We start from the raw sequence: 115,343 nt of genomic DNA, 5'->3' as shown, positions 1-115,343 counted from the left end.
CGCTCCCTTCCTCAGTATGGAGGGAGATCAGGCGGTGCTTGATGTGCTCGTCCGGGAATTGAAGCGAGCGAAACAGGAGATCGTGGTTGACGTCTGGCGTGAAGAAGCTTCGCTTCTGCGTGAACCGCTGGCTGAGGCGGAGGCTAGGGGAGTCAAGGTGCTGTGGGCTTGTGACGGCCCGGACCAGGGTCTCTCAAGAACGCTGGCGTGGTCTGGGTGGAACGGACTTGCGGAGCGCCGGGGAGGCGGCCGGAAATTCTCCTTTGTTGTGGACCGGCAGTGGTGCATACTAGGGATGCGCGGCGGGGAATATGATACAGGGGCGGTCATCACGGAGCATCCGGTAATGGCGGAGCTGCTGCTGCACCATTTTACACAGGAGATGGTATTGTTCCAGCTTGAACAGGATATGGGTGAGCAGCTGGAAGCCCGTTATGGAGAGCACTTTGGTCTGATTCAGAGCCAGTATCTTAATGCGGAAGCCGACGCCGAAGCACAGGATGACCAGACCGCGGGATCGAAATCGGGCGCGGAGTATGAAGCAGATTCTGACCCAATAGACGGCGATAGCAATCGAAATACGGCATAGGGTTCCGACTGGCGCCTGAGGAGGCCTTTCCAGAAGTGACTTTTATCACAGTTAGGCATCATGGTTCATCGTACAATGTAATAAACATAAAGATAAGGAACGCCGGGATTTATCTTGGCGTTTATTTGCTTAAGATCCGCAGGCAGGCGGGAATGAAAGTTGTAGCTGGCAAGAGGATAAAAGAAGCGGTCTTTAATCGCAATCATGACAACCAAGAGAAGGGGGATGAATGAGCATGGAATGCATCGTTCATTTTACAGTGGGACATAAGGAAGGACCCAAGAAGCTCCGAGGATTGATTTTTGTTGATAAAGGAGAGAATCCTACAGGTCAGCAGCTGCTCGATATGTTTCATGAAATGGAGTATAAGGTGGTACCTGACTCGCATGATGAACTTCTATTTAAACCGGAGAATCCCGCGGAAAGTTATACTTATATACGTGTGAACGAACTCGATATGGGTCAAGAAAAATATACGGAAGACCGCAATCTGAAATCGCTGCTGAACGAGCTGCTGCCTAAACAACGCACGGGCTTGTAACGAATAAACCCATCTGCCTTCCGCTGACATCCGCTGGGATTTGCAAAACCCGCTTGTTATAATGGATGTACGGAAGGGGATGGAGATGTTTATTTTTGCAGGAATCGCAGCATTATTGATTTACGGCTTGCTGGTTTATTATATTGGCCGAAGCGTATGGAGCTGGATGAAACCGGGTCCGTCCATTGTGCTCAAATGGATATACATAGTCGTGCTGACCGTAGTATCGACATCGTTTGTTTCAGGACGGTTCTTCGGTAACCTCACAGTGCTGAGCGTGATAGGATCGTATTGGATGGCTATTTTCTATGTCCTGATCATCCTGCTCCCGTTGATGCACATCATGCTGTGGCTGCTAAGATTGACGGCATTGCGAAGAGAGGGCCTGAAGAAGGCGGCAGGATTTATCGTGTTGGTGCTATTGGTCGTTGTGATCGGCTTCGGTTCTTTTAATGCTTATAGTCCAACGGTTCGCGCATATGATATTCACGTGGACAAGGACGCCGGCACATTTGAGGAGCTGAATATTGTCATGGCGTCCGATATGCACTTCGGCGTCCTGTCAGGTAAAGCCCACGCTGTGCGTTTGGTGAAGGAGATTAATGATTTAAAGCCGGATCTGGTATTGTTCCCTGGCGATATCATCGATGACGATCTGGATGCCTATCTTAGCCAAGGGATCGATCAGATCCTGACCGGTATCCAGGCAAGGTATGGCGTGTATGCCTCGCTTGGCAATCATGACCGATTCGAAGGCGAAATGCCGGATCTGATTGAGGCTCTTGAACATAGCGGCATGACCGTGCTGTATGATGAGAAATTGACGGTCGAGGGCCTGACGCTGGTTGGCAGACGGGATAAACAGGATCAGGAGCGGGCCGAGTTGTCCACGATCATGGATGGGGCCGATCTATCCAAGCCGATCTTTGTGCTCGATCATCAGCCGAATGCCCTGGAGGAAGCACAGCAGCAGGGCGTAGACCTTATCGTTTCTGGGCACACGCACCGCGGGCAGGTATTCCCGGCGCATCTGATTACGCAGGCCATGTTCGAGAATGATTGGGGGTATCTGCAAAAAGGCCGGATGCATTCCATCGTGTCCTCGGGTTACGGCTTCTGGGGACCTCCGATTCGTCTGGGTTCCCGCTCCGAAATTGTCCAGATCCATGTTACATTTCAATAGATGATATTGAGGGATGAGCCACCTGTGAGGTGGCTTTTTTTCATGTCAGGTATTTGGGGAAAATATTGTATCCAGAAAGGATCGGATTATTGTATGATCTTTGCTAGATATACACATTGAGTGTAGGGAGGTAAACGGGTTGCGATCGATTCCGTGCAGGAAGCTTGGAATATTGGCAATAGCCGCTGCCCTAGTTGGAAGCGGATTAGCGGGAACCGGGGCAATTGAGATGGTATCCGCGGCACCCATCGTGGTTAAGGAGGGGCTTAAGAACAGCAACGGGATGCCTTTAGGTCAATCGGTTACGGTTGCAGGAGGGCCCGATCATGTGGCTGGCCTATCTTCGTCACTGGCTGCAGAAGGACTGCGGCAACCAGGGAGCGTAGCTTGGCTGCCGGATGGCTCCGTTGTTGTATCCGATACGGAGAATCATGTCATTCGCAGGATAAAGGACGGGGAGAGCACCATTCTTGCAGGGGCATCCTTATCCTACAAGCGGGACGGCGGAGGACTCCCGATCGGCGGTCTGCTGGACGGACAGGGAGAGCGTGCTTTTTTTAACCGGCCGTCCGGGATTGCGGTGGATGGAAACAGACAATTGTACATAGCTGATTCAGGCAATCATGCGATTCGTAAAATCGATCAAGATGGCGAAGTGACTACCTTAGCGGGCAGCGGTCTTATGGGTCTTAAAGACGGTAAGTCTAAAGATGCCCTGTTCCATGAGCCGCAGGATATCGCCGTTACCAAGGATGGCATTCTGTATGTGGCGGATACCTTAAACCACGTCATCCGGCGGATTTCGCCAGACGGGGAAGTGACGACGATTGGGGCCCCATCCACGCGTGCTGTCCAAATCCGGGCTGGTGTCGTCGCGTTGGCGGGAGACTATAAGAACGGTTCGCTTGCGGAAGCGCGATTTAATGAGCCGGCAGGGCTAGCGCTTGATGGTAAAGGCAATTTGTATGTCAGCGACTCGGGCAATCACGTCATTCGCTACATCGATTTTGGGAAGGGGACCGTATCAACGGCTGCAGGCAGCGGACCATCATCCAGCTACTACGATAAGGATTCTTTATACGGCGATCCGGGTTATCAGGATGGAGCCTCGAATGGAGCACGCTTCAACTCGCCCCGGGGATTGACATGGAGTGCGGACGATGGGCTTCTCATTGCAGATTCCCGTAATCATGCTGTTCGTCAATTGAAAGGGGAGTATGTAACCACCCTGACAGGCGGGATCGGTGGCTACGTGGATGGAATTGAAAGTGAAACCCGGTTCCAATCACCAGCCGATATTTCGTTGGCTGCGGGCGACGGGGCACTATTTATTGCGGATCAACGCAACGGGGCTGTCCGGGTATGGTCCGGATACAAAGCTCCCGAAGCATGGCAAGCAGGAAAAGGGATCACGGCTGCTTACGGAGATCAGGTAACCGTACTGGGTGACTTGTCTGTTATTCAACAGGGGCAGATGGTGGTGCCCGTCATAACGATAGGCAAGCTGCTCGGGTATCGTATGAGCTATCATGCCAAGAATAAGGAATTAACATTGGCTCGAGGCGAAGATGTGATCACGCTGCAAGCCGGAGGTCAATATATGACCCGGAAACAGGCAGGAGAAGAGGTTACCAGGGTAGAGGCTGGAATTAAGCCGTATATTGCGAATGACCAGATGATGGCTCCGCTTCGAACGGTGGCAGAACTGCTGGGGAAAGATGTGCAGTGGAACGCCGGTGACAAGCTGGTTATCATCCGGGATTTGGCTGAACGAGAAATAAAGCAGGGGGACGTTAGCTTCAGCACTTCGAACTTTACGCCCCGACGCATGCAGATCGTGGAAATCACCGGTTCGGCCAAGATACGTTACGGCGGGTATGCGCAGGTAGATGCCTACAAGGGAATGATCCTGGGTGAAGGCGATGAAATGGTTACCGGCTCTGGCATAGGAGGCGCGAGGCTACGGCTTTTGGATACCGACGATGTCATCACATTAGGTAATAACACAAGATTGGCTGCCGAGCAGCTTCGCAAGGTTGGCATCTCCAACGTGACTCGACTGAATTTAGAGGCCGGGCAAGCTTATTATGATGTCACCGACTTGACCCGGTCGACGGATCGTTTCGAAGTACGGTCCGGTTATGTGACGAATAGCGTGCGAGGCACGCACTTTATAATCACGGTTAATCCATTAACGGGAGCGACAACCGTAGCAACGGCTAGCGGGAAAGTCACGAGTACAGTGACGCCGACAGGCAAAGACGGTTCCATGCAGCCATCAGGCCCAATAACCATTAGTCCAACGCAGCAAATTTCGATAGGCGGTTCGCAAGAGGGACGGTCCCCTGTACAATTTATCGATATTGAGGATTTGATAGGGAATGCCTCGCTGGAAGTCATTGCGCAGCTAATTAAGAATAAGAACGACATCGACCGGGAGAACGAGGAGCTCCTCAAGAAGATGCGGCAAGAGTTACAGTCCGGACAAAGCGGAAACGGCACCCAGGACTTGAATATTAAATCTCCGGATGATTTGTCAAAAGTCGCAGATAATTTGGATAACCTCATCGGAAACATCGTCAAAGAGACCCTGGATAAGAAAAAAGTAAGCAAAGAGGAACTGGATAAACTGATTAAAGAAGCAAACACGGATTCGGGCAAGAAACTTGATCTTGGCCAAGTGAAAGACTTGGATAAAACAGCTGGACTCGACCCTGCACTGGAGCAGGTGCGCTTGGAAGCACTGAAGCGCCAACAGGACGAGGAAAGAAAGAAGCTCGAGCAGCAGCAGGATCGGATGGAGCAGTTGCAGCAGCATCTCGGCGATATGCTGGCTAAGCTCGAGCAGCAGAAGAAACAGCAGGATGAAGCTAACAGGAAAGCACAGGAAGAAATGAAAAAGAAGGCCGAAGAGCAGCTTCTTCAATCTTTAAGCGCAGAGGAGAAGGCACGGTTTCTCCAGGGCAAGAAAGCGGCAGAGCAGGAGAAAGGCGCTCAGCAGCCGACGCCGGTTAGTCCGGGCGGTGGCACGGGATCAGGAGGCGGCGTATCGCCGCCTGTAACCAGTCCGCCTGTGACTGAGCCCCCAGTGACGGAGCCTCCGGTGACGGAACCTCCCAAGCCGGAGCCGCCGTTACCTGATCGTTCTGTAAAGGTCATATATAGCGATGATATGAGCGGTGAACTATCGGCACGTCCAGACAATTATTTTGGATCCATTCATTTTGAAACGAAAGGCTTTGCCGATGATCTGGAAGTTCAAGTCAGGGTGACGCTGACAAGGGATGGAAGTCCGGTTGTTGGACTCCCTGTCCGTCATGGCGAGCAGACGGTGGAATCCAATGCAGAGGGAAGCTTTATGCTGCAGTCAGTTGAAGGTACCGGCTTTAAGTTAAGCGAGATGGCTTCACCGGATACTCCGCTGGAGTTCTATGCCGAACTGCTGGATTCCGGAAGTTATACGGAGAAGATCGAACTGCTTGAGGTCAAAGAAGGCCAATTGACTGTGCTTGGAGAAAGTGTCCGTTCCATCCAGGTCAGCCCTTTCTCGCAATTCGAATTCATTGGCGAAGGCCCGTTTCCGGCAGCCATTGATATGTATTGGGGCTTTTATTCCAAAGCGTACGGACTGAGCGAGGACACCAAGGTAGGCTATGAATTGACGATACTCGATGATAATGGTCAGCCGGTAAGTCTGGGCGTACTCGGATTCCGGATGAAGCTGCATGAATCTGTAACCACCTTGACGGAACCCGGGTATGAGATCGTCGCTCCCGATAGTGAAGGGGTATACCGGGTGAACGCAGGTTTAACGGTCGGGGAAATGGATCTGGAAGGGAATGGGAGTGATATCCTGTTCCGCTGGCAGCAAGCTCATGTCGGAACGTATACGCTACGAATCCAGCTCGTTGATGTAAGCGGCGATGTACCCCAGTCCATTGGTGATCCTCTGGAATGGATAATTGAAGTTATACCTACAAGTTAATGCTCTAGAAAGGCTGTCCCATAAAACTTATGGGGCGGCCTCTTATTCGTTTTAATTGACCAGCAGTTTATTATTTCCGTAAATTTTCACTTTATTTTTTCATGGGGAATGCGTTATACTTCATTCATTCGGAAATATAACATTTATCGTAAGCATTCTAAGAAATTCGGATATCATACATTTTCTCGTATAGGTGCAGGAATTGGCCTGCATGTCTCTACCCGATCACCGGAAATGATTGGACTACGGGTTATAGCAGCAGCGGACAAGCCAGGTCGATTGACCGGTTGGCTAACGGTGCGTTTTTGCTGCTTACGCCCACTTGTTTCTTTCCCGGCGATTCGGTGAAGGAGGAAGTGGGCTTTTTTGCTTGGAATGTGAACAAATTTTAAGGGGGAGCATCATGCAATTACTGCAGAACAAGGTGAAAGAGGAAGGCATTGTATTAAGCGGACAGGTACTGAAGGTGGATTCATTCCTGAACCACCAGATGGATCCGGTATTGATGAAAGAGGTAGGTAAGGAATTTACGCGACTGTTTAAGGAAGCGAAAGTGAATCGTGTATTGACCATTGAATCCTCCGGCATCGCGCCCGGCATTATGACCGCCCTTGAGATGGAAGTGCCTCTCATCTTTGCACGGAAGCAGAAGTCGCTGACGCTCCGTGAGGATATATTTGTGGAGAAGGTGTACTCCTTCACCAAGCAGGAGACGAACGAGATTACGGTCGCGAAGAAATTCATCAAGCCCGGCGATAAAGTGCTGATTGTGGATGATTTCCTTGCCAACGGCGAGGCGGCATTCGGGCTTGCCCGAATTGTCGAGCAGGCGGGTGCAGAGGTGGTAGGCATCGGGATCGTTATTGAAAAGGCGTTTCAACCGGGAGGACGCTTGCTGGCCGAAGCGGGTTATCGGGTAGAATCGCTCGTACGGATTGCATCACTTGAAGATGGCGTAGTGACATTCGCATAGAACGAAAGCTAACAATTTATTGGGGGGAATCAAGAAGCCATGGAACAACAGAAACAAGCGGTGCAAGAACCGATTTTCGATAAAAATCGGAGTCCGGGCAAAACCTTTTCACTGGGTTTGCAGCATGTATTGGCAATGTACGCAGGGGCTATCATCGTACCGCTTATCGTCGGTGGTGCACTCGGTTTAACGACGGAGCAGCTGACGTATCTCATCGCCATCGACCTGCTGGCATGCGGGGTCGCTACTTTGCTGCAGGTATTCGGCAACAAGTACTTCGGCATCGGCCTGCCGGTCATGCTCGGCTGCGCGTTCCAAGCGGTAGGTCCGATGATCATTATCGGACAGCAGCACGGCATGTCAGCTATTTATGGAGCGATTATCGCTTCCGGTTTATTTGTCATTCTGTTCTCCGGTTTATTCGGTAAGCTAATTAAGGTATTCCCGCCTGTCGTTACAGGGAGCGTTGTTACGATTATCGGTCTGACGCTGATTCCCGTAGCTTTAACTGACCTTGGTGGTGGGCAAAGTGCAGGGGATGAGTTTGGCAGCGCGTTGAACATTTCCCTTGGCTTCGGCGTTCTAGCCTTCATTATTATCATGAATCGGTTTGCCAAAGGTTTCTTGCGTTCGATATCGGTTCTTCTGGGTCTTATTCTAGGCACCGTGGTAGCCGCATTCTACGGTGGAGTGGATTTAACCCCGCTCCGCGAAGCCGGCTGGTTCCGTGCTCCGCAGCCATTCTATTTTGGCACGCCGGAGTTTAAGATCGTTCCGATCATGACGATGATTCTGGTGGCGATTGTCAGCGTTGCCGAATCGACGGGCGTATTTATGGCGCTTGGCAAAATCGTGGATCGCGATATTACCTCCAAGGATCTGTCCCGTGGTTATCGTGCGGAGGGTCTTGCGATTGTGGTAGGCGGTATTTTCAATTCGTTCCCTTATACCACATACTCTCAAAACGTGGGCCTGATTCAGATGAGCCGCGTGAAGACGCGCGACGTCATCGTAGTCGCAGGCGGTTTGCTTGTATTGATCGGATTCGTTCCGAAGATTGCCGCCATGACGCAGCTTGTACCGACTTCGGTTCTCGGTGGGGCCATGGTAGCCCTGTTCGGCATGGTTGTATCTTCCGGTATTCGGATGTTAGGAGATCAAGTAGACCTTAACCGTCACGAGAACCTGTTCATTATTGCGTGTTCTGTCGGCATGGGCCTTGGTGTAACAACCGTGCCGGGTCTGTTCGCAAGTCTGCCTGACAACCTGCGCATTCTTGCCGATAACGGCATCGTGGCCGGCAGCTTGACCGCGATTGTGCTGAACCTGATCTTTAACGGCTTGAAGTATACGAAGCCCACTCATACAGAGCAAGGTGATACCGCAGAAGGGCATGCTGCATAACCAATGCCCACTGTAAGCAGCCGGACCTCCGGCTGTTTTTTAGTTAAAGTAACAATCTCAGAGGCTAACCTCCTTAGATCGTAAGAAAAACTTCCTTAACTAGCGGTTTGGCTTCTGCAGACAGGACGTCGATAGACGGTTTTCCTTTGATACTGGTCCCGTTCGTTCCAACCAAAAACGGCTGCCTCCATAGAATGGAGGCAGCCGTTTTACGTGATGTATAAGCGTTAGACGCGCTGCATTTGTTTCTCTGCAATATTGCCGATCCAGGGCAGCTTGAACCATTTTCCCTGAATGGCGTTTGCCATAAGCACCAGCCACATCAAGACGCCGACCAGCGCCAGAAGGGCGGAGGCCAGAAGGCCGATGATGGGCACCGCGCTCGACAGCAGGTGAGCGACGGCGAGGATGCCGAAGGCCAGCAAGGACTGCAGCGCGTGGAATATGACGTAGCGGCTTCTCTTTTCTAATGAAAGAAACAGAATTCCTCCGACCATGGGAAAAAAATAGCACAGCGTAGCGGCCAGATTCTCGGGAAGTCCTGTGGACGATTTGAAAGGGGACATCTCATCAACTCCTTGTCTTAGACCGGTTCTGGGGTAGGGCAAGCTTTATACCTTACCTTATGAGCCGATGGGACAAAGTATGATGGTTAAATCCCGAACTATTTCATTTTCAATTGCAGCAGATATTTCACGAGAGCATCCTGCTGCTCCTGCGTGAACCCGCTGCTTTCGTCCACCCAAAACTCATGTCCCTGACCGGTGACATGGGTGTCTCTCAGTCTTGAATCCTTGCGATTCGCCTCGATGACCTGCAGTCTCAACTTACGGTCTATCAGGGCTTTCAGGCTGTTGTAAGGGTCAGGGTGAATCCCTTTCATAAGGGTCTGCGATACGCCGGTTTGCGTCAGCTTAGGCCCGACCGCTACGCCGCCGTCATGTAAATACGGTGCGGACCAGCGAAGACCGATCAACCCTTTGACCTTATAACCGCCGCCCGATGTATGGCCGAAGCCCAACTTGATCTGCTCCAGGTCGATATCATCCAGCGGGATTTTGGTTATTTTGGCACCTGGAGGGATTGGGACAGGCGTGTCGGGCGGGTAGAACTCCGCATCGCCAAAAGCATTCTGCGTGCGCTGAAAAGCCTTTGCTCTTGCGGGCTCGGTACCGATTTCAGCCGCGCGCATAACGCGGTTATTCGTATAGAAGTCACCAGCGTGGCAAGTGATGCATTGCGCTTTTTTGAATACTTCCGCTCCGAGGTTGATCGTCTTGGCATCGGAAATATCCTTGGTATCCGTTTCCGGCGGACGGATCGTATTCTGATAGGCGGACATGGCGTTCACCTGCTCCCCGGCTTTGAAGCCCGGCGAGCTGATGTACAGCCCGTTCGGTGCGATGGCTGAAACCTTCGGGAAATTCGGAATCTTAACAACCTCATTCACGCCGGGAGTTCCGGGATTGGGATCCAGCCGGTTAAAAAATTCGGTGGGCTTCAGCCCGCTGCCCGGATCATAGCGAAACTTGCGATGGGCTGCATTTTGCAAAACGGTGCCCACATAAATCTCTTTGTCGATCCCCCACATCGGTTCACTAACCTCGGTTTGACTCAAGGTATCCGTGTTCTGGGCGTGAACATTGTTGCTGAAGGTGCTAAGTCCCTTGAAGGGACCCGCGGCAGCGAAGCCGCTCCAACTGTATGGATGATCGCCCTTCGTAAACATATCGGGAATTTGGGTCAGGTCACTGACCAGATCCACGGTTGTATCAAACGTGCCGGGCATCCATTTGATCAGATTTTCGTCAACGGCTTTTTCCAGCAGGGCGGGATCCGGCAGCGCTTCGGTTTTTCCTTTGGAGTTTACAATCGTGCGCTGCTCGTTCCTTACATAATCCACCAGGCTGGTAATGTCCGTATGGGTAAAATATGCCGCGCTATTCGGGGCCAGTGCCAGCATTAAACCGAGGTTCAGATCGGAGTTGGGCGCGCCCTCGACGATCATTCCCGTTTCACGGTTGACGGTTGCATGGCAGGCCATGCAGCTAACGCCGATGCGAGCTTTGCCTTCGGCATATTTAAATGTGACGCCAACGGGGGCATAGGCGCCTTTGGCTACGTCAAAGCCGGTATCAATCTTATCCCCCTTGCGGTAGGTCCTGCCTCCGATCGTTACATCCTGATCGAGTTCTACGCGCAAATTGGTTGTTCCGCGTCCTTTTAACTCGGCGAGGGCTTTTGTAATTTTATTCAGTTTCATCGGCCCGCCGATGATTCCCACAATATCAGTTAAGAATACTTCATTGCCAAAAGACTCCTCATACAGTGTGCGACGCCCTAGGGCAAGCAGTTCTTTTGTCACCTCAACGGCGCCATGGGCGGCTGTTAAGCGGGGGTCCTGATCCTTCAGGGCGGTACCGGGAACCGTAAGCGTCTTGCCCCAGATATCATATTGGCGAATGAAACCCGTTTGCTGGGCTTGGATTTGCGTAGTATTCTCCAATTTATGTGCAGGCGGTATATAGGCGTATTCCGGCTCCACAATATTAGCAGCAAGCCATAAGGCCCCTACGACGGTGATCGGGATCAGCCATAGCAGAAGCCGTTTCGATTTTCGCATGTCTTATCACCCTTTTTTATAAGCAGATCTGATGAATCATCTCTTCACTGCCGATATACAAAGGCTTTAGTCTACATGCACATCATGGCGCAGCGGTGATTCGGCATTAACTTGTTTATCAGGACCTTTCTCTTTTGGAACCAGGCGCTCGTCTGTCATGCCTCGATGGTGGTTTTCAAAATCATACTCCGCCAGCCGCCACTCTGTGGAGCCCTTCTGCGGATCGAACGGAAATTCCTCGCCGCGTTTTAAATATTCCTCCCGTCCCCATTCATTCGTGTATGTTCCGTCTACTTCAACCTCTTCTCGCGAAATAGGGTGGAGATCCTTGTCTTTTCCGGACATGTCGCATGCTCCTCTCAGGCTTGATTTTAGAAATGATTCATATCGCATAAAGTAACCAGAAAGAGGAGGTACTATCCGCTGAAATTGTAAGTAAGTCAGATTACGGTTTCGGGAAAGAACCGAATGCTCCTAAGTGTAGTAGGGGCGGCCAAAGGATGATCTGTCAGCTGCCTGAAGGTGATGCAGCAGGTTTTGACTTTAAGTCATCAAGAATATAGCGCTCCAGCAGAGAGCGTGGGTTCTTCCAGCGGCTGACCTTGCTGTCGGCAGTAAATACGACAACCGTATCCAATTGGGGAAAAAGGTAGATTTGCTGTCCTCCATGGCCGTGTGCAAGCGCGAAGGGAGTCCCGTTCTGAATGCCGGTCCACCACTGAAATCCGTAATCTCCAAAGGCGGGATAACCTTTGACCTGCGGAGCGAGGGCTTGCTTAAGCCATGATTCCGGGATGAGTGTGGTGCCTTGCCATCGTCCCCCATTCAGGCAGCAAAGACCGAATTTGGCCATGTCGCGGGAGGTGAGATAGAGGCCGACGTGACCCATGCTGTGGCCCTCGGGACTTGGGGACCAGGCGGCATGGCGAATGCCGAGCGGCTCGAATAAATATTGTCTGGCATAGGCGTAAGCATCCATTCCCGTAGCCTCGCTAATGGCAACGGAGAGCAGATGGGAATCCGTGCTCCGATATTGAAAGAGGCCCATTTCCTGTTCCATGACAGGGAGGGATAGCGCGAAGCTCGTCCATTTCCGGTTGCGGTGGAATCGGTGAATGAGCGGCTCCCCTAGCTTTTTACCGGTTTGCCACGCAAAGCCTGAGGTCATTGTCAGCAGATGATGAAGGGAAACCTTGTGTAATAGCGGATGGGCTCGTTCAGGAACATATCGATGGAAGATATCCATTACAGAGGAATTCAAATCAGGTAATTCGCCGTGTGAGTGGGCGATGCCGCATAACGCTGACGTAAAACTCTTGGTGGCGGACCTGAGATCGTTCAGCGAGGAAACGCCATGACCATTGTAATAGCGTTCGTAGATGAGTTTGCCGGCATGCAGCAGGAGAAAGCTGCGCATTTTCGGATATTGTTTCTGAATGATCAGGTCGACCTGATCAAGCGAATCGAGGTGCAGCCCTGCCTCATGGGGCTCAGCGGCAGGAATAGGTGATCCTAAATCGACAGGGGAATGCAGGATAGACTGTGAGTTCGGCATGAGCTGTAGGCCTCCTTGTATCTAGAATATGATATTCTGCGTATCCATTTGTGATATTCGCTGACTTCTGGAGTCGCGGGAGGTTCGTTTGAATGTATTTTAACCAATCCGGGGAAAAAGGATGACCTGGTAAAAAAACATAGTACCAAAAAACATTTTTTGGGAAAGATGAAACAAACAGAAGAATATGATATAATATATTAATGATTCAGTTGCATGCTGTTAGGGTATGTATAGTGTCAGGTGCATTGGTAAGTTGCTGAATATCAACCTAATGGTCACCGTAAGAACTGCAATATGGCTTCAACTTAATGAGGTAGATCTTTTCGGCATTCTCTTTAAACGGAGTAATTTTATTCCACACGTTTTGGGAGGGATCCATCATGGCAACGAAAGGTCACAATGAGGTTAAGGAAAGTCTGCGGGAAATGACACGAATTTTCCGGCCTAAAGATCCGAAAAAATTTGTAAAGGAGTATGTCCGGAAGTACCATATTATGGGGGGCTATGAAGAAGAGCTTACACTTGTTGTTGAGCATGAACTTGGCAAGCTGAATTCCTCCGTTTCGTAACCTGTAATAGCACCTGGTCTATAGAAATAACCAACACGCATCGCATCTTCACCTTGTTAATGACTAATGATATGAACCATTTAGAGTTTATGGTTAAACCGTTTTTGGGGCAAATGTCCCGAAAGCGGTTTTTTTGCGCGTTTGCCAGTCCCGGTTAAGTGAACAGACTCATCTCCTCGGAAAGTCTATTTCCTGGGGGAATTTTGCATCTGTCCCTACATATATTGTTAGCAATCGATCCGATAAGGATATAAGGGAGTGGACAAATGTGAGGACACAGCTCAGACGGAAGGAAGAAATCGGATATATCCGCGAGGCGGGACGTATATTGGCTGCGTGTCACCGTGAAATAGCGAAGGTCATCAAACCGGGAATCACAACGAGCGAGATCGATGCCAGGGTCGAGAGATTTTTGGAGAAGAATGGGGCTTTGCCCGAGCAAAAAGGATATAAAGGATTTCCATACGCCACTTGTGCTTCGGTCAATGAGGTGGTGTGCCATGGATTCCCTGATCAGCAGCCGCTGCAATCCGGGGATGTTGTGACCATTGATATGGTGGTAAATAAGAACGGGTGGCTGGCGGATTCTGGCTGGACCTATGCGGTAGAACAGGTTTCAAGGGAAGTAAACCAGCTGATGCAGCATACCCATGAAGCGCTGTTTAAAGGGATCGAGGCTGCTCGGCACGGCGCAACCTTGGGCGACGTAGGTTATGCCATTGAGCAGGTTGCCGAAAGGGAAGGCTACGGGATTGTCAAGTCGCTTGTCGGTCATGGCATCGGCCGCGCTATCCACGAGCCGCCTGATGTCCCGAACTATGGCATTCCAGGAAGGGGACTTAAACTCAAAGAGGGAATGGTCATTACCATCGAACCCGTTTTTACTCTGGGCCCCTCGGGTGCCGTGTTCTGGGGGGATGACGGCTGGACCATTTCCAGTGCGGACGGATCGGTTGGCGTCCAGTATGAGCATACGATTGCTATTACGCGTGGAGAAGCTGTTATCTTGACGGATTAAGATGCCGAAAAATATACCATAATAATAGGAGGTTTTCTTCGCGAGGCATCAGGGCTTTTTGAAGGAGACCTCCTTATGTCATGTGTGTTCAGATAAATGAGGGGCGGCTGCATATAGATTCAAAAAGGCGGAAATGACTGTATATATAGCTATGAAGGCTGTCCCTGACAGGGTGTGAAGAATGTCGAATGATGGGTCGCGGGATGGTGAATACGGTTTGAAAGCGATTGCAAAATCAGTAATGGCGCGACTTTGACGACTTTTCGAACAATTTGTGAACTCCCTGTGAATGATTGACAAAAGCAACCCATGAACTTATATTTAATAAGTGATTGCTTTAATTGACAGGATTACTTCATCCGTGATTGTGCAGGTAGATTACCGCTGTTTGCGCCGGATGGTAGTCTACGAAAATCGGAAAAGTGGGGTAGATCAATGATGAAACGGTGGCAGGCTGTAAAGCGTCTTCTTCCTTTGATGGCCATGTTTGCTTTGGTGTTATCCGGCTGCGGCCGAGAGGATTTGTCGGTCTTAAGACCACAAGGTCCGGTAGCACAAGGTCAACTGGATTTAATTAAGCTCTCCATTTCGATTATGATCGTCGTAATGGTTGTGGTATTTGGAATCGCCGCATACGTGCTTGTTAAATTCCGTCGAAAGAAGGGACAAGATGAAATTCCTGAGCAAGTAGAAGGTAACCATAAGCTGGAGATTATTTGGACGGCGATTCCGCTGCTCTTGGTACTCGTGCTTGCAGTTCCTACTATTCAAAAGGTATTTGCTTACGGAGAGAACGACTGGAACAATCCAGATGCAGTTAAGGTGGAAGTTACTTCTCATCAGTTCTGGTGGGAGTTTAATTATCCAGACTACGGCGTAAGAACCGCTCAAGAGCTGGTTATTCCTGTAGGCAAGAAAATTGCTTTCCAATTAAAAACGAATGATGTGCTTCACTCCTTCTGGGTACCATCGCTCGGCGGCAAGATGGATACAAACACAGAAGGCAGCGTTAACTACATGACTCTGGTTGCTGACAAAGCAGATACATACATTGGTAAATGCGCAGAGTTGTGCGGTCCTTCTCACGGTTTCATGGAATTCCGGGTGAAAGCGGTTGACGATGCGACATTTGACAAATGGGTTGCGGCATTTAAAGAACCTGCTGTGCTTCCTGCCGATGCGGCACTCGCCGAGAAATTCAAGACCAACTGTCTTTCTTGCCACGCTGTGGGCGACCAAGGCGGAGCCATGGGTCCTAACCTGACCGGCATTGGATCACGTGAGACGATTGCGAGTATCTTGCTGAACGACATAAGCGGCAAACCAGGCACGAAGCCGACAAAAGACAACCTGGTGGAATGGCTGATGGAGCCTCAGGCTGTAAAACCTGGCAACACGATGCCTAATCCGAAGGATCTCGGCTTCAGTGACGAAGAAATCGAGCAGATCGCCGATTACTTGGCCAATTATAAGTTGGATTATTAATACAGCAGCAAGAACTTTAAAAGGGGGTACAAACCTTGGCTCACGCTCATGCTCAAAGCCATAGCGTCAAACGCTACACGGGGTTAATGGATTGGCTTACAACCGTTGACCACAAGAAAATCGGGATATTATACCTGATAGCGGGCGGCTTCTTCTTCGGGATTGGCGGTATTGAAGCGATTCTGATTCGCTTGCAGCTGATCAAGCCGATGAACGATCTGGTATCGGCTCAAGTATTTAACGAATTGATTACAATGCACGGAACGACAATGATTTTCCTTGGCGTTATGCCCGTTATCTTCGCCTTGATGAACGCGGTTATTCCGCTTCAGATCGGTGCGCGTGACGTCGCATTTCCATTTTTGAACTCGCTAGGATTTTGGACGTTTTTGTTCGGTGGACTTTTGCTCAATCTTAGCTGGATTATGGGCGGCGCGCCTGATGCGGGCTGGACATCCTATACACCGCTTTCCACAAATGACTACTCGTCCACGCACGGTGTAGACTTTTATACCATAGGTCTTCAGATTGCAGGTCTGGGTACGTTGATCGGTGGTATCAACTTCCTGGCTACCATCATAACGATGCGTGCACCTGGAATGTCCTTCATGAGAATGCCAATGTTTACATGGACGGCTTTCATTACATCGGCCATGATCCTGTTCGCATTCCCTGCAATTACGGTAGGTCTCGTATTGCTTAGCTTTGACCGTTTGCTCGGTGCCAATTTCTTTGATGTTGCGGCTGGCGGTAGCCCCGTATTGTGGCAGCATATTTTCTGGATCTTTGGTCACCCTGAAGTTTACATTCTGATTTTGCCGGCATTCGGTATTATTTCAGAAGTTATTCCGACATTCTCCCGTAAACGTTTGTTCGGATACAGCTCCATGGTATTTGCAACCATCCTGATCGCCTTCTTGGGCTTCATGGTTTGGGCTCACCATATGTTTACGACAGGTCTTGGACCTGTAGCGAATGCGCTCTTCTCCATCGCAACGATGTTGATTGCCGTTCCTACCGGTATCAAAATCTTTAACTGGCTCTTTACGATGTGGGGCGGTCAAATCCGCTTTACCAGTGCAAACCTGTTCGCGATCGGTTTCGTACCGACCTTCGTTATGGGTGGGGTTACCGGCGTCATGCTGGCATCTGCTCCTGCAGACTTCCAGTTCCATGATACGTACTTTGTTGTAGCTCACTTCCACTATGTTATCGTTGGTGGTCTGGTATTCGGTTTGTTTTCCGGTTTGCATTACTGGTGGCCGAAAATGTTCGGTCGCGTACTGAACGAAACGCTTGGCAAATGGACGTTCTGGTTGTTCGCAATCGGCTTCCATCTGACATTCTTCGTACAGCATTTCCTTGGATTGCTCGGTATGCAGCGGCGGATTGTCTCCTATCTGCCGAATCAGAATTTTGACGAACTTAACTTTATCAGTACCATCGGCGCAATCTTGATGGGGATCGGCGTTTTGGCCTTCTTGGCAAACGTTGTGATCACTTCGAGAAAACCGGTTGGTGCTCCGGCCGATCCATGGGAAGATGGCCGTACGCTCGAGTGGAGTATTCCTTCTCCACCGCCAGAGTACAACTTTAAGCAAATTCCGCTTGTTCGCGGCATTGACGCTTATTGGAAAGAGAAGATGGCAGGCAATAAAGAGATGACACCATCCGAACCGGTTGGTCCGATCCACATGCCTTCGCCAAGTATCCTTCCGTTTGTGATGTCACTGGGTCTGTTTATCGCGGGTCTTGGTTTCATGTTTAGCACGGAGGACTTCTCAAATTCGTTCATGAGCTTAATCTTCAATAAATATATCGTTCTGATTGTTGGTCTTCTGATTACGTTCGCGGCAATGATCGCTCGTTCCCTGTACGATGATCATGGATATCACATCGAAGTTGAAGAACTGGAAGGGGAGGGTAAAGCATGAGTCACGCTGAACATGTAAACGGCGAACTTCCTCACGAGCCGGAGAAGGCAACACTCGAAGGCCGTAATAAGGTTCTTGGTTTCTGGCTCTTCCTCGGTGGAGAGGCCGTGCTCTTCGGTACGTTGTTTGCAACGTTCCTGGCGCTTCGCGGACAGAACAACGAAGGCCCAACAGCAGCAGAGCTGTTCTCGCTGCCGATTACGGCAGCGGCAACGTTGATATTGCTTGTCAGTTCCTTGACCAGTGTGTTCGCTATTCAAGCGCTCCACCGTCACAATATCGAGAAGCTGAAGTTGTGGCTGATCGTAACCGTTGTTCTAGGTCTTGGGTTCCTTGGCCTTGAAATTTATGAGTTCTATGAATATGTTGTGCATGAATCGTTTAACATGAAGACGAGTGCATTCTCGTCTGCATTCTATACGCTGGTTGGCTTCCACGGTGCCCACGTCGCTTTCGGGGTTGTGTGGATCAGCCTGTTGATCGCTCAGCTGTACAGAAAAGGGTTAACCGTAGTTACAGCACCTAAGGTATATGTTTCTGCCATGTACTGGCACTTTATCGACGTTGTATGGGTGTTCATCTTCTCGGTCGTATACCTTCTTGGAAAGGTGGGCTAAGGAATGACTGCGAATCAACAATCTAATGAGGGGCCTACAGTAAAACACCGCCATCGTGTGGAAGGCCCTGAGAAACACATTGTTGTCTTTATTTTCTCGATCGTTCTGACTGCGATTGCTTTTGCGGCTGTCGCAGCCGGTGGCATCAACACAGCATTTACAATCATCATTTTGCTGGTTATGGCTGTGTTGCAGGTGTTCGTGCAAATGGGTTACTGGATGCACTTGAAGGACAAAGGGCATCTAATGCCAATCCTGTTTATGATTGGCGGCTTCTTCGTAGCTAGTACCTGTATTGTCATGGCACTGTTCTGGGTTTGGTGGTAAAATGAAAAAGAGGTGGGCTCTTCAGCCCCCTCTTTTTTTAAATCGTAGGAAGGTGTCACAATTTCGACAGAATTTAACCCGTTAAGGGGAGGTTTTTGCATGCTGGGCTTAGAATATTTTAGTTTTGCAGATAAATGGAGTCCCTTGTTCCTGGCATTTATGCTGCTCGTAACAGCAGGCTACTTCCTGTTGACAGGGCCGCTGAGCAGTAGATTCGAAGGGAGTGCTCCAGTTTCCGCAGGAAGGAAAACACTGTTTGTAGGCGGTATGCTTACGTTCTATCTTGCGCAGGGTGGACCTATTGAACTGCTGGGGCATACGATGTTCTCGTTTCATATGGTCAGTATGGCCATGTCCTATTTAATGGCGATGCCGCTCTTGATTCTGGGTATTCCTGTCTGGATGTGGCGTGCCTTCGATAAGGTCAACCCGTTTAAGAAGCTCGGTTTTCTTGCGCGTCCGATCGTTGCAGCGGTTCTGTTTAATGGCTTGTTTTCTTTTTATCACATCCCGGTTATCCATGACTTTGTCATGTTGAACTTCTGGGTGCACCGTTTGTACTATTTGATCCTGTTCATCGCCTCACTGTTGATGTGGTGGGCTATCATTAACCCGATTCCGGAGAAGGACAAGTCCTCAGGTCTTTTGAAAATGGGATACATCTTTCTCAACATGGTATTGTTAACTCCGGCGTGTGCGCTCATTATATTCTCGAGCGAGCCGATGTACGCAACGTACAGCGATCCGGTGGTATGGGCGAAGGCAATGGGATACTGCGTAGCTGGCGATACCTCGGCATTGCTTAGCCAATTTGGCGGACCTGAGTTCTTCGGTTATCTGGAGCCTGCGATTGACCAGCGGGTCGGTGGGATCATCATGAAGTTTTTCCAAGAGATTATTTTTGCCTCGATGCTAGCTTATGTGTTCTTTCATTGGTACAAACGAGAAAATCAGGAAGACGATCCTTTGCCTGGCGAGATTCCTCCCGGCAAGCTCAATCAGGCGTAAGGGGATTATTGAAGGGGGATCCATATGGATTGGTTTTTTATATTTCCCACGGTCAGTACAACGTTTATTGTCATCAGCGCCGTGTTGGTAGCGATTGGCTGGGGTCTAATCATTAAGGGGAAGCGCGAAGCCCACAAGAAAGTGATGATCTGGGCGGCCGTCGCAGCCGTCATCTTCTTTATCATCTATTCCTCGCGCACCGTATTCATCGGGAATACGTCATGGGGTGGTCCTGATGCTCTGCAACCGTACTATCAGGTATTTCTGATCTTCCACATTGTGCTGGCTACCGTAGCAGCGGTGTTCGGGATTACGACATTGACCCTCGGCTTCAAGGAGAAGTATTCCAAGCACCGCAAATGGGGCAGAGTCACGTCAATCATCTGGTTCTTTACCGCCATTACCGGCGTAGCCGTGTATACCTTGCTGTACCTGTTATATCCGGGCGGGCATACCCAGCCTGTATGGAAAGTGATATTTGGAATGTAAGCGTGGAGAACACCCGTCAGAGGAATCTGGCGGGTGTTTTTTTATTGGACAGGGCGGCTCATTTGTGAGGGCAGAGGTGGGGGAGTGTATCCGCTCCGGTCGCTGTTGAAACCAGGAAACTGGGATTAGACGAGGTGGATGTTTCCCGGTTTCAAAGGCGAACGCCAGGTCTCCTCCGCGGCTACACTCCCCTGGTACAGGGAAGCTCTTGAATGAGCCGCCTTGTGGGAGTGACATCCGTCAGGAAGCCTCGGACAGGTGCTTAGAGAGTGTGAGGGCAGGGGAAGGGGAGTGTATCCGCTCCGGTCGCTGTTGAAACCAGGAAACTGGGATTAGATGAGATGGACGTTTCCCGGTTTCAAAGGCGAACGCCAGGTCTCCTCCGCGGCTACACTCCCCTTTTACATGGAAGCACTTGAATGAGCCGCAGCAGGGAAACGTGACACCCGGCAGGAAACCTCTGACGGGTGTTTTTTTAATACTACTATTGACACTGTTTATATACACACTATATACTGTGTATAAAGATATACACAGTGAGCACAGTAATCACACTAAGCACAGTGAAACTTAACTGCGATGATATTGAAATGAATACATGAAGAAATGAAAGGGTGAGACGCGTTGCAACAAGTTATCCATAATGCGCTGAAGATCGTAAAGAAAGACTTCGCAAGCGACAAGCTGCAAATTTTATGGACTATGCTGTTCATGGTGTATATGGGATTTGCCACCAGCGTTATCATAGACAATCAGTTTGAACATTTGGATGAGTACATCAATCCATTTACTGATTTTATGTTGGTGTTCTACGCTCCGTTGTTGGGGTTCCTCTTCAGCAGAAGATCTTTCCGTTATCTGAACGAGGATTCGTACACCCGAATGCTGTATTTTTACCGGAGTATACCGGTTCCGGCCTCGGCCATCTTCGTAAGCCGGCTCATGAACTCGCTGATCGCTTTTACCATAAACGGCATCGTGTTATTTGGAATCGTGTATGCAATAGGCAACCATATTAGGGACGCAATTGACATCCCGAGCTACATTGCATTTGTATTGACTTGGATCGGAATCGGATTTTTAATAACGGGACCCTATATTTACTGGGAAAATATGTGCAGCGGCAAGGCATACTTCAGAAACTCCCTTCTGGTGATGGTGCTTACCGCCGGATCGGCCGTTCTGCTCAGTTTGCTGGGTTACAGCATATTCGAATTCGTAGCGAAAGCCGCCATGAAATGGGGCCTGTTATCTCCGGTGATGTGGGGATCGCTGATTGTGGGATTGGGGGCTATGCTGCTTATGAGCAAATTCACCTACGCCCGGCAGCAGACCAGGGATTTATCATGAAGGGTATGAAGATGAATCCGTATGGCATTGCAATGACACGGGTTGATGTACAAGAGAAAAGCGAGGTGGTAAAAGGTGCGAATTCCGATTCAGATTAATGAAAATAGCGCAGAGCCTTTATATCACCAGATTGAATCACAGCTGCGCTCGCTAATCATTAGCGGTCAGATTGAGGAGGGAACGCTATTGCCGTCCATTAGGGAATTTGCCGGGAATCTGAACTGCAGTGTCATTACGGTACGCAGGGTGTATCAGGATCTTGAGAATGAAGGATTGCTGCGAACGAGACAAGGTACGGGAACCTTCGTTGCCGGTGTCGGCGACCAGGCCCGTGAACAGTATAAACGCGATGCGGTCATTGAGGCATTAAAGATTGCCGTCGATAAAGGACTTGCCGTTCAAATTAACGAAGATGAGTTGAAAGAACTGTTCATCGAAGTTGTCCGGGAAAAATATGACGCAAAAGGAGGTCGTTAACACGCCATGGAACCACATATCATTGAATTTCGTAATGTCATTAAACGACGGAGAACAAAAACCATCGGTCCGATACAATTCTCGATCCCTCAAGGATATATTGTTGCCCTGGTGGGACCTAATGGCTCGGGAAAAAGCACGCTTCTGAACATGATGATGCAGACCGTGTTTCCGGACGAAGGGGAAATCATCTGGTTCGGTGAATCTTACCCCAGAGAGCTTCCGATCTCCATTCGAAAACAAATGGGATTCGTACCCGAACAGCTGAGCGTAGAGGAACAGCATATGACGGTGGATGAAGCGGCAAGCTTTCGCGCATCATGGTATGACACTTGGGACGGTTACTTTTTCGATGAGCTGCTATCCCGGTTCGATGTCCCGCGGGGCGTAAAACTGCGCAAGATGTCCAAAGGGGAACGACGCAAGTTCGAGATCGCCGCTGCACTTGCACCAAGGCCCAAGTTCTTGCTGCTGGATGAACCTTCTTCCGGTCTCGATCCCTTTGCTTGGAAGCTGATGATCGACCAGCTGCACAAAGTGATGAAGTCCATGGACACAACGATCGTGCTCTCAACCCATGTGGTGGATGAAATCCGGCGTCTGGCGGATTACGTCATTCTCATTCATCATGGGAAGCTGCTGGGGATGGTGGAGAAGGACTCGCTGCTGGATAACTGGAAGGAGTGCTGGATACAAGGGGATGCCTTCATTGTCGAGGAGCTGCCGGGTATTCTGAGTTACAAACAAGAGACAACGACTACGATTTCTTTTATAACGACGGAATGCTTGGAAGTGGAGAAGATCCTGCAGTCTGCAGGCATACCGTTTATTCAGACCCGTTCCCTGGAGCTGGATGAAGTGCTTCGATTATGGATTGACGGCAACATTCCTGCCAACGTGCAGAACTAGGATAGAGAGGGGATTTTACGATATGCAACGCTTGCAATTAGACAATGTAGTTAAGATTTATGCGGACAAAACGGCAGTAAACCGGATTTCGCTTCAGGTTGAGGAAGGTGAAATCTACGGGCTGCTTGGCGCGAACGGCGCCGGCAAAACAACCACCATGCGGATGGTGCTTGGGTTGATCTACCCGGATGACGGGACGATTCTGTATAACGGAAAGCCGTATAACAAGGAACTGCGACATATTATGGGTTACTTGCCGGAGGAGCGCGGGTTATACCCGAAAGTGAAAGTCAGCGAGCAGATTTCCTACTTGGCACAGCTGCGGGGCATGTCCGCGAAGGACGCGGATAAGAGTCTGAAATATTGGCTGGAACGGTTTGAAGTACCTGACTATTATGATAAGAAGATTGAAGAACTGTCCAAAGGTAACCAGCAAAAAATGGGATTTATCGCAGCGGTTGTCCACGACCCGCAAATTCTGATTCTGGATGAAGCCTTCAGCGGTCTGGATCCGGTGAACGTCGAACTTCTGAAATCAACGGTAAAAGAACTTCGCGACAAGGGCACGAGCATTCTGTTCTCCACCCACCGGATGGAACATGTCGAGGAGTTGTGTAAGAACATTACCATTCTGCATCGCTCCAATACGGTAGTGAAGGGCAATCTGAAGGATATCAAATCCAAGTATCCTCGTGAAGAAGTGGTGCTTGGTACGTCCGGTGAAGTTAGGGGTCTTGAAGCTCTGGCCGGCGTAACAGCTGTGGAGCGGACAGAAGACGGCTACTCCATCCGGATCAGCCAGGTTGATGCAGCCCAAAACATTTTGAATACGGCCATGTCGCAAAGCACGATCCATCGGTTTGAAGTGAAGGAGCCGACACTCAATCAAATCTTCATAAAGGCGGTAGGTGAATCCAATGAATAATATGTGGACCGTTATCCGATTTACGTTCATGAATAAAGTAAGAACGAAGTCCTTTCTTGTTTCAACCTTGATTTTTGCACTCATTATTACGATTGGGATCAATCTTCCTTTTCTGATTCAAATGTTTACGGGAGATAAGGCGGGGTCCGAAGAAACCACCCGCATCGGTCTGGTTTATGGACAGGAGCAGACGCTCGCCGAACAACTGGAGACTACCTGGAGTAACCTGCCGTCGACCTCCTATGAATTCGTCAAATACGAAACGGCAGATGAAGCCGCTCTGAATAAAGACATTAAAGATGGCGTTATCGAAGGTTATCTGAAATTTGAAGCAAAAGAAGGCAATGCGTTCCCGACGGTGGTCTACAGCTATGAAGACGAGGCCATGAGTCCGGAACTGCAATCCAACCTGCAAGCAGCTCTGCAAGTGGCGAAGACGCGCAGCATTGTAGACGGACTTAATTTGTCCGATGCGCAGATCAATGAGCTGAATACGCCGGTTCAGATCGACGCTCGGGGTATCGACCCTACAGAAACAGGTAACGCAGGCGGAGCTTCCGGAGAGAAGGAAGGGGCCTCCGAGGTTATTAACTACATTGTCGTGTATGCACTGATTATTCTGTTCTTCTTCACTTTGATGGGTACGGGGAATATGATCGCATCTGAAGTCACGACAGAGAAGAGCTCCCGCATTATGGAGATCTTGATTACAAGCGTATCTCCGCTGAGCCAAATGTTTGGTAAGGTTATTGGCATGTTCCTGCTGGGACTGTCGCAGATCGCGGCATTCGGTGTTGTAACCGCCGTGAACCTGATGCTGCCGCACAATATGGATACATTGAAGGATATGAATCTCGACCTGACGGCGATCGATCCGATGCTTCTGGTGTTTGGTTTGATCTTCTACATCCTTGGCTATTTCTTGTATGCGATGCTCTACGCGGCCATTGGTTCGATTGTCAGTCGTACCGAGGATTTGGGTCAAGCCGTTATGCCGATTACGATGCTGTCGCTGGTGGCGTTCTATATCGCGATCTTTAGCCTGAGTGCGCCGAACTCGATGCTGATGAAGGTGTCTACCTACATCCCGTTCATCTCGCCGACCACGATTCTGGTTCGCATCGGACTTGGTGATATCCCAGTATGGGAAATTCTTCTCTCGCTGGCGATCTTGGTCGTAGCCATTCTCATTTTCGGCTGGCTGGCAGCGAAAATCTATCGTACCGGCGTCCTGATGTACGGCAAGCGCCCTACATTTAAGGAGCTTAGAAAAGCGATGAAGGCTTATAAGATGTAAGCACGAACTGTACAAGTAATTTTCAATTTTAATGGATGTCTTTAAATCTGATACTGATCCTTAATAGCGAGGTTGTTAAAATGACCAAAAGTACTAGCTCGAAATTATTAATGTTTTTAAGCGCTGCTGCAGTCGCGATTTTGTTCGGCTTCATGTTCAACACGGAAGGTTCTGCGCTAAAGGATGCCATGCAAGAAGGATTAATGGGAGCAGTTGCCGTGATCGCTGTAGCAGGCTTATGGGCTGCTGGAGCAAAGAAGTAGAAGATATGGGGGGCGCCATACCGACAGCGGTATGGCGAACATAACCCCATAAAATAAATAGTTTGGTGCACGGCTATTCTTCATCGCACCCGATTACACCAACATAAAGGAGATTACATAAATGAAAAATTGGAAAAAAGTGATTTTGTCGCTCACGATTTCGGTAGGTTTACTTGCTTCGGCAGTGCCTGCCATGGCTGCTCCACAGCAGCCAGCAGTAAAAGTGGATAACGAAGTGGTTAAATACTCGCTTGGCACACCGGTTATAGATAAGGGCACAACGCTTGTTCCGCTCAAAACAACGCTCCAGGCGATGGATGTGAAACTGACGGATGCTGCAGATGACACGATCCATGTGGTTGTGGGCGGCAAAACCATTACGCTGAAAAGCAAACTGAAACGAATCAATGGCGTAACGTATGCGCCAATTCGGGTTGTTGGGGACGCTGCGGGCTATAAGGTTAGCTGGGATGCGAAAACACGCACCGTTGTGCTGGTTTCCAAAGAAACGGAGGTCGCACAAACAGGTGGCCGCGGCTTCATGTGGGAAGTGGAGAGCAACGGGAATACCGTTTATCTGGTAGGCTCCATGCACATCGCGGATGACAGCTTCTACCCGCTGCGTCCGGAGTTTGAAGAAGCATTTGCCGAGGCTGATTATCTGGGCGTCGAGATTGATATCAGCAAAGCGGCTGATGAGGAGCAGCAGAAGCTGATCATGGATCTGGGAATGTATCAGGATGGGACAACCTTGAAGGACCATGTATCCAGTGAGACCTATGCCAAGCTTGGGGAAATTCTGAAGCAAAGTGGCATGCAGCCGAACGCACTTGATGCATTCAAGCCTTGGGTTGCCGAAACCACGATTAGTAGTCTGAAATCCGTGAAAGCCGGGTACGACGCATCAGCTGGAATCGACCTGTATTTCATCCAGAAGGCCATTGAACGAAAAGTGCCGATTCTGGAACTGGAGACTTATGGATCTCAGCTGGGCATGTTTAATAGCTTCTCCAAGGAGCTACAGGAGAAAAACCTTAAGATCGCCCTCGATAACTTCGACGTGCTGGACGAGAGCGTGAACCAGATGGCCGAAATGTGGAAAACGGGCAATGACGAGCAGCTGCTCGAGTTCACCAACAGCATATCGGGTGACGAGGAATATAACAAAGCGATGCTGATCGATCGTAACATCGGCATGGCGGACAAAATCGACGGATATTTGAAAAATGGCAAAAACGAAGAGTATTTCATTGTGGTTGGGTCAGCCCATTATCTGGGCGAGCATGGCATCGTGAAGCTGCTGCAGGATAAAGGCTATACTGTCGTTCGCAAATAGATAGCCGCAGGGTTGTGGATAGGGCTGTCAAGAAGTGTGATGCCAACGATTCAGAAAAAAGTCATGGAAATTATCAAACGTTAATGCAAACTATCGCACCGTCCCGAAAGGGGCGGTGCTTTTGTTAAATTAGCTTCGCGGCCAGGCTCCGTACATGTATACTAGTGTTAAGTTAATGTAAACGTACGGAAAATATGCCGCAAGGAGTATAAACAATGAAGGTTAGTATATTTGACGTAGCCAAAAAATCAGGACTGTCCGTCGTGACGGTTTCACGTGTCTTAAACGGTGCCGAATCCGTTCGAGAGAAGAACAGACTAAAGGTTCTGGAAGCCATTAAGGAGCTTGATTACCGTCCCAATGCAGCTGCCCGGAGTTTAGCACGCGGTAAGACAGGAATCGTTGGGTTGATCGTAACTACCCTTCAGGACTCTTTCTTCGACGCTGTGGTCAAGGAGCTGAATGAGGTGCTGGCACTGCACGGTTATTTCCTGGCCATTTCGGTCTCTACGGGTATAGGCTCCGACGAGGCCCATTATCTGATTCAGGAAGACCGCGTGGACGGACTGATTCTGCTCTCGCCGCTAGAAGAAGACAACTATATCGTGGAAATGAAACGCCGAAATATCCCTTATGTCCTGATAGACAACCAGAAGCCGGATAATGACGCTTATTCTGTCACCATAGACAACTACAAAGGCGGCCATACCGCAACGAAGCACCTGCTCGATCTCGGCCATACCTCCATTGCGCATATCAGCGGCCAGGATATGTTCCGCAGCACGAGGGAGCGTCGCAGCGGCTTTCTGCAGGCGCTTGAGGAAAAGCGCCTGGCGCCGTTCGAAATGATTACGGGCGATTTCGAAATCGACTTTGGCTATGAGGTCTGCCGCAAATGGCTGCGGGAGGGACGGCTTCCTGCCGCCGTATTCGCAGGCGATGACAATATCGCGCTCGGGGTCCTGAACGCTCTTTTGGAAGAAGGCATCCGGGTTCCGGAACAGGTAGCCATTGTCGGCTATGATGATCAGTATATCTCATCCAAGCTGCGCCCCCATTTGACAACGGTCCGGCAGCCTGCTGACCGGATTGGGCTTGCGGCAGCGGATATGCTGCTGAAGCGCATGGATGGAACGATGAAACGCGGGGGCAATGTTCGAATTGACCCTGAGCTCATCGTGAGAGAATCTACGGTTAGACCTGTGCAAGGTACGCCTGAATAAACAGAAATACATCCTTATATAGGATTGATGAGAGTGCCTGGTCCCCGAATTTACGGGGACTTTTCTTTTTTATCCATATAAACAGATGAGCATGAATGGTTGACGACAAACCATAATGCATTCGCAAGCCGTCGGCCCGCTTTCGCCCCAGCAGCTTCAAATACCATACATCGGTTAATAGAACAATGACTCGATAGAGTGATTTTCTTGATTTTCACCGAGTTGTCGGAAAGATTCGATTGTTTATTGAACGAGAGGCTTTCGTGATTCATTTGAGATATTCCTTCGTTATAATAACGTTTAAATATCGGGTATGTACTTATTAGGATTAATCCCGATAAACGAATGAACAGGGTTTGAAAGGAGGCAGGATCTCGTGGTTATAGATACGGTGCTGTGGAGCAAATGGTTGACGGGGCTAACATTGGCGTTTCACGTCATTTTTGCCACGGTCGGCGTCGGTGTTCCGTTAATGATTGCCATTGCCGAATTCGTTGGTATACGTAAGAAAGATCCTCATTACATGCTCATGGCCAAAAGGTGGACGAGAGGATTCGTTATTTCGGTGGCGGTTGGCGTAGTGACTGGAACAGCGATTTCCCTGCTGCTTGCGCTTGTATGGCCGAACTTTATGCAAGTGGCGGGGAATGTCATCGCGCTCCCGTTATTTATGGAGGTTTTTGCATTCTTTTTTGAAGCCATATTCCTGGGGATTTATATGTACACCTGGGATCGGTTCCGCAATCCGTATACTCATTGGCTGCTGACGATTCCGATTGTTGCCGGGGCAGGCATGTCCGCAATTTTTATTACGACGGTGAACGGATTCATGAATCAGCCTGGAGGCTTTGTCATGGAGGCAGGCCACTTTACGGCGGTTAACCCGCTGCAAGCGATGATGAATACGGCGACGCCTTCAAAAGTATTCCATGTACTAACCTCGGCCTATTTAACGGGCGCTGCCCTGCTGGCGGGTATCGCAGCCTACGTTATTCTGAGAAAAGGGGCCTCGGCATATTACAAAAAAGCATTGAAACTTATGATGGGGGTTGTTTTGGTGTTCAGCGTGCTGACAACCTTAGCCGGGGATATGTCGGCCAAGTTTCTGGCAGAGCATCAACCGGAGAAGCTGGCCGCCGCAGAATGGCATTTTGAAACGGAAAGCGGTGCAGATCTGATATTACTGGGCTGGCTTAATGCGGAGCAGAAGGTCATGGGAGCCATTCACATTCCGAAAGCGCTCAGCTTCCTGGCCTTTGGAGACTTTGATGCCGAGGTAAAAGGTTTGGAGGAGTTCCCGCTGGATGAAAGGCCGCCGCTGCTTGTCCACTATTTGTTTGATTTCATGGCCGGGATCGGTTTTGTTCTGTTGGCCGTTGCGGTCCTGTATTTCCTGTTTTTGTTCTGGAAGAGACGCAATGAGCTCAACAAGTGGCTGCTTCGGGGCATTGTTTTTAGTGCGCCCCTTGCATTTTTGGGCGTTGAAATGGGCTGGTTCTATGCGGAGCTCGGGCGGCAGCCGTGGATAATCCGCGGATATATGCGCGTAGAGGAGGCAGCTACGACTTCACCGAATGTAAGGATTCTCTTTTTCCTCTTCCTGCTGCTGTATATTGTGCTGGGGACCATGTGTGTCTTTGTACTGAGACGGTTGTTCCGTAATAAACCGGCGGAAGCCGAGCTGGACGAGATTGTGAAAGAGAAACGCTCCACGGGAAAGGGTGAGCCAGTATGATCGATTACGAGTTGATAGGCATCTCCGTCCTTTGGCTGTTTTTATACGGCTATTTAATTATAGCCTCCATTGATTTCGGCGCTGGTTTTTTTGCCTTCTATGCCCGTTTGACGAAGCAGGACCACCTGATCAATCGATTGATATCCCGTTATTTATCGCCGGTCTGGGAAATTACCAATGTGTTTTTTGTCTTTTTCTTTATCGGCATCGTCGGGTTTTTCCCGGACACGGCCTATTATTATGGCTCTGCGCTGCTTATACCGGGAAGCATCGCCATTATTCTGCTGGCAATCCGCGGCTCCTTTTATGCGTTTGAAAATTACGGCTCCAAAGAAAACATTGTGTATCTGTTTTTATACGGGGCCACAGGTTTGCTGATTCCGGCTTCCTTGTCGGTCGCATTAACGCTTTCCGAAGGCGGTTTTATTGTGGATAGAGGGGGGGCTGTTTCTTTGGAATATGGGACGCTCATAACCAGTCCGTTGTCGTGGAGCATCGTTGCATTGGCCATCGTATCGGTGCTGTTTATAAGCGGATCGTTCCTGGCCTTCTACGCCTCCCGGGCGGACGATCAGCCAGCGCTAAAGCTGTTGCGCACATATGCCTTGTTTTGGAGTACGCCCACCATTATTGCCGCGCTCACGGCATTTATTTTCCTCAGTCAGCATAATGAGCGGCATTTTCAAAACATGATGGATTTATGGTGGCTGTTGGCGCTTTCCGTTGGTTTTTTCACGTCAGCCATATGGCTGCTGTACAAAGGACGCCGCTACGGACTGGCTTTTATTTGTGTCATGCTGCAATTTTTCTGTGCATTTTTTGCATACGGCATCGGGCAGTATCCTTATATTCTGGATCCGTACATTACCATTCAGAGCGGGGCCACGCATGAGTCGATGGGCGCTGCGCTTGTGGCAGCCTTTATCGGCGGCCTATGCCTGCTGATACCGTCCCTTATACTGGTCTTCAGGCTATTTCTGTTTGATGCGGATTATGTAAAAGGCAAAAAATAATCGGGGCTCGGGTATCTTCATGTAAGGGTACTTGCATCGGTTTAGTATAAAGGAGGGGAGTTTATTTGAAGGGGAAAACCAGTCTGTTGTCCCAGCAAATGTCCGCACAAAGGAAACGGTTGATACTCTTGGGGTTCATGTCGCTTGCGCTCGGTGCTGCCATGACAGGCCAGGCCGCACTGCTCGCCGAAGCGGGTCAGCGGATTTTTGTGCAGCGGGCTTCCTTTTCGTCGGTAGCTGCCATACTTGGCGCATTGCTGGCCGTGATGGCTGCAAGGACGCTGCTGTCTTATGGAAACGGGATCATCGGCTTGCACATGGCTGCCAGCGCCAAGACGGAGATGCGAGCAGCGGTGCTGCGTAGGCTGGCTAACGCTTCCGTAGCTTCAACGCTTCGTGGACAAACGGGCGGAAAAGTCAGTGTAGCACTGGATGCCGTGGACGAGGCGGACAGTTATTTCAGCCAATATATGCCGCGTATGATAGAAGCCGCCATCATTCCTGTCCTGATTCTGGTCATTGTTTTTACGGAGCATATGAATTCCGGCTTGATTATGCTGGTTACCGCTCCCTTTATCCCGATATTTATGGTGCTTGTGGGTCTGAAAACGAAGAACAAATCAGAGGAAAAATTCGCACAGCTGGCCGAATTTTCCGGTACATTTCTCGACTCTCTTCAAGGGCTGGTTTCGCTGAAGCTGTATGGCCGGACAGATCATCAGCAGCAGGAAATTGAACGCAGCAGCCTTGGCTACCGGGATGCAACGATGGGCATTTTGCGGATTGCATTTACCAACACCTTCATGCTGGAATCCATCGTCATGCTTAGCATTGGCGTTGTCGCGCTTGAGCTGGCGCTGCAGCTGCTGGTTTTCAAGTCGCTTTCCTTCCACACCGCCTTTTTGATCCTGCTGCTGGTGCCCGAGTTTTACAGCCTGTTAAAAAACACCGGAACTGCCTTTCACAGCGGTCGTACCAGCATGGGGGCTGTCCGAAAAGTAGAAGAGATGCTAACGGAAACAAGGGAAGCAGGAGCAGTGACAGATGGGAAAGAGGAGGCCGGGAAAAAGGACAAAACACTCCAGGCCGATCCGATCGATATGACGGATAAGCCTGGGACAGCCGATTTGGGTTTGATTCGGATGCCGCCAACCATCGAACTGAGGGATATCAGATTTCGGTATGCGCCGGATTCGTTCGAGCTTGCAGCCGGCTCCATGTCGTTTGGGCCAGGGGAGCAAATCGCCATCGTCGGTAAAAGCGGATCCGGCAAAACCACCTTGCTGCATCTCATTGCCGGGCTGCTTGCGCCAACGTCGGGAGAAGTACTGGTGAACGGACGTCCGCTCACAAAATACGATGAGGCTTCATGGTTTGAACATGTCAGCTACATTACCCAGCATCCGTATATTTTTGCCGGCACGTTTGCCGACAATATTACGATTGGCGCGGGCAGGGACGTCATCCGGGAAGAAGTCGTGCAGGCGGCGGAGGCCGCTGGACTTGCCGTGGTTGCAGCCGAGTTGGAGCAGGGCTATGACACCTTTGTCGGCGAAGGCGGCCGGGGATTGTCAGGCGGAGAGAAGCAGAGGCTGGCGCTGGCCCGTGCTTTTTTGAAGCAGCCTTCCGTTATTTTGTTTGATGAGCCCACCGTCGGATTGGACCTGCACACCGAACGCGTTCTGCAGCGGTCCATTGCCGAGCTTGCAAGCAAGGCGACCATGATTACCGTGGCGCACCGCTTGTACACGATACGGCATGCCGATCGGATATTGTTTATGGACAACGGAGCGCTGCTGGACAGCGGGCGCCATGATGAGCTTCTAGCGCGTCTGCCCCAATATGCTGACCTGGTGGATGCCCAGCGGAAAGGAGGACTCGCATGAATGAGCTGGCTATTTTAACCAAGTCGATGATTCAGGAACGGAAGGATATTGCCATCGCCATCCTCGGAGGATTCGTTGCCGGCATCGCAGGTGTATGCCTCTTCGCCGCAAGCGGATATGTGATCTCCCAGACTGTATTTGCTCCGCCGCTCTATACCTTGATTGTGCTGACGTCCCTGGTAAAAATACTGGGTCTGCTGCGGGCGGCAAGCCGCTACGCGGAACGCTTGTATTCCCATCGGGCGACATTCTCTCTGCTCAGCCGTTTGCGTACATCCTTTTTTGCCAAGCTGGTTCCTTTGACGCCGGGGATATTGGGTAAAAAGCGGAGCGGGGAGCTGCTCGCACGGATCGTCGGGGATGTGGAGAGCTTACAGCATTACTTTCTGCGCGTTGCCTATCCACCTGTCATTGTTGTTATGGTGTTTCTGGCTACGGTTTTGTTTACTTCCGCCTTTTCATTCTGGATTGCCTGTTTGTTTGTGCTCGGGATGCTGGCAACGGCTTTTGTGGTTCCCGGACTCGTTCTCCTTGGACAGAGAAGGATATATGGCCGCGTGCGCCAAGAACGAGCGGCGCTTTCCACAGAAGTGACCGAGTTGCTATACGGATTCCGCGATTTGAAAGTATACGGGCAAATGAAAAAGCGCGAGCAGCAGCTGCAGCGTACCTCCACCGCATTGGCAGCGGAACAGCAAACGGCAGCCCGGCATTTGCTGCGCGGGCAATCGCTGCATGTTTTTGTATCGTATCTGATTTCATGGGGCGTACTGATTCTTGGCGCCTATTTGATTATGGACGGCTCGCTTGCCGGCGTATATCTCGCCATGCTGGTCATGGCTTCGCTTACGGTGTTTGAAGAAGCTGCGCCAATGGCCATACTGCCTGCATATAAGCTGGATAGCGAACATGCGGCAGCTCGGCTTGCGGAAACGGTTCATGCCGCAGAACAGCAGCCGCCGCAGCCAAGCGGCGTCCTGCTGATCGAGAAAGCCGTTTCCATTGAGCTGAGCGGTGTTTCCTTTCAATATGAAGATGAATGGCGCCCAGCGCTAAAAGACATTTCCCTCTACTTACCGCCGGGATCTAAAACGGCCATTGTCGGGCCGAGCGGATCGGGGAAAACCACCCTCCTCGAATTGCTGCTCAAGCTGCGCACGCCGACAGACGGCCAGATTCGTTTAAATGATACGTCGGTTAAGGATCTGGATGAAACGAGTATTTGGCAAGCCTCAAAGGTTGTGCTGCAGCACAGTCATTTCTTTCGGGGCACCATTCGGGACAACCTGCTGCTGAACGAGGAACCTCATTCCGATCAAGCGTTGTCGGATATACTGGATAAAGTGCAGCTGCAGAACAAGTCCCTGGACGATAGGGTGTATGAAAAAGGGGAGAACTTGTCGGAGGGAGAGAAGCAGCGCTTAGCCTTGGCCCGGGCGATGCTCCGAGAAGGACGGTTATGGCTGCTGGACGAACCGACGTCTTCGCTGGATTACGTTACGGAGCAGCGTGTTTTTCGGCAGCTGCTGGCGCAAGCGGTTAACGATACGCTTGTTCTCATTTGCCATCGGCTGACCGGCTTGGAAGAGATGGACCGGATTCTGGTCATGGACCAAGGCAGGGTGATTGAAGCGGGCACGTATTCAGAGCTGATGGAGCAGCAGGGATATTTTTATGAGATGAAACAAATTGAGCTGCAAATGATCGGCGAAGACGGATAAAACGAATGTGTTCGCTGGAAACGCTGCGTCAGGTCATGACTGGGAGATTGCGCGGCAATTCACTTAGAGATCATGTTTGCTCATTCAACTCCCCGACGGGGGGGGGGGCAAACTCTACAGCAATAGAATGGCGGCACCCATCATTGGGGTGAGGACCATGCAGGTTTTCAGCCAGACAACGGGTACCCGCTTCGTAAACTTTGCCCCCACATACGAGCCGGACATCGTACCGATCACAACAGCGGCGAGCAGTTGAACATCCAGGTACCCGATCGAGAAGTACCCGGCTCCTCCGGCAAGTGCGATTGGCATAATGACCAGCATGGTCGTGCCGGCGGCAATACGCATCGACATGCCGAGGATCAGCATAAGCCCTAACTGGATGAACGGGGTGGAGCCGATTCCGAACAGCCCCGACAAGGCGCCGGTTATGAGTCCGATTAGCAGCGCCTGCAGCCAGTATCGGAAGTCATGGATGCCGCCGGGTGGCACAGAGTCCCCGGAAGCCTCCGACCGACGTGAAACGTACAGCATCCTGAACCATAAGGCTAGTCCAGAGGCGAACAGCATACCGGATGTCATGAAGCCCAGCTTATCCTCGGGAATAAGCGAGGACCAGCCCGAGCTGACCCATGCCCCTGCCGCACCGGCCAAGCCGACGACGGCCCCCGTCTTCAGTGCCATGTTCCCTTCCCGGTAATGGCTGACAGAACCGGAAAGCGACGAGAAGAACATCGCCGCCAGTGCCGTACCCAGCGCGGTATGAATGGGATAACCGAATACGACGGTTAGGATGGATATAATGAAACCTGAGCCGCCTGCGCCTACAAAACCGAGAAGGAGTCCGAGCAGCACCATAACGAGGGCGATATCGACCAACTGCATCAGACTATCCTCCAAACCTGATGAGGAACGCCGATCCCGGCCGGAACCGGCAGGTCATCGCGAACGCAGCAAATCTTGTCCAGAACCATGGTGGCGTGCCCGCTTCCATAGACGGGCCAAGCCGGCAGCGCATGGATATTCGGATCTCCGCTTTGTATAAAGGCAACCCATGCTTCCCGCATGGCGGTTGCCAGTGCATAACTCTCAGCTGCTACAGCATATGGATCCTCGTTGCTGGGTATTTCGGACATGGGATTGCGGATTAACGCCGCATGGATGAGACTGCCTTCATAACCGTGTATCGCGCCGAGTGTGCCGCCGCATTGAAGCCGATACATCCACACCAATGTTCCGGACGATGCCACGGCTTCTGCGAACTGCATCGCTCCAATCGTATATAGATGCTCGGTTAACGCTTTGTTCCAAGCATCACTCGATGACATCGATTGGTTATAACGACCATAGGCATCTCGCACGACAGCGGCATTCGCTCCGAAGAATCGTTCAAGCGTCTCGAAGGCCGGTGATTGAAGCACGGGATCATCTTGAATGAAGATGGCTGCTTCATCCTCATTCGTGCCGATCAGCAGCGGCGGCAGACCGATGCTGCCGGTTAGGCTCGCCAGGGGATCTACGGGGATAACATGGCCATCGGATACCGGGCCGAACATATGCAGGCTGCGCGAGGTATCGGAACCGATCGTTGACTGCGCTTCGATTATTTTCTCCGCAGGAAGTTCAAGCAGCTGATGCGCCTGCGCTGGAGATAATCCCAGCTCTTCTAGCAGCCGGAGAGTCGTGACATTGGCGGTTTGGCAATCCCGTATCGACTGCGTTGCGCCGCTTTGGGCTATAGCCCGGTGAAATAAGCCCTGTGCCGCTTCCATCACGTAAAGTGCGGCCGTGCATTTGGCCCCGGCAGAATTACCGATGACGGTTACGCGCGACGGGTCGCCGCCAAAAGCGGTAATATTCAACTGAACCCATTGGAGGGCGGCCGCGATATCCAGCATGCCATTGTTACCGGAGGTTGCATATTCTTTGCCCAGCAGGTCTACCAAATACAAGAAACCTAATGCGCCGAGCCTATAATTGATCGATACGTAGACGATTTCATCCTCGGCTGCATAGCGAAATCCGTCGCACTCCGCTCCATTGCCCGATATGAATCCCCCGCCATGGATAAAGACCATGACAGGCTTTAACTTATCGCCTGCGCCTGGTGTCCACACATTCAAGTTTAGGCAATCTTCGGACTGTACAAGCTCCGGCATGAAGCCTTGCGGATTATGCTTCTGCGGTGCGATTGGGCCGGATTGGCTGCACGGCCTCACGCCCGGCCAGGGTTGCGGAGGGACCGGAGGCTTGAATCTGCGCTTGCCGACTGGCGGGGCCGCATAGGGGATGCCCCGGAATACATACGCACCGTTTAAATTTTCGCCTTCAACTGTTCCTGATAATGTCTGTACGATCAAGTCGATCGTCTCCTATCCTTACAAGATGAGATTATTATATCTTGTTTGTTTAATGAGCCCTAATATATATTAGATTATATTAATTATAACTTGGGAGTTATGTATTGTAGAAAGTGGGGATCAGTATGGAACTGTTGCAATTAAAGTATTTTCAGACTGCCGCCCGAATGCAGCATATGACAAAGGCAGCCCATAGCCTGCATATATCACAGCCGGCATTAAGCAAAATGATCGCGTCGCTTGAAACCGAGCTGGGAACCAAGCTGTTCGAACGGGAACGTAAATCTATACGGCTGAACGAGCACGGCAAGCTGTTTCTTCGCCAAGTGGATATCGCGCTGCAAGCACTGGAAGACGGAAAGCTGCAGCTGCAGGATGCTAATGGCTGCGTCTCCGCCGTTATCACGCTTGATGTTCGCGTCTCCTCGCATTTACTGCCGGATCTATTGGCCGATTTCCGCAAAGAATGGCCGCATGCAGAGTTTCAATTGCAGCAGCATGTTTCGTCATTCGAAGGCATGCCGAGCTTCGATCTGTGCCTATCCGATGGCGCAACACCACCAAAGGGAACAGCGTCGGTCTGCTTGCTTGAAGAGGAGATCGTGGTTGCCGTTCCCGCCGAGCACCCGCTCGCGGATCGGAACCATGTCAGCTTGCAGGAGCTCAAGGAAGAGAGCTTCATTACCCTGCCTCCGGGTAAATCGCTGCGGGAAACAACCGATGCGTTCTGCCGCCTTGCCGGGTTTACTCCCCGCATCCGATTCGAGAGCGACGACCCCGCCACCGTCCGCGGTCTCATTCGAGCGGGTCAGGGCGTCGCCTTCCTGCCGGTGGTGACATGGGGCGGGTCAACCGGACCTGATGTCGTCCAGCTCCGGCTCGAAGAAAGCTGGTGCAAACGCTCCATCTCCTTGTCTTGGCCCAAGGACCGATACCTCATGCATACGGCGGTGCTGTTTCGGGATTTTGCCATTCGGTACTTTGCTCGGCTGGCCGAATCGCACCGGCAGGACATCGCTCGGAGCGGATTCTAGCCTGTTCGGCTTATCAATGAGGAAGTTAATGTGAATTCGAAAGCGAAAAGGAGCGTCTCAAGTGGAAACCAAGCAGCCTCCCAGGCTAACCAATGAAGAGTACCGATTACAGCCCCACGCGCCTGTTCAAGTATTTCACGGCGTTCATCCGGGGAGAATCCAACTGCACTGGCATGAATTTTACGAGCTGAGTTATGTGGTCTCCGGAAAAGGGGAGCATAGACTCAACGGCTCTTCGTATCCGCTCTCTTCCGGGACCATCTTCTTGCTGACGCCAGCCGATTTTCATGAGCTGGTTTCCTTGGAAGAGGAACCACTTGAAATATATAATCTCATTTTCACCGAAGCTATGATGGATGATAACGTCTACCATTGGTTATTCGGCGGGAAACTTCTGCTGCAAGCACAGCTTGATGAGAAGCGGCTCCCGGGGGTGTTCGCCGACTATGAACGGATGAAGGAGGAGAACGGAGTCTGGCGGGAAGGCAGCGAGATCGCGATCCGGGCTACGCTTCAGCGGCTGTTGGTGGATCTGTATCGTGGCAGCGCCGCAAATCGCCTCCTGCCCGCGAACGGGACGAGAGATCGGCAGCTCAACTTAAACCTGCAAAGGGCCCTAATCTATATTCATCATCATTTCCGTGAGGATTTGAGATTGGAAGATGCAGCTAGCCAGGCCCAATACTCGGCTACTTATTTCAGCGAGTGCTTCTCCAAATCCGTGGGGCAGTCTTTTCAACGTTATCTGCAAAACGTCAGAATGCAATTCGCCGAATCGCTGCTTCAGGCATCCTCGCTGCCCGTTACCGAAATTTGTTATGCTTCCGGCTTTAATACATTGGGGCATTTTGAAAGGGTGTTTCGTCAGCGAAAGGGAATGTCCCCCCGCCAGTACCGCAACAAGGCAGAGAAAGCCGAAGATATGCAGCATTTATCCTAACGAATGCGCAGTATGGCCCTGACCCTCCGGGATATAATGACCACAGTTAACGAAATCCTTAATTGACTGGAGGTTATGATGATGACAACGCAAGCCCTTTCGAAGCAGGAGGTTGAGTTTTATAAGGAACATGGGTACTACCTGTACAATAAGCCGCTCTTTAGTGCCGAAAAAATGCAGGTTCTGACATCTATCTTTGAAGAGCAGCTGGAGGAGAAGGGCAGCAAATTATCCGACGAGCTGGATACGCCGCATTTCCGTGACGAAAGGCTGCTCGACTTTCTGTTATCCGATGAGGTACTGGATCTGGTTGAACCGATCATCGGCCCGAATATCGGGTTGTGGTCCAGCCACTTTATCTGTAAAGATCCGTATGTGGGACGTGCAACGCCATGGCATGAAGATTCGGCCTACTGGAACGGCAGATTAAGCAGCTTCGACAAGATTATCACCGTATGGCTGGCGATCGACCGCAGCTGGAAGGATAACGGATGCATGCGGGTCATTCCGGGTACGCACGATAGTGGTTTCTCGGATTATGAGGAAGTGGACCGGGCGAGCAATTTGTTCGACACCCAAATCAAGAGCGGTTCCATCGATGAGTCTCAAGCGGTTTACTTTGAGTTGGAAGCGGGAGAGTGCTCGCTTCACGATTCGCGGATCATTCATGGCGCGGAGCCGAATACAAGCCCGTACCGCCGCTGCGGGTACACCATGCGGTATTTCTCGACGGAAGCGCTGGTCTATCCGGATAAGAACCCCGGCTTTAAGGTATGGCTGGCCCGCGGTAAGAACATAGCCGGAACGAAATTCGTCAACGAATAACCTGGATGGGGATACGCCGGGCTGCCGATTTTGATCCGAAACTGATTGTGTCCCATAGTGCCCGGGTTAAACGAGTGGATGGCCAGGCGGATTTCGGAACGGACGACACCATAGAAAAGGAAACGAAAACAAGCCGGACCATGAAGGTTCCGGCTTCTTATTCGTGCTTTGGAAAGCCAGCCTTGTCCAATCCATCACATACGGCTGACAGCCATCCAACTTATTAGAATAAAACAATACCTGCAGCACCGGCCATGAGGAGAATCAACAGGGGGTGGAGTTTGTATTTCAGCAAGAGAAATAAACAGGCTCCGCAAATGAGCAGCGTAGGAATCAGGCCCTGTAGGAGCCCTTCCCCCTCATCGGGATACCCAAAGTGAATAGCTGCATATACAATGAGTCCTGTCGTTACGGGACGCAGACCGTATAGAGAAGATTGGACCCATGGATTGCTCCGCATGCGGTAGAAGAGGGCGGATAGCAGCACGATGACGACCAGCGACGGCAGGATGATGCCCGCGGTGGAGACGGCGGCTCCGATATAGCCGGCGGACTGATAGCCAATCAGCGTAGCGGCATTGGTGGCGATCGAACCGGGCGCCATCCCGGCCAGCGCCACGGTTTGCTGGAATTCTGCGGCAGTCAGCAGCCCTTTTTCCGTTACCTCCTTCTGAATGACCGGGATTACCGCATAACCGCCGCCAAAGGACACGAGGCCTACACTTATGAACATTATGAACAAGTCCCAATACATTTCCTATCGCCCCGATTCGTTTCTCTCAAATGTAATATTCCAATTCCGGGCGGCTGTTGGACGCAGCCTTCTTTTCCGTATTCGCTTGAAAACCCAGCCGTTTTTTGATCGGAATGACGGCCATTCCGCACAGTAAGCTTAGAGCAATGAGATAGAGAGGGTGCACGCCTGTAAACAGCATCACCGATATGGTGACAAGCGCGGTGATCGTTGTTGTCGCATCGAAGACGGCATGTTTGGCCATCCGGAAAGCAGCGAAGACGATTAACGCAATAACGGCGCCATGCATCCCCTTTAAAGCGGCTTCTACCTTGGGTTGATCCCGAAAAAAAACGGCGCCTACGCTGATCAGAATCACGATCAAAAACGTGGGGCATGTCACGCCAAGCACAGCCGAAACAGCCCCGGCAATACCGGCTTGCCGGTGGCCGATCATCGCGGCCGCATTCACGCCGACGCCGCCGGGAGCGGAACCGGCAAGCGAGATAAGCTCACCGATTTCCTCTTCGTTTACCCACTTTTTCTTGCTCACCACTTCGCGCTCAATAATAGGCAGCATTGCATACCCGCCCCCGAAGGTGGAGGGTCCGATGCAGCAGAAGGTCCAAAATAGCCGGGCCAGCAGCGTCAATCTTTTTTTCAGACTGCTAAAATATGCGGTTGTCCTTTTCATCAGGCGTGATGAATTCTCGGCATCGGCATCGGCTCCTTGCCAAGCTCGGCCCAGATGTATTTGAGCAGAAGCTCCGCCTTTAGCTGCTCGTACCCTGGTTCATCCCATAAATTGCGCAGTTCGCCGGGATCCGCTTCTAGGTCAAAGAGCTCGCCGTAGGTTTGATTGTAATAAACAGTGATCTTATAACGCTGCTCGATGTACGTTTTTTGATGAATCGTCGAAGGCTCGTGCCGGAATTCGCAGAGAGCATGCTGCCGCGCTGCGTCCACGTTACCGAGCCACACATCCTTTTGGTCGATGCCCGTCATCGCTGGCGGTATCGGTATATTGCAGAAGGATAAGAAGGTAGGGGCCAGGTCGACCAGGGACTGGATCGCATCTGTTCTTTTTCCGGCAGGCACCCGTCCTGGATATCGTGCAATGAATGGAAGCTTGATTAAATCCTCGTAATGGAACCCGCCCTTCGCTTGAAGGCCGTGCTGGCCGAAGAAATGTCCGTGATCGGTGGTGAAAACAACGATCGTATCCTCGGACAGCCCCAGTTCATCCAGTTTATCGAGAATGCTGCCGATATATTTATCCATCATGCTGATCATGCCATAATACACGGCGACCAGCTTCTTCTTGTCATACTCCGTTAACTTGGATTTCGAGCCGTATTCGTAATAATGATGGGAACGGTAGCCGTGAATGCCGAACCCGGTTTCAGCGAGATGCGAAAAATCCGGATTCTCTTCCTGCGTCAAGCGGAAGTGCGGCGGATTGCGGTCATGCTCACCAGGCGTTAAGGATGGGATCGTGAGTTTTTCCGGATCATACATCGAATCCCATGGTTCCGGAACCAGGTATTCCGGGTGCGGGTCGAAGAAGCTCGCCCACATAAAGAAGGGGTCATCCGCCTTTTTATATTGCTCCAACAGAGAGCTGGTTCGCTCGGCGATCCAGGTATTGTAGTGGTATTGTTCCGGTATGGGCCAGGTGTACGTTTGGGTAGGATCCATAGTTCCCGTAGGGGGCAGGAAGTACTCCCGCCAATTGGCACACCCTTGCTCCTCCAGCCATAGGGCATAATGTTGTCCGACATGGGCCTCATTCGTATGGTTTCGGGCCAGCTCGACGTGATCGAATCCGTAAAAAGGTCCGTTAAAATTCCGCCAATACTCCAAATCCTGAAGAATCGGGTAGGCCTCTACGGATGGGTAATCTTCCGTGGATTTTAACGGCTGGAAGTGCGCTTTTCCCACCAGTGCGGTTCGATAGCCTGCGTCTTGGAAGCTCTCTCCTACGGTATGGCGGTCTTCCAGCAGCTTTGTCCCCAGGGTCCATGCTCCATGCTGACTTGGGTACTGCCCCGTAATGATGGAAGCCCGGCTCGGCGTACAGGTGGGATTGGGGCAATACGCCCGATCGAACGTCGTTCCTTGACGCGCAAGGCGGTCCAGGTTGGGCGTAGAGATTTCAGGCTGAAATGCTCCGATGGTATTCCAATGCTGCTGATCGCTTGTGATTAGCAAAATGTTAGGTCTTCTCGACAAGTGTAATCGCCTCCTAGTATGATGATATTGAAAATATCAGGTTATAAAAATAGCGGGGTGTTATATTTTTGTTGTCATTTTGTTATTCCGGATAGAAAAATGAAAAAAAGAGGAGGGAGCCATCATGCAGGAATATGAATATGAGTATGCGGAGTTCATCTATTACACGCCTGGATATTTGGATAAAGAGGAACAGATCTGGCCTGTCCGGGCGGGACGAAGCATAGCCAAGCCCAATTACAGGGTCGGACCGAAACGAATCGAGTGTTACAGCCTGCATTTTGTACATGAAGGCATGGTGAGGCTGGAGTTCGACGGCAAACGAGTGGATCTGCAAAAGAATGATCTGTTCTGCCTGTTTCCGGGCCGGACCTATTATTATCACATGCTGCCTGCGGATACCTCCCTTCAGATGAGCTGGTTAGCAGTGGACGGGAACAGGGTCAAGCCATTGCTGGAGCTGGCTGGCTTATTTCCGGACAACCCGTTCGGCAAACAAATGATATCCTCCAAGGTCAAGGAATCCTCCGAACGCGTGATTGATGCCCTGGCCGGAGCCGAGCGCTGGAAACCGGCGGTATCGCTGGAGCTGCACGGCTTGATTTATGGACTGCTCGCCGGCATGGTCCCGGATATGGCCTCCGCGCAGCCGACGGAACTTGCGGGATGGATTCACGAGTGTTTGGATTATATGGAGCTGCATGCCACCGAGGGGATATCCGTACAGCAGGTTGCCGAATTCGCGGGGGTGCATCGGTCATACTTCTCCAACATGTTCACCCATCAGGTAGGAATGCCGCCGTTAAAATACCTTCAGCGCATTCGAATGGAAAAGGCGAAACGGTTGTTACAAGAAACAGACGCAACAATTACCGAAATTGCTTTGTCTCTCGGCTATCCGAATTTATATTCGTTCACCAGGGCTTTCAAGATCTATTATAAGGTGCCTCCCATAACGATGCGCGGAGCTCGATGCTGACCGTACGGACGGCATTTGCTTTTTTGTAAACGTTTACGATCTGGTTCTTCTGATCTGGAAAAAGGAGAGGCGCCATGAAATTCTCTACGATTCAAAGGTGGATATCACCGAGGCGAAGTATTCAGGGGAAAATCTTTATTGCGTTCAGTGTGGTAACGCTTGTGTCCATCGTCTCCATTACGGTCATCGTGTATATGAGCATGCGCGAGACGATCATGCAAAATGCGATCACCTCGGTTTCGGACAGCATCAGGCAGGCGGATGAATCGCTGAATATGATGCTGGAAGAGATCGACCGGCTGAACACCGTCGTGGTGACCAACAAAAACACGGTAATCGACACCCTGCTGAGCCCTCATGAAGAAATTAGTTATGAATGGTTTCAAGAGCAGAAACGGATCGATGAGTTTCTATCCGTTCTGATCGATTACAAGCCTTACATTTCTCGGATTGCCGTAGTCGGTTTAAACGGCAAGGTGTTTTTCTCAGGTGGTCCGTGGCTGGATAAGACGGTCTTGGGGACCGGAATGATGGATTATATGCTCCAAAATGGATCGCGTCACGCGTACTTCAAGCAAACCGGGGTGTCCGATGCCATCACGGTCGGGCGGGAGATTCGATATAACCGTGAACCGATCGGGGTTGTCATGGTGGATTTGAATTATGATTTCATCCAAAAAACATACGGCGTGAAGCCGACCACCGATAGCATGATCTACGTGCTGGACAAGCAGGGCGGGTTTGTCTATGAGGCTGAATCGGCGCCGTCCTTTGCCCCTTCGTTCGAGAAGATCCTCAACATTCATGGGGAACTCGCAGGGGATGGGGACGCCGTCAAGCAAGCCATTGACGGCAGAGACTATATCGTAGTCAGCCGCCAATCCGGTTATACGGGCTGGACCACCCTGGCTTTGATACCGATGGATTCGCTGCTTAGCGAATCAACAAAACTCCGTAAACTGTTGGCGGAGGTATCGGTTATCGTCTTCATTGTAGTCCTGATCGGTTCGCTGCAGGTATCTTCCCGAATTACCCTCAACATCCGGAGGTTGAAATCCTTAATGATGTTCGTGAAGGAAGGGAATCTGACGTTTCCGAGAAAGGAGATAACCAGCGAGGACGAGACCGGACAGCTGTACCGCGTCTTTGTCAGCATGGTGGAGGAATTGAAGCGACTGCTCGAAGGGATTCGGGTCAGCGAGAAGGAGAAGCGGGAGGCCGAATTGACGGCACTACAGGCGCAAATTCATCCGCATTTTTTATACAACTCGCTTAACACCATCAAGTATTTGGCCAAGATGAACGGCGTGCCGAATATCGAAGAGGTGTCCGGATCGCTGATTGAGCTCATGCGCGGCGTTCTGGGCAATTCGAGCGAATTTCTGACGGTGAGGGAGGAACTGGATTATGTTGAACGTTATATCTCGATCGTGAAGTACAGGTATATGGAGCCGATCCGGATGGTCACCCAGGTTGAGGACGATGCTTTGCTGGAATGCCGGGTGCTGAAGCTGATGCTGCAGCCCCTTGTGGAGAATGCCGTCATTCATGGTATCGGCGCGATGGAGCAGGAAGGGCTCGTGCTGATACGCGTATGCGATGAGGGCAGCGACCTGAAGATTGAAGTGATCGACAACGGAAAGGGCATAATGGAAGGGCAAAGGGCACGCCTGCTGGGCGAGACGGGCAAGAAGGGGGAAACCTCCCGCTTTAGCGGTATGGGCGTGCGGAGTGTGCATGAGCGGATCGTTCATATGTACGGCGATTCGTACGGCGTCAAGCTGTACAGTGAGCCGGGGCTATATACGAAGGCCGAGGTCCGGCTGCCGAAAAAAATGGAGAGTGCGGACAAATCCAGTGCGGATAAATCCCGACAAGAGGTGATATAAAGCCATGTTTCAAGTGCTGCTCGTTGATGATGAGCCATTGGTACGGCATGATCTGCGCACGTTATTGGACTGGAATGAGCATGGATTCGAATTATGCGGCCAAGCGCATAATGGCTTGATGGCCTTGGCCATGATTGAGCAGACTCCCCCGCATATTGCAATCATTGACGTAAATATGCCCGAAATGAACGGCGTAGAGCTCAATCGGGCGATCCAGGAACGGTTTCCGTTCATTCAGACGATTATGCTCAGCAGCTATGATGATTATGATTACGTCAGGGAATGCCTGAAGAACGGCTCCATCGATTATCTGTTGAAGCATCGGCTGGACGGTGCAGCGCTGGTTGCCTTGTTAAACAAAGCAGTCCAGGAATTACGGCAGCAGGATCGGCTGGAAGAACGCATAACTCATGAGGCCGTGGCCGAAAGGCTGAATCCCGCGCTGATCCGCGATTATATCGTGTACCTGGTTAGCGGACGGAAGGATGCAACCACGGAGGTTAAGGCTTTCTCACAAAAAAACAGCCTGTACTCCCACGCGTTAAGCTATGCGGCAGCGGCTGTGCAGATTGTTCCGTTCCTGCTGCTGACGGAGTCATACAGCGACGTGCAAACGAACCGCCTGGTTCAGCAGGCGGTCGATATGATGCAGCAGAGCTTGGGGGATATTCAGGAGCGGACGGCGGCTTACGTGGAGGATGGGCGGTTTGTTGTCGTGTTCGCGTTCAAGGAGCGGAGCGAACATGCCATAAAGAACGAGATCGCCGGACGGATGAGGAAGCTTCAACATGCGCTCGAGCTTTTCCTTAATTTAAAATGCGTGGTCTCCGTCGGACATGTATGCACCAGCTTGTCACAACTCGGCTCCAGTTATAGCTCCGCTGAGCGGGTGCTCGACGCTTCCACCATGGAGCCGTCCGGAAGCAATGCGGTTTCAAGGATGCCGGGCCGGGCCGGGGGACTTACTAGCGGAAACGATCAGCGTGTATCTTTGACGATCGAGGAACACAAGCAGCTTCTGCTTTCAATTGAAAGGCTGGATATCGATGACGTGCACGGGTTAATCTCCTCCATCTTTGCTTCGATCCGCCATCTGCCGGTCCATTCGTATGCAATCCAGATGATCGTCAGCGAGCTTATGTTAACCGGGGATAAGGCATGGAAGACATGGATGCCATCTGCGGAAGCCGTGAAGGAGAAGCTTCCTTCAAGAAGCGAGCTCGGAAGAATCGGCAGTGTCGAGGAGCTGGTGCAATGGCTGCAATTCTACTATGCGGGTTTGCTTGGCCTGCTGAAGCAGCACCGTGCGGCGGGACCGTATTCACGGCATGTCACGCAGGCCGTTCATTTTATTCTGGAGAGGTATCCGGGTTATGTCACGCTGGAGCTGGCCGCGGGTGCCATCGGCCTGAACTCTTCTTATTTAAGCAGGATTTTCAAGGAAGAGACGCAGCGGACGTTCTCGGAGTATCTGAATCAGGTTCGGATCGACGCAGGGCGGAAGCTGCTGGAAAGCGGCAAATACTCGATCAAGGAAATCAGCAATCAAGTGGGTTTCACGACCCATAACTATTTTTTTAAAGTATTCAAGGAAATAACGGGGGTAACCCCGCAAGAGTATTTGAACCGTTTGGGAAGAGGCTAGGCAAAAACCCCAGTATTCGGATCGGCAGGTGAAGCATGCAGCGAAGCTTCCCTTCACAGTTCGTAAAATATGTGGAGTAAAAGGTCATATTTTTGTAATGGGCCGTCTTAAAGGGTGAATTATAATAATCACACACCAGGTGGTAAACGCTTACAAGTTACGCCTGGTGAATGAAGAGATATGGGGGTCGCTTATTTATGCGTAAACGCTGGGGAAGAAATGCGGTCATCACGATGATCGCTTCCAGCTTGATGCTGGCCGGGTGCAGTTCCGATGGAGGTTCGAAGAAAGAAGCTGCACCTGAAGGTACAGAGAATGTCGTTCATACTACAGGGTTTCCAATCGTAGAGCAGACCGTAGATCTCAAGATGTTCACCCGGATTGCGCCCGTGAACGGTCCGTTCAAGGAGATGCCGGTGTTCCAGGATTACGAGAAACTGAGCAATGTGAAGGTCGAGTTCATCGAAGCGCCGACGGACGGCTTTCAGGAGAAGAAAAACCTGTTGTTCGCCTCCAATGAGCTGCCTGATGCCTTGTTCCGCTCCGGTCTGTCGCCGCTTGAGGCCGTTCGTTACGGATCGGCAGGACAGCTGATCCCGCTGGAAGGCCTTATCGATGAATATGCGCCGAACCTGAAAAAATTGATGGAGGAATATCCGGAAATTCGCGCGGGCATCACAACGCCGGAGGGGCATATCTATGCAATTCCTGGCATTGTAACGCTTGGTGCGGCGCGGACGGATAAGAAATGGATCAACCAGATGTGGCTGGAGAAGCTGAATCTGGAGGTGCCGGAGACAACGGACGAACTGTATGATGTGCTGCTTGCCTTCCGCGACGGTGACCCGAACGGCAACGGGAAGCAGGATGAAATTCCGATGACGGCCCGTGTCGGATTGGCGATCGTGGCTGCGATGAGCGGTTCATTCGGACTGGATACGCAGCTCGGATATAACATCAACATCGAGAATGACAAAGTCAGCATCTGGATGGGCAGCGACAAGAATAAAGAGATGCTCATGTACTTAAACAAGCTTTACAAAGAGAAGCTTCTGGATCCCGAGATCTTCTCGCACACCGAAGCGCAATATTTGGCCAAGCAGGGCTCGGGAAATACGGGATTCTTCTTTGACCAGACCAACAATAACTTCTTGTCGATCCAGGACCAGTACACCGGAATCGCGCCTCCGGCTGGCCCGAGCGGAGATCGGATGCAAAGCCAGGCTTTGCCGATTGCGCGGGATTTTGGAGCTTTTGCGATCACGTCCATTAATAAATACCCGGAAGTCACGATGCGCTGGATCGATTATTTCTATAGTGACGAAGGTTCGACGCTTCTGAGGTTCGGCAGGGAAGGGGAGCACTACGAGCTCAAGGACGGAATTCCGTACTACACGGAGGATTTCCTGAAGGATATTACCAATCAGGCCAAAATCACGCCTTATGCGGGAGGAGGGGCACCTCATCTCATCAGCGAACAGGTTGCCTCGTTCATCAACCCACCGCAGGTACAGGAGGCGCAGCAGCAGCTGGATCCGTTCATGCCGAAGGTTCGTTATGCGGCTCCGATGTTTGACGAGCAAACCGCGCAGCAGGTCAACATTCTTCGCAACGATATCGACAAATATTACGAAGAGCAAAGCACGAAATTCATTGTTGGCGCGCTTAGCTTCGACAAATGGGGAGAATTCCAATCCACGCTCCAGAAGATGAAAATCGGTGAGCTGGAGAAATTGTATCAGGATGCCTATGACAAGATGCAGAAATAATGCTGCTACATCATGGATAAGGAGTGGATGCCCATGAAGCGTGTCAAAGCCGATTCATCGATGGCTCTGCCTCGAAGCGATTCGAGGCGGGGTTCCCGCCTATTAAGGCAAATGGCCAAGCGATATGACCTGTATCTCATGCTGCTTCTGCCGGTCGTCTGGTATCTGGTCTTTCACTATGGTCCGCTATACGGGCTGCAAATCGCGTTTAAAAATTTCAATCCGGCAAAAGGTATCCTCGGCAGCAGCTGGGAGGGCTTCGGGCATTTCGAACGCTTCTTTGATTCGTATTATTTCTGGCGGCTGCTGTGGAATACGCTGTCCATCAATTTGTTTTCTTTGTTGATTGCCTTCCCGATTCCGATCCTGCTGGCGTTGATCATCAATGAAATACGCAGCAAGACCTTCAGCAAATGGCTGCAGAACATTACGTACATACCGCATTTTATTTCGGTGGTCGTGATCGTTGGCATTCTAAACGTGTTCCTCTCGCCCAATAGCGGTCCGATCAATCTGTTAATCGAGGCCGTCGGCGGTACGCCGATCCGTTTTCTTGAGGAAGCCGGCTGGTTCAAGACCATCTTTATCGGCTCTAACATCTGGCAGAACATGGGGTGGCAATCCATTATCTATATTGCGGCGCTGAGCGGGGTGAACCCGCAGCTCTACGAGGCGGCCAAGATGGACGGGGCATCGAGGCTGCGGCGCATCTGGCACATCTCTTTGCCAGGAATCGCGCCTGTCGTTATCATTTTGCTCATTCTGGATATCGGCCATTTCATGAACATTGGCTTTGAGAAAATATTGTTGATGCAGAACAACCTGAATCTGGAATCAAGCGACGTCATCTCCACGTTTGTCTACACGACAGGCATTTTAAAGGGAGAATACAGTTATACCGCAGCGATCGGACTGTTTAATTCGGTCATCAATCTGCTCCTGCTGCTGTTCGTAAACCGGATTGCGCGCAAGACGTCAGAGACAAGCTTATGGTAAGGGGGGACGCGCCATGTCCAAGCCGTCGACAGTAAAAGAGGCCGCGAATGAACGGGTATTCGATGTCATCATCTACGTGATCGCCGCGATCATTATCGTCATTGTGCTGTACCCGTTGATCTTTATTGTCAGCGCTTCGTTCAGTGATCCGACCAGGGTATTGAACGGCGAAGTCTGGCTGCTGCCGAAAGGCGTAACGCTGGATGCCTACACGAATATTTTGCAAAATGAAAAGATTTGGACGGGATATCGTAACACGATCTTCTATACGGTCGTCGGCACAGTGATCAATATCATCATGACGATTTTGGCGGCCTACCCGCTATCAAGGCCTGACCTTCCGGGGCGAAATGCGATCATGGTGTTTATTACGCTGACGATGTTTTTCAGCGGAGGGTTGATTCCAACATATCTGCTGGTCAAGGATTTGGGAATGGTCGATTCGATGTGGGCGCTGATTGTTCCCGGCGCGATTGCCACTTACAATCTGATCGTGATGAGGACCTATTTCCAATCGAGCATTCCCTGGGAGCTGCAGGAGGCAGCCCATATCGACGGCTGTTCCAACTGGAGGCTGCTTTTCAGTATCATTCTGCCTCTATCCAAGCCGATCCTGGCGGTGATGGTGTTGTTTTATGCGGTAGGCCACTGGAATTCATTCTTTAATGCGCTCATCTATATTCGTAACGAGAATTTGCATCCGCTTCAGCTGGTGCTGCGCGAAATTTTGCTGATTAGCCAATCCGATGCCGTGGACGGCAGCGTGGGACTGGAAGAAAGCATCCTGCTTGCCGAGAGCATCAAATACGCGGTCATTATCGTCTCCAGTTTACCTGTACTGCTGATGTATCCGTTCGTGCAGCGGCATTTCGTTAAAGGCGTCATGATTGGCTCGATTAAAGGTTGATTTCCGATACCGATCGCACGGGCCAGCCTAAAATTGCTTGGGGAGGTTTTATGTTGAATACGAACGCAACGATTACCATTGATTGCAGCCGCAAGAGCGAGCATACGATCAATCCTTACCTGTTCGGTCATTTTGTGGAGGATATTCGGGATCATATGGAGGCGATGCTTGCGTTTCCACTGAGGGACATGGATTTTGAAAGCGAGGCGGAGACCAAGACGCCGGTGTCGGGAAGCTGGCGCGCCTATACCAACGGGCGCAACACCGGGTACGCCATGGAAGCCCCGGCGCCCCGGCATTCGGGACGCGCCCAGCGCATCCGGATCCTGAGCGATGACGAAGCCTATGCCGGCATCGCGCAGAAAGCGGCATTAAAGGGTCCGATGAAGTATACGGTACGGCTTGTTGCCCGCGCTTCCATCGAGCTTCAATACGCGATGGTCGAAGCCGTGGACCGGCGTACGGAAGAAACGCTTGGACAGCTTCGCGTGGAGCTCGCCAGCCACAACTGGCATGAATACGTGGGTGAGCTGTCGATCACACGCGCTTGCAGTGATGCCGAGATCCGGGTGTATGTTCCGGCCGAGCATCCAAGGTGGATCGATCACGTCTCCACCGGCATGCTCTGGATCGATCACGTGTCCCTGCTGCCGATCGATAGCATCGCGATGGTGAAGCGTGAAGTGATTGAGATGACGAGAGGGTTGAATGCGGGCATGATGAGGCTCGCGGGCAATTACATCAGCGCTTACCACTGGGAGCATGGCATCGGTCCGGTTCTGGAGAGACCGGTCATGTACAACGAAGCCTGGGGAGGATGGACCAGCAAATATTTCGGCACGGACGAATTTATCCGCTTTTGCCGCGAGCTGCAAGTGGAGCCCCTGATTTGCGTGAACGATGGATCGGGTACCCCTGAAGAAGCTGCGCAGTGGATCGAATACTGCAATGGGAGCGTGGATACACCCATGGGCGCTTTACGTGCCCGAAACGGTTTCCCTGAGCCATACAACGTCAAGTATTGGGAGATCGGCAATGAGGTATGGGGCCAATGGCAGGTCGGCACTTGTACGGCAGAACAGTTTGCGAAGCGGACCATATCGTTTGCCAAGGCGATGAAAGAGGCGGACGCTTCCATTGTGCTGCTGGCCTGCGGGCATTACGAGCAGGAATGGAACCGGATCGTGCTGGATCTGGCCGGCGAGTATATGGATTACTTGACGCTGCATTTATATCACGGCTATGGTCCCTTCGGCATGAACCGGGATACGCCGGCAGAGGAACGCTATAAAGCGATTGCCTCTTATCCCGAGTGGACTCGGCACCATGTTCGGAAGACAACGGAGTTGATCCGATCCGAGTCGAGGCATAGTCACGTGAAGCTGGCGATTACCGAATACAATACGATGTACTATCCGAATACGGTGCGAAAAGGGCTGCCGAACGAGCATACATTAGGTGCCGCGGTGGCCAATGCCGCCAACCTGAACGAAATGATTCGCTGCAGCGACATGGTGCATATCGGCAGTTTCTCCGATCTTGTGAATGGCTGGCTCGGAGGATGCATACGGGTCGGGGACTATTACGCGGATCAGTATTGCGGCAAGGAGCCTGGATGGAGCGGGCTTCCGCTCACGATTTACGGGACGCCGACCTATGAAGTGTTAAAGCTTTACGCGAATCGCGACGTCCGTCGTCTTCTCCCCGTCCAAGCGGAATGCGGCACTTTCTCCGTGGCATCAAACAAGGAGACGCCTATGGAGCTTGATGCGCTTCCGGAACTGGACATTGTGGCCGGCACGAATGACGACGGCAGCCAAGTCACCGTATTTATCGTTAACCGCAGCCTGGAGGAGGTAACGGCCGTACTGGATTTGCAGGCTTTCGAGGCTTCCGGGGAAACGACCCTTTATGAAATCACCGGCAATTCTTACGATGATGTGAACTCCGTGTTCCAGCCGGATTATATCGTGTGCCAGGAAAGTAAGGTGCCGGCAGAGGCATGGCAGCGGGGGCACCTGTTACGACCTTCATCTGTTTACGCGCTTGAATTCAAAGCGCGCTCATAGTGTGGCGCAAGGTACAAAGGAATGAAGCAAGCTTCTAGATGAATCGATCCGCAAAAAAAGTCGGGACTGCGCTGGCAGCTTCCGGCTTTTTTTGGTGCAGGCGACGGTTAAAACTTTGTCTAATCGTAATGGATGACTCAGCAAAGGAAAACGGAGTTATAAAGGATTCATCGTTTAACTTATTTATGGGAAGTGTAATTAGAGACTAAATACAAGGAAGGGGTGATTGAGATGTCAAACGGAGCCGTAGTGAACCGGGAAGCGGTCGAGACCGTGAAGGATATTATCAAGGATATTGAAACGGCGATGTTCTCCACGATATCGGAGGGCGGGATTAACTCCAGACCGATGCAAACGCAGGATATCGAATTCGACGGCGATTTGTGGTTTTTGACGAAAAGGGACACCAGCAAATATCAAGAAATTATGGCTAATCCCAACGTCAATATCGCTTATGTCGGCAAATCCTATGTATCGATTCGGGGAACGGCCCAAGCCGTGGACGACCTAGAACGGAAAAAGGCGCTCTGGAACGCGGCATATGAGAAGTTTCTGCAGACGTCCTATGACGATCCTAACATTATTCTGATCAAGGTGGATACGGACACCGCAGAGTATTGGGAAACCGGAAACAAAACCAAAACGGTAAAAGCCTTCTTCAAGAAAATGGTGGGCCAAGAGCCGGAGGGCGACTCGGATATTAACAAAACCGTTGATCTCCATTGATTACGAGGTACGATAATTAGCAGAGGGAAAACCGCAGGGTCCAGCCATGATCCTGCGTTTTTTATAGTATGTTAAATCCGCATGCGCATATCCTTCAAGACGGCGACCTTTTGGTTTGTTTGGATAATCACCGATATTGTGAGCATTTTAATACATAACAGGACAGATTTAACATATAAAAGAATATACCTCATCAAACAAGTGAGAATTATGTGAATTCGTATTGAAATCCGCTCCCAAACCATAACGTGCAACTGGATGGTTTGGCATCCGTTATGATATACTTTTTTCATAAATATGAAAAATAGATTCCAGGAGAGGAGGGAGTTCATTGGGAAGGCGTTATTGCAAATGGATCCAAATGCGGAATTAGGCTGTAATACTCTCATCTGCGAACTACCTCTTTTTTTATGGAAATATCGTATATTGACATGACCTGTTCTGATGCCCAAACATAGGGCATTTAATTCAATCTGGAGGTGAATCCCTCTGAAGAGGGAAATTATTGGACATAATTACCATCACTAATTTAATCATTCTTGCCATACTGATTGCGTTGACAGCTTTTTTCGTGGCGTCCGAGTTCGCCGTTGTTAAAATCCGCATGTCGCGGATCGATCAATTGATTGTGGAAGGAAACAAGAAGGCGGTTGTTGCCAAAAAGGTAGCCGGCGATCTCGATTACTATCTCTCGGCTTGCCAGCTCGGCATTACGGTGACGGCGCTGGGGCTTGGGGCCATCGGCAAGCCGGCCGTTGAACGTTTCATGTACCCCGTATTCGATTGGTTTGACGTATCGGCTTCAACGGCCTCGATTGCCTCTTACGCCATTGCGTTCATTCTCGTTACATTTTTGCATGTCGTGGTGGGGGAGATGGCGCCCAAGACCTTGGCTATTCAATTCTCGGAAAAGACGACGCTGCTCCTTGCAGCCCCGCTGTATTGGTTCGGAAAGTTGATGTATCCGTTCATTTGGGCGTTGAATGGGGCCTCGCGCGTGCTGCTTCGTTCGTTCGGCGTGAAACCTGCGCCGCATGAGCAGGCTTATTCGGAAGAGGAACTGCGCATCGTCATGGCGCAGAGCTTTCAGGGCGGCGAGATCAATGGGACCAAGCTGGCTTACATGGAAAACGTGTTTTCGTTTGATGAGCGGGTGGCCAAAGACATTATGGTACCGAGAACGGATCTGATCACTCTGGATAAAGGAATGAAATACCCGGACATCGTCCGTATTCTGGATGAGCACAACTATACGAGGTACCCTGTCATCGAGGATGGGAGCAAGGACCGGGTGGTTGGCGTCGTCAACGTGAAAAAGATGCTGCCCCACATCGTGGCCGGACGAGAACGCAGGCTGGAAGAATTCGTTCGGGACCTCCCGGTCGTGCTTGAAAATACACCGATCCAGGATGCCATGTTAAAAATGCAGCAGGAGCAGATGCATATGGCTCTGGTGATTGATGAATACGGCGGTACGGCCGGGATTCTGACCCTGGAGGATGTGCTGGAAGAGATCGTAGGAGAAATTCGCGACGAATTCGACGAAGATGAAGTAGCGGATATCCGGAAGATTGGGGAACGCGAATACCTGATTAGCGGACGGGTTCTCTTGGAGGAGCTTGAGAAGCGCTTCGGCTTGGTATTCGAGGATAACGAGGAGATGGATACGATCGGCGGCTGGATACAGTACCAGAAAGGCACAACAGCTCAAGACGGCGATGAGATTCAGCATGGCGAGCATATATGGGCCGTAGCGGAAACGGATAATTTTCAGATCAAACACGTCATTCTCAGACACGGATGATCCAGGGCGGGCATGATCTCCTGTACATTCAGACCATAACTTTTTTGGAGGTGAATCCCTCGCAAGAGGGAAATTATTGGACGGAATAATCGCGTTAAACTTATTTTTGGTTGCCGTGCTCATAGGACTGACTGCATTTTTCGTTGGCGCCGAATTCGCCATCTTGAAGGTGCGGCTGTCCCGGATCGATCAATTGATCGCAGAAGGGAATAAACGGGCGGTTACGGCCAGAAAGGTAGCCCATGAGCTGGATTACTACTTGTCCGCCTGCCAGCTTGGAATTACGATTACGGCCCTCGTGCTGGGCGCGCTGGGCGAGCCGACCGTCGAAAGGATGCTCCATCCGCTGTTTGAACGATTCGACGTGCCGGCGGCCGTTGCAACGGTACTTTCTTATGCCATTGCTCTTGGGATCATCACATTCCTGCACGTCGTCATCGGGGAACTGGCACCTAAGACATTGGCGATCCAATTTGCCGAGAAAATGACGTTGCTGCTGGCATCTCCCCTGTATTGGTTCGGGAAGATCATGTATCCGTTCATCTATGCACTGAATGGAGCCTCGCGTCTTCTGCTTCGAGTATTCGGTGTAAAGCCGGCAGGCCATGAATCGGTCCATTCCGAAGAGGAATTGAAGTGGATCGTGGATCAGAGCTACGAGAGCGGCGAAATTAACCAGACCGAGATGGGGTATTTGACCAATATATTTGCTTTTGAAGAGCGCACTTTGCGGGAAATCATGGTCCCGAGAGATCGCATCGTCACGGTAGAACGAGGGTGGCCCCTTGCCAATATCCTGGAAGTTCTCGGCGATTACGACTACACCCGTTATCCGGTGACGGAAGCGGGACGTGCGGAGGATTTCATCGGGTTTATCCATACGAAAGAGATGCTGACGGGCATAGCGGCCGGGAGAAACTGCAGCGTGAATGACTTTATTCATGACATGCCGCGTTTTCCGGAGTCGTCTTCGATTAAGGACGTCCTGATCAAGATGCAGCAAATCCGCGTTCATATGGCCGTCGTCACGAACGAATCCGGCGAAGAGATTGGTCTGGTGACGATGGAGGATATTCTGGAGGAAATCGTGGGTGACATCCGGGACGAATCGGATCGCGGCGAGCTGCAGGGTGCACAGGCCTAAGCGATGGCGAATAGCATCGGGGACGTTCTAAGAGATAATGCCTTTTGCTACCCGTTCGGTGGTGAGAGGACATGTTCTTGCGGAATCATGAAAAGAGCAGCTTCAATACGAAGCTGCTCTTTTTTGTATTTTTCCTATTGATTAGGTTCAGCGTGCTACCCCCATCGTAAAGCCGAAGCTGTACGTACGGTTCGCAGGCAGCGTGAATTCTTCATGGATTGGCGCTCCCCAGCTGTCGTCGCCGCCTACGCCCATTTGTTTGTAGTTTATGCGCAGGACGGTTTTATCGCTTGGCGGGAGCTTGTACGCATGGTCGCTGCCCTCGAGTTCCTCTGGCGTCCACGGCAGGGCGCACAACTCCATGAGGGAGGAGCTTTCGAACCGCAGACCTTCCCCGCTGCTACTTTCGGTGAGGCTCGCGAAGCGGACATCCGTTTTGTTTCCGCATTCTTGAGGTCTCAAATAAGGAACGAACTGATCGGCGACTCTTCCCGTGTATCGACCGATTTTGGCTCCCGTCTTTCGGTCCCAATAACTATCATGAGGCCCCCGGCCGTACCAGCTGAGTATATCGAGGCCTTCATCCAGCAAGAACAGCATGCCGATTTCCGGAATGTCAGGCAGACCGCTGCCCGGGACAAAGGTTTCTTGCACGCGGATGGTTCCATCCGGGAAGATTCGATACTCCAAGGTCAGTCCGGATATAGGAGTCGTCTCGATCTGGTAGTGACTGGAGACCACGACGGCAGGACCTTCCGTATGCCAGCGCAGGGACAGCAGTTTCCGCCGGTCGTGGGCCGTTCTCCACACGCCGCAGCGTTCAGGGAGCCGGTTGCCCAGATCGTTATCAGTCACGGCTCGCCAGAAATTCGGTCTGGCCGGTGCCAGCAGGTACTCCTTGCCGGATCGCGCGTAAGATGTCAGATCGCCGGTGCCCAGGTGGAAGTGTAACGAAACGGCTGAACCCGCGATGAGAAGCTCTTCATCCGATTCGGTAACTTCCAGAGTCTTCGCGTTTGAAAGAGCGTCCGTTTCCGATCTATTCGCTATATAGGGCGTTAGCTCAAACTGCTCCCAAGCCTCTTCATGTCCTGCGGGTGCCCACTTGGCGCTTTCCCTACGAACCAGGGAGACGGTGAGCACCGCTTCCTTTCCACCGTCCTCTATAGGGGAATACGGAATCTCGATTTCGGTATGGTCACCGGGCTGGAGCGAAAGCTGGAGCGTGCCGGATTGGCTTTCTTCTCCGTTCAGCTGAATGTTCCATCTCACAAGATACTGATCGAGATTGGTGAATAAGAAACGGTTGCTGACCCGAATCCGACCAGCAGCAATGTCCAAACATTCGAACTTGACGTTCTGGTAGCATTTTTTCACTTCGTCCAGCTTGGGGGTTTTGCTGCGGTCCGCGAAGATCAGGCCGTTTCCGCTGAAATTGCCGTCATGCGGCTTTTCGTTGAAATCCCCGCCATACGCTAAATATTCGATACCGTCGGCCGTTTGGGTACGGATCGCTTGGTCAATCCAGTCCCATATAAAGGCTCCCTGTAAAATGTCATACTTCTCAAACAGCTCCCAATACAGGTGAAGACCGCCGCAGGAATTGCCCATGGCGTGACTGTATTCGCAAATGATGTAAGGCTTGCTCGGGTTGCTGGTTGCATACTTCTCCACTTCCTGAGGTTTTGCATACATGGTGGATTCCATATCGCTAGCCGCCTCGGACGCCCTGTAATGAAAGATCCCTTCATAGTGAACGAGCCGCGATGGATCGGCCTCCTTCAGGAAATCGTGCATCGCAATGAAGTTGTCGCCTCCAAAGGATTCATTGCCAAGCGACCAGATGATGACGGAGGGGTGGTTCTTGTCTCGTTGAAACATCGAATTGCAGCGATCCAAAACATTGTCGCGCCACTCGAGCTTGCTGCCGGGGACCGTTTCTTTCAGTTCCTGCTGCCCATACTCCCATGTTCCGTGCGTCTCCAGATTCGTCTCATCGATCACGTATAAGCCATATTCATCGCAGAGATCATACCATGCGGATTGATTCGGGTAATGGGAGGTCCGTACCGCATTAATGTTATGCGTCTTCATCAGCTCAATATCGGTGATCATGTCTTCGCGGCTAAGCGCCCGTCCGGTATCCGGGGAGAATTCATGCCGGTTCACGCCTTTGAACAGAATGCGCTGACCATTAATCCGCATCAATCCGTCCTTCAGCTCGAAGCGGCGGAAGCCGGTGCGGCAGCTTACGGCTCCAAGGCATGCTCCGTCCGTATCCTTTAATGCCAAAACGACGGTATACAGATAAGGCGATTCCGCGCTCCATTTTCTTGGTTCGGGGACGTTCATGCTCAGGGTGAAGGTACTCTCCTCCAGAATGTAATCCGCTATGGCGAGCGTTTGTTTCCGAACCAGCTGACGGTCCTGGTCGTATAGAAGCGCCTCAAGCTGAAGCTTGTCCTTATCGATGGTTTCATTAAAGTAATTCATAACGGTTGCATCGATCTCGAGCTCGGCATCCCGGTATTCGTCATCAAGAATCGGCCGCACGAAGAAATCGGAGATATGGATGGCCGGGGCGGAATAGAGGTAGACCTCGCGGAAAATCCCGCTAAGCCTCCAGAAATCCTGATCCTCCAGCCAACTGGCGTCACACCAGCGATACACTTCTACAGCCAATTTATTCTCGCCATCGATCAGATAGGGCGTAATATCGAACTCGGCCGGCGTAAACGTATCTTCGCTGTATCCGACCATCTCGCCGTTCACCCATACATAGAAAGCGGATTCAACACCTTGGAAGCTAATATACACGGGCTGTTCCTTCCAAGTGTCCGGCACCGTAAATTCACGGATGTAGGAGCCTACGGGATTGTATCGCGTTGGCGCGAAGGGGGCTTTCAATTCAGGCTCCGATTCGGACCAGGGGTATCTAACATTTGTATATTGAGGATAGTCATACCCTTGAAGCTGCCAATGGGAAGGGACGGGCATGTCGGCCCAGCTGCCGGAATCATAATCGACCTCATAGAAATTCTGGATGCGCTTGTCAGGGGTTTCGGCAAACGCAAACTTCCACATCCCGTTCAATGACTGATACCAGGGGGACATGGAGTGGGCACGGTTCAGCGCCTCAGACTCCGACGGGAACGTCATCATGTATGCATGGGCTTTGTGACGGTTCAGCTGGAAAATATTAGGATTATTATTCCATTCGGGATAACCGTTTGCAGGTGCCTGGTAAATGAATTTGGTACGCAATGTGCTCAGCTCCTCCTAGATTATGGTTTCCTTCTACTGTCAGTATAGAGGTTAATTCGCTCCAAGAGTATAAAGAAGTTGCGTTTTTCTATTAAAAAAGACAGCTTGATTTACTCACCAGAGTGGTCAGCGGAGGGGGACTGAGTTTTTTTGGCTGCAGGCCGTATGTTGATGTGCGAGTTCATCTCCAGGCATTTCACGGTTTACACTCGAGAAAGTTTATGAAACAATAGTTAGTAAATGACCATTCACTAACTATGGAGAGGAGATTACGCATGGTAAGACCTCGTGAATTTCAAGATGAGGCTATCTTCTACGGTGTCTACCGGGCACTGTCCAAAAAAGGATACGGACAAGCAGCATTAACCGACATCACACATGAAGTGAATATTTCACCGGCAGCCTTAATGAAGCGATTCGGTTCGAAGAAGAATTTGTTTCTGGCCTATAGCGATTATGTTATTGAACTAACCAGGCATGCCTTCCAGGAGGCTGGCCTATCCGATCAATCGAGACTTGATGCACTAAAGGCCGTATTTAAGCATGCGGTTTCCCATATGAAAGATCCTGTTGAATTGGCGAACCATACTTCCTTCTATTTAGAAGGGACGAATGACCCCGATTTGTTGGAGAAAACCCGGTATCGACTGCAGCTGATTGATGCGTTTACCCGGCAGATGCTGAGCCAGGCGATCACGAACAAAGAAATCGCAGAATGCGACGTGGCTATGGTTAGCCGGGTACTGCAAGCTGCCATCAGCGGGGCTATGATGATCTGGATTAAAGAGTCAAACCGAACGTTGGAGGAACTGTTTGATGAGTGCTTTCAGGTGATATTTGCTCCGTTACGGAATGTCGGTACGCAATCTTTTTAAATATAGCAAGGAGGATGGTTATATGCCGATTTTCAAAGGAAGGGAAGTCGATCTGTACTATGAAGTAAAGGGAGAAGGAAAGCCGCTTGTTTTTACGCATGGTGCCTCATGGAATCATGAACAATGGCGGCCGCAAGTCGATTATTTCTCACGTCAGTATCAGACCTTGGTATGGGATATCCGGGGACATGGTTCCTCTTCCTTGCCGGACGGAAAGGTGGATTCGGAGGATTTCAGCAGGGATTTGGCGGATCTGCTAAGCGGACTGGACATTGAAAAAGCGATTCTTTGCGGGCTGTCCCTGGGCGGGCATATTTCGCTGCAGACGGCCGTTCGCTATCCTGAGAAGGTTGCAGCCCTGGTACTGATCGGCACGCCGTTCACGAATGCGTTCAATTGGTATGAGCGAATGTTCGTGCCGCTGAATCGCTGGTCAAGTTACTTGATGCCGATGTCCTTATCGGGAAAATGGCAAGCGAAAATGCTATCCAAGTACAACAAGAGGAATCAAGATTATATAGAGAAAGCCTTTCGTTCCATCCCGCATTCCAACTGGGTTCGGATATGGGATGCGGTGACCCGGATGGACAGCACGCAGGATCTGCATAAGATCGATTGTCCAACCTTGCTTCTACAGGGAGAGAGCGACACAATGATCCGAAGGCAGCAGGCGTACATGCAGGAGAGATTGGTGAATTCGCGATTAAGAATCATCCGGAACGCTCACCATGCAACGAATATGGATAATCCCGATGAAGTGAATGAAGCCATCACTTCATTTCTGAAGGAGAACGCGATGTAGACTTATGACCAGTTTTACAGCTTGACGCGTTCATCTGATAATAGGTACAATATGTAAAACCTACTTTAAGGAGAGATTTGTTGTTCTTAACTTTGTTTGAACCTATAGGTTCTGAAGAGCGCATGACATAGCCGCCATTGGCTAGGTTTAGTTCAAGGTGCATTCTTCGGCCGGATATAGAGGAGTTAAGAACTGCGGAGATCAAGGAAGCCTTGGGTAGACTATCCTATTTGCGTCTTGAATCCGCGTTGCTTTTGCAGCGCGGATTTTTTTATTGGATTATTGAATTTGTAAGTTTTCAGCGAAGCTGAACCATTCGATAATCGCAAGAAAAACCTCATCTAAACGCGGTCTGTCATCTGTGAAGTGCGTCGATTGATGTTTTTCTTATGGATGCAATTAGCATATAGACTTCATGCAAAAGGCGGAGAAAGACTCAAGTTCATTTTCCGTCTTTTTATGTTTTCTAATAAAAATAAATCTGAAGAAGGACAGGTGAACTCATCATGGAACTGGAAACAAAACGGTTGCTGCTTAGAACATTGGATTTGGATTTGATTGACGCGGCATCGCGCCGGGATCCGAAGGCATTCGAGGATTTAGGATACCACAGTAACGGCGAATGGCCGGGCACCGACTTTTATGAGGCATTGCCTTTTTTCCGGGAGTTGTTGGTCAAGAATAAGGGTACGCGGGGTTTTGATTCATGGATTATGGTAGACAAGGCCACGCGCGATATTGTCGGCGGCATCGGATTCTTGGGAGATCCTGATCCGGAGGGCAGAATCGAAATCGGCTTTGCGACCAATCCAAGCCATCAGCGGCAAGGTTACTGTCATGAAGCGGCGCAGAAACTATTGGATTGGGTTTCGGGGCAGCCGGACGTCAAATCCATCATCGCTAGATGCGAACCCGGAAATGCGGCTTCCCAGCATATTTTGCTTAAACTGGGATTTCAGAAGAGTTATGAGGATTCGGAATTCATACACTGGATATATCCGAATTAAAGGGGGAGCGGCGATCGGTGATCTCCTTCATTGACACCCCCAAATAGGGTTGCTACAATTTTGAGTATATATCCATCGGAATACAAGGGTTAGCAAGGAGGGGACGAACTTGAATCGATCCGGTTCCACAGATCCATTCATACGTAATGAACGCGAAGCCATGATCGCAGCTCTGTCCGAGAAGCTTGGGACGAAATTCGCGGAAAGAGCTCCCCGGCACGATTTGGAGGGTTCGTTTCCGTTCGAAAATTTTGATGATCTGAAGGAGTCGGGTTATCTGAAGCTGACCGTCCCGGCATCCTATGGAGGCGAAGAAGCCTCTGTATACGAAATGGTGCTTGCCCAGGAACGACTCGCCAGAGGCGACGGCTCTACGGCGCTGGCGGTCGGTTGGCATATCGGGCAAATACTCCAGCTGCGCCTGTCCGGGGCTTGGCCGGAGCCTTTATTTGAGAGGCTGTGCAAGGACGTTGTAGCTGAAGGCGTGCTCATTAATGAACTGGCGAGCGAGCCTGCGACAGGAAGTCCAAGCCGGGGTGGAAGGCCGGAGACCACGGCACGACGAGTGTCGGGCGGCTGGCGCATTACCGGACGCAAAACCTTCAGCACGTTAAGCCCGATCTTGAAGCAGTTTGTGGTTACGGCCGGTATCGAGCATAGCGAGAAGGTCGGTGCATTCCTCGTTCGAAGTGGACCCGGGGTCAAGGTCGAGGAAACCTGGAATACGATGGGCATGCGCGCTACGGGAAGCCATGACATGATTCTGGAGGACGTCTTCGTGCCGGATGCGGAAGTGATTCGGGGACTCGATTATGAGAAACCTGAGTTTCCCGTGCCAACCGAAGGCATTCTGCTTCACATACCGGCATGTTATATGGGGATTGCTTATGCCGCGCGCAATTTTGCCATCGATTTTGCCCGTCATCATAAACCGAACTCCTTGACGATCCCCATTGCCGAATTGCCGAATATCCAAAGACATATCGCCGAAATCGAAGTGGATCTGCTTACAGCCCGTAGTTATTTATATCAAACCGCCGACCGCTGGGACAAGGAAGTGGAGAACCGCGCTGCGCTTAAGCCTGAGCTGGGTCTTGCCAAATATGTTGTGACCAATGCAGCGGTCCGGATTGTCGATCATGCGATGCGGATCGTTGGAGGATTGAGTCTCTCCCGGCAGCTCCCGTTGGAACGAATGTACAGGGATGTCCGGGCGGGTCTTCATAATCCGCCCATGGACGATGTCGTGCTGACGAATCTGGCCAACCGGGCTATTTCGGAAGCTGAGGAGAAGGGGAAGTAAGACGCTTGATCGGATTGGATGAAAGCATGGACTGACTGCATATGCAATCGCGAAGGATCTACGGATAGAAACCGCTGGAGAGGGATGTCTCCGGCGGTTTTTTTGCACTGGATAGAGGCTCTCTCTTTGTGACTCCATTAAAAATGTCCACATCGGTAGTCCCTCCTGCTTCATATACATACAGTTGGGTTAGGATGGCGGGTTAACGGGTATAAAACCTATCATTACGTGCTGCAACAGGGATCAATCAAGATCCGGTCGTCAGGAGTTAAGATGAAAGGAGATATGGACCATGGATTCTTTACTGTATTTGGGCTTGGCCGTTGTATATGCTGCGCTGCTTCTGTATGGGTGTGTGCTGTTGAAGCGTGATTCTTCGCCGGGACTTCAGTATTTGCTGCTGGTCGTGACGGCCGGACTGGTCTGGGATAACGGCGTGATCGGCATCGGGAAGTACATCGGGGAGGGAGATCTGCTGGAGGGGCTGAACGTTACGCGTTTCTGGGTGCATGCGTTGGCAACGCCGCTGCTTGTGCTCGTGTCGTTCGATCTGATCCGCAAGGCAGGAAGCCCTTGGGCCAGCAAGCTGGCCGCCGCATGGGGAGCCTGGCTTCTCACTGCAGCTCTAATCGCGCTTGAGGTGATGACGGAGACGCTGCCGCTTAAGCTCCAGCCTTCCATGGAATACGGAGCGCTTCGTTATGTTCCGACCGAATCCGGGGGGCCGCCGCTCATGGTCATTCTGATCCTGATCCCTCTGCTGATGGCAGGCGTTATCGTATGGCGAAGGAGAAAGACGCCGCTGTTGTTTATCGGTACGGTGCTGATGGCTGCCGGGAGCGCCATTCCGATTCCGATCGAAAGTTCGGCTGCGACGAACGTATTCGAGCTGCTTCTCCTCTTATCCTTGTGGCTGACGGTTCGCAAGCTGGCCTCCTACCCAACGTTGTCATTTCGATAGTAGCTTTTTATGATGTGCTGAAGCCCATTGGCATACCGCCACATTCAGCAAACCTTCAGCTGAGCCTAAGCCTGGCATAACGTTCTCCTAAGTTTACTTTCAGATTCCCTCTCTATACTTCAAATTGTAAGACAAACCATGAACCTAAAAGGAGAGATGACCATGAATCCGATAAGTAAAAAAGTATTAGTGAGCAGTATGGCAGCAGCGATTGTGCTGGGGGGAGCCGGGTATCTTCAGAGCAAGGCTTTTGCCGCGACGAGCACAGACGCTGCCGCCTCGGTATCACAGAATAGTCAGACGGAGACAGATCAATCGGCTGCCGATGCAGGCAAGAACCGAGATGGAAATTGGATGGATCGTAAGGGTGGCGGTCCTCGCGGCGGCAACATCGTCAAAGAGACGGCAGAGGTTCTTGGGCTCACGGAGGCAGAGATTCGCACAGCGCTTGAAGCGGGCAGCACATTCGTCGAAATTGCCGAAGGCCAAGGAATGACCCAATCCGTGTTTGTGCAGAAGCTGATCGTTCTGGAAACCGCCAAGCTTGATGAACGCCTGAGTGAAGGCAGCATGACGGAAACCGAAGCGACCGAGTGGAAAGAGGGGCTGAGCGACCGCCTTACTCAAATCGTGGAGAGCAGCGAAGCCGGTTTTGGAACAGGCCATGGCAAAGGCGGCCGAGGCTTCGGCAAATTCGGTAATCCGGAGGAACTCGCAGCTCTGCTTGGATTGTCTGAGGACGAATTGAAGGCAGAAATGAAGGAAGGGCAGTCGCTAGCCGAGATCGCGGCCGCGAAGGGAATTACGGAGGATCAATTGATTCAGAAGCTGAAGGATCAAATGACCGAGCCGTTGAAGCAGTGGGTGAACGAGAAGCATACGAACGCTCATGAGGCAGCAGATCCTGCTGCAGACAAGGAAGCGGACGCGGAGTAACATACTGAAGTAGATCGTTGGGGAGACTGGATGATATTCTGTTAAGAATACATTCAGTTTCTTTTTTATTTAAGAAGTTTGTAATTTTTTTTGCACAGCGTGTTGACCTTAACGTTACGTAAAGGTGTACATTGATGTTGTCAGGAGGTGAGAAACCATGGAATACACGGTGCAGAAGCTTGGAAGGCTGGCAGGAATAAGTACCCGGACGCTCCGTTATTACGATGAAATCGGTATTCTGAAGCCGGCCAGAATCAACTCGTCGGGATATCGGATCTATGGGCAGGAGGAGGTCAATCAATTGCAGCAGATTTTGTTTTACCGGGAGCTCGGGCTTCAATTGGACGATATCAAAGAGATTATGACCTCACCATCCTTCAACCGGACCAAGGCGCTCCAAGAACACCATGCGCAGCTCCTAGACAAAAGAAGGCAATTGGATTTGCTGATTACCAATGTGGAGAACACGATCGCCTCCGCCGAAGGGAGAATAACCATGAGTGACCAAGAGAAATTTGAAGGATTCAAGCAGAAGCTGATTGATGATAACGAGAAGAAATACGGTAAGGAAATTCGCGAGAAGTATGGCGATGAGATTGTAAATAAATCCAATGCCCAGCTGAAAAATATGACGCAAGAACAGCATGAGGAAGTAACGCGTCTGGCTGATGAGCTGTACGAGACGCTGGCCGAAGCGTTTAAGCAAGGCGATCCTGCCAGTGAGCTGGCCCAGAAGGCGGCTGATCTTCACAAGCGTTGGCTCACTTATTATTGGAACGATTACAGCAAAGAGGCTCACGCAGGCCTCGCCCAGATGTATGTTGACGATGAGCGCTTTACCGCTCATTACGATGAGAAGCAGCCTGGAACGGCGGTATTCCTCCGCGATGCGATTCTGGTCTATACGGGCATGAACTCTTCATCATAAACAGGCTGGTAGGGTAGGCAGCCTGACATGATGACAGGACCCTTTCCCTGTGCTTTAACACGCAGAGGAGAGGGTCTTTTTTAATTATGAATGTCCGAAAATCCCGCCCTGAGATCAACAAAGAATCGCCGCGAATAAGAAATGACGCAACCGCCCAGGTTAGGTGCAGCATTTTCCACAATTAACCTCTTGTGTTGGATGGGGAAGTAATGGTTAGATGAAACGTGGACTATTTACACAAAACCTACACACCATGGGTGATGACTTATATAGCGAGGGTAGAATATGGATCAAATTGTACAGCATGTAGTGAATATCTTTAATGATTTTTTATGGTCTAAGCTGCTCATCGTATTGCTGATTGCCGTTGGCCTGTATTTCACGGTGGGGACCAAGTTTCTGCAGTTTCGCCTGATCGGCGAGATGTTCCGGGTCATCCGCGAACCCAAGAGTAAAGCGAAGGGAAGCATTTCGCCCTTTCAGGCATTTGCCATCAGCATGGCGGCCCGCGTCGGAACCGGGAACATTACAGGCGTTGCCCTGGCTATCTCGCTTGGGGGGCCGGGGGCCGTATTTTGGATGTGGATTATTGCGCTTATCGGTTCGGCGTCCAGTTTTATCGAGAGTACGCTGGCCCAGATCTATAAAGTAAAAGATGGGGCGGGTGGTTATCGCGGCGGTCCCGCTTATTACATGCAGCAAGGATTAAAGAAACGGTGGATGGGCGTGTTGTTTGCGATCCTAATCACTTTGTCCTTCGGTCTTGTCTTTAATGCGGTCCAATCCAATACGATTACGATTGCCTTTGAGAATTCATTCGGAACCGACCGATTAACCATCGGCATTATTATGGCGGTTATCTTCGCGGTTATCATCTTTGGCGGCGTGAAGCGGATTGCCAAAATGTCGGAGCTGATCGTTGTGGTATTGGCTGTCCTATATGTCGGTGCCGCGCTGTTTATCGTATTGGCGAACATCACCAAGCTGCCGGAAGTTTTTGTTCTTATCGTCAAAAGCGCGTTCGGTTATGAGCAGGTTGTTGGCGGGTCGATCGGTGCCGCTCTCATGAACGGGATCAAAAGAGGGCTGTTCTCCAACGAAGCCGGCATGGGGAGCGCGCCTAACGCTGCGGCTACCGCAACGACAAGCCATCCAGCCAAGCAAGGGCTGGTGCAGGCGCTGGGCGTATTGATCGATACGCTGGTCATATGTACAAGCACCGCCTTCATCATTCTGTTTACCGGTGCCTATCAGCAGACCGGACTTGATGGAATCGCCCTGACGCAGGCCGCGCTGGGAATGGAGATGGGGGCATGGGCGTCCGACTTCCTGGCGGTGATGGTCTTCCTGTTTGCGTTCAGCACGCTGATCGGCAATTATTATTACGGGGAAACCAATATCGAGTTTTTGAAGTCGAATCGGGCATGGATATGGGTTTATCGGGCTTCTGTGCTGGCCATGGTTATCTTCGGTTCCGTTACCAGCGTGAAGCTGGTGTGGGATTTGGCTGACCTGTTCATGGGATTGATGGTGATTGTGAATCTTGTGGCTATCACGCTGCTATCCCGTACGGCCTTTGCCGCGCTTCAAGATTACATGAAGCAGAAGCGGGCAGGCCTGAATCCTGTCTTCACCAAGGATAGCATCAAAGGGCTTGATGATGTGGAGTGCTGGGACGGACAGAACGCCCCATTCACTGAAGGGAAATAATATACAATATTCGTCATATGGAATCGTTACGGTAGCTGCTTGTTTTTAGCTGCTGTAGCGATTTTTCTTATTTTACCGTAACATTAGCGCGATTAAACCGTTGTCTACATGAGAAGGTAGAGAGGAGATGGATACGGAAGTGATGAATCGGATAACCTGGCAGATAAGGGTGAAGCAGCTTATAAATGCTTTGTTAGCTGCGTTTCTTATTTATGGCGTGTATTATGCAGCCGTCTACATCTACCATGAAGAATCCGGCCTGAACGATAAATTCTTAAGGTCTGTCATGACAACGGTTGAATTGCATGAGAGTGGACTTATGGTAGATAAGCGCGGCTTGTATTCGGTAGAAGTGACGCCCTTCCTCACCCAGAAGAAAACGCTGAAAGTGTACAGGGATGTGGGGGAATGGCAGGTAATCGTTGGAGAGCTTCACGCGAAGAAGAGGTTATGGGGAGAATTGACCTATTCCATTGAAGAACTGGGGCCGTATCTGAACGGGGATGAAAGAAATCCCTTTTACCTGCACTCTGCCCTGCTGGAGGGTGGGAAGATTACAGACTCCCTTCATCAGAATGGTGCAATGAATCAGTTAGAAAAGCTTGAGGACGGCAACGTGGCGGAAATATTTTTCTCGCTTCGAACGTTGAAGTCGCCGGAGCAGGTCTTAAAGCTCTTGTCGGACTACGATGTTAGAGTAGCTAATATGGCTGTATATGCAGGTGAACTCAAAGCATTTAAGCCGGGTAATTACAGCTCTAGCAGTGCTGGTCACACAATCCCCCATTTTACATTGAGGCCCAAGGTTCAGTTTAGCGATAACCACTTTCTTTCTGCCTGGCATACTTACTTCTCATTGGATGCCGGGATCACGGATCATGTGCAGCAACTGATCGCCGACGTTGAATGGATGACGGACAACATCAAATATAACGGTGTGGATGAAGATAAACAGCGGCTGGCTTACCTAAAGAAAAATGGGGTTCAAGTTTACGGCGCGACCGTTACGGGACCTGTGCGTGAGCTGGAGAAGCTGAAGGAGGAGTCGGAATTCTGGGGATTCCGTTTGGGCCGCATCGAGGTATGGAATTGGAGTTAAGGCAGGCAGGCTCTGCTAAACCATTACATAATATAGCAGGAAAAAAGGCCTCAGCTGAGGCCTTTTTTAAATTTGGGGAGGTGAAGACAGACGATGTGGATCGGCAGCATGCCAAGGGGCATCCCTCCAGGCCAAATGCCGTGTAAGGATGCCCCTTCATAAACTACGTTAAATATTTATCCCGTAGAATATTCAGGTGATGAAGCTCATGACCGGCAATGACATAGGCGGCTGCCCGGGCGGAGAGCGGGTAATTGTTGAACGTGCCCTGGCGAAGCAGCGCTTCCTCCGTCAAACTTCCAACCAGCGTAATGGTAGACTGCCGGACGGCAGCATAATCCTTGAGGGCTTCCCGTAACGGAAGATGGCTGAAGGGAGAATTCTGGACAAAAATCTCCCGGTCGTACCCCGAGAATTCACGGGCATCTCCACGCGCGATGTAGAGAATGCGGTAGTTCCATAAGCGCTCTACATCGGCGATATGTCCGACCACCTGTTTTAGACTCCATTTCCCTTCGGCATAGCGAACATTTGCTTGATTTTCCGTCAGATCGCTGAGCGATCGTAACGTTTCATCATGCTGCCGCTGCAAAACTTCGGCAATAGGACCTTCGGGGACAAGAGAGACGTATTTTTCGGCGAGGGGCAAATATTCATTAGAATCAGGCCTTGTGTTCATAACAAGTTCCTCCAGATCAATTAATAAGAGCTTCGTTAAAATTTATGCCGACAGGTCAAAATGAATGAATGGATCAGGTTGCTTGCGCCCAGATCAGATGAACGATGCCGTTCCAATAGCGTTCTGTCTTTACGATGTTCAGTTCCGAGGCTTTCGCAATCTGGATCATGTCCCTGTTATAATGACAGCCGGATATCCGCCGTGCTGCCGGGTTGATCAGATGCTGAATAGAACCAAGGAGCCGGTTCGTGCTCATGCCATGCTCCAGTAAATAAACGCGGCCGCCGGGTTTGGCCCAGCGATTGATTTTATTCAGAGCTTTGACCGGATCCTCATAGCCGCATAGTGACAGGGTAGATACAACACAATCATAGGAACGTTCCGGCAGCTCCAGCGTCTCGATATCCCGTTCCAGGAAATGGGCCCGAATGCCAAGTTCGGAGGCCATCCGCCGTGCACGGCTTAACATCTCGGGACTGAAATCGACAGCTGTTACGTTCACCTTGTCACGATGATAGAAGGGGAAGTTCGCGCCGGCGCCGACAGCTACTTCAAGCACGCTACCCTCTGCATCCTGAAGCAGCCGCTGTCTCCATTCACCGAGCCTGCGCTGTCTGGTATTCCTTTCATATATCGCTGCCTGCTTATTGAACATCCGAATGAGGGATTGCTTATTCACGCGGGATTCTCCGGGCGACGCCGGTTTTGATCGCCGCTTTTACGACAAGCTCGCGAATGGCTTTCACGACGTTCTGGTTAAATACGCTTGGAATAATATACGACGGGTTGCGTTCCTCATCCGATACGGCGGATGCGATGGCTTCGGCTGCAGCCAGCTTCATCTCCTCATTAATCGTGGTTGCTCTGCAATCCAGGGCTGCACGGAAAATACCCGGGAAGCAGAGGACGTTGTTAATTTGGTTCGGATAATCCGAACGTCCAGTTGCAATGACGCCTACAATATCCTCGACTTCTTCCGGTTTAATCTCCGGCGTAGGATTTGCCATTGCGAACACGATCGGATCTTTAGCCATGGCTTGTACGTCTTCGCGGCGAAGCAGGCCGCCGGCGGATAGGCCGATAAACACGTCGGCACCTTGGATCACTTCACGCAGGGAACCTTCAACTTTATTCGGATTCGTATGCTCTGCGTACCATTGCCACATACTATTACTGTACTCTTTTCCAGCAACCAGCGCACCCTCGCGGTCTACGCCAATGATGTCCTTGACACCGGCCGACAGGAGGATTTTGCTGCATGCCACACCCGCAGCGCCGATTCCGCACACAACGATCCTGACTTTATCGATTGATTTTCCGACAATTTTCAGGGCATTGATCAGTGCCGCATACAGAACGACTGCTGTGCCGTGCTGGTCATCGTGGAACACGGGAATATCCAGCTCATCCCGCAGTCGTTGTTCGATCTCGAAGCAGCGCGGGGAGGAGATATCCTCCAGGTTAATGCCGCCAAAAGCCGGTGCCATGGCTTTGATGCAAGAAATGATCTCTTCCGTATCCTGGGTATCCAGGCAGATGGGGAAGGAGTCTACACCTGCAAATTGTTTGAAGAGCATCGATTTACCTTCCATCACCGGCATGGCTGCATAAGGGCCGATATTGCCCAAACCGAGCACGGCGCTTCCATCCGAGATGACGGCCACCGTATTTCTTTTAATCGTAAGCGTAAAGGCTTTTTTCGGGTCCTCCTGAATGGCTGCACACACCCGGGCAACATCTGGCGTATAGACGCGCGACAGATCATCGCGGTTTTGGATCGGAATTTTGGGCTGGGTTTCGATCTTGCCGCCAAGATGCAGCAGGAAGGTGCGATCCGAAACGTTGACGAGGCGGACGCCTTTCAGATTTTTCACGGCATCTGTAATTTTTCCGATATCGACGCTGTCCGTGACCGTAATGGTAATATCGCGTACGGTAATGTGGCCGCTCGCCTGAATAACGTCGATGGCGACCATGTCTCCCCCGGCTTCAAATATGGCGGATGCTACCTGGCCGAATTTGATTTCTTGTGTATTCATTTCTAGTCTGAGGATAATGCTCTTTCCTCCGAGTCCGTTGTTTTCCATTGCTACCTCCAAATGTTTGATCGATTACGTTATGCTAAGTGTATGTTACTGTGCAAAATGTTAACGTTATCATAGTTCGCTGAGCAGTGGTCAATTTCCTGTTTCAGTATAAAGAAACCGTGATATATATAAGAAGATTTTATTGGAAATACAAATGCTAAGGAGTATAATCGAAAGCATCTTATTGTGAAGGAGAGAGCGCCATGAATGCCAGAATCGAGGAACTTGAAAAGCGTTTGACGACCCAGCATCATAGGGATCTGTTCCTTCAGATGAAGCATACGTTGAAAGCCGTTGACGATTTGGCCGAACAGCACCGGATCTACCAGGCCGTTCAGGCACTCAGCGGCACACGCATTGTAGGATCGGAGGAGAACGTGTATTTTGACACGTTGAATCAGGTCAAGGAGCAGATCATTCATACGCTGGAGCTTACGATCGAGGACTTGGAGCATAAAGGGGATAAGCATTATCAGAAGCACTTTAAGGACGGCGTGGAATAGGAGTTGCTGCGCGGTCAAAACGGAAAGAACAACATGGAATGAAAGCATGGTTCCCAGGGGGAGGCATGCTTTTTTTGTGATTTTTTTCTGCAATTTCCGTGTGTTTTCATAACATTTCAGGTTACATATTTATCCAATTTCATTGAAATGTGTAACAAATCGTTGATTAGTGTTATGGGATAGGGCTTCCAGATGCTTTAAAATAATTATAGTACTGGTAAAGCTTGGACGATGGTTGTGGAAGATTTCCAAGTTTAGTCAAGTTATCAGTCAAATTAAGAGGGTGACTACTGTATCAAAGAAAGGGAGGTGGGCCGAGCAGCCGGAGGTTGTGTAAACGCTTTATTTATTATCTTTTATATTAAAGGAGGATTAATTGTATGACTTTAAGTTTGCCGAACAAAACTTGGCTCAAGAATCTGATCATTGCCGGTTCCACGATGTTGTTGATGACCTTGTTCATGGTATTATTTGCTGATAAAGCTTCTGCCCACGGATATGTCGATTCCCCAGGCAGCCGCGCCATTCTGTGTAAGCAGGGGCAAAATACCGATTGCGGCGCAGTCGTGTATGAGCCTCAAAGCTTGGAGGCTCCTAAAGGCTGGCCGAACGCAGGCCCTGCCGATGGCAAAATCGCCAGTGCAGGCGGCGTGTTCCCTAAACTTGACGAGCAATCCGCAACTCGTTGGAGCAAAGTAAGCATTTCCCCGGGAACCACAACGTTCCAATGGCATTTGACAGCCAACCATGCGACGGCAAGCTGGAAATACTACATTACAAAAGACGGCTGGAATCAAAATGCTCCGCTCAGCAGAGCTTCGTTTGATCTGACGCCTTTCTGCTCCATAAACTACGGCGGTGTAAAACCTCCGACAAACTATGCATCCACTTGTAACGTTCCTGCAAAGTCCGGTTACCATGTCATTCTGGCGGTATGGGAAGTAGCTGACACGGCTAACGCTTTCTATAACGTTATCGATGTGGACTTTGGCGGTGGTGGAACGCCGAACCCAGGCGTACCAGCACCGACAGGACTTACTTCCCCAGCCCAAACCAACAACAGTGTTTCCTTGGCATGGGCAGCTTCCACAGGTGCTTCCAGTTACGAAATCTACCGTGACGGATCCCTTGTAGGTACTTCCACTACAACCTCCTATACCAATACGGGGTTAGCCGAAGGAACGTCCTATACGTATACTGTGGTCGCCGTAAGCAGTACGGGCAGCAAATCATCCGCATCCGCGCCGCTTACCGTATCAACATCCGGAAGCGCAGCGACCTATCCGGCATGGAGCGCAACAGCTGTGTATTTAGGTGGCAGCAAAGTCAGCCACAACGGCGTGAACTATGAAGCAAGATGGTGGACTCAAGGCGAAACTCCTGGATCTGCCGAAGTTTGGAAGGTCATTCCTTAAATCGATCGTTTGACCGGATCCGGCGTCTAATGACTGCCGGATTTTTTTAGGCTTTAGCCAGTTGAGTGCGTGAACCGCGCGAAACAAAGACCCACCGCTATGCGGGTGGAGGTATATTTGCTTTTTTTACTTCCATTAAAAAGTGTAAAGGAAATAGCTTCTTATAAACGTAGAGGAAATAGCTTCCGTCGGCTACGCATTGTCCCTGGTGGCTCTTGGAATTACCTATCGAAATGTTGCGGGTTCACTGACTGTCGATGGTCTTCATTCAATGATTACATGGCTTTCGTCAACTTTAACGGACCCTAGTTCCGTTATTTAAGATCATAACCCGATTTTTCACAATGTTCCGGACTCCAGATCCGCTATTATGAGAAATACGGGAGCAAATACCGACTAAAACCGCAAATAAGGTCCGCTGGGTCCGCTAAAGTTACTTAAAGGGGTGTTTTCTATGAAATAAGGTATTCTGAGTCCGTTAGGAATTTCTTATACCAAAGAACAAGTACATCGTCCGCACTGCTCCCTTAGCGCACGGTGCGTGGTCCGGGGCATGCTTGGATTGACTGTCGACCGTTGAGTTTTGGACATATTGAATGATATGGCGATCGTATTTTGGGCGTTCAGTGAATTTTCTGTTTATTGCTTTTGGTCTAAGCGGGGGGATCGCGAAAAAAGAGCGAGTAATGGATGGTAAACATAACAGTGGAATATAAATAAACAAGCTGCTGGCAAGCAGCAGCTTGATCAGGCACCCCTAGGGGTGCCTTTTGTGTTTTCTGCAGGAAGGATATTCAGATATGCCGAGGTACGCCAAGGTATGCATTTATGAAAAGTATGCCAAGGTACGCAAGGTATGCAAGGTGTGCAAGGTACGCAAGGTATGCAAGGTGTGCAAGGTATGCAAGGTGTGCAAGGTACGCAAAGGTATGCCAAGGTATGCTAGGTGTGCAAGGTATGCAAGGTATGCAAGGTATGCAAGGTATGCAAGGTACGCAAAGGTGTATGCAAGGTACGCAAATTGTGCAAGGCTCAAACCCTGTACACGGTAATGCCCCGTTCCTGAAACGGCTTGATATCCGAGTCGGAAGCCTCAGTGCCGGTGACAAGGGTATGTATCGCGCTGTTAGGGGCGACCGTGTGCAGAGACAGCTTGCCGATCTTGCTGTGGTCGGTGACAACGACAATTTCACCGGCGGCCTGAATCATGTTCTGCTTGGCCGGGACGAGCAGCGCTTCCGGGTGCATGAGGCCATGCTGAGGATGCAGGGCAGGGGTACCGATGAATGCTTTCTCGACATGCAGGGATTTCAGCACATGGTCGGTAAACATGCCGTTTAGCATGTAACTCGAGGGGTACAGCTCCCCGCCGGTCAGGATGACTTTGATGCCCGGAGCATCGCGAAGTTCGACGGCGACGTTCATATCGTTCGTAATGACCGTAATGTCCGAGCGGTGCACAAGATGCGTTGCAATATGAAGGGTGGTTGTTCCCGAATCAATGATGATATTCTCCCCGTCTTCCACGAGTGAAGCCGCGAGCTGACCGATGCGTATTTTCTCGTCCCGGTGAAAGTTGGTTCGCTCATTAAAGGACGGCTCGTTATGCGTCCATTGCTCCATGATGACCCCGCCATGCGTTCGCTTTAAAGCGCCTTCCTGTTCGATCTCCGCCAGATCGCGGCGGATGGTTGCCGTGTGAACACCGAATTCAGATGCCAGCGCAGCAACCGTTGCTGTTCGGTATTGCCTTACGTAATCAATAATCCTTTTCTTTCGTTCATGTGCTAGCAATCGATAATTTCTCCCTTCCTAAATAGACCATGGGCTGTGCAGGTACGTTTGTACATACAATGCGCACTTTTGCTCTTTTATGCTTAAGGATTCCATGTCTATCTAGTGTACTCCCATTATGTTAATGCCATGTTAAATCCCTTGATGCGAAGCGAATTTACAAAATCCGTACGAAGGTCTAACACTCTCCTAATATTGCACATCTACAATCGAATTAAATAAAAATGAACAAAAGTGATCATTACATGTGCATTTGATGCGTACTTATTATCAGATGCATGTAAGGGATTTCATTTCTATGGATTCATTTATTATTCGCTTGTCATGACAGCATCATTACACTTTCGTGAGGGGGATCGCTCTTGGCATCCATTGAATTTGTGAAAGTAAGCAAGTCGTTTGATCGTCAAACCGTGATACAGGACCTGGACCTTACCATCGAGGACGGAAAATTCACCGTGCTGGTCGGTCCGTCAGGCTGCGGGAAAACAACGCTCCTAAGGATGATCGCGGGCATTGACCCTCAAACCTCCGGTTCCGTACTAATCGATGGCAAGGATGTTACGCGCATTGCGCCGGGTAAACGCGGCGTGGCCATGGTATTCCAGAATTACGCGATCTACCCGACCATGTCGGTCCGCGAGAATATCGAGTTTGGTCTCGTGAACAACAAGGTTCCCAAAGCCGAGCGTACACGTTTGGTGGAGACCATAGGGGCAACCGTTGGACTGAACGATTACTTGGATCGCAAGCCATCCACCTTGTCCGGCGGACAACGGCAGCGGGTGGCTTTGGCTCGGGCGATGGTTAAGAATCCGTCCGTTTTCCTGATGGATGAGCCGTTGTCCAATCTGGATGCCAAGCTCAGGGTTCAGATGCGGATCGAGCTGATTGAGCTGCACAAGAAGCTGGGAACGACCTTTGTTTATGTGACCCATGACCAAATCGAGGCCATGTCGATGGCAGACACCATCGTGCTTATGAACAAAGGCGTCATTCAGCAGGAAGCGCCGCCTGAAGTGGTGTACCGGGAGCCCAGCAATCTGTTTGCGGCCCAGTTTATCGGGGTTCCCCCCATGAATATTGCGCCGCTTGGGGACGATCGCACGACATTCGGATTCCGTCCGGAGAGCGTCGTGATCGGCACAGAACCGGAGTCGTTTCATTATACGACCAAGGGGGAGGTCATCACGCGCGAAATGCTGGGATCCGAGACGATTTATCAGGTGAGGACAACGGAGGGCCAGGCATTCATGGTGAAGTGTCAGGATGACCAGTTCCATGTCGATCAGGAGGTACATCTCGGCGTACCGGCGGATAAATTGTTTTTCTTCGGAGCGGATGAGAACCGGATCAAAGCGCAGGACGTCCGCTATAGGGAGTTCATGGAGCGGCTGAGAGGGCTGGCTCATGGATAAGAAGCGGATCTGGGAAGGGATCAGGCCCTATGTGCTGATCGCGCCGGCCATGGCCGGTATCATACTGTTTGTGATGTATCCGGTAGGTTACCTGATTTACTTAAGCCTGTTCAAATACAACCTGATGAACAAGGACAAGAGCAAGTTTGTCGGACTGGACAATTTCACCCAGATTCTGAGTCGCGGGGATTTCTACAAAGCGCTCTGGAACACGTCCATCTATACAGTCGGCGTCGTTATTCTAACCATGCTGCTATCCTTGCTGATTGCGGTATGGCTTAACAAGAAGGGGCGTTTCAATTCGGTCGTTCAGGCCGGAATTTTTACGCCGCACGTCGTTTCGATTGTGTCGATCTCGCTGGTCTGGCTGTGGCTGATGGAGCCGAATCAAGGACTTCTCAACTATCTCTTCAAGCTGGTGGGACTCCCGCCGTCCGCATGGCTGCAAAGCTCCAAGACCGCATTGATATCCGTCATTATCGTATCGGTCTGGCAGGCTATCGGCTATTACACCCTGATTATCGTGGCAGCCCTGCAGAGCATATCGCCAAGCATTTATGAAGCGGCGGCGCTGGATAACGCCAGCAGGTTCAAGGTGTTTTATAAAATCACATTGCCGATGATTTCGCCGCAACTGTTTTTTATCCTGATCATCATGACGATCGGTTCCTTCAAAGTATTCGATACCGTTCAGGTGATGACAGGCGGAGGACCGAATAATGCAACGACGACGCTTGTGTATTACATATACGGCTTCCGAACGACCAATATCGGTTATTCGGCCGCGACAGGCGTTGTGCTTATGGCCATTATCGGTTTGCTCACGTTCATCTATTTCCGGCTGCTGTCCAAGAAGGTCCATTATCAATAAGGCTTTGGCCATGCAGAAAGGAGGCACAGTTTGAAGACCTTTGACTTAAAAATCGTATGGACAATGCTAGGTTATTTGCTGAAAGCCGCGGTGCTCATGATATTTATCTTCCCGTTTCTGTGGATGATCTCCACCTCGCTCCAGACATTCCGGGAAACGATGACGTTTCCGCCAACGTGGATTCCAGCCTCACCGCAGTGGGGCAACTTCGCGGAGGCGATGCAGGCAGGTCCTTTTCTGACCTATTTCAGGAACTCGGTTGTTGTCACGGGATCCATTATCGTTCTGCAGTTCCTGATCATGATCCCGGCCGCGTATGCATTTGCCAAGTATAAGTTTCCGGGAAAAACGCTGCTGTTCGGCATGATCCTGCTGGCCTTCATGATCCCGGGCCAGGTGACGTTCATTCCGGTCTATCTGATGATGGCCGATTGGGGATTGGTCAAAACCCTGCTGCCGCAGATTATCCCGTTCATCTCGAATGCCTTCGGCATTTTCCTGCTGCGGCAATATTTCATGCAGATTCCGGAGGAAATCATTGAAGCGGCCCGCCTTGATAATGCGAGTGAATTCAAAATCATTCGAAAAATCATGATTCCCATGTCGAAGCCGGCACTGGCTACCATTGCGCTGTTCAGCTTTGTCAGCCACTGGAATGACTATTTCTGGCCGCTCGTCATGACCGATTCTGCTGCTGTCCGGCCGCTGACCCTGGGGATCGCCATGCTAAGGGAGACTGAGGGCATCAGCAACTGGCATATCATTATGGCCGGGAATGTGATTCTGGTGGTGCCGATCCTGCTTGTGTATATATTCTGCTCGAAACACATCGTGAAGGCTTTTGTTTATTCAGGCATTAAATAATTACAGGAAATGACAGGGTTCAGCAATTCATAATCGAATAATTAATGGAGGAATGAGTCATATGAAATCCAAATGGTATACACTGCTATCCGTCATCATGCTGTTCAGTTTGCTTGCCGCATGCGGTGGCGGGGGAACTTCCAGCGATCCAGGCGTAGCCCCAGGCAGCGGGGGAACCGAAGCCTCGTCCGGAGACAAAGGGAAAACCACGGTACAGTTCTGGCACTCGCTGGGCGGTAAGAACGGGGAATACATGGACGCGCTCATCCAGCGTTTTAACGCATCCCATGAGGACATCGAAGTGATAGGCACCTTCCAGGGAAGTTATGACGAGACGGTAACCAAGCTGCAGCAAGCGATAGCATCCGATACCGGTCCGGACGTCAGTATGCTGGAGCGAGCCTACGTTCAGATGTTCGCCGATTCGGAAGTGCTTGAAGATCTGACGCCTTATCTAGAAGGCTCAGGCATCAGCGTCGATGATTTTACGCCGGGACTGATGGGACACTCCACCTTCAATGATCAATTGGTATCGCTGCCGCTGAACCGTTCCACCCCGATTCTGCATGTGAACAAAACCTTGCTGGATGAGCAGGGCCTTCAAATTCCGACCACATGGGAGGAGCTGAAGGAGGTCGCCAATGCGCTGGTGGTTAAGGAAGGCAGCGAGTATAAGCGCTACGGCGTTACGATGCCTTATGACACTTGGTATCCGATTGCCATGATTTCGCAGGCGGGCGGCACTTTCTTCAATGAAGATAATACGTCGATCGGCTTTTCGGATAACGGTGCAGGCGTCAAGATGTTCACTTACCTTAAAGACCTGCAAAGCACAGGCGCCTTGTATTATCCGCCGGCTCAGGATTCCGGCAACATTGTGAACAGCATGTTTGTGGAAGGCAAGGTCGGAATGATGTATCAATCGACGGGATCGATTGGCGGGCTGTCCAGCGCGGTGGATTTCGATTACGTGACGACATTCCTGCCTAAGGACGAAGTATATGCGAATCCGACCGGAGGCGCGAATGTGACGATGCTGTCCTCTTCCAAGAATAAGGAAGCGGCATGGGAGTTCATCCGGTGGATGGAGATGGAAGAGGAAGGCGGTCTTGAATTTATTTTGCAATCCGGTTATCTGCCTTTCACGAAGAAGATGGTGGAGTCAGAGAAGATCCAAGAGCTGTGGGCCAAAGAACCGAACCGCAAAGTCGCCTATGATCAGCTGGAATTCGCTACAGATACCAATAAGGATGTGGCATGGCCTGAGATTATGCATGAGTTCTTCTCGGCCATGGAAGCGATCATGTACGACAGCAAGGATATTCCGGCTACGCTGGATACCTTCAAGAAAGAGACGGAACGGATTTTGGCCCAATAACAACTGGTAAAGGAGTGGCAGGACATATGATCGAACGACTACGGGAACCATCCTGTACGATGGTGGCTGCACATCGCGGGTATAAATCAGCTTATCCGGAAAATACGCTACTGGCCTTTCGCAAGGCGCTGGAGTTAGGGGTCGACATGCTGGAGTTTGATCTCCGGCTGACGCGGGATAAGGAAGTAGTGGTTATCCATGATGCAACGGTTCAGCGCACGACGAGCGGCGCCGGCGAGGTGAGGGATTATACGCTTGCAGAGCTGAAATCCCTCGATGCGGGCGGCTGGTTCGCTAGGGAGTTTGAGGGATTGAAGATCCCGACGCTTGCGGAGCTATGCGAACTGCTCCGGGAATATCCTGATGTTCTGTGCAACGTGGAGATTAAGCCAAGCCCTGATGCTATAGAGGCCGCAGACCTGGCGATTGATGTGCTGAACCGATACGGGTACCTGCCGCGCTGTGTATTCACCTGCTTCGATGCAGAAGTTCTGACCCATATTCATGATACGCATGGTCTGAAGACCCAGGGTTTTCCTGGCGAGAAAATGTCCCGATTTGTCCTCGGCGAGGATGGAACCTACTCCAAGATGTGGGCAATCGGTGTGGAGATGTCGCTGCTTACGCCGGAGCTCGTTGCCCGGTTTCAGGAGCAGGGGCTGCTGGTCTGGAGCTATTGTCCGGACGATGAGGAGGGTGTCCGCTATTCGCTGGAATGCGGGGTTACCGGCATGACCTGCAATGACCCGCTGCCGGCGATGGCTGTGATCGGAAAGAAGGGCACGCCGATATGACCTCCATTTTATCGAAAGTCCGAAGTTTGGCTGCGGACTTACCTCCTAGGCAGCTTTCGAATCTGGATGAAGTGGAGCTGGTTCAGATCCAGTCCGGAGCTCTGCGCGAGGTCGCGGGTTACCTTGAGACGAAACGGTGGACCTCGGTGGTGATGGTCGTCGACGGGAATACCTATGACGTAGCGGGCCAGCCGCTTGCGAGCCTGCTCACGAAATCCTCGATTCAGGTCCAAGTCACCAGCCTTCACCCGGACCGGAAGGGAGATGTTATTGCGGATGAGATTTCCCTGATTCAGGTCATACTGGATATCCAGCAAAGCGGGGCGAAGGCGGTGCTGGCGGTAGGCGGGGGAACGATTCACGATATTAGCCGGTATGCTGCCTATACCGCGGGTATTCCGTTCATCTCCATACCCACGGCTGCTTCGGTGGATGGATTTAATTCCAAGGGAGCACCCATCATTATACGAGGGGAGAAAAAGACGATTCCGGCCATTGGACCGAGCGCGATTTTTGCGGACGTCGATATTCTCATGTCGGCTCCTCCACAGCTTACCGCAGCCGGGTTCGGGGATATGCTGGGCAAGTATACATCCCTGTTCGACTGGAAATTCGGAAGCCTGGTGGCCGATGAACCCTATTTGCAAATTTCGGCGGATATTACGCGATCTGCGCTTAACCAGTGCGTGAAAGGGATGGAACAGATTGCGGAGCGAACCGAGGAGGGGGTGCGCATCTTAATGGGTGCGCTCGTCGAATCCGGCTTAGCCATGCTGCTGTTCGGTCAATCCCATCCGGCTTCAGGCTCGGAGCATCATCTGTCCCACTATTGGGAGATGGAGTTTATCCGGCTGGGGGAGAAGCAGCTGCTGCACGGTGCCAAGGTAGGTGCCTCTTGCGTGGAAATCTCGAAGCTGTATCACCGTCTCGGGGAACAGGGGCTTGAGTTGAACAGAGGCGCCTCCCAGGGTGCGGATGACGCTGCACTTCGGATCACGTTGCACTGGAATGAAATCCGGTCCCATATAGCGCAAATCCCGGAACCGGCAGAGCTGGCTAATATGATGCGAACGGTCGGCGGACCGGCTGGGGTGTCGGAGCTTCCGATCAAGAGCGAATTGTTGAAGCGCAGCCTGGGTGAGGCTCACAAGGTTCGAAACAGCCGGTACACGCTGCTCCATGCTTACAATGAACAAGGATATCTGTTCGTACATTAAGAATCCACATGCAATGAAACAAGGCTGTTCCTTAAAAGCGGATTATTCTGCTTGATAGGGGACAGCCTTATTTGCTTTTATCAGCCGTGCTTCTATTCATCCGATTCATATAAACTCAGGGAATTCCTGCAATCTGTTGGCAGGGACTAAAGATGTATGAAAGTATTTATATATATTTAAATCTTTTGAACTAGATAGACTCATGGATTTTCGCTTTCTTACGTTAATGTCGAATTGTGTAAAATGTCTCATTAACCTCTCAAAAAACGAACATACCCTACCGATAACTAATAAAGTGGAGTCTTATTTCACCATTTTATACCATGATTTTTCGACGTAATTTGTTCATTTTTGTTTGTAGAGAGAAAGTCCTTACAGAAAAAAGAGAACTTGCAAAAATTTTGGACGAATGATCGGATAGGACCCAGGCACTATTTTTGGGGAGGGTTTACAGCATGCTAAAGAGTCTCAAGCAAAAAATGATTACAATGATTTGTTTGCTCTTGCTCGTCAGTCTTGGATCCGTCTTTGCCGTAACTTACAACCGGTCCTCCGTATTGCTTCAGGAGAGCCTAGACAAAGAAGCACAGCTTAGCGCGGAGAAGCTTGCGCTTCAGATCGACCAATTTCTTGACGTGGAAATTGCCAAGGTTGAAAGCGTGGGGAAATTCGTCACGGGGAATAAAGCGCAAGACTTGCAATTGATACAAGCGGCGCAGGAAGTGAACCCGGAATTTGAAACCTTTTTCTTCTCGTACGATTTGAGCGGGAAGAATGTCATTAACTTTCTGGGTGAAGTGACCGATGTATCCGATCGCGTTCACTACCAGGAGGCCGGGAAGGGCGAAGGTAAGCTGGTTGTATCGGAGCCGGTGCTTTCCAAGCGTACGGGCAACAACATCGTAACGATGATCATTCCGTTAATGAAGGATGGAAAACAGTACGGTTATATGGGCTCTACGCTTCCGATCAACGAGGTGCAGAAAAAAGTATCCTCCCAAACTTTCGGAGATACCGGATACGCATTTCTTCTAAGCAAAGCGGGAACGTTCATGTGGCATCCATCAGAGGATTTCGTCCTTCAAAAGAAGGTCGAAGACGTGGAGAGCACGGAATTATCCCAAGCTTTTGACAAGGTGCGTCAAGGAGAGATGGGGGAATTCGAATATGTTCTGGATAACGTCGAATACACGGCGGCTTTCGCTCCATCCAATTTGAATTGGGGCATATTCGTAACGGCACCGACCAAGGAGCTGAATGCTCCGATCACGGAGATGTCGGTTACGTTAGTCATAATTTCGGTTGCCGCGCTGGTCGTTTCCGCCGGTGCAGCGGTCTGGTTCACGGCACAGATCGTCCGGCCGATCCGCAGGCTCAACACGGCAGTTAAGGAAGTTGCGGCAGGCGATTTGACCAAGACCATTCAGGTTAGCGGCAAGGATGAAGTTGCCGTCCTTTCCGGCGATTTTAACCAGACGGTATCACATCTGAAGCATCTGGTCCTCGGTGTGAACGATTCTTCTCGACAAGTTATGTCGGTAACGGAGACCGTTTCGAGTGGGGTGGAGACGGCTATGGACAGCGTGGATCGTATCGGCGCCTCCATTCGTCAAATTGCCAGCGGCGCGAATGCTCACGCCTCAAGCTCCAACGAAATCGCCGTATCGATGAGTGACATGGCTAGCGGGATCGTCAAAATAGCCGAAACGTCCTCCATGGTATCCGAAGCTGCACAAGAGGCGGCAAGTCAAGCGGAGACCGGATCGGTTGTCGTTGAACAAGCCGTGAAGCAGATAGGCAACATCGGCGCGGGTACGACCAAGGTCGGCACGGCAATTGAGCGCTTGAATGAGCGTTCTTCCGAAATCGAGCAGATTCTGAGCTTCATCACGGAAGTGACCTCCCGGATTCGCTTGCTGTCCTTGAATGCTTCGATTGAAGCAGCCAGAGCAGGCGAGCATGGACGCGGCTTTGCAGTCGTGGCTGAGGAAGTCAAGAAACTGGCTGGGCAGTCCGAGGTATCGACCGATCAGATCGCGAAGCTGATTACGGAAATCCGCGAGGACACAATTAACGCCGTACAGGTGATGGACGTAAGCCGGAAGGATGTACAGGATGGAATTGCGCTGATTGAAGAGGTGCGCGAGAAATTCGATAACATTTTGAGTGCGACACGCAACGTGGCTGACCACATTCTGGAGGTATCGGCAGCTTCCGAGGAAATGTCGGCGGGATCGGAACAGGTCAGCGCTTCGGTGGAAGAGCTGAAATCCATCGCAGATCTGACTTCAAGCGACGCCCAAAATGTGTCTGCCGCTGTGGAAGATCAAATCTCAACCATCAAGGAAATTTCGAACTCCGTTAAACATCTGGAGACAGTCGCTCAGGAGCTTAGCAAAGAGCTTGCCAAATTCAGGCTTTAACATTCCGTTCTTATGGACCGCACGTATGGGTACTTGAGAGGGGGGATGCCTGGAAGAAAAGAGGCTCAAATCGTAACGTGCAAGGCAGTAAGTCACGGAAAGTACCAGCAAGAGGATGACCAGAGTGTTTCAGGCAGATCGATGCCGCTGCCAACCAAGGGGCATCAGGATGTACAACTAGATGAAAAACTGGAGGAAATGAAGACATGGCTAAGAATTGGAAAAAGGTATTACTAGCAGGGGTAGTCAGCTTATCATTGGTAGCAACGGGTTTTGCTGCAAACGAAGTACTCACATCACCGGAGGTATCCGCTAAATCGGCTTCGACCAATGCACCCGGACAACTAAAGAAACAATCGGCTTCCCAGCTCGACGAAATTATCGAAAGAGGCTACATCCGGGTTGGTATGACAGGGGATTACAAACCGTTTACATATTTGAATCCTGCTACAAAAGAGTATGAAGGTTATGACGTTGACGCTATGGAAGAGCTCGGTAAAGATCTAGGCGTGGAAGTTCGTTACGTCAACACCACATGGTCCAACATGATGAAGGACCTGCAGGCTGATAAATTCGACATTGCAGTGGGCGGCGTTACCCGCAACACGGCAAGACAAAAAACGGCTTATGTATCCCAAGGGTACATTTCCTTCGGTAAAGCCCCATTGATTCGTGCTGAAGACAAGGACAAATACCTGACGATTGAAGACATTAACAAACCTTCGGTTCGCATTGGCGTGAATCCGGGCGGAACGAACGAGGTGTTCGTACGCGAGCATCTGACGAAAGCTAATGTGACTGTCGTTCCAAATAATCTGGATATCCCGCATTTGGTAGCGGACGGTACGTATGATGTGATGATTACCGATACGATCGAAGCGATTACCTATGCAAAAGCAGATTCCAGACTGTATGCTGCATTGACGGATAAGCCGTTCACGAACAGTGAAAAGGGCTACATGATTCCTCGCGGCGACTTTGAATATGCAAGCTATCTGGAAATGTGGATTGACGAAATGAAGCTGCAAGGCAAGTTTGCGGACATTCATAAAAAATGGTTGGAGTAGGTTGAATCAGGCTATGAACAGATAGCCAATCCCTGCCAGCAGATCAGGTTGAAGAACCTGATCTGCTGGCTTTTTTGATTTGTCCAATATAGTGAAGAGGGCGCCGCCTCGGCGTCCGGGAGGTTTACCAACCAAGCAAAAAGGGTAGTAAATAAACATGGACTTTGACCAAAACTACATCTGGATATGAAACGGGGGGCAGACCATGAAGCTTGGTACAAGGATCGCGGCGTGTTTAGTGATGGTATTGATGCTGGCCGCGTGCGGTGCAAAAGAGGAATCGGGACGCGTGCAGATTGAATTTTTTCAGAATAAGCCCGAGGCTAAGGGCTCCTTTGACGCACTAATTGAGAAATTTAATCAATCCCAATCCGAGATCAAGGTTGTTCAGGTAAATCCGCCGGATGCGGAGACCGTACTCAAGACAAGAGTTGTCAAGAATGATATTCCTGACATTATCGGCATGGGTGCAACCGATACGTATTCATTGCTGGCGCAAAGCGGCATATTTATGGATTTGACGAATAACCCGCTGCTGAGTCAGGTGGATGAGACCTATGTTCAGATGCTGAAAGACGTAGCCGGGATGGACGAGGTTACGGGCATTCCTTATTCAACGAACGCTAATGGCGTAATGTACAATACGGAAATTTTCAAGGAATTGGGACTCAGCGTTCCCAAGACCTGGGACGAGCTGTTAGCTACGGCGCAGAAGGCCAAGGATGCGGGGATAATCCCGTTTTATTTCACGTATAAAGACGATTGGCAGACGGTGCTGCCGTTTAACGCATTGGCATCCAATCTGGAAGGCATTGAATTTTATATGGATCGGCGGGAAGGCACGGTAACGTTTGCTGAGAAGTATCGAGAGATTGCGGAGAAGCAGCTCGCGTTGATGGACTATGGTCATGGGGATAACTTTGGCAAGAACTACGCAGACGGCAACCGGGGGTTTGCGAGGGGCGAATCGGCCATGTATATCCAGGGAACCTGGGCAATTCCGGAAATCCGGAAGGCCAATCCGGATGCGTCGATCGGCTTCTTTCCGCTGCCAACCGGCGATCATCCGGAGGAGAATAAACTGATTTCAGGCGTGGATACTCTGCTGGCTATTTCCGAGGATTCGAAGCATAAAGAGGAGGCTCAACGTTTCATTCAGTTTCTGCTGGAGCCTGAGAATAGCAAGCAATACATTACGGAGCAAACGCTGTTCTCGACCGTTGAGGGCGTGACGCAGGATGATCCTGCCGTTGCAGAGCTGCTGCCTTATCTGGAGCGGGGCCAAGTCATCGACTTTGCCGATCACTATATTCCTGCCGCTGTGCAGCTGAACTCGGTGATCCAATCTTTTCTCCAGAATAGGGATATTGACGGGTATCTAAAGAAGCTGGACACCGAATGGGACAAGGTAGCGGACAGACGCTAACGGAGCGATCAACGCTGTGACACGATATCCATGAGCATTGAGGAGGACCCAACATGAACAAGCGTCTTATGCCTTATTATTTGATGACCGTGCCAGCGGTCGTGCTGTTCTTCGTATTTCTGACACTGCCGGCTTTGCAGGGGGTGTATTACTCCTTCACGAACTGGAATGGATTCGGCGATAACTTCGATTTCATCGGATTCAAGAATTACGTCAATCTGTTCAAGGACGGCAACGTGGGCAATGCGTATTGGTTCACATTCAAATTCGCGGTCGTGGTGACCATCCTGATCAACATCTTCAGTCTGCTGATTGCCATGGGGCTGAATGCCAGAATCAAAGCGAGGAATTTCTTCAGAGGCATCTACTTTCTTCCGAATATTCTGAGTGTGCTGATCGTTGGTTACATATTCAACTATCTGTTCTCGAATGTGTTCACCATCTGGGGCCAAAACCTGGGGATCGAATGGCTGTCCACCAATATTTTGGGCAGTGAACAGCATGCCTGGATCGGTATCGTGGTGGTAGCGGTATGGCAGGGCATAGCTTATAACACGATCCTGTATCTCGCGGGGCTCCAGACTATCCCCCAAACACTGTACGAGGCGTCCAACCTCGATGGGGCGAACCGCTGGCAGGAATTTTGGAAAATAACGTTTCCGCTGATCGCGCCATTCTTTACGATCAACATGGTGCTTGCGATGAAGAATTCCCTGATGGTCTTTGACCAGATCGTTGCCCTTACCAACGGGGGCCCAGGCCGGGCGACGCAGTCCATCTCCCATCTGATCTACACCGGAGGCTTCGAGGGAGGGGAGTTTGCCTATCAATCCGCGAACTCCGTGATCTACTTCATCCTGATTGCCACGATATCGATTGTGCAGATTCGGTTCCTGCAGAGAAGAGAGGGGGACATGTAATGCGGACGAAAACCAACTGGACGGCGATGATTCTCATCACATTGGGGACGATACTGATCCTGTTCCCGCTGTATATGACAATCACGATTGCGCTCAAAACGCCGGAGGACATGCTGGCTTCCGTGTTCGGCCTGCCAAAGGAGCTTCATTTGGAGAATTTTACGAATGCCATAAAAATGACGAATTTCTTCAACGCGCTGGGCAATAGTGCGATGGTAACGACGGCAACGGTGGTACTGACCCTGCTGACCAATTCGCTTGTCGCTTATGCCATTGCCCGCAATATGAACCGGAAGTTCTTCAAGGGCTTATACTTCTATTTCATCAGCGCTATGTTCATTCCGTTCCCGATTATTATGCTGCCGCTGGTGAAGCTGACAGCCGGTTTCAATATGACGAACCTGGTCGGGCTTACCATCCTGCATACCGTGTATGCTTTGGCATTTAACGTATTTGTGTATGTTGGTTATATTAAATCCATTCCGATAGCGCTGGAGGAAGCGGCTCGGGTGGACGGTACGTCGACTTGGGGAACCTTTTGGAGAATCATATTCCCGATTATGGCACCGATCAATGCGACGGTAGGCATTCTGATCTGCCTCTCGACTTACAATGACTTCCTGCTGCCGCTCATCATTATCAGCGATACGGATTCCTACACGCTGCCGCTTGTGCAGTATATTTTCCAGGGGCAATTCAATACAGATTTCAATCTGGCCTTTGCTTCATATCTGATGGCAATGCTGCCGATGATCATCATTTATCTGTTCGCGCAGAAGTGGATCATCAATGGCATTACGCAGGGAGCTGTGAAATAAGGAGCGGCTCGGTCCCATCCAAGTTTCCGTCGACGGACGGAGCCTGAATCGGATGCTGTAGGATAGAGGTACGCCAGAGGTTAGTCGTGTATGTGCATGTGCGGCCTGCTAAAATTAACAAAAAGCTGTATTCCGGCATGATATCCATGATGTCATGCCAGGAGATACAGCTTTTTTGCTGTTATAAGGATCCCCTCCGCAAAAGGGCCCTTGCTTATGGCTTGTTCATTTTATAATTGCAGCATGTTCCGTTTCTCCGCATCCGGGTCCTCGGTGATCCTGCTGTCGTTGTTGAATATCATCGTTGAACGCGATGCTGGATCATAAGCTGGCCACGGCATCGCCTCGGTATCCGGCGAGCCACTCCGCGCAAATGATATCCAAGCATCCTGCATCCGGTCGGACAGGGCTTGCGTGGCACCATCGACTTGAACACCGATGTTCTGAAACAGCGCCAGCGTGTTAAATACAAACGGTATTTCCAGGGCATGCATCGCTTTGCCGAGAACCGGATGATTCGGCAGCGTCCAATCGAACCGGTACATCCACACCGGCGCGTGCTTGCTCTGAGCGGAAGCGAATTGAAGGGCCGAACGCCAGAAATACAGGTCAGTCATAATCTGGGCATGTCCGTCGATGCTGTACGGGTATTCCTTGGTGATAGGCGCGGCATCCTGGATACCGGTCATCATTTCAATGGTGCGTACAAGATCGTCTTCCTTCACAAGCGGCATGTCCGGCCGGAAGAACAAGGCGCCTTCATCGAGATTTGTGCCGATCAGGATCGGCACGTCCTTGGCCCATCCCGATTGAACAGCCTGCAGCGGATCATGAGGCAAAGTGCCCGGTTCCAGCACCGGCTGGAAGATCATGCTGACGCCGGGGCCAAATCGTTTCTTCAATCGTTCCCCGGCTTCGAATATTAACTCACCTGTGAGCGTTTCAAGCTCATGGACCTTGTCAGGCGAGATGTCCAGCTCTTTAAGCAAACCAGCCGTTACCATCTTTGCCTGTTCCGGAGCCATGACTTGGGCAGCGCCGCTTTGCATGATGGCCCGGTGAAACAACCCTTTGGCTGCCGGCATTGCAAGTAAGGCCGCGATGCTCATGCTGCCGGCCGATTCTCCGAATACGGTAACCCGTTCGGGGTCGCCGCCGAAGCCCGCAATATGATCCCGCACCCATTGTAGGGCCGCTATTTGGTCCAATAAACCAGTATTGGAGGAATAGGCTTCGCCGTATGGGGAGAGATGGAGAAAGCCGAGCGGACCCAGCCGGTAATTGATTGTTACCACAATCACGTCGCCCCGGAGTACGAAAGGCGTGCCGTTATAGCTTGGCAAGCTGCCGGCGCCTGTGACGAAAGTACCCCCGTGAATCCATACCATGACCGGCAGCGGCTCCGCTGGCGTGTTCAGGGGTGACCACACATTGAGATAGAGGCAATCCTCGGACACTGTTTTGGTCACTCCTCCGCCTAGCATGCTTGAGGTGGATTCAAGCGGTTGAAGGCACATGGGGCTGAAGGCAGTGGCATCCTTTATCCCGTCCCATGGATCGGGGGGCACAGGAGCACGGAATCGAAGCGGGCCAACCGGGGGCTTCGCATAAGGAATTCCCTTCCATACGCGTGCTCCGTTTTCCGAACTGCCTTGAATACGCCCGGCTTTCGTTTGAACGACAAGTTCTGACATGTTCACTCTACACCCTTTCTCTCTGTGGATCTTTCCTGTCGACCCTATTCGAATGTTATTCATAAATGGCTGAACCGTCATATAGAAGATTTTTACTACTCTCTATATACACTTTACCAAGTTAGCGGCATAAGTTCAAAAAAGCACGAATCATGCGAAATAGAGGCAGGAATGTCATGTCACATGAAGAATGTAACAGGGGGGGGCGTATTCGTGGACAACGAAACGAATACGGTATCACCTTTTGGTTCAAGTCATTATAGGTATACTGGAGGGAGAAGCATGAACATAGCGATTTTGGGCTGCGGAACGATGGGGACAGCCTATGCGCACAATTTGGCGAAAATGCCGGGAGTAACGGTGACAGGCGTGGTTGATATTAACGCCGGGCGGGCTGAGCGGGCAGCAGCTTTGACTGGGGCGAAGGCATACACGGATGTAGAGTCGCTGTTTGAACAAAAAGATTTGGAAACGGTTGCGGTGTGTCTGCCCACCTATCTCCATAAACCGTTTGTGCTGAAGTTAGCTGAAAGAGGACTGCACGTCATCTGCGAAAAACCGGCTGCATTGACCCTGGAGGATGCACTGGAAATGAGGGCAGCCTGCGAAAAGCATGGAGTCCGCTTGTTTATCGGACATGTCGTTCGATTCTTCCCGAACTATCATGATGCCTATCGGCAGGCCAACTCCGGGAGCATCGGAACACCAAAGATGGCTCACTTTAAGCGGTACGGTTCGTATCCGCAGGGCATGGATGGATGGTATAACGATCCGGGCAAGAGCGGCGGTGTTATCATGGACCTCTTGATTCACGATATCGATTTTGCCTGCTGGCTGTTCGGGGAAGTAGAGTCGGTATATGCTTCCACCGTTAAGCGGGATGAGCCTGAGATGGAGTATGCTCAGCTTACGCTTCATTTTAAAAATAAAGCAATCGCGAGTCTAACCGGCTATTGGGGGTATCCTGGACCGTTTACGACGCAGTTCGAAATTTCGGGAAACCAAGGAATCATAAGATTTGATAGCAATCAGGTGCAGTCTCTGGATATTAAATTGGTGAATGCGGAGGCAGGAGAGGGAGCAGCCGTACAGGTTCCTTCAAGCCCAAGCTTGTATGACCCATATTATTACGAGGTGCAGCATTTTATCGAGTGCATCCGGAACGGCAGCGAGCCGCTCGTCAGTATCAAGGATGCTTGTTATGCCGTTGAAATCGCTCAGGCAGCGGAGCAATCGGCTCAGACTGGACAGCCCGCGATGATCGGAGGGACGATTTCATGAAAAAAGTTAAAGTAGGCTTTATTAGCTTTGCCCATATGCATGCGGCGAGTTATCTCTTAGGCATGCTGAAGCGGGAGGATGTCGAGGTGGTCGGAGTCGCGGATGAGAACGCGGAGCGCGTGCGTCCTTACTCGGTGGACCGGGGAATCCCGTATTATGCAGACTATAATGAATTGCTGGCACAGGAACTGGATGCGGTTGTCATCTGTTCGGAAAATGCACGACATGCGGAATTTACCAAGCTTGCCGCTGCGGCGGGTAAGCATGTGCTGTGCGAGAAGCCGTTAGGCTTGTCCGAGTCCGAGATGCTGGAGATGATTCAAGTGTGCAAGGATCATGGCGTTCAGCTCATGACGGCTTTTCCTTGCCGTTATATCACCTCCGTGCGTCAGGCGAAGGAAGCGATTGACGCGGGACAAATCGGTGAGATTTTGGCCATGAAGGGAACCAACCGGGGAAGCATGCCTGGCGGCTGGTTTATCGAACGGGAGAAATCGGGCGGCGGAGCCGTATTGGACCATACCGTCCATGTAATGGACCTGATGCACTGGTTTACCGGCAGCAAGGCAGAGGAAGTGTACGCCCATGCGGAAACACTCTTCAATGACACGGAGATTGACGATGCCGGCATGGTCCACGTCAAATTCGCGAATGGCGTTGTTGCTGTACTGGACCCAAGCTGGTCCCGTAATCGCACCTTCCCGACCTGGGGAGATGTAACGCTTGAGATCATCGGCACCAAGGGTGTGCTGAACATTGATTCTTTTGCCCAGAAGAACGATGTCTACAGCGATGTAACTGGTAAAGCTGCGTGGAGCTTCTGGGGCGATGATATGGATGCAGGTCTTGTCAACAGCTTTATCGACAGCATTCGCGACGGCAAGCCGGTCGAAATAACAGGGGAAGACGGGTACTATTCTGCCCGTGTAGCCATTGCAGCGTATGAATCCGCAAGCACCAAGCGTACCGTTCAGCTGAAACCGCTGGGGTAAATGCGATTTTCCCGGCTATAGCCGTACAGCAGGATGCACGCTCGGTTATGTGTCGCCGTCGACGACACGCAGGAAGCCTTTCCCGGGATCCATAATGAGAATCATGTCATAGCAAAAGCCTCCTCGATCTTAGTAATCGAAGGGGCTTTTTGATGTTGGCAAAAAAGATCAAAAACGTCCTTCTTCCATTTGGTATTCTTAATAACAAAGGAGGGCCTGACCTTGAGTACCCAGCGTATCATTCAAAATAGCATAGCATACATGGAGCAGCATCTGGAGGAGCAGCTGACCCTCGCGGAGATTGCATCCCATGCCGGTTTTTCGCCATATCACTTCCACCGCTTGTTTCGGAAGGAGGTCGGTATGAACATCGCGGATTACCTTAGAAAACGAAGACTCTGTTATGCAGCACAGCTTCTGCTGCATTCCGAGGCTCCGATTATCGACATTTCCCTGCACTGCCACTTCGAGAGTCAGGAGTCGTTTACGAGAGCATTCAAAAAATTATACGGCATGCCGCCGGGGCGTTACCGGAAAATCTTTGCGGTTCACGCTCATCACTCAAACCACTATAAAGGAGAGGATCACATGCAGCAGCAATCTCAACCCGAATTAAAAGGCTGGTTTCTGAGCGGAAGCCACCCGCATGATTATGAAATCGGCGTCGACCGTTCCACCGTCCACCAAGGAAGCACTTCCGGTTACCTAAAAGCCCTTACCCCCATGGAGGCTGGCGCATTTGCGACCATGATGCAGCAGTTCAAAGCCGATAAGTATGCGGGCAAGCGGATGCGGTTCTCCGGATTTGTCAAAACCGAGAACGTCAAAGAATACTGCGGGCTGTGGATGCGCGTTGATAACCGCGCGGAAGACGTGCTTCAGTTCATTAGCCTGAAGTCCCTCCTTATCGGAGGGCTTCTTCTTTTTTCTTCATGGATGAATGGTTGCGTTGCATCATATTTACTCCTATGATGGTCTTGAGTAATTACTCTATTATTATGACAATCATAGATAGCTTCAGCGCATTAGAAATAACTCTTATCATCCGTATCTTTTCTTGTCCACGATATTTTGAAGAAAACGAGCATCTATTTGCCAAAAGGAAGGTGTACCATGCAGGTAATAACGCTATGCGGATCGACCAAGTTTAAAGCACAGTTTCGGGAAGTCGAAGCTGCGCTTACGTTAAGCGGACACATAGTTCTTAGTGTCGGTTTTTTTGAGCAGAGCGACGGGATCGAGATCACGGAGGAGCAGGAGCGCAAGCTTAAAGAGCTGCACTTCCGCAAAATCGATATGTCGGACGAAATCTTTGTAATCGATGCGAATGGCTATATTGGAGACAGCACTCGGGCCGAGATCGAATACGCCAGCAGTCATGGTAAGAAGGTACGGTATTATTCAAAGGAGCAACTGTAGTAGTCGATATCATTCTCTGCATACCGTTTTTACGAACTAGGATTCAGGATGGGCACTAGCATTCACGCCCATAGCCATAATATTGAATCCATATGCTTTTTTTGTTATAATTCCCAAATGGCGGTGGTGGATTCAATGGATATTTATATGGTTATTCAGCAGTTATATCCGACTTTCTCGAAGAAAGAACAGTTGGTAGCGAATTATATTCTTCAAGAAGGTCAATCAATTAATAACATGAATATATCTGTGCTGGCGAACCATGTCGGTGTCTCGAATGGGACAATCACGCATTTTTGCAAGAAGATTGGTTGCAATAATTTTGCCGAATTGAAGGTTCAGTTGGGCAGGCTTCGTACTGCGACGGCTCCTTCGGCGGAGGACAATATTCTCATTCAAGTATCTAAATTCTATCAGACGGTCATTGAGCGTTCGAATCAATTACTGGACATTACATATTTGCATCGACTTGCTGAAGCGATTAAGAGCGCAGCGCGAATTTACATATACGGAATCGGGAGCTCGGGACTTTCAGCGAAGGAAATGATGCTTCGCTTGCTGCGTATGGGCTTCAATGTGCAGAGTATTACGGATTCTCATTTAATGCTGATCAATAGTTCGATAGTGAATGAGAATGATTTCGTTATCGCGATTTCCAGTTCAGGGGAAACGTCCGTCATTGTCGACGCAACCAGAATTGCAAAGAATAATGGGTGTAAAGTCATCTGTCTGACCAGCTTCTCCGAAAGTACGCTGGCGCAACAAGTGGACTCTTTTATTTTGGTCTCCAATACATTGTTTGTTGATAAAGAAAGGTTTGTAAACAGTCAATTTTCCGTCATGTATGCGATAGATATTTTATGCATGATCTTACTTGCGGATCCGGATTTAAATAGTCGGATGCAAATTACAGTTAATACGATTCTTGAACATAATCGAATGGATTAAAAATAAAGCTTTCACCGTACCTGTGAACCTCAAAAGTTGACGTATTTTTCGTCTACTGGAGGGGCACAGGTTTTTTTATTGTCATTGTTCATACTAAGTGTCATAGAATAATTACCAATTAATAAAATTATTTTAGTAAAATTATATTTACTAAAATAATTTCATGATGTAGAATTGACATATCGCGATGGAATACAATGATTGATCCAATAGGAGGAAAATCCATGTTTAAACAGTTGCAAAAGCTTGGTAAGTCATTTATGTTACCGATTGCAATCCTGCCTGCTGCGGGTTTGCTGCTTGGAATTGGGGGAGCCTTATCGAATGCGAATACGATTGCTGCCTATCCGATTCTGAACACGCGGTTTTTACAAGCTGTTTTTCAAATTATGTCGGCAGCCGGTAATGTTGTATTTGCCAACTTAGCGCTAATCATGTGTATTGGTCTTGCCGTGGGGTTAGCGAAAAAAGATAAAGGTACTGCTGCCCTGGCGGCAGCCGTCTCGTTCCTGGTTATGAATGCATCGATTGGTGCAATGATCACTGTATTTAATCCAAGCGTTGAATCCATTGACACCGGAGTTGTAGGGGCTATTGTCATTGGTATCCTGGTTACTTATTTGAACAATCGATACCGGGGGATTCAATTACCTTCCTTTCTTGGATTTTTTGGAGGCTCGCGGTTTATTCCGATCGTCTCATCGTTTAGTGCTATTTTTGTAGGCGGGATCTTCTTCTTAATCTGGCCAACATTTCAAGGCTGGCTGGTAGCGGCAGGGACTGCTATAGCCGGAATGGGATATTTCGGTACCTATTTATACGGATTCTTGCTTCGTCTTACAGGTGCTGTCGGTCTACACCATATGATTTATCCGATGTTCTGGTTCACAGAACTGGGCGGTGTCGCCACGGTTGCAGGTCAGCAAGTGGTGGGTGCGCAGAAAATCTTTTTTGCCGAACTGGCTGATCCGAATCATGTTGGAATGTTCTCCGAAGGAACCCGTTTTTTTGCAGGACGTTTTGCTACGATGATGTTTGGTCTTCCTGCGGCATGTCTAGCGATGTATCATTGCGTTCCGAAGCACCGTCGCAAGCTTGTGTTTGGTTTGTTCTTTAGTGCAGCGCTGACATCGTTCCTGACAGGGATTACGGAGCCGATTGAGTTTATGTTCTTATTCGTCGCTCCTTGGTTATACGTGATTCATGCGGCTCTAGATGGTCTATCCTTTATGATCGCGGATATGTTATCCGTTCGTATCGGGAATACCTTCTCTGGCGGGGCCATCGACTTCATGCTCTTTGGGGTTCTACAGGGGAATGCCAAAACGAATTGGATCTATGTCATTATTGTGGGGCTCTTCTGGGCTATCATCTATTACCTTGTGTTCCGCTTCTTAATTACGAAATTCAATGTGGCGACACCTGGACGTGAAAGTGATGGGGAGAGCGTATCGGTTGAAACCAAGGACAGCATTGGAGAGACCGCGATGAAAGTGCTGAATGCGCTTGGTGGCAAGGAGAACCTGGAAGATGTCGATGCATGTATTACAAGACTTCGGGTTGCAGTCAAAGATGTATCGAAAGTAGATAAGGATACAATTAAAGAACTGGGTGCTACTGCAGTATTGGAAGTAAAAGGCGGGATTCAGGCTGTATTTGGCGCAAAAGCCGACTTAATTAAACAAAAGATAAATGAGGCTATTGGAGAAGAATAAAAGAGGATATGGCTTGGAGGGAACATATTGTGAAACGAGGATTAATTGTATCATGTCAGGCTTTGCCAGGCGAACCGTTGCATAGTTCGTTTATTATGGGACGTATGGCCATTGCGGCAGCCGAATCCGGTGCGGTGGGGATCCGTGCTAATAGCGTTGAAGACATCGAGGAAATTAAGAAGCAAGTTGAGTTGCCCATTATTGGCATTATCAAAAAAGACTATCCGGGCATGCAATCGTTCATTACAGCGACTATGACCGAAGTGGATGCGCTTGTTGGTACGGGGGTTGAGATTATTGCTGTGCAAGCAACGATGGATCAGGATGAGGCATTCCTGCAATCGATCTTTACAAAATATCCTTCGCAGAAGTTCATGGCGGATATCTCCACAACGGAAGAGGGGTTGCGAGCAGATCGATTGGGGTTCCACTACATTGGAACGACGCTTATTGGTTATACACCGCAGTCTCAGCATGTGGAGAAGTTCACCGTGCTGGAAGAACTGATTAAGCAGTGTAAGAAGCCAGTCATTGCAGAAGGCAACTTCAACACACCGGAGCAGGCTGCAAAAGCGATCGAAATGGGAGCTTACTGTGTGGTTGTAGGCAGCGCCATAACAAGGCCGCAAATCATCACGAAATGGTTCTCGAACGCGGTAAACGAAATTCTATAACAAAAGAGATACGGTTGTACGATAGCTATCCGCGCACCCTTAATAAAAGGCGGGGCTGTCCCCAAAGTCATTGAAGATGACTTAGGGACAGCCCCGCCTTTTACCAATCTTGTGTATTCAATATACATGAACGAACGGTTTTACAGATAAAGCACCAACGCAATAACAGCAGCGAGCACGATCCGATAGATCGCAAACGGCACCAGCTTGATCCGGTTAATCAGCTTCAGGAAGAAGCGGATGGAGATCAAGGCGAAGACGAAGGCTGCCACGAAACCGGCGATGAAGAACGGAAGAGCCTCCAGCGTGAAGTATTCCCAGTTCTTCAGCAGCGACAGTAAGCTGGCTCCGAACATGATCGGCACAGCCATAATGAAGGTGAAGTCAGCCGCCGCGCGGTGACTCATACCGAGCATGACGCCTCCGGAGATGGTGGAGCCGGAGCGGGAGAAGCCCGGCCAGAGCGACAGACACTGAATCAGTCCGACGCTGAATGCCTGTCTGTACGTAATTTGGTCGACAGTGACCACTTTCGGCTCTTTTTTCGAGCTGACTTTATCGGCAACGATCATGAAGATGGCTCCGATCACAAGTCCGATAAGCACCGTTTCGGTGGAAAATAAATGCTCGTCAATCAGGTCTTCGAACAAGACGCCCAGAACACCGGCCGGAATCAAACCGACGATAACCTGGCTGAGCTTCAATCTGCCTGTACCCGCAGGTACGCCTGCTTCAGGCTTTTTGCGTTTGAGTCCCAAGAGATCCAGGAAGCGGTCCTTAAACACAACGAGGACGGCGAGAATGGAGCCAAGCTGAATGACAACCTTGAAGGTGTTGGCTACGTATTTCGTCAGAAACTCCTCGGATTTCAGCCACATATCATCAACGATGATCATATGTCCGGTAGAGGATACAGGAGCGAACTCGGTCAGTCCCTCGACGATTCCCAGAATAATTGCTTTCAGGATGGTTAAAAAATCCATGACCTATAGTCTCTCCCTTACAAAAAATATTAAAAGTAATGATACGAATGATGAATGGCATGAAATGCGTGATCCAATCTTCAACTTTTCAGCGGGCACCCGATTTTAAGCTGACTTTCTCCGCTTGCGGAAGAAAAGGAACAGAAACGCAATCACGGTCACAGCTATTACAGCATAAGCGATATTGGAATAGACGTCCATGAAGGCCACGATTTTTTCCCATGAACCGCCGACAGCGGCTCCCACGCATACCAGAATAATGTTCCAGATCAGTGTACCGATCGTCGTGAAGAGGAGGAACATGCCGAACTTCATGTTGGACATCCCCGCCGGGATGGAGATCAGGCTTCGGATCAGCGGAATCATACGGCAGAACAGCACGGTCCAGTAGCCGTATTTATCAAACCACGCATCCGCCTTGCGGATGTCTTCTTTTTTGACGCGAAGGATATGTCCCCAACGATCCACGATTTTTTCAAGCCGCTCGACATCGAGCAGGCGACCAATCCCGTACAGAATAACAGCACCGGCTATAGATCCGATCGTAGCTGCAATAATTACGCCTGGTACCGTCAATTTCGTGTAGGTGGTCATGAATCCGCCGAAGGTAAGAATGACCTCGGAGGGGATTGGAGGAAACACGTTCTCCAGGGCAATCATCAGCAGGATGCCGATATAGCCGAACTGCTCCATAATATCCGTAATCCAGTTTTCCAAAAGTTACACCTCTTTCAAAGTAAGAATGCTGCTTACATCCTTTATATAAGGGTCTGCTTCAGCTTGCGCAGATACTGACTGCGGATGAAGAAGAAATACATAACCTGCATCATCAGGAAGCTGATCAGCACGATGCCCATTTCTGCCGCAATGGATAAATAGAAGTAGCTCTGCAGCGCGACAAAAGCAAAGATGCTGTGCACAATCGCAAGGCCGATCGGAACAAAAAACAGCAGAGCCAGCTGTCCGGTGACGATCCGCCGGAACTCCTTATCGGTCATTCCAAGCCGGGATATCGTGGCATAATGCCTGCGGTCATAATCCAGATCGGCATAGAGGCGGAAGTACAGGAAGCTTCCTGCCGCGATAAAAAACACCGTACCCACAAGCAGTGCCGCGAAGAGCAGCATATTGTACAGGCTGTCCCGGAGGGCAAACAGCGTGCCGCTGACCGCCAGCGCATAAGGCTGGCCCATCTCATAACGCACCGCCCCGCGTGGGGCCAGATGAGGGACGATGCCCTCAGTCTTCGTGAAATCATCTACATAGAAGCCGGTGTACCGCTCTAGCCGGACCGGATTCGTGATGGCGGCGAAGGTTTCGTCACTGACCACAAGCCCGCCGAAGCGGGAATCGTTGTCCATTTCCGGCAGCAAATATTCCGGTACGCCGACATGATCGGAATAACCGGTTTCATGCAGGAGGATTTCGGAATCATGGATCCGGTATGAAGCGTGCTCCCGATGGCGAATATAAGCTCTGTCATTTTGCGAGGCAATGAGAACAAGAGCATCCTCACCGCTCAGCGGCTGTTCATCAAATGGCAGCCCCGCCATCAGCACCGCCGCCTTATAGTCGGAGAAGGAGATCAGTGCCAACGGATTTTGCAACTGCCCGACCTGCGCGGAAGCCGGCTGGGCTTCCGTATATTTCACGCGAAACGATAGCGTTTCAAACGGTATTTTTTTCGATTCAAGCTCCTGTCGAATTTCATGTAAATGCTGTTTCTCGGAGATGTCTCCCGTTTTGGCAAGATAGCCGATGGCGGCAGGGAAATCCTCATTGAATTGCTTCGTGAGCACCGGGATGGAGGCAAATACGCCTACCGAGCAAAAGGAAACAGCCAGCACGATGGTTACCATCGAGAACATCTGTGCATGATCCCTAAGCCGGTAATGCAGGCTGGATAGCGAGATCAGCTTGGTTCGTCTCCAGGCTAACCGGCGGCTCTGTTTCAGCCTTCGCACAAGAGCAACGCCTAACTGCGTATACAACAGATAGGTGCCGATCATCGTCATGAAGGTAACCGGAAACATGCGCAGCGCGAGGGTCGACGCGCTTGTTGTGGCTGCCAAGCTGTAGCTGACCACCAGCAGCACGGTTGCCAATATGGCTAACCAGGGCGATGTCCTGGGCGCCGTTTTCGGCCGCTGTCCGGACTGAAACAGATCGATCAACGCTTTAGGACGCAGCAGCCAGGATGTGCACAGCGAGATAATGATAAACAGCAGCACGTAACTTGCGACCGTCAGTCCAAGCGCACGCAGGGGCAGTCGAAACGGCAGGGGCGGGATTCCAAGAAAGGCCGAACCAGCCATCAGAAACAGCTTGCCTGTAATGACGCCGAATAGGATGCCCGTTGCAATGGCACTAACGCCGATGATCATATTTTCGAGAAAAACCATCTTGTTAAACTGGCGATCCGTCATGCCATGCATGAACAGAATGCCGAACTCGCGCTTGCGCGTCTTTAGAAAGGCCCCGACGGAATACAGCACGAAGAAAAACGAGAATACATACATGATCAGCTCGGCGCCGAGCATCGCTTGGATAACAACCGGATAGAACATCTCGCCCGCTATCGAAGGATGGAACAGGAACAGCGCGCACACAAAGAATATCATGACGGAGAATGCGCTGCTTAAGAAATAGGCTGCATAGGTCCGCTTATTCCTCAGGACATTCCTAAAAGCGAATTGTCGAAAGGTCATGACTGCCTCCTCCCAGTAAAGCCAGCATGTCGATGATTTTCTGGAAAAAGGCTTGGCGGTTGTCACCGCAATACATTTCATTATATAGTTGTCCGTCCTTGATGAACAAGACGCGGTCACAGTAGCTGGCTGCCACCGGATCATGAGTGACCATGAGAATCGTTGCGAAAGCCTCTTTACTCGATGCGGAAAGCGTCTGCATCACCTCTTTGGAGGCTTTGGAGTCCAGGTTGCCTGTGGGCTCGTCAGCGAGAATCAGGGAGGGCTCCTGAATGAGTGCCCTGGCTATGGCAGTTCGCTGCATCTGTCCGCCGGAAATCTCATAGGTATGCTTATGCAGAATGGATCCGATGGCGAGTCGATCAGCGATCCGGCTCAGCCGGCTGCCCATTTCGTCCAGCGGCATGCCTTCCAGCGTTAACGGGAGAACGATATTTTCCTCAACGGTGAGCGTATCCAGCAGATTGAAGTGCTGGAAGACAAAGCCCAGCTCCCGGCGCCGAAACAGAGCAGTGTCGCTTCTGCTGAGCAGATGAGGATTGCGCCCATTGATGATCACTTCCCCGGCCGTGGGCTGATCAATGGTTGCAATCAGATTGAGGAGCGTGGTTTTTCCGCTGCCGGATGGACCCATAATACCGACGAACTCTCCTTTGGCGACGTTGAAGTGAATATTGTTCAGCGCTTGAAACGCCACTTTACCCTCGTAGATTTTGGATAGATGCTTGACGCTCAGGATGGGCATATCTTCACTCCTCTATAACGATGATCTCATTGTAAAAGATTCGGTCGCCTCCATGCCATATTCGTAACTTACAGTTACCTTACAACCTTGTAAGGTTTCTTGAACGGCCGTAAGTTAGATGTTAGATCAGGGACTGCCACTGCCATAGTATCCGAATGGGCACTAAGCAGAGGCGCTGCTTGCCATGAAGCTATTGAGCAATGTGGCCTGAAGAATCCATGAAAATGATACGGACCGTCGTTCCTTCATCCACTTTGGATTCGATCTCGAAGGCATGTCCAAGCTTATCGCATATTTGTTTGACAAGAAACAGCCCCATGCCTGTCGATTCTTGGAACCTGCGACCGTTCTCTCCGGTGAAATAGGGGTCGAATACCCGCGGCAGGTCGCTTTGGGGAATGCCGATGCCTTCGTCCCGGATCTCAAGCACAACTTGATTCTCCCGGGTGTAGCCGTTAAAAAAGAGGGTGCCATGTTCCTTCAGCGTATACCGAACCGCATTGGTCAGCAGCTGCGTCAGCACAAAAGAGAGCCATTTCTCGTCCGTGGCCACCGTTAGTCCGGAATCGATCCGGATGGACGGGTAAATTCTCCGCCGGATAAACAAACGCTTTTGCTCGGAAGTGACATGACGGACGATTCGCTGAAGCGGCAGGTTCTCCACGTGAAAATCATGCTCGAACGTATCAAGCCTTGCGGTATACAGCACCAGATCAAGCCCTTTTTTGAGTCGGTCCAGCTCGTCGCCGATTGCAGCGAAACGGGGATCATCGTCATCTTGAAGAATCAGGTGAATGACCGAAATCGGCGTTTTCATCTGGTGGGCCCATTGGTTGATGAACTGAAGATGTCCTTCAATTTTATGTTTATAGTTATGCAGATCCGTGGTGTAATGCCGGAACTGGGTTTTTAGCAGCTGATGAAGCGCTTCAGCGAGCGGAGTGTGAGAGGATTCTGCCGAGGATTCGCCGGTGAGGGATTCTCCCGGGAGTGGCTGCTCTAATCGTTTATAGAACGAACGGTTGGCAATAAAGCGAAAGGCCAGATAGCCGAGAAGCAGCAGTAAGCTGATGATGCTCGCGTACAGACTGACCGTCAAATTGCGATAACCATCCAGTCTGTAAATGAGCGTTATCAACATAAGCTGGGCAATGTATACCATTATTAAGGGACGCTGTTCTTGCAGGAATAGCTTCATGCTTTGTCCCTCCAGTTCGGTACCAGTCGATAGCCGCGACCGCGCACGGTTTGAAGGCCATCCTCGATTCCGAGGGCAGTGAGTTTCTTGCGGACGCGGGTGATGTATACGTTCAGTGTATTATCGTCCACAAAGGCCTGATCATCCCATATTTTCTCGAGAAGCCGGTCTCTGCTGACGATCTGCTCGGGCTTCTTCATTAACTCGTCCAATATTTTGGCTTCGGTATGGCTGATTTCCGTCTGGGTCTGCTCAAGCGACAGGGAGAGACGCTCAACGTCGAGCGTAAGCCCGGCGACGCTCAGAACCCGCTCATTCTGTGCGACAGCATAGGAGCCGTAGGCACGCCGGAGCTGACTCTTGATTTTGGCCATGGCAATCTCGTAGTCAAAAGGTTTGGTTATATAATCGTCGGCGCCGTTTTCTAAGGCCATCACCTGATCCATTTTCCCGTCACGGGCGGAGATGAAGATAATCGGACAGGTGGAGAGGCTGCGGAACTGGCGGCACCAATAATAGCCGTCGTATTTTGGCAGATTGATATCCAGAAGCACAAGGTGGGGGCCATACGATTCAAATTGATCGCGTACCGTCTCGAAGTCATGAACGGACTGCGTCATGTAACCGAATTTATGAAGATACTCTTTCAGCAGGTTAACCAGTCCGGTATCGTCTTCGACAATAAAGATTTTGAACATATCGATCATAGTCCCTTCATTCGACATTCTAGTACCGACTGTATTGTACCAAATTGTAAAGATTTAAGGAAAAAAATATGTTAGCAAAGACAACGGAAATCGCTGCTGAAACGAAAAATTTCCTACAGACCGCCGCTTCGTGAACGAACGGTGCATGAAGGGGATTACAGGCTAGGGACTGATGCCCGGCCACTCGGCACGAAAAACCGTTCCTTGGTTGACCTTGCTGTCCACGTTAATCTGCCCCCCATGCGCGGAAATGATGGATTGGGTAATGGATAATCCAAGACCCGCACCGCCATACTGTCTGGTCCGGGATTCGTCGATACGGTAGAAGCGCTCGAACAGATGGGGGAGATGCTCCTTCGGAATCCCGGCTCCATTATCGGCAACCAGCAGTACGACCTGGTCTTTGGTTTTATTAACCGTTACGGTAATCTGCCCTGTAGTTGAGTCAGTATGCTGTACCGCATTATGAAAGAGGTTGTAGATGACCTGTTTGATTTTATCGGGATCACATCGGCACAGCACCGGTACCGCTCGAATCGCTACACTCCTGCCTTGGGCAAGCATCTGTAGATGAGGCTCCATTTCAAGCAACAGCTGATCCAGCCGGGTTTCCTGCAGATGGAGCTCCGGCTTGCGATCAAGCTTGGCTAACAGAAGCAAATCTTCAACCAATTTCTTCATGCGCTTGGATTCCCCGTGCATGCTGGATAGTGCAGCATGCAGCTGCTCCGGGTTGTCGGCGGCGCCGCGGCCCAGCACTTCCAGAAAACCGTGAATCGAAGTCAGCGGCGTTCGCAGCTCATGCGAAGCATCGGCAATAAACCTCCGCATCTGCTCTTTGGCTTCGCGTTCGGCATCAAACGCATCCTCGAGCCGTTCCAGCATGCCGTTAAACGATTCGGCCAAGCGGTCAATCTCCCGTTGACCCTGCACGGCAGGAAATCGCTCCGCCAAGTTTCCGGCATCCGTGCGTTCGACCGTTTTGACCATTTGGTTCAGCGGGTGGAGCGTCCGGCGCAGCAAAGGCAGGTACAATGCAATCCCCGCAGCCATGGCAAGTAAAGCCAGTACGGCAAAAATCAGCAGCTGCCGCAATAGAACGGCATGCAGCGGCTGCGTATCCAATCCAAGCTGCAGCACACCTGAGGGGCTGTTTGGGTTGCCGTAAGGACGAAAGACAATGATCTGCTCGATGCCTTCGGCATTGTCGATCACTACATACGAAATAGGCTGACGTCCCTGGAATTTTTCCAGAATCGCTGAATAAACCTCTGCTGTCAGCTGTGGTGCGGACAGACCGTTGCCAGCGGCGAGGTCGGTATACCCTCCGTCAACTTCTATCTTGGCAAGCGACATGTTTGGCAGAAAAAACATAGGTCTGTCTCCCTGACGCGGATTTTCCGGAAGGGCTTCGTTATTTCGCCCTGCAGACCGGTTACGCGGCTCCCGATCAGGCTCCCATATCTCCACGGGGATAGAGCGAGCCTGAAGGGAAAGAGCCTCGGCTTGATTGCGGAACAGGGCATTTTTCATTAACACATATTGCAATGCGCCGATCAGCACGAGCAGAAGCGCCAAGACGATGAGGGATCGTGACAGGAGCTGCGTACGTAGAGACGTAGGTCCGGATGAACGTATTCGCAAACTCATGGCAAATCAACCCGGTAGCCGGCTCCGCGAAGCGTGCGAATGACCCGGTGTTCCTTATCGCCGAGCTTCTCGCGCAGGGATCGGATATAAACCTCCACGATGTTGTCCTCTCCGCCAAAGTCATAATCCCACACAATATTCAAAATGTTTGGTTTACTCAAAACGCTGCCGTGTTTGGTCACAAGCAATTTAAGCAGCTTATACTCCGTGGGGGACAGCTCAAGTGCCTCCCCTTGGTATGCAATTTCTTTCTTGCGGTCATCGATGGTGAATGGGCCAAGCTGGAGTTCACCCAGCAGGCTCGGGAACTGATTGCGCAGCCTTGCTTGAATTCGGGCAAGCAGCTCTTCGAAACTGAAGGGCTTGGCCATGTAATCATCCGCGCCGATCATGAGGCCCTTCACACGGTCATCAATCTCGTCCTTTGCGGTAAGCATGATGATCGCGACATCCCGGCCCTCCTCCTTCAAGCGTCGGCATGCCGCAAGTCCGTCCATTCCCGGCATCATCACATCGAGAACGATGATATGCGGCTCGAAGCGGCTTGCTTCCATTATTGCAGATTCCCCATCGGGGGCCGTCCGCACCACAAACCCTTCATTATGGAGACCAAGCTCCAGAAACTGCAGGATATGCGGCTCGTCATCCACGAGCAAAATGCGAATACGATGCATTGATTCCATAACACAAAACTCCCCTTATCTCATTCCTTCAACTTTATCATACGTGCTCCAGCTGAATGAAAACTGAACATAAACTGAAAATAAACTGAAAATAAACTGAAAAGTGATTCGCAAATATGCATCCTCAATAAGGGAATTTAAGGATGTTGATATATATTCTGTTATCGTGGATACTATCTTAAAGCCGAGACAATCAATGCAGCACCTGTTCAAGGTCATCATGGATGGGTGAAAGGAGGAGACTGGACATGATAGGAAATGTATATCCACCCGAGGATCAGAGCAAGGGCTCTCTCGATGGAGGAAGGATAACGGAGCAGAAGCCGATCGGTTTCTCCGGAGAAGGGTCTGCCGTGACCCGGGTGGGACCGCTTTTCTATTGGTCCTGGTTTCGTTCGCCCGTCGAAGGTTATATCGCGCCTCATCCCCATCAGGGTTTTGAAATCGTAACTTATATGATTCAGGGGAAGGGCGTTCATAAGGATTCGCATGGTACGCACAATGAGTTGGGGGCTGGAGGCCTGCAATTGATGAGGGCGGGTTCCGGACTAACGCACGAGGAACGTCTCACTGGGCCGGATGCAGAAGGATTTCAGATTTGGTTCGAGCCGTATCTTCGCGATTCATTGAAACAGAATCCTGCCTGTCGTCAGTATCGACCGGATTCCTTTCCGGTAACCCGCATACAGGGTGGGCTGGTTAAAACGATGATTGGCGGTTCTGCGCCAACTGATTTATCCGTTGATGTGAGGATGCTGGATATTCAGATTCTGGCCGGGAACGAAGCTCAGTATGAATTGAAGTCCGGCAGGAGAGCGGCTGTGCTTGCCGTGAGGGGAGCGGGCAGCTTTTGTGCCGAAGAGGAAAGCCTCCAATTTCGTCAGCGGGACTTTATGGTAATGGATACGAAGCATGGCGAGACGCTGAGCCTTAAGGCGCAAGAGAATGTCAGGGTCATCCTGATTGACGTACCGGAAAACCCTGGGTATCCGCTCTATTCCAAGAGGCCATAAGGTTAAATGTTTACAAAATTGTAGTGGAATGAAATTTAGGATGTACGATAAACTAGAGTCTGTCAGATGGGGATGCCCGTCTGGACAGGCTTTTTTAGCTGTCGGAGTGATTCAAATATATTCTCTCATGCAACAATAACAACAAAAAATACGTATATATGGTAAGTAGAAAGACCCAACAGAGAATTCCGGAGTTCGTTATACCGGGATGGTTGGGTTATTTTGGCATGTATTATTTCTAAAATAATCTATTTATACTAAATTAAAGTATAAAAAGAGACTAAAGTCCCCCTCTTTACCAATAGTTGGCATACGTTTTTGTGAGGATGGTAGCATGCGTCCCAAGACATAGCCTGTCTATAATGATTGCGGGATCACGAAAATGACAATTTCGTCATTCCACAATCTAACGAGATGGGGGAGATCATTATTTTCTCGAAAAAAAGCTTTAAACAATTGATGGCCGGAGCGCTTCTATCAGCAGCTGTTCTTGGTTCTTACGGATATGGGTCTGTGAATGAAGTGGCTGCTGCCAGCGTGCAGTCAGTAACCAAAGGTGTAGCAAGCTCGAATGTGTATATGCGCAATCAGCCTTCGACTTCGGGTAAAGTCTTGGATCGTGTGTATAAAGGTGACAGCGTTCAAATTCTGGGTAGCAGCTCAGGGTGGTATAAGATTAAAACTTCGGAGGGTAAGCAAGGATATGCTTCCTCTAAATATATTAACCAAAGTAACGGCTCTTCTAACAATTCCGGCAGTAATTCCGGCAATTCGGGAAGCACTGCGCCTTCTGCAAGCGCAAGCGTTGAAAAAGTAATCAGTGCAGGCATGAAGTATCTGGGCACGCCATATGAATTCGGTTCTAACCGCAATTCAACGAAAACCTTTGACTGCTCGGCCTTTGTCCGCCGCGCATTTATGGACGGCGCTAACATTACGCTGCCAAGCGATTCCCGCAAGCAAGGGCAGTACATCAAGGACAAAGGAACTGCTGTATATAACGTGAATCAATTAAAACGCGGGGATCTGGTATTCTTTATGAGTTACAGAGGTTCATCGGCATCCGCCTATGCCGGATTGGACAAGTCCAAACAGCGGATCACGCATGTAGCTATTTATCTGGGAGATAATAAACTGCTGCATACGTATTCGAAACAATCCGGTGGTGTCCTGGTAGGCACCTTCGGTGATTCCTGGAAAAATCGCTTCGTGCATGGCGGAAGCGTCCTGTAACGTATCTGTGTCATTTTTTCATTAAGTATATATTCATACTTAGTATGAGATAGAAGGACTGTCCGAATTGATCTGAACGATCTTTAACGGGCAGTCCTTTGTTATTTGGGATTTGCTTTTCACCTTTGATTTTTAGTAAGGTGGACAATAGAGAACGGACAGCATCAAGAAATGGACAGGAGGGACGACGATGAATGGTGGACAGCGTTCCAATATCAAACCGGGACTCGAGGTTGATATCGTATTGAAGCAGGATCAGCGAACGGGCAAATTAACCCGTGGCGTTGTTAAAGATATTCTGACCAATTCCCCGAACCATCCGCATGGCATTAAAGTACGACTTCAAGATGGCCAGGTGGGACGGGTAAAGAACATTTACGAGTCTTGAAAATTCAATGTATCCTGCGGCCATCATAATTCAGGCTGCCATTATATAGTACAGTTTGAGTATAAGTCGATCCAAAACTTCGCAAATTTGAGGGGGGTTGGATGCGGCTTTTTTGCATTTCTATGCAACATTGCCTTCAGATCATCCGTCTGGAAGTTGAGGTGAAAGTAAAGATGAAAAGATACCTTTATATCGGGTTTATCTTGTTGCTTATTATGCTAACAGGTTGTGTGAAGCAGGAGACGCAGGGGGCGGCTCCGTCTGATCCTACATTGAATAAAGCTGCCAGGGGAAGTCAGGCGGAAATGACCGACGGCGACTTCGTGTATCGACTCGTTAGCGAGAAAGAGAAGTATGAACGGGGAGATCAGGTTCAAGTATACGGGGAGCTGGAATATATCGGCGAAAAGGATGAGATTACGATCGGCCATGCGGCTTCCGTCTTTTATTTCCCGATGAAAGAGCTCACAAGGGACTACAACATCAGTTACGCCATGAATGAGCCTTATATCACCACCAAGCTGAAAAAGGGCGAGCCACTGCGGGAATATTACAAAATCGGCGGCGGTTACGACAGCAGGGACGACAAAAGGTACAAGGATTTCATCCATTCGCTGAAGGATGGTTTTCCGGGCGGGCACTACGTCGTCTACGGATCTGCGGATTTCGTGATTGATTTACAGTCGCACGGGGCGGACCCGGGCGGTTCGAATGGGGAAGAGCCGAAGAGGTATAAGATACAAGCCGAGATCGAATTCAGCGTAAGTGAAGATACGAAGTAAATAACGATGGAAGGGGTATCTCGCAGGTCTTATGGACCTATGAGATACCCCTTTTAACATTCTTATGCTTATTGGAAGCCTTGGCCTTGATGTGTGTTAGGAAAACCCTGTTGGCCAAACGAAGGCTGAATGTGCTGTGTTTGGTTATGAGCTTGCACGGAATTCTCGACTTGCCTAACGATTTGGGAGATTTGCTGATACTGCTGCATCGCTTGTTGATGGCCTTGAAGGGCAGACTGGATCATCTGTGCCGCTTGGCGCTCTCGCTGAGCGAGCTCCTCCAGGCGGGCTGTATTTTGCTGCTCCTGCTGCATCAACTGCTGGTACATAGCCGAAGCCTGCTGCGTTTGTTGGGTTAACTGCTGAAGAATTTGCTCGCACTGACGAATTTGCTGCGAAATTTGCGAGTTATTGTTATTCATTTGATACATAGCGTGTATTCCTCCTAAGAATTGTGGTTTCAAATCCTTGGTTAGTGTACGGAAGAATACGTGAAAACATCCTGATTATAAAGTAAGCTGGCCCTCCAATATATGGACAAACTCCTCCAGAAAAGCTTGGTCCTCCTGGTCGAAACGGTTCTTTAGCGGACTATCGATATCGAGAACGCCATACAATGCCCCGTCCACCATTATCGGAACGACAATTTCGCTGTTCGAAGCTGCATCACAGGCAATGTGCCCGGGGAATTCATGTACATCGGGAACAAGCAGTGTCGTCTGTTCAGCCGCAGCCGTGCCGCAAACGCCACGATTCATCGGAATCCGAATGCAAGCGGGCAGACCTTGGAACGGTCCAAGCACCAGTTCTTTACCATCATAGAGATAGAAGCCGACCCAGTTCGTATCCGATAGAAACTGCTTGAGGAGCGCAGAGGCATTGGACAAATTGGCAATGGCATTGGGCTCATCGTGTATAAGTGCTTTTAATTGGTTCAGGACCTGTACGTATTGCTCGCTCCGGGTGCCTTCATAGGGTGTGTTTTGAAACATGTGGATTTCCGTCCTTCCTTTATTCGCGTTGGTTTAATGACCTTAGTATAAGTATATGATATTCGTCAAGGGATAAGCCACGGAGAAGAGAAGCATCAAGAGGATCCGGCTGATTCCTCTTCCAGGCGCAAGGGTAATGTATGACATGACCAGGTATTAATTTTAATCAGATGGAGGGAGAGACCTTAATGCGGGCAGACGTACAGAATTTGTTTATCGGTATTCATATGCTCTATTACGCCCATGAGCGGGACTTAACGATCAGCGAGATGCAGCCCGAGTTGGAGCGCCATGGATATAAGGTTGGCGACCGGGAGGTTAAGCATGAGCTCGAACGCTTGACCGAGGAGAACTTCCTGACGGCGCACGGGGAAGGATACAGTCTCACGGGAGCCGGGATCGAGGAATTCAAGGAAATCCAGAGCAGGCTTAAGGAGCTTTGTGATGAAGTGCTTAAACCGGTGAATCCGAAGAAGGCAGACTCCATGGCGTAGGTAGATAATAGGTATAACATTAGAAGAAGCCCCCGACTCACGCTGGTTCTTACGCGTGCAGGCGGGGGCTTTTTTGAAGAGATATGAAGTATCAACTCCGGTCTATATCGTTTCAAGTGAGCCGTCCAACTCCAACTGGAAAGAATGCGGGGCAGGCGCAGCTTCCGTATCCGGCTGTGATACTCGTTCAGCGTCCACCTGCGGTGCTCTTACGGGTTGATCTATATGTTCACGAAGGAAAGAGTGCACGCTTTCCCGATATTGCTTGGGATCAACGTGATAAGCGTTTGCATGGATAGCGCCTTCGATAAGAAGAAGTTTTTTCGGTTCCGGTTTGGCCTCAAACATCTCGATACTCATTCGGGTAGGCACGTAATTATCCTTGGTACCATGAATAAACATAACCGGCAGCGTACTGTTCCGAACAGCACGGATCGGACTGACTTGATCGAGGCTGAACCCGGCTTTGCGCCGTATTCTGGCATTGACCCAAGACAGGAACGGCACCGAAGGGATTTTGTTAATGCGTGTAAGCTGATGCCGCATTAAATCCGTCAAATCGGAATACGGACAATCGGCAATGACAAGCTTGACCTGCGGCTCGGCAATGGACAAATATTCAAGCACGGTCCCGCCTCCCAGCGATTGACCATGAAGCCCGATGGCCACATCCTGTCCATACTGCCGAATAAGCCAGCGAACCCACGCTTGCACATCGTGTTTCTCATAATAGCCGTACGTGGTATAACGTCCTTCGCTTCGCCCATGCCGGCGTTGGTCGATAAGAAGGACATTGTAGCCCTCTTCTGTGAACAAATCGATGAATTGGGTGGATACGGCTCGGGATCCGGTATAGCCGTGTGCGAGAAGCATCCAATGCTTGGAGCCGGGATTGTTCTCAATGGCTGCGCCGCACAGCTTTAAACCGTCAAAACTTGTGATGACCACTTCGTTCTTCTGAAGCGACTCATATTGCTCTCTGCTGTACAGTCCGGCTTTTTCCAGCACGGTGAACAGCCTGAGATCGTTCTTTACTCTCATCCTTGTAATCTGCAGATATCCGATTTGCGTAATGGCAGCGGGAATGATAACGACGGTGAACAGCAAGATAATCGCGATATTCATACTCAGATGACTTTCCTCCTTCTTCGGTACTGTTCAACGGGGCTGTAACATGCATATTGACGGAAGCCTTCCGAATCCATCAATATAGATACATCCAGCTTCTAGAGATACTGAAGGATGACCAGGACACGGGTTAAATATTCGCTATACTCTTTTATACACGACATAGTATCACCGGAAACATTCGATACAAGTCGGATTTTTTGCAAGGAGGTGCAAAAACCATGTATGTCTGCAAGGGAATCATTCCGGAAATGAATGGCCGGCGAATACGGCTGCGCAGGATGGAGACGGATGATGCGGAAGCGATGTTCCGCTGCTGGTCCGATCCGAATACGACCGCTTTTCTGGATTTGCCCACCATGCATTCGGCTGAGGACGCAAAGGCTTTGATTCATTGGCTGCATCTGCTTGCCGAGCAGGACGAGGCCATCCGCTGGGGCATCGAAGCCATCGACACAGGCCAATTGATCGGCAGCTGCGGGTTTAATATTTGGCAGCTGGATGGCGCGTTCAAAGGCGAATTCGGCTGTGAGCTCACAAGCGCTTTATGGGGGCAGGGCTTCATGTCAGAGGCAGCCGAAATGGTTGCGGCATTTGGGTACACTTCCATGGGACTGAACCGGATTGAAGCTTTTGTTGATCCGAGAAATGAACGGGCATGCCGTTGGTTTACGAGGATCGGCTATACGCGCGAAGGCGTCTTAAGAGATTATCGCCATACGCCAAGCGGTTACGTGGATGCCGTCGTTTTTTCACGTTTAAGAAAAGATTGGGCAAGGCAGATAGAAAGGCAGGAGTTGTAATATGCTGATTCAATATGAGAAGGGTAACACGCTTCTTCATCGATATGATCCATTAAGCAAGCTGGTGATATTATTTTGCACCGCTGTGATAGCCATGCTGCTTGATCAGGCCTGGCAGCAGGCGTTATTCCTTCTGTTATGCATCGGACAAGCCCGATTTGCAGGCCAGGTGTCAGGCAAGCGGCTGCTGGGAGGGATCCGGCTGATTGCGATCGTTGCTGTACCCTATTTCATTCTGACCAGCCTGACGGTCAAGGGAGAGACCATATGGCTGCAGTGGGGACCCATCTCCTTAACAGAGGAGGCGCTTAACGCTGCGGGTGCCATGACGCTCCGGATGTTTACCTTGTTTCTAACCTCGATGGCTTATATTTTGACGACAGATCCGAGAGAACTGGTAGCCGAATTGACCAGACGTCTTCGAATCCCTTACCGGTTTGCGTTTGGCATATCCGCTGCGCTAACCTTTATCCCGCTGTTGGAGGAAGAGGGAACCCATATTTTGGCTGCCCAGCAGGTAAGGGGCCATCGGCCACCAAGGGGCCTAGGTAACCGAATCAGCTATGGCTTGAAGTTTGTCTCGGCTGTTCTGCTCAATGCGCTGCGGCGCGTGCAGCAAACGGCGGGTGCCATGGAGTCCAAAGGCTTTGGCGCGTATCCGGAACGAACGTACCGTACGGAGGTTAACATTCCTTTATGGGCGGTCATATCGGCTGTCATGTATGTGTTAGCAACGGTTTTTGTGTGGTGGATTGTTTAAATTGTTAACCTTTTATATTAAAAATTAGGTTGACGGTTGGGGAGGAAGCATGCAAAATATGAAATGAAGCATCCGAAAGTGCTAGTACAGCCAGTCATGGCTGGAATTAAGGAGGACTACATTTGAATTCATCATCATCTTCAAAAAAATGGTTTGCTTTTACGACCCAGGAAATTATCCTGATGGCGATGCTCGCTGCCGTCAATGCCGTTCTAACGGTGTACATAGGGCCGGTTAACAAACTGCTGAGCAGTCTTGGCGGGCCCATCGCAACTTCGACGACCACAGGCATCTACATGGTGTATGGGCTCTTGGCCTATTACATCATTCGTAAACCGGGGACGGCGGTTGTCACCTTTGCGATTGGCGGCACGATTCAAGCTCTGACGGGTACGGTATACGGCATCGCTTCGTGTTTTGTAGCCGCAGGCTGTTATATGATCGTGGCCGAGACGATTTTTGCCATCTACCGCCACAAAAAGTGGAGTGCCGGCGTGCTCATGCTGGTTGGCGGCGCGATGGTACCGCTGTGGTTTCTGTTCGCGGCCAACATGTTCGGATATACGTCTTGGCCGCTTGAAGTGCTTGGTATTGCGCTGGTCGTGCGCATTCTGAGCGGTGTGCTCCTCTGCGGTCTGTTAACCAAAGTGTTAGGAGAGGCGTTAGTGAAGACAGGCCTGCTTCGCCGGTTTGCCGTCGCCGTAAAGGGATAGTTCCATGTCGGGATCAACGGTAACATGCCGGGACCTCGGATTTCTTTACGATGGAGAAGAGCGCCCGGTTATACAGGATCTCCATCTGGAGATCGAGCAGAACGGGTGGGTCGCGGTCCTCGGGGCAAGCGGGAGCGGGAAGTCAACGCTGTGCCAGCTGCTGTGCGGTCTTCTTCCGAGGAGCGGCGGAGGCACAAGAACCGGGGAAGTGCTGCTTAATGGTTTCGATCCCGCCACGGCGCCGATTGCCGAGGTGGCCGAGGCGATAGGGGTATTGTTTCAGGATCCGGATGCACAGCTCGTTCAGGGCATCGTAGAGGACGAGGCGGCCTTCGGTCCTGAAAATATGCGGGTTTCACCCGCTGAGATTGAGGAGCGGGTGGTGCAGTCCCTTACGGCGGTCGAGCTGCTGGAGCGCCGGATGGATCCGGTGCGCAGCCTGTCCGGCGGACAGCGGCAGCGGACGGCCATTGCCGCGGTGCTGGCGCTGCGCCCGCGGCTCTTCGTCTTTGACGACGCCTGCGCCAGCCTGGATGCCGCGGCGCAGGCGAACTTCCTGCAGCTGTGCCGCAAGCTGCAGGCGGAGGGCCG

106 protein-coding genes and 1 riboswitch (1 of these 107 running past the window's edge) are annotated in these 115,343 nt (G+C 50.6%); of the genes, 80 read left to right on the top strand and 26 right to left on the bottom strand.

The genetic code is table 11. The annotated features are described in order from the left end of the window. The 7 genes from M4D81_RS25250 to M4D81_RS25220 form a co-directional block, all read left to right on the top strand. Nucleotides 1-589 carry the 3' portion of a TrmB family transcriptional regulator gene (locus M4D81_RS25250; RefSeq protein ID WP_071222075.1) on the top strand. It extends 308 nt beyond the left edge of the window, so the window shows 589 of its 897 coding nt (coding positions 309-897); its start codon lies beyond the left edge, outside the window; the stop codon is at nt 587-589. Between the two features lie 35 nt (nt 590-624). Continuing rightward, the gene (locus M4D81_RS25245; RefSeq protein WP_260068458.1) at nt 625-822 is read left to right on the top strand and encodes a hypothetical protein; all 198 of its coding nucleotides are present in this window, start codon (nt 625-627) and stop codon (nt 820-822) included. 2 nt (nt 823-824) lie between these two features. After that, nucleotides 825-1,130: a hypothetical protein gene (locus M4D81_RS25240; RefSeq protein WP_201259421.1), complete on the top strand. Its 306-nt coding sequence runs from the start codon at nt 825-827 to the stop codon at nt 1,128-1,130. 85 nt (nt 1,131-1,215) lie between these two features. Next, nucleotides 1,216-2,313 carry a metallophosphoesterase gene (locus M4D81_RS25235; protein ID WP_260068457.1) on the top strand — a complete coding sequence of 366 codons (1,098 nt, stop codon included), beginning with the start codon at nt 1,216-1,218 and terminating at the stop codon, nt 2,311-2,313. Between the two features lie 139 nt (nt 2,314-2,452). Further along, nucleotides 2,453-6,298, top strand: a complete 3,846-nt coding sequence (locus M4D81_RS25230) for a stalk domain-containing protein (protein ID WP_260068456.1) — start codon at nt 2,453-2,455, stop codon at nt 6,296-6,298. Nucleotides 6,299-6,463: 165 nt separating this feature from the next. Next, nucleotides 6,464-6,564: riboswitch (purine riboswitch) on the top strand. Between the two features lie 137 nt (nt 6,565-6,701). Beyond that, the gene (locus M4D81_RS25225) at nt 6,702-7,271 is read left to right on the top strand and encodes a xanthine phosphoribosyltransferase (protein ID WP_260068455.1); all 570 of its coding nucleotides are present in this window, start codon (nt 6,702-6,704) and stop codon (nt 7,269-7,271) included. Between the two features lie 39 nt (nt 7,272-7,310). Next, nucleotides 7,311-8,675 (top strand): nucleobase:cation symporter-2 family protein, encoded by a 1,365-nt coding sequence (locus M4D81_RS25220; protein ID WP_260068454.1) that lies wholly within the window; start codon nt 7,311-7,313, stop codon nt 8,673-8,675. Nucleotides 8,676-8,902: 227 nt separating this feature from the next. Here the strand turns inward: M4D81_RS25220 and M4D81_RS25215 are convergent, their stop codons facing one another. The 4 genes from M4D81_RS25215 to M4D81_RS25200 all read right to left on the bottom strand — a co-directional run bounded on the left by M4D81_RS25215 (nt 8,903) and on the right by M4D81_RS25200 (nt 12,853). Beyond that, nucleotides 8,903-9,241 carry a DUF4870 domain-containing protein gene (locus M4D81_RS25215; RefSeq protein ID WP_071222068.1) on the bottom strand — a complete coding sequence of 113 codons (339 nt, stop codon included), beginning with the start codon at nt 9,239-9,241 and terminating at the stop codon, nt 8,903-8,905. A gap of 98 nt (nt 9,242-9,339) precedes the next feature. Then, entirely contained in the window at nt 9,340-11,298 is a 1,959-nt protein-coding gene (locus M4D81_RS25210; protein WP_260068453.1) for an electron transport protein, read from the bottom strand. Nucleotides 11,299-11,364: 66 nt separating this feature from the next. Beyond that, the gene (locus M4D81_RS25205) at nt 11,365-11,643 is read right to left on the bottom strand and encodes a transposase (protein ID WP_071222066.1); all 279 of its coding nucleotides are present in this window, start codon (nt 11,641-11,643) and stop codon (nt 11,365-11,367) included. 163 nt (nt 11,644-11,806) lie between these two features. Next, entirely contained in the window at nt 11,807-12,853 is a 1,047-nt protein-coding gene (locus M4D81_RS25200; protein WP_260068452.1) for a serine hydrolase domain-containing protein, read from the bottom strand. A 383-nt stretch (nt 12,854-13,236) separates the two neighbouring features. On the opposite strand from M4D81_RS25200, the gene M4D81_RS25195 reads away from it, so the two are divergent. The 20 genes from M4D81_RS25195 (at nt 13,237) to cydC (ending at nt 34,438) form a co-directional block, all read left to right on the top strand. Further along, nucleotides 13,237-13,425: a hypothetical protein gene (locus M4D81_RS25195; protein ID WP_006208082.1), complete on the top strand. Its 189-nt coding sequence runs from the start codon at nt 13,237-13,239 to the stop codon at nt 13,423-13,425. A gap of 268 nt (nt 13,426-13,693) precedes the next feature. Further along, nucleotides 13,694-14,443: a type I methionyl aminopeptidase gene (gene map, locus M4D81_RS25190; RefSeq protein ID WP_260068451.1), complete on the top strand. Its 750-nt coding sequence runs from the start codon at nt 13,694-13,696 to the stop codon at nt 14,441-14,443. Nucleotides 14,444-14,878: 435 nt separating this feature from the next. Continuing rightward, the gene (gene coxB, locus M4D81_RS25185; protein ID WP_071222063.1) at nt 14,879-15,928 is read left to right on the top strand and encodes a cytochrome c oxidase subunit II; all 1,050 of its coding nucleotides are present in this window, start codon (nt 14,879-14,881) and stop codon (nt 15,926-15,928) included. 86 nt (nt 15,929-16,014) lie between these two features. Continuing rightward, nucleotides 16,015-17,862 carry a cytochrome c oxidase subunit I gene (gene ctaD / locus M4D81_RS25180; protein ID WP_397376779.1) on the top strand — a complete coding sequence of 616 codons (1,848 nt, stop codon included), beginning with the start codon at nt 16,015-16,017 and terminating at the stop codon, nt 17,860-17,862. After that, complete coding sequence (locus M4D81_RS25175) at nt 17,859-18,479, top strand: cytochrome (ubi)quinol oxidase subunit III (protein WP_009590523.1); 621 nt, start codon at nt 17,859-17,861, stop codon at nt 18,477-18,479. The genes ctaD and M4D81_RS25175 overlap by 4 nt, the downstream gene beginning before the upstream one ends. 3 nt (nt 18,480-18,482) lie before the next feature. Then, complete coding sequence (locus M4D81_RS25170) at nt 18,483-18,806, top strand: cytochrome C oxidase subunit IV family protein (protein ID WP_071222061.1); 324 nt, start codon at nt 18,483-18,485, stop codon at nt 18,804-18,806. 99 nt (nt 18,807-18,905) lie between these two features. Continuing rightward, nucleotides 18,906-19,814, top strand: coding sequence for a cytochrome c oxidase assembly factor CtaG (ctaG, locus tag M4D81_RS25165; RefSeq protein WP_071222060.1), 909 nt, complete (start codon nt 18,906-18,908; stop codon nt 19,812-19,814). 24 nt (nt 19,815-19,838) lie between these two features. Beyond that, nucleotides 19,839-20,303, top strand: coding sequence for a DUF420 domain-containing protein (locus M4D81_RS25160; protein WP_260068449.1), 465 nt, complete (start codon nt 19,839-19,841; stop codon nt 20,301-20,303). A 624-nt stretch (nt 20,304-20,927) separates the two neighbouring features. Continuing rightward, on the top strand, nt 20,928-21,653 hold the full coding sequence (locus M4D81_RS25155; RefSeq protein WP_260068448.1) for a hypothetical protein: 726 nt from the start codon (nt 20,928-20,930) through the stop codon (nt 21,651-21,653). 75 nt (nt 21,654-21,728) lie between these two features. Beyond that, nucleotides 21,729-22,130 carry a GntR family transcriptional regulator gene (locus M4D81_RS25150; RefSeq protein ID WP_260068447.1) on the top strand — a complete coding sequence of 134 codons (402 nt, stop codon included), beginning with the start codon at nt 21,729-21,731 and terminating at the stop codon, nt 22,128-22,130. A gap of 6 nt (nt 22,131-22,136) precedes the next feature. After that, nucleotides 22,137-23,039 (top strand): ABC transporter ATP-binding protein, encoded by a 903-nt coding sequence (locus M4D81_RS25145; protein ID WP_260068446.1) that lies wholly within the window; start codon nt 22,137-22,139, stop codon nt 23,037-23,039. Between the two features lie 22 nt (nt 23,040-23,061). After that, a complete protein-coding gene (locus M4D81_RS25140) occupies nt 23,062-23,964 on the top strand; it encodes an ABC transporter ATP-binding protein (protein ID WP_071222055.1) in 903 nt (300 codons plus the stop codon). Next, nucleotides 23,957-25,261 (top strand): ABC transporter permease, encoded by a 1,305-nt coding sequence (locus tag M4D81_RS25135; protein WP_260068445.1) that lies wholly within the window; start codon nt 23,957-23,959, stop codon nt 25,259-25,261. Before M4D81_RS25140 ends, M4D81_RS25135 begins: the two co-directional genes overlap by 8 nt. 80 nt (nt 25,262-25,341) lie before the next feature. Continuing rightward, complete coding sequence (locus tag M4D81_RS25130) at nt 25,342-25,524, top strand: hypothetical protein (protein WP_260068444.1); 183 nt, start codon at nt 25,342-25,344, stop codon at nt 25,522-25,524. Between the two features lie 121 nt (nt 25,525-25,645). Further along, nucleotides 25,646-26,860 (top strand): TraB/GumN family protein, encoded by a 1,215-nt coding sequence (locus M4D81_RS25125; protein WP_260068443.1) that lies wholly within the window; start codon nt 25,646-25,648, stop codon nt 26,858-26,860. A 215-nt stretch (nt 26,861-27,075) separates the two neighbouring features. Further along, nucleotides 27,076-28,083 (top strand): LacI family DNA-binding transcriptional regulator, encoded by a 1,008-nt coding sequence (locus tag M4D81_RS25120; RefSeq protein WP_260068442.1) that lies wholly within the window; start codon nt 27,076-27,078, stop codon nt 28,081-28,083. Nucleotides 28,084-28,459: 376 nt separating this feature from the next. Continuing rightward, the gene (locus M4D81_RS25115; protein ID WP_260068441.1) at nt 28,460-29,818 is read left to right on the top strand and encodes a cytochrome ubiquinol oxidase subunit I; all 1,359 of its coding nucleotides are present in this window, start codon (nt 28,460-28,462) and stop codon (nt 29,816-29,818) included. Next, entirely contained in the window at nt 29,815-30,831 is a 1,017-nt protein-coding gene (locus M4D81_RS25110; protein ID WP_260068440.1) for a cytochrome d ubiquinol oxidase subunit II, read from the top strand. Before M4D81_RS25115 ends, M4D81_RS25110 begins: the two co-directional genes overlap by 4 nt. Before the next feature lie 65 nt (nt 30,832-30,896). After that, nucleotides 30,897-32,717 (top strand): thiol reductant ABC exporter subunit CydD, encoded by a 1,821-nt coding sequence (gene cydD, locus M4D81_RS25105; protein ID WP_260068439.1) that lies wholly within the window; start codon nt 30,897-30,899, stop codon nt 32,715-32,717. Then, entirely contained in the window at nt 32,714-34,438 is a 1,725-nt protein-coding gene (gene cydC, locus M4D81_RS25100; RefSeq protein ID WP_260068438.1) for a thiol reductant ABC exporter subunit CydC, read from the top strand. Before cydD ends, cydC begins: the two co-directional genes overlap by 4 nt. Nucleotides 34,439-34,552: 114 nt before the next feature. Here the strand turns inward: cydC and M4D81_RS25095 are convergent, their stop codons facing one another. Together M4D81_RS25095 and M4D81_RS25090 are read right to left on the bottom strand one after the other, a co-directional pair. Further along, complete coding sequence (locus M4D81_RS25095) at nt 34,553-35,323, bottom strand: sulfite exporter TauE/SafE family protein (RefSeq protein ID WP_260068437.1); 771 nt, start codon at nt 35,321-35,323, stop codon at nt 34,553-34,555. Next, nucleotides 35,323-36,798 carry a carboxylesterase/lipase family protein gene (locus M4D81_RS25090; RefSeq protein ID WP_260068436.1) on the bottom strand — a complete coding sequence of 492 codons (1,476 nt, stop codon included), beginning with the start codon at nt 36,796-36,798 and terminating at the stop codon, nt 35,323-35,325. The genes M4D81_RS25095 and M4D81_RS25090 overlap by 1 nt, the downstream gene beginning before the upstream one ends. A gap of 125 nt (nt 36,799-36,923) precedes the next feature. Between M4D81_RS25090 and M4D81_RS25085 the strand changes: the two genes are divergently transcribed. The 4 genes from M4D81_RS25085 (at nt 36,924) to M4D81_RS25070 (ending at nt 39,824) form a co-directional block, all read left to right on the top strand. Next, nucleotides 36,924-37,832 carry a LysR family transcriptional regulator gene (locus M4D81_RS25085; protein WP_260068435.1) on the top strand — a complete coding sequence of 303 codons (909 nt, stop codon included), beginning with the start codon at nt 36,924-36,926 and terminating at the stop codon, nt 37,830-37,832. A 61-nt stretch (nt 37,833-37,893) separates the two neighbouring features. Continuing rightward, nucleotides 37,894-38,772, top strand: a complete 879-nt coding sequence (locus tag M4D81_RS25080) for a helix-turn-helix transcriptional regulator (RefSeq protein ID WP_071221958.1) — start codon at nt 37,894-37,896, stop codon at nt 38,770-38,772. Nucleotides 38,773-38,850: 78 nt separating this feature from the next. Continuing rightward, the gene (locus tag M4D81_RS25075; protein WP_311200702.1) at nt 38,851-39,597 is read left to right on the top strand and encodes a phytanoyl-CoA dioxygenase family protein; all 747 of its coding nucleotides are present in this window, start codon (nt 38,851-38,853) and stop codon (nt 39,595-39,597) included. Nucleotides 39,598-39,602: 5 nt separating this feature from the next. Next, a complete protein-coding gene (locus M4D81_RS25070) occupies nt 39,603-39,824 on the top strand; it encodes a hypothetical protein (protein WP_260068433.1) in 222 nt (73 codons plus the stop codon). Here the strand turns inward: M4D81_RS25070 and M4D81_RS25065 are convergent. The 3 genes from M4D81_RS25065 to M4D81_RS25055 are packed head-to-tail and all read right to left on the bottom strand — an operon-like array spanning nt 39,821 to nt 42,562. Next, nucleotides 39,821-40,351: a chromate transporter gene (locus M4D81_RS25065; protein ID WP_194540830.1), complete on the bottom strand. Its 531-nt coding sequence runs from the start codon at nt 40,349-40,351 to the stop codon at nt 39,821-39,823. The two genes, M4D81_RS25070 and M4D81_RS25065, sit on opposite strands and share 4 nt — an antisense overlap. 25 nt (nt 40,352-40,376) lie before the next feature. Then, the gene (locus M4D81_RS25060) at nt 40,377-41,024 is read right to left on the bottom strand and encodes a chromate transporter (RefSeq protein ID WP_260068432.1); all 648 of its coding nucleotides are present in this window, start codon (nt 41,022-41,024) and stop codon (nt 40,377-40,379) included. Then, entirely contained in the window at nt 41,024-42,562 is a 1,539-nt protein-coding gene (locus M4D81_RS25055; RefSeq protein WP_260068431.1) for a sulfatase family protein, read from the bottom strand. Before M4D81_RS25055 ends, M4D81_RS25060 begins: the two co-directional genes overlap by 1 nt. A 124-nt stretch (nt 42,563-42,686) precedes the next feature. On the opposite strand from M4D81_RS25055, the gene M4D81_RS25050 reads away from it, so the two are divergent. The 10 genes from M4D81_RS25050 (at nt 42,687) to M4D81_RS25005 (ending at nt 56,490) form a co-directional block, all read left to right on the top strand. Further along, nucleotides 42,687-43,541, top strand: a complete 855-nt coding sequence (locus M4D81_RS25050) for an AraC family transcriptional regulator (RefSeq protein WP_071221952.1) — start codon at nt 42,687-42,689, stop codon at nt 43,539-43,541. Nucleotides 43,542-43,615: 74 nt separating this feature from the next. Then, nucleotides 43,616-45,430, top strand: a complete 1,815-nt coding sequence (locus tag M4D81_RS25045) for a sensor histidine kinase (protein WP_260068430.1) — start codon at nt 43,616-43,618, stop codon at nt 45,428-45,430. 4 nt (nt 45,431-45,434) lie between these two features. Beyond that, nucleotides 45,435-47,075 (top strand): response regulator, encoded by a 1,641-nt coding sequence (locus M4D81_RS25040; protein ID WP_260068429.1) that lies wholly within the window; start codon nt 45,435-45,437, stop codon nt 47,073-47,075. A 197-nt stretch (nt 47,076-47,272) separates the two neighbouring features. Then, a complete protein-coding gene (locus tag M4D81_RS25035; protein WP_260068428.1) occupies nt 47,273-48,844 on the top strand; it encodes an extracellular solute-binding protein in 1,572 nt (523 codons plus the stop codon). Nucleotides 48,845-48,877: 33 nt separating this feature from the next. Beyond that, nucleotides 48,878-49,840 carry an ABC transporter permease gene (locus M4D81_RS25030; RefSeq protein WP_260068427.1) on the top strand — a complete coding sequence of 321 codons (963 nt, stop codon included), beginning with the start codon at nt 48,878-48,880 and terminating at the stop codon, nt 49,838-49,840. A gap of 13 nt (nt 49,841-49,853) precedes the next feature. Beyond that, the gene (locus tag M4D81_RS25025) at nt 49,854-50,747 is read left to right on the top strand and encodes a carbohydrate ABC transporter permease (RefSeq protein ID WP_260068426.1); all 894 of its coding nucleotides are present in this window, start codon (nt 49,854-49,856) and stop codon (nt 50,745-50,747) included. Nucleotides 50,748-50,800: 53 nt separating this feature from the next. Beyond that, nucleotides 50,801-52,816 carry an alpha-L-arabinofuranosidase C-terminal domain-containing protein gene (locus M4D81_RS25020; RefSeq protein WP_260068489.1) on the top strand — a complete coding sequence of 672 codons (2,016 nt, stop codon included), beginning with the start codon at nt 50,801-50,803 and terminating at the stop codon, nt 52,814-52,816. Nucleotides 52,817-53,047: 231 nt separating this feature from the next. Further along, on the top strand, nt 53,048-53,542 hold the full coding sequence (locus tag M4D81_RS25015; RefSeq protein WP_260068425.1) for a pyridoxamine 5'-phosphate oxidase family protein: 495 nt from the start codon (nt 53,048-53,050) through the stop codon (nt 53,540-53,542). 505 nt (nt 53,543-54,047) lie between these two features. Continuing rightward, nucleotides 54,048-55,346 (top strand): hemolysin family protein, encoded by a 1,299-nt coding sequence (locus M4D81_RS25010; protein ID WP_260068424.1) that lies wholly within the window; start codon nt 54,048-54,050, stop codon nt 55,344-55,346. A gap of 76 nt (nt 55,347-55,422) precedes the next feature. Further along, nucleotides 55,423-56,490, top strand: coding sequence for a hemolysin family protein (locus M4D81_RS25005; RefSeq protein WP_260068423.1), 1,068 nt, complete (start codon nt 55,423-55,425; stop codon nt 56,488-56,490). Nucleotides 56,491-56,637: 147 nt separating this feature from the next. Here the strand turns inward: M4D81_RS25005 and lacZ are convergent, their stop codons facing one another. Next, nucleotides 56,638-59,754: a beta-galactosidase, LacZ type gene (gene lacZ, locus M4D81_RS25000; protein WP_260068422.1), complete on the bottom strand. Its 3,117-nt coding sequence runs from the start codon at nt 59,752-59,754 to the stop codon at nt 56,638-56,640. Nucleotides 59,755-60,029: 275 nt separating this feature from the next. Between lacZ and M4D81_RS24995 the strand changes: the two genes are divergently transcribed. The 9 genes from M4D81_RS24995 to M4D81_RS24955 all read left to right on the top strand — a co-directional run bounded on the left by M4D81_RS24995 (nt 60,030) and on the right by M4D81_RS24955 (nt 69,375). Further along, nucleotides 60,030-60,629, top strand: coding sequence for a TetR/AcrR family transcriptional regulator (locus tag M4D81_RS24995; RefSeq protein WP_260068421.1), 600 nt, complete (start codon nt 60,030-60,032; stop codon nt 60,627-60,629). Nucleotides 60,630-60,651: 22 nt separating this feature from the next. Then, on the top strand, nt 60,652-61,431 hold the full coding sequence (locus M4D81_RS24990; protein WP_260068420.1) for an alpha/beta fold hydrolase: 780 nt from the start codon (nt 60,652-60,654) through the stop codon (nt 61,429-61,431). A 503-nt stretch (nt 61,432-61,934) separates the two neighbouring features. Then, complete coding sequence (locus M4D81_RS24985) at nt 61,935-62,438, top strand: GNAT family N-acetyltransferase (protein WP_260068488.1); 504 nt, start codon at nt 61,935-61,937, stop codon at nt 62,436-62,438. 109 nt (nt 62,439-62,547) lie between these two features. Then, nucleotides 62,548-63,741, top strand: coding sequence for an acyl-CoA dehydrogenase family protein (locus M4D81_RS24980; RefSeq protein ID WP_260068419.1), 1,194 nt, complete (start codon nt 62,548-62,550; stop codon nt 63,739-63,741). A 292-nt stretch (nt 63,742-64,033) separates the two neighbouring features. Next, nucleotides 64,034-64,702 carry a hypothetical protein gene (locus tag M4D81_RS24975; protein WP_260068418.1) on the top strand — a complete coding sequence of 223 codons (669 nt, stop codon included), beginning with the start codon at nt 64,034-64,036 and terminating at the stop codon, nt 64,700-64,702. Nucleotides 64,703-64,864: 162 nt separating this feature from the next. Then, on the top strand, nt 64,865-65,638 hold the full coding sequence (locus M4D81_RS24970; protein ID WP_260068417.1) for a hypothetical protein: 774 nt from the start codon (nt 64,865-64,867) through the stop codon (nt 65,636-65,638). A gap of 157 nt (nt 65,639-65,795) precedes the next feature. Then, nucleotides 65,796-66,566 (top strand): MerR family transcriptional regulator, encoded by a 771-nt coding sequence (locus M4D81_RS24965; RefSeq protein WP_071221938.1) that lies wholly within the window; start codon nt 65,796-65,798, stop codon nt 66,564-66,566. 285 nt (nt 66,567-66,851) lie between these two features. Beyond that, nucleotides 66,852-68,276 (top strand): alanine/glycine:cation symporter family protein, encoded by a 1,425-nt coding sequence (locus tag M4D81_RS24960; protein ID WP_260068416.1) that lies wholly within the window; start codon nt 66,852-66,854, stop codon nt 68,274-68,276. 142 nt (nt 68,277-68,418) lie between these two features. After that, entirely contained in the window at nt 68,419-69,375 is a 957-nt protein-coding gene (locus M4D81_RS24955) for an anti-sigma factor C-terminal domain-containing protein (protein ID WP_260068487.1), read from the top strand. A 163-nt stretch (nt 69,376-69,538) separates the two neighbouring features. Here M4D81_RS24955 and M4D81_RS24950 read toward each other — a convergent pair whose 3' ends face one another. From M4D81_RS24950 to M4D81_RS24940, 3 genes are all read right to left on the bottom strand, one after another. Next, the gene (locus M4D81_RS24950; protein WP_260068415.1) at nt 69,539-70,054 is read right to left on the bottom strand and encodes a DinB family protein; all 516 of its coding nucleotides are present in this window, start codon (nt 70,052-70,054) and stop codon (nt 69,539-69,541) included. Between the two features lie 73 nt (nt 70,055-70,127). Continuing rightward, nucleotides 70,128-70,733, bottom strand: coding sequence for a class I SAM-dependent methyltransferase (locus M4D81_RS24945; RefSeq protein ID WP_260068414.1), 606 nt, complete (start codon nt 70,731-70,733; stop codon nt 70,128-70,130). Continuing rightward, a complete protein-coding gene (locus tag M4D81_RS24940; RefSeq protein ID WP_071221934.1) occupies nt 70,726-72,141 on the bottom strand; it encodes an NAD-dependent malic enzyme in 1,416 nt (471 codons plus the stop codon). The genes M4D81_RS24945 and M4D81_RS24940 overlap by 8 nt, the downstream gene beginning before the upstream one ends. Nucleotides 72,142-72,344: 203 nt before the next feature. Here M4D81_RS24940 and M4D81_RS24935 point away from each other — a divergent pair, with 203 nt between their 5' ends. Both M4D81_RS24935 and M4D81_RS24930 read left to right on the top strand, forming a co-directional pair. Then, nucleotides 72,345-72,644 carry a hypothetical protein gene (locus M4D81_RS24935; protein WP_071221933.1) on the top strand — a complete coding sequence of 100 codons (300 nt, stop codon included), beginning with the start codon at nt 72,345-72,347 and terminating at the stop codon, nt 72,642-72,644. A gap of 380 nt (nt 72,645-73,024) precedes the next feature. Continuing rightward, nucleotides 73,025-74,059 (top strand): lytic polysaccharide monooxygenase, encoded by a 1,035-nt coding sequence (locus M4D81_RS24930; protein ID WP_071221932.1) that lies wholly within the window; start codon nt 73,025-73,027, stop codon nt 74,057-74,059. A 1,032-nt stretch (nt 74,060-75,091) separates the two neighbouring features. Here M4D81_RS24930 and M4D81_RS24925 read toward each other — a convergent pair. Continuing rightward, nucleotides 75,092-75,853 carry a DeoR/GlpR family DNA-binding transcription regulator gene (locus tag M4D81_RS24925; protein ID WP_071221931.1) on the bottom strand — a complete coding sequence of 254 codons (762 nt, stop codon included), beginning with the start codon at nt 75,851-75,853 and terminating at the stop codon, nt 75,092-75,094. 362 nt (nt 75,854-76,215) lie between these two features. On the opposite strand from M4D81_RS24925, the gene M4D81_RS24920 reads away from it, so the two are divergent. The 12 genes from M4D81_RS24920 to M4D81_RS24865 all read left to right on the top strand — a co-directional run bounded on the left by M4D81_RS24920 (nt 76,216) and on the right by M4D81_RS24865 (nt 89,049). Next, complete coding sequence (locus tag M4D81_RS24920) at nt 76,216-77,271, top strand: ABC transporter ATP-binding protein (protein ID WP_260068413.1); 1,056 nt, start codon at nt 76,216-76,218, stop codon at nt 77,269-77,271. Then, a complete protein-coding gene (locus M4D81_RS24915; protein ID WP_260068412.1) occupies nt 77,264-78,142 on the top strand; it encodes a carbohydrate ABC transporter permease in 879 nt (292 codons plus the stop codon). The genes M4D81_RS24920 and M4D81_RS24915 overlap by 8 nt, the downstream gene beginning before the upstream one ends. A gap of 30 nt (nt 78,143-78,172) precedes the next feature. After that, on the top strand, nt 78,173-79,006 hold the full coding sequence (locus M4D81_RS24910) for a carbohydrate ABC transporter permease (protein WP_260068411.1): 834 nt from the start codon (nt 78,173-78,175) through the stop codon (nt 79,004-79,006). A 61-nt stretch (nt 79,007-79,067) separates the two neighbouring features. Then, the gene (locus M4D81_RS24905; RefSeq protein WP_260068410.1) at nt 79,068-80,384 is read left to right on the top strand and encodes an ABC transporter substrate-binding protein; all 1,317 of its coding nucleotides are present in this window, start codon (nt 79,068-79,070) and stop codon (nt 80,382-80,384) included. Nucleotides 80,385-80,410: 26 nt separating this feature from the next. Next, complete coding sequence (locus tag M4D81_RS24900; RefSeq protein ID WP_071221926.1) at nt 80,411-81,178, top strand: glycerophosphodiester phosphodiesterase family protein; 768 nt, start codon at nt 80,411-80,413, stop codon at nt 81,176-81,178. Beyond that, complete coding sequence (locus M4D81_RS24895; protein WP_260068409.1) at nt 81,175-82,395, top strand: sn-glycerol-1-phosphate dehydrogenase; 1,221 nt, start codon at nt 81,175-81,177, stop codon at nt 82,393-82,395. Before M4D81_RS24900 ends, M4D81_RS24895 begins: the two co-directional genes overlap by 4 nt. A gap of 455 nt (nt 82,396-82,850) precedes the next feature. Further along, complete coding sequence (locus M4D81_RS24890) at nt 82,851-84,818, top strand: methyl-accepting chemotaxis protein (RefSeq protein ID WP_071221924.1); 1,968 nt, start codon at nt 82,851-82,853, stop codon at nt 84,816-84,818. Between the two features lie 45 nt (nt 84,819-84,863). Then, the gene (locus tag M4D81_RS24885; protein ID WP_260068408.1) at nt 84,864-85,055 is read left to right on the top strand and encodes a hypothetical protein; all 192 of its coding nucleotides are present in this window, start codon (nt 84,864-84,866) and stop codon (nt 85,053-85,055) included. Then, on the top strand, nt 85,025-85,885 hold the full coding sequence (locus M4D81_RS24880; RefSeq protein ID WP_071221923.1) for a transporter substrate-binding domain-containing protein: 861 nt from the start codon (nt 85,025-85,027) through the stop codon (nt 85,883-85,885). Before M4D81_RS24885 ends, M4D81_RS24880 begins: the two co-directional genes overlap by 31 nt. A 205-nt stretch (nt 85,886-86,090) precedes the next feature. After that, entirely contained in the window at nt 86,091-87,311 is a 1,221-nt protein-coding gene (locus tag M4D81_RS24875) for an ABC transporter substrate-binding protein (protein ID WP_260068407.1), read from the top strand. Nucleotides 87,312-87,364: 53 nt separating this feature from the next. Further along, the gene (locus M4D81_RS24870; RefSeq protein ID WP_071221921.1) at nt 87,365-88,231 is read left to right on the top strand and encodes a carbohydrate ABC transporter permease; all 867 of its coding nucleotides are present in this window, start codon (nt 87,365-87,367) and stop codon (nt 88,229-88,231) included. Further along, nucleotides 88,231-89,049 (top strand): carbohydrate ABC transporter permease, encoded by an 819-nt coding sequence (locus tag M4D81_RS24865; protein WP_260068406.1) that lies wholly within the window; start codon nt 88,231-88,233, stop codon nt 89,047-89,049. The genes M4D81_RS24870 and M4D81_RS24865 overlap by 1 nt, the downstream gene beginning before the upstream one ends. A gap of 230 nt (nt 89,050-89,279) precedes the next feature. On the opposite strand, the gene M4D81_RS24860 is transcribed toward M4D81_RS24865, so the two are convergent. Continuing rightward, nucleotides 89,280-90,743, bottom strand: coding sequence for a carboxylesterase/lipase family protein (locus M4D81_RS24860; protein ID WP_260068405.1), 1,464 nt, complete (start codon nt 90,741-90,743; stop codon nt 89,280-89,282). Between the two features lie 282 nt (nt 90,744-91,025). Here M4D81_RS24860 and M4D81_RS24855 point away from each other — a divergent pair, with 282 nt between their 5' ends. The 7 genes from M4D81_RS24855 (at nt 91,026) to M4D81_RS24825 (ending at nt 97,772) form a co-directional block, all read left to right on the top strand. Further along, a complete protein-coding gene (locus M4D81_RS24855) occupies nt 91,026-92,024 on the top strand; it encodes a Gfo/Idh/MocA family protein (RefSeq protein ID WP_260068404.1) in 999 nt (332 codons plus the stop codon). After that, nucleotides 92,021-93,016 carry a Gfo/Idh/MocA family protein gene (locus M4D81_RS24850; RefSeq protein ID WP_260068403.1) on the top strand — a complete coding sequence of 332 codons (996 nt, stop codon included), beginning with the start codon at nt 92,021-92,023 and terminating at the stop codon, nt 93,014-93,016. Before M4D81_RS24855 ends, M4D81_RS24850 begins: the two co-directional genes overlap by 4 nt. Nucleotides 93,017-93,238: 222 nt before the next feature. Beyond that, a complete protein-coding gene (locus tag M4D81_RS24845) occupies nt 93,239-93,988 on the top strand; it encodes a helix-turn-helix domain-containing protein (RefSeq protein ID WP_260068402.1) in 750 nt (249 codons plus the stop codon). A 141-nt stretch (nt 93,989-94,129) separates the two neighbouring features. After that, nucleotides 94,130-94,435, top strand: coding sequence for a hypothetical protein (locus tag M4D81_RS24840; RefSeq protein WP_260068401.1), 306 nt, complete (start codon nt 94,130-94,132; stop codon nt 94,433-94,435). A gap of 135 nt (nt 94,436-94,570) precedes the next feature. Beyond that, nucleotides 94,571-95,383: a MurR/RpiR family transcriptional regulator gene (locus tag M4D81_RS24835; protein WP_071221914.1), complete on the top strand. Its 813-nt coding sequence runs from the start codon at nt 94,571-94,573 to the stop codon at nt 95,381-95,383. 224 nt (nt 95,384-95,607) lie between these two features. Further along, entirely contained in the window at nt 95,608-97,098 is a 1,491-nt protein-coding gene (locus M4D81_RS24830; RefSeq protein ID WP_071221913.1) for a PTS transporter subunit EIIC, read from the top strand. Nucleotides 97,099-97,127: 29 nt separating this feature from the next. Beyond that, on the top strand, nt 97,128-97,772 hold the full coding sequence (locus M4D81_RS24825) for an N-acetylmannosamine-6-phosphate 2-epimerase (protein ID WP_397376777.1): 645 nt from the start codon (nt 97,128-97,130) through the stop codon (nt 97,770-97,772). 140 nt (nt 97,773-97,912) lie between these two features. Here the strand turns inward: M4D81_RS24825 and M4D81_RS24820 are convergent, their stop codons facing one another. The 8 genes from M4D81_RS24820 to M4D81_RS24785 form a co-directional block, all read right to left on the bottom strand. After that, complete coding sequence (locus tag M4D81_RS24820) at nt 97,913-98,755, bottom strand: undecaprenyl-diphosphate phosphatase (RefSeq protein WP_071221911.1); 843 nt, start codon at nt 98,753-98,755, stop codon at nt 97,913-97,915. Between the two features lie 105 nt (nt 98,756-98,860). After that, entirely contained in the window at nt 98,861-99,472 is a 612-nt protein-coding gene (locus M4D81_RS24815) for a DedA family protein (protein WP_260068400.1), read from the bottom strand. A gap of 41 nt (nt 99,473-99,513) precedes the next feature. Then, nucleotides 99,514-101,463: an ABC transporter permease gene (locus tag M4D81_RS24810; RefSeq protein WP_260068399.1), complete on the bottom strand. Its 1,950-nt coding sequence runs from the start codon at nt 101,461-101,463 to the stop codon at nt 99,514-99,516. Next, on the bottom strand, nt 101,438-102,208 hold the full coding sequence (locus M4D81_RS24805; protein WP_071221908.1) for an ABC transporter ATP-binding protein: 771 nt from the start codon (nt 102,206-102,208) through the stop codon (nt 101,438-101,440). The genes M4D81_RS24810 and M4D81_RS24805 overlap by 26 nt, the downstream gene beginning before the upstream one ends. Before the next feature lie 190 nt (nt 102,209-102,398). Continuing rightward, the gene (locus M4D81_RS24800) at nt 102,399-103,406 is read right to left on the bottom strand and encodes a HAMP domain-containing histidine kinase (RefSeq protein ID WP_071221907.1); all 1,008 of its coding nucleotides are present in this window, start codon (nt 103,404-103,406) and stop codon (nt 102,399-102,401) included. After that, the gene (locus M4D81_RS24795; protein ID WP_260068398.1) at nt 103,403-104,104 is read right to left on the bottom strand and encodes a response regulator transcription factor; all 702 of its coding nucleotides are present in this window, start codon (nt 104,102-104,104) and stop codon (nt 103,403-103,405) included. The genes M4D81_RS24800 and M4D81_RS24795 overlap by 4 nt, the downstream gene beginning before the upstream one ends. Before the next feature lie 171 nt (nt 104,105-104,275). Beyond that, nucleotides 104,276-105,763, bottom strand: coding sequence for a sensor histidine kinase (locus M4D81_RS24790; protein ID WP_260068397.1), 1,488 nt, complete (start codon nt 105,761-105,763; stop codon nt 104,276-104,278). Beyond that, nucleotides 105,760-106,446: a response regulator transcription factor gene (locus tag M4D81_RS24785; RefSeq protein ID WP_071221905.1), complete on the bottom strand. Its 687-nt coding sequence runs from the start codon at nt 106,444-106,446 to the stop codon at nt 105,760-105,762. The genes M4D81_RS24790 and M4D81_RS24785 overlap by 4 nt, the downstream gene beginning before the upstream one ends. Before the next feature lie 248 nt (nt 106,447-106,694). Here M4D81_RS24785 and M4D81_RS24780 point away from each other — a divergent pair, with 248 nt between their 5' ends. The 4 genes from M4D81_RS24780 to M4D81_RS24765 all read left to right on the top strand — a co-directional run bounded on the left by M4D81_RS24780 (nt 106,695) and on the right by M4D81_RS24765 (nt 109,862). Beyond that, nucleotides 106,695-107,459 carry a pirin family protein gene (locus M4D81_RS24780; RefSeq protein ID WP_071221904.1) on the top strand — a complete coding sequence of 255 codons (765 nt, stop codon included), beginning with the start codon at nt 106,695-106,697 and terminating at the stop codon, nt 107,457-107,459. Nucleotides 107,460-107,873: 414 nt separating this feature from the next. After that, complete coding sequence (locus M4D81_RS24775) at nt 107,874-108,692, top strand: C40 family peptidase (RefSeq protein ID WP_071222300.1); 819 nt, start codon at nt 107,874-107,876, stop codon at nt 108,690-108,692. Between the two features lie 190 nt (nt 108,693-108,882). Further along, the gene (locus M4D81_RS24770; protein WP_053490029.1) at nt 108,883-109,080 is read left to right on the top strand and encodes a YwbE family protein; all 198 of its coding nucleotides are present in this window, start codon (nt 108,883-108,885) and stop codon (nt 109,078-109,080) included. Between the two features lie 173 nt (nt 109,081-109,253). Continuing rightward, on the top strand, nt 109,254-109,862 hold the full coding sequence (locus M4D81_RS24765) for a hypothetical protein (RefSeq protein WP_260068396.1): 609 nt from the start codon (nt 109,254-109,256) through the stop codon (nt 109,860-109,862). Between the two features lie 68 nt (nt 109,863-109,930). Here M4D81_RS24765 and M4D81_RS24760 read toward each other — a convergent pair whose 3' ends face one another. Both M4D81_RS24760 and M4D81_RS24755 read right to left on the bottom strand, forming a co-directional pair. Continuing rightward, nucleotides 109,931-110,293 (bottom strand): AMP-dependent synthetase and ligase, encoded by a 363-nt coding sequence (locus tag M4D81_RS24760; RefSeq protein WP_071221902.1) that lies wholly within the window; start codon nt 110,291-110,293, stop codon nt 109,931-109,933. 75 nt (nt 110,294-110,368) lie between these two features. Beyond that, nucleotides 110,369-110,854, bottom strand: a complete 486-nt coding sequence (locus M4D81_RS24755) for a GAF domain-containing protein (protein ID WP_260068395.1) — start codon at nt 110,852-110,854, stop codon at nt 110,369-110,371. Between the two features lie 188 nt (nt 110,855-111,042). On the opposite strand from M4D81_RS24755, the gene M4D81_RS24750 reads away from it, so the two are divergent. Further along, on the top strand, nt 111,043-111,348 hold the full coding sequence (locus tag M4D81_RS24750) for a hypothetical protein (RefSeq protein ID WP_260068394.1): 306 nt from the start codon (nt 111,043-111,045) through the stop codon (nt 111,346-111,348). A 102-nt stretch (nt 111,349-111,450) separates the two neighbouring features. Here M4D81_RS24750 and M4D81_RS24745 read toward each other — a convergent pair whose 3' ends face one another. Continuing rightward, on the bottom strand, nt 111,451-112,473 hold the full coding sequence (locus tag M4D81_RS24745) for an alpha/beta hydrolase (protein ID WP_260068393.1): 1,023 nt from the start codon (nt 112,471-112,473) through the stop codon (nt 111,451-111,453). A gap of 224 nt (nt 112,474-112,697) precedes the next feature. Between M4D81_RS24745 and M4D81_RS24740 the strand changes: the two genes are divergently transcribed. The 4 genes from M4D81_RS24740 to M4D81_RS24725 all read left to right on the top strand — a co-directional run. Further along, entirely contained in the window at nt 112,698-113,279 is a 582-nt protein-coding gene (locus M4D81_RS24740) for a GNAT family N-acetyltransferase (RefSeq protein WP_260068392.1), read from the top strand. Between the two features lies 1 nt (nt 113,280). Next, nucleotides 113,281-114,039, top strand: a complete 759-nt coding sequence (locus tag M4D81_RS24735) for an energy-coupling factor transporter transmembrane component T family protein (RefSeq protein WP_071221897.1) — start codon at nt 113,281-113,283, stop codon at nt 114,037-114,039. A 122-nt stretch (nt 114,040-114,161) separates the two neighbouring features. Further along, the gene (locus M4D81_RS24730) at nt 114,162-114,752 is read left to right on the top strand and encodes an ECF transporter S component (RefSeq protein WP_397376776.1); all 591 of its coding nucleotides are present in this window, start codon (nt 114,162-114,164) and stop codon (nt 114,750-114,752) included. Nucleotides 114,753-114,756: 4 nt separating this feature from the next. Continuing rightward, nucleotides 114,757-115,343 (top strand): energy-coupling factor ABC transporter ATP-binding protein (locus M4D81_RS24725; protein WP_260068391.1); only part of this gene is annotated, 587 nt, incomplete at its 3' end.

Source organism: Paenibacillus sp. p3-SID867, from assembly GCF_025142895.1.
Taxonomy (GTDB): Bacteria; Bacillota; Bacilli; order Paenibacillales; family Paenibacillaceae; genus Paenibacillus_AQ.
This window is presented reverse-complemented; position numbering and strand designations above follow the sequence as displayed.

Coding starts and splice junctions, on each gene's coding strand:
- M4D81_RS25240 (WP_201259421.1), top strand. CDS start 825: ATGGAATGCATCGTTCATTTTACAGTGGGACATAAGGAAGGACCCAAG.
- M4D81_RS25235 (WP_260068457.1), top strand. CDS start 1,216: ATGTTTATTTTTGCAGGAATCGCAGCATTATTGATTTACGGCTTGCTG.
- M4D81_RS25225 (WP_260068455.1), top strand. CDS start 6,702: ATGCAATTACTGCAGAACAAGGTGAAAGAGGAAGGCATTGTATTAAGC.
- M4D81_RS25220 (WP_260068454.1), top strand. CDS start 7,311: ATGGAACAACAGAAACAAGCGGTGCAAGAACCGATTTTCGATAAAAAT.
- M4D81_RS25215 (WP_071222068.1), bottom strand. CDS start 9,241: ATGTCCCCTTTCAAATCGTCCACAGGACTTCCCGAGAATCTGGCCGCT.
- M4D81_RS25210 (WP_260068453.1), bottom strand. CDS start 11,298: ATGCGAAAATCGAAACGGCTTCTGCTATGGCTGATCCCGATCACCGTC.
- M4D81_RS25205 (WP_071222066.1), bottom strand. CDS start 11,643: ATGTCCGGAAAAGACAAGGATCTCCACCCTATTTCGCGAGAAGAGGTT.
- M4D81_RS25200 (WP_260068452.1), bottom strand. CDS start 12,853: ATGCCGAACTCACAGTCTATCCTGCATTCCCCTGTCGATTTAGGATCA.
- M4D81_RS25195 (WP_006208082.1), top strand. CDS start 13,237: ATGGCAACGAAAGGTCACAATGAGGTTAAGGAAAGTCTGCGGGAAATG.
- coxB (WP_071222063.1), top strand. CDS start 14,879: ATGATGAAACGGTGGCAGGCTGTAAAGCGTCTTCTTCCTTTGATGGCC.
- ctaD (WP_397376779.1), top strand. CDS start 16,015: ATGGATTGGCTTACAACCGTTGACCACAAGAAAATCGGGATATTATAC.
- M4D81_RS25175 (WP_009590523.1), top strand. CDS start 17,859: ATGAGTCACGCTGAACATGTAAACGGCGAACTTCCTCACGAGCCGGAG.
- M4D81_RS25170 (WP_071222061.1), top strand. CDS start 18,483: ATGACTGCGAATCAACAATCTAATGAGGGGCCTACAGTAAAACACCGC.
- ctaG (WP_071222060.1), top strand. CDS start 18,906: ATGCTGGGCTTAGAATATTTTAGTTTTGCAGATAAATGGAGTCCCTTG.
- M4D81_RS25160 (WP_260068449.1), top strand. CDS start 19,839: ATGGATTGGTTTTTTATATTTCCCACGGTCAGTACAACGTTTATTGTC.
- M4D81_RS25145 (WP_260068446.1), top strand. CDS start 22,137: ATGGAACCACATATCATTGAATTTCGTAATGTCATTAAACGACGGAGA.
- M4D81_RS25140 (WP_071222055.1), top strand. CDS start 23,062: ATGCAACGCTTGCAATTAGACAATGTAGTTAAGATTTATGCGGACAAA.
- M4D81_RS25135 (WP_260068445.1), top strand. CDS start 23,957: ATGAATAATATGTGGACCGTTATCCGATTTACGTTCATGAATAAAGTA.
- M4D81_RS25130 (WP_260068444.1), top strand. CDS start 25,342: ATGACCAAAAGTACTAGCTCGAAATTATTAATGTTTTTAAGCGCTGCT.
- M4D81_RS25125 (WP_260068443.1), top strand. CDS start 25,646: ATGAAAAATTGGAAAAAAGTGATTTTGTCGCTCACGATTTCGGTAGGT.
- M4D81_RS25120 (WP_260068442.1), top strand. CDS start 27,076: ATGAAGGTTAGTATATTTGACGTAGCCAAAAAATCAGGACTGTCCGTC.
- M4D81_RS25110 (WP_260068440.1), top strand. CDS start 29,815: ATGATCGATTACGAGTTGATAGGCATCTCCGTCCTTTGGCTGTTTTTA.
- cydC (WP_260068438.1), top strand. CDS start 32,714: ATGAATGAGCTGGCTATTTTAACCAAGTCGATGATTCAGGAACGGAAG.
- M4D81_RS25095 (WP_260068437.1), bottom strand. CDS start 35,323: ATGCAGTTGGTCGATATCGCCCTCGTTATGGTGCTGCTCGGACTCCTT.
- M4D81_RS25085 (WP_260068435.1), top strand. CDS start 36,924: ATGGAACTGTTGCAATTAAAGTATTTTCAGACTGCCGCCCGAATGCAG.
- M4D81_RS25075 (WP_311200702.1), top strand. CDS start 38,851: ATGATGACAACGCAAGCCCTTTCGAAGCAGGAGGTTGAGTTTTATAAG.
- M4D81_RS25070 (WP_260068433.1), top strand. CDS start 39,603: ATGGGGATACGCCGGGCTGCCGATTTTGATCCGAAACTGATTGTGTCC.
- M4D81_RS25065 (WP_194540830.1), bottom strand. CDS start 40,351: ATGTATTGGGACTTGTTCATAATGTTCATAAGTGTAGGCCTCGTGTCC.
- M4D81_RS25060 (WP_260068432.1), bottom strand. CDS start 41,024: ATGAAAAGGACAACCGCATATTTTAGCAGTCTGAAAAAAAGATTGACG.
- M4D81_RS25050 (WP_071221952.1), top strand. CDS start 42,687: ATGCAGGAATATGAATATGAGTATGCGGAGTTCATCTATTACACGCCT.
- M4D81_RS25045 (WP_260068430.1), top strand. CDS start 43,616: ATGAAATTCTCTACGATTCAAAGGTGGATATCACCGAGGCGAAGTATT.
- M4D81_RS25040 (WP_260068429.1), top strand. CDS start 45,435: ATGTTTCAAGTGCTGCTCGTTGATGATGAGCCATTGGTACGGCATGAT.
- M4D81_RS25035 (WP_260068428.1), top strand. CDS start 47,273: ATGCGTAAACGCTGGGGAAGAAATGCGGTCATCACGATGATCGCTTCC.
- M4D81_RS25030 (WP_260068427.1), top strand. CDS start 48,878: ATGAAGCGTGTCAAAGCCGATTCATCGATGGCTCTGCCTCGAAGCGAT.
- M4D81_RS25025 (WP_260068426.1), top strand. CDS start 49,854: ATGTCCAAGCCGTCGACAGTAAAAGAGGCCGCGAATGAACGGGTATTC.
- M4D81_RS25015 (WP_260068425.1), top strand. CDS start 53,048: ATGTCAAACGGAGCCGTAGTGAACCGGGAAGCGGTCGAGACCGTGAAG.
- M4D81_RS24995 (WP_260068421.1), top strand. CDS start 60,030: ATGGTAAGACCTCGTGAATTTCAAGATGAGGCTATCTTCTACGGTGTC.
- M4D81_RS24990 (WP_260068420.1), top strand. CDS start 60,652: ATGCCGATTTTCAAAGGAAGGGAAGTCGATCTGTACTATGAAGTAAAG.
- M4D81_RS24975 (WP_260068418.1), top strand. CDS start 64,034: ATGGATTCTTTACTGTATTTGGGCTTGGCCGTTGTATATGCTGCGCTG.
- M4D81_RS24970 (WP_260068417.1), top strand. CDS start 64,865: ATGAATCCGATAAGTAAAAAAGTATTAGTGAGCAGTATGGCAGCAGCG.
- M4D81_RS24965 (WP_071221938.1), top strand. CDS start 65,796: ATGGAATACACGGTGCAGAAGCTTGGAAGGCTGGCAGGAATAAGTACC.
- M4D81_RS24960 (WP_260068416.1), top strand. CDS start 66,852: ATGGATCAAATTGTACAGCATGTAGTGAATATCTTTAATGATTTTTTA.
- M4D81_RS24955 (WP_260068487.1), top strand. CDS start 68,419: ATGAATCGGATAACCTGGCAGATAAGGGTGAAGCAGCTTATAAATGCT.
- M4D81_RS24950 (WP_260068415.1), bottom strand. CDS start 70,054: ATGAACACAAGGCCTGATTCTAATGAATATTTGCCCCTCGCCGAAAAA.
- M4D81_RS24940 (WP_071221934.1), bottom strand. CDS start 72,141: ATGGAAAACAACGGACTCGGAGGAAAGAGCATTATCCTCAGACTAGAA.
- M4D81_RS24935 (WP_071221933.1), top strand. CDS start 72,345: ATGAATGCCAGAATCGAGGAACTTGAAAAGCGTTTGACGACCCAGCAT.
- M4D81_RS24930 (WP_071221932.1), top strand. CDS start 73,025: ATGACTTTAAGTTTGCCGAACAAAACTTGGCTCAAGAATCTGATCATT.
- M4D81_RS24915 (WP_260068412.1), top strand. CDS start 77,264: ATGGATAAGAAGCGGATCTGGGAAGGGATCAGGCCCTATGTGCTGATC.
- M4D81_RS24905 (WP_260068410.1), top strand. CDS start 79,068: ATGAAATCCAAATGGTATACACTGCTATCCGTCATCATGCTGTTCAGT.
- M4D81_RS24900 (WP_071221926.1), top strand. CDS start 80,411: ATGATCGAACGACTACGGGAACCATCCTGTACGATGGTGGCTGCACAT.
- M4D81_RS24895 (WP_260068409.1), top strand. CDS start 81,175: ATGACCTCCATTTTATCGAAAGTCCGAAGTTTGGCTGCGGACTTACCT.
- M4D81_RS24890 (WP_071221924.1), top strand. CDS start 82,851: ATGCTAAAGAGTCTCAAGCAAAAAATGATTACAATGATTTGTTTGCTC.
- M4D81_RS24885 (WP_260068408.1), top strand. CDS start 84,864: ATGCCTGGAAGAAAAGAGGCTCAAATCGTAACGTGCAAGGCAGTAAGT.
- M4D81_RS24880 (WP_071221923.1), top strand. CDS start 85,025: ATGGCTAAGAATTGGAAAAAGGTATTACTAGCAGGGGTAGTCAGCTTA.
- M4D81_RS24875 (WP_260068407.1), top strand. CDS start 86,091: ATGAAGCTTGGTACAAGGATCGCGGCGTGTTTAGTGATGGTATTGATG.
- M4D81_RS24870 (WP_071221921.1), top strand. CDS start 87,365: ATGAACAAGCGTCTTATGCCTTATTATTTGATGACCGTGCCAGCGGTC.
- M4D81_RS24865 (WP_260068406.1), top strand. CDS start 88,231: ATGCGGACGAAAACCAACTGGACGGCGATGATTCTCATCACATTGGGG.
- M4D81_RS24860 (WP_260068405.1), bottom strand. CDS start 90,743: ATGTCAGAACTTGTCGTTCAAACGAAAGCCGGGCGTATTCAAGGCAGT.
- M4D81_RS24855 (WP_260068404.1), top strand. CDS start 91,026: ATGAACATAGCGATTTTGGGCTGCGGAACGATGGGGACAGCCTATGCG.
- M4D81_RS24850 (WP_260068403.1), top strand. CDS start 92,021: ATGAAAAAAGTTAAAGTAGGCTTTATTAGCTTTGCCCATATGCATGCG.
- M4D81_RS24840 (WP_260068401.1), top strand. CDS start 94,130: ATGCAGGTAATAACGCTATGCGGATCGACCAAGTTTAAAGCACAGTTT.
- M4D81_RS24835 (WP_071221914.1), top strand. CDS start 94,571: ATGGATATTTATATGGTTATTCAGCAGTTATATCCGACTTTCTCGAAG.
- M4D81_RS24830 (WP_071221913.1), top strand. CDS start 95,608: ATGTTTAAACAGTTGCAAAAGCTTGGTAAGTCATTTATGTTACCGATT.
- M4D81_RS24820 (WP_071221911.1), bottom strand. CDS start 98,755: ATGGATTTTTTAACCATCCTGAAAGCAATTATTCTGGGAATCGTCGAG.
- M4D81_RS24810 (WP_260068399.1), bottom strand. CDS start 101,463: ATGACCTTTCGACAATTCGCTTTTAGGAATGTCCTGAGGAATAAGCGG.
- M4D81_RS24805 (WP_071221908.1), bottom strand. CDS start 102,208: ATGCCCATCCTGAGCGTCAAGCATCTATCCAAAATCTACGAGGGTAAA.
- M4D81_RS24800 (WP_071221907.1), bottom strand. CDS start 103,406: ATGAAGCTATTCCTGCAAGAACAGCGTCCCTTAATAATGGTATACATT.
- M4D81_RS24795 (WP_260068398.1), bottom strand. CDS start 104,104: ATGTTCAAAATCTTTATTGTCGAAGACGATACCGGACTGGTTAACCTG.
- M4D81_RS24790 (WP_260068397.1), bottom strand. CDS start 105,763: ATGAGTTTGCGAATACGTTCATCCGGACCTACGTCTCTACGTACGCAG.
- M4D81_RS24785 (WP_071221905.1), bottom strand. CDS start 106,446: ATGGAATCAATGCATCGTATTCGCATTTTGCTCGTGGATGACGAGCCG.
- M4D81_RS24780 (WP_071221904.1), top strand. CDS start 106,695: ATGATAGGAAATGTATATCCACCCGAGGATCAGAGCAAGGGCTCTCTC.
- M4D81_RS24775 (WP_071222300.1), top strand. CDS start 107,874: ATGGGGGAGATCATTATTTTCTCGAAAAAAAGCTTTAAACAATTGATG.
- M4D81_RS24770 (WP_053490029.1), top strand. CDS start 108,883: ATGAATGGTGGACAGCGTTCCAATATCAAACCGGGACTCGAGGTTGAT.
- M4D81_RS24765 (WP_260068396.1), top strand. CDS start 109,254: ATGAAAAGATACCTTTATATCGGGTTTATCTTGTTGCTTATTATGCTA.
- M4D81_RS24760 (WP_071221902.1), bottom strand. CDS start 110,293: ATGTATCAAATGAATAACAATAACTCGCAAATTTCGCAGCAAATTCGT.
- M4D81_RS24755 (WP_260068395.1), bottom strand. CDS start 110,854: ATGTTTCAAAACACACCCTATGAAGGCACCCGGAGCGAGCAATACGTA.
- M4D81_RS24750 (WP_260068394.1), top strand. CDS start 111,043: ATGCGGGCAGACGTACAGAATTTGTTTATCGGTATTCATATGCTCTAT.
- M4D81_RS24745 (WP_260068393.1), bottom strand. CDS start 112,473: ATGAATATCGCGATTATCTTGCTGTTCACCGTCGTTATCATTCCCGCT.
- M4D81_RS24740 (WP_260068392.1), top strand. CDS start 112,698: ATGTATGTCTGCAAGGGAATCATTCCGGAAATGAATGGCCGGCGAATA.
- M4D81_RS24735 (WP_071221897.1), top strand. CDS start 113,281: ATGCTGATTCAATATGAGAAGGGTAACACGCTTCTTCATCGATATGAT.